General features: G+C 63.1%; 107 protein-coding genes, 2 tRNA genes and 3 rRNA genes (2 of these 112 only partly in view). 49 read left to right on the forward strand and 63 right to left on the reverse strand.

The features are described from left to right. From ACPEE1_RS14450 to chrA, 12 genes are all read left to right on the forward strand, one after another. Window positions 1-343: the end of a class II aldolase/adducin family protein gene (locus ACPEE1_RS14450; protein ID WP_260719356.1), read on the forward strand. It extends 470 nt beyond the left edge of the window; the window shows 343 of its 813 coding nt (coding positions 471-813); its start codon lies beyond the left edge, outside the window; the stop codon is at window positions 341-343. A 99-nt stretch (window positions 344-442) separates the two neighbouring features. Next, window positions 443-2,005 carry an ABC transporter substrate-binding protein gene (locus ACPEE1_RS14455; protein ID WP_423936447.1) on the forward strand — a complete coding sequence of 521 codons (1,563 nt, stop codon included), beginning with the start codon at window positions 443-445 and terminating at the stop codon, window positions 2,003-2,005. 122 nt (window positions 2,006-2,127) lie between these two features. Next, window positions 2,128-3,102, forward strand: a complete 975-nt coding sequence (locus ACPEE1_RS14460) for an ABC transporter permease (RefSeq protein ID WP_021025248.1) — start codon at window positions 2,128-2,130, stop codon at window positions 3,100-3,102. Window positions 3,103-3,116: 14 nt separating this feature from the next. Next, on the forward strand, window positions 3,117-4,016 hold the full coding sequence (locus tag ACPEE1_RS14465) for an ABC transporter permease (RefSeq protein ID WP_116926946.1): 900 nt from the start codon (window positions 3,117-3,119) through the stop codon (window positions 4,014-4,016). 38 nt (window positions 4,017-4,054) lie between these two features. Continuing rightward, window positions 4,055-5,719 (forward strand): dipeptide ABC transporter ATP-binding protein, encoded by a 1,665-nt coding sequence (locus tag ACPEE1_RS14470; protein WP_423936449.1) that lies wholly within the window; start codon window positions 4,055-4,057, stop codon window positions 5,717-5,719. Beyond that, a complete protein-coding gene (locus tag ACPEE1_RS14475; protein WP_347707647.1) occupies window positions 5,716-6,765 on the forward strand; it encodes a glyoxylate/hydroxypyruvate reductase A in 1,050 nt (349 codons plus the stop codon). The genes ACPEE1_RS14470 and ACPEE1_RS14475 overlap by 4 nt, the downstream gene beginning before the upstream one ends. Window positions 6,766-6,819: 54 nt before the next feature. Beyond that, the gene (locus ACPEE1_RS14480) at window positions 6,820-8,202 is read left to right on the forward strand and encodes an aspartate aminotransferase family protein (protein WP_116926947.1); all 1,383 of its coding nucleotides are present in this window, start codon (window positions 6,820-6,822) and stop codon (window positions 8,200-8,202) included. Window positions 8,203-8,210: 8 nt separating this feature from the next. Then, window positions 8,211-9,263, forward strand: a complete 1,053-nt coding sequence (locus ACPEE1_RS14485; RefSeq protein ID WP_423936451.1) for a histone deacetylase family protein — start codon at window positions 8,211-8,213, stop codon at window positions 9,261-9,263. Further along, complete coding sequence (locus ACPEE1_RS14490) at window positions 9,256-10,215, forward strand: DMT family transporter (protein ID WP_116926948.1); 960 nt, start codon at window positions 9,256-9,258, stop codon at window positions 10,213-10,215. Before ACPEE1_RS14485 ends, ACPEE1_RS14490 begins: the two co-directional genes overlap by 8 nt. Further along, window positions 10,205-11,038 (forward strand): GntR family transcriptional regulator, encoded by an 834-nt coding sequence (locus ACPEE1_RS14495; protein WP_116926949.1) that lies wholly within the window; start codon window positions 10,205-10,207, stop codon window positions 11,036-11,038. Before ACPEE1_RS14490 ends, ACPEE1_RS14495 begins: the two co-directional genes overlap by 11 nt. Beyond that, window positions 11,035-12,072: a histone deacetylase family protein gene (locus ACPEE1_RS14500; RefSeq protein WP_260719353.1), complete on the forward strand. Its 1,038-nt coding sequence runs from the start codon at window positions 11,035-11,037 to the stop codon at window positions 12,070-12,072. The genes ACPEE1_RS14495 and ACPEE1_RS14500 overlap by 4 nt, the downstream gene beginning before the upstream one ends. Before the next feature lie 91 nt (window positions 12,073-12,163). Continuing rightward, on the forward strand, window positions 12,164-13,522 hold the full coding sequence (chrA, locus tag ACPEE1_RS14505) for a chromate efflux transporter (protein WP_116926951.1): 1,359 nt from the start codon (window positions 12,164-12,166) through the stop codon (window positions 13,520-13,522). A gap of 91 nt (window positions 13,523-13,613) precedes the next feature. Here chrA and ACPEE1_RS14510 read toward each other — a convergent pair whose 3' ends face one another. Continuing rightward, entirely contained in the window at window positions 13,614-14,957 is a 1,344-nt protein-coding gene (locus ACPEE1_RS14510) for an SGNH/GDSL hydrolase family protein (protein WP_260719351.1), read from the reverse strand. Between the two features lie 111 nt (window positions 14,958-15,068). On the opposite strand from ACPEE1_RS14510, the gene ACPEE1_RS14515 reads away from it, so the two are divergent. The 7 genes from ACPEE1_RS14515 (at window position 15,069) to ACPEE1_RS14545 (ending at window position 20,640) form a co-directional block, all read left to right on the forward strand. Further along, complete coding sequence (locus tag ACPEE1_RS14515; protein ID WP_260719350.1) at window positions 15,069-15,980, forward strand: LysR substrate-binding domain-containing protein; 912 nt, start codon at window positions 15,069-15,071, stop codon at window positions 15,978-15,980. 422 nt (window positions 15,981-16,402) lie between these two features. Next, on the forward strand, window positions 16,403-17,374 hold the full coding sequence (locus ACPEE1_RS14520; RefSeq protein ID WP_116926954.1) for a ferritin-like domain-containing protein: 972 nt from the start codon (window positions 16,403-16,405) through the stop codon (window positions 17,372-17,374). An 84-nt stretch (window positions 17,375-17,458) separates the two neighbouring features. After that, window positions 17,459-17,674, forward strand: coding sequence for a hypothetical protein (locus tag ACPEE1_RS14525; protein WP_260719349.1), 216 nt, complete (start codon window positions 17,459-17,461; stop codon window positions 17,672-17,674). Between the two features lie 8 nt (window positions 17,675-17,682). Then, a complete protein-coding gene (locus ACPEE1_RS14530; RefSeq protein ID WP_260719348.1) occupies window positions 17,683-19,095 on the forward strand; it encodes an Nramp family divalent metal transporter in 1,413 nt (470 codons plus the stop codon). Between the two features lie 223 nt (window positions 19,096-19,318). Further along, entirely contained in the window at window positions 19,319-19,615 is a 297-nt protein-coding gene (locus tag ACPEE1_RS14535; protein ID WP_260719347.1) for a cupin domain-containing protein, read from the forward strand. Window positions 19,616-19,721: 106 nt separating this feature from the next. Continuing rightward, complete coding sequence (locus tag ACPEE1_RS14540; protein WP_260719346.1) at window positions 19,722-20,129, forward strand: GFA family protein; 408 nt, start codon at window positions 19,722-19,724, stop codon at window positions 20,127-20,129. Window positions 20,130-20,421: 292 nt separating this feature from the next. Continuing rightward, window positions 20,422-20,640 carry a GNAT family N-acetyltransferase gene (locus tag ACPEE1_RS14545; protein ID WP_409935148.1) on the forward strand — a complete coding sequence of 73 codons (219 nt, stop codon included), beginning with the start codon at window positions 20,422-20,424 and terminating at the stop codon, window positions 20,638-20,640. A 98-nt stretch (window positions 20,641-20,738) separates the two neighbouring features. Here ACPEE1_RS14545 and ACPEE1_RS14550 read toward each other — a convergent pair whose 3' ends face one another. After that, complete coding sequence (locus ACPEE1_RS14550; protein WP_182345496.1) at window positions 20,739-21,944, reverse strand: serine hydrolase domain-containing protein; 1,206 nt, start codon at window positions 21,942-21,944, stop codon at window positions 20,739-20,741. A 144-nt stretch (window positions 21,945-22,088) separates the two neighbouring features. On the opposite strand from ACPEE1_RS14550, the gene ACPEE1_RS14555 reads away from it, so the two are divergent. Next, window positions 22,089-23,021 carry a LysR family transcriptional regulator gene (locus tag ACPEE1_RS14555; RefSeq protein ID WP_116926961.1) on the forward strand — a complete coding sequence of 311 codons (933 nt, stop codon included), beginning with the start codon at window positions 22,089-22,091 and terminating at the stop codon, window positions 23,019-23,021. Window positions 23,022-23,120: 99 nt separating this feature from the next. On the opposite strand, the gene ACPEE1_RS14560 is transcribed toward ACPEE1_RS14555, so the two are convergent. Next, window positions 23,121-24,068, reverse strand: coding sequence for a LysR family transcriptional regulator (locus ACPEE1_RS14560; RefSeq protein WP_182345495.1), 948 nt, complete (start codon window positions 24,066-24,068; stop codon window positions 23,121-23,123). 109 nt (window positions 24,069-24,177) lie between these two features. On the opposite strand from ACPEE1_RS14560, the gene ACPEE1_RS14565 reads away from it, so the two are divergent. Then, on the forward strand, window positions 24,178-25,140 hold the full coding sequence (locus ACPEE1_RS14565; RefSeq protein WP_423933459.1) for a DMT family transporter: 963 nt from the start codon (window positions 24,178-24,180) through the stop codon (window positions 25,138-25,140). A gap of 209 nt (window positions 25,141-25,349) precedes the next feature. Here ACPEE1_RS14565 and ACPEE1_RS14570 read toward each other — a convergent pair whose 3' ends face one another. Then, window positions 25,350-25,550 carry a hypothetical protein gene (locus tag ACPEE1_RS14570; protein WP_133248190.1) on the reverse strand — a complete coding sequence of 67 codons (201 nt, stop codon included), beginning with the start codon at window positions 25,548-25,550 and terminating at the stop codon, window positions 25,350-25,352. 67 nt (window positions 25,551-25,617) lie between these two features. After that, the gene (locus ACPEE1_RS14575; protein WP_165841217.1) at window positions 25,618-25,791 is read right to left on the reverse strand and encodes a hypothetical protein; all 174 of its coding nucleotides are present in this window, start codon (window positions 25,789-25,791) and stop codon (window positions 25,618-25,620) included. A 724-nt stretch (window positions 25,792-26,515) separates the two neighbouring features. On the opposite strand from ACPEE1_RS14575, the gene ACPEE1_RS14580 reads away from it, so the two are divergent. Further along, complete coding sequence (locus ACPEE1_RS14580) at window positions 26,516-26,857, forward strand: hypothetical protein (RefSeq protein ID WP_423933462.1); 342 nt, start codon at window positions 26,516-26,518, stop codon at window positions 26,855-26,857. Window positions 26,858-27,030: 173 nt separating this feature from the next. On the opposite strand, the gene ACPEE1_RS14585 is transcribed toward ACPEE1_RS14580, so the two are convergent. Then, a complete protein-coding gene (locus ACPEE1_RS14585) occupies window positions 27,031-27,258 on the reverse strand; it encodes a hypothetical protein (protein WP_116926964.1) in 228 nt (75 codons plus the stop codon). Between the two features lie 313 nt (window positions 27,259-27,571). Here ACPEE1_RS14585 and ACPEE1_RS14590 point away from each other — a divergent pair, with 313 nt between their 5' ends. Beyond that, window positions 27,572-28,024, forward strand: coding sequence for a hypothetical protein (locus ACPEE1_RS14590; protein ID WP_133248192.1), 453 nt, complete (start codon window positions 27,572-27,574; stop codon window positions 28,022-28,024). Window positions 28,025-28,035: 11 nt separating this feature from the next. Here ACPEE1_RS14590 and ACPEE1_RS14595 read toward each other — a convergent pair whose 3' ends face one another. Beyond that, window positions 28,036-29,001, reverse strand: a complete 966-nt coding sequence (locus ACPEE1_RS14595; protein ID WP_423933465.1) for a DMT family transporter — start codon at window positions 28,999-29,001, stop codon at window positions 28,036-28,038. Between the two features lie 104 nt (window positions 29,002-29,105). On the opposite strand from ACPEE1_RS14595, the gene ACPEE1_RS14600 reads away from it, so the two are divergent. Then, on the forward strand, window positions 29,106-29,957 hold the full coding sequence (locus ACPEE1_RS14600) for a LysR family transcriptional regulator (protein ID WP_423933468.1): 852 nt from the start codon (window positions 29,106-29,108) through the stop codon (window positions 29,955-29,957). 74 nt (window positions 29,958-30,031) lie between these two features. Further along, the gene (locus ACPEE1_RS14605) at window positions 30,032-31,396 is read left to right on the forward strand and encodes a HipA domain-containing protein (protein WP_423933471.1); all 1,365 of its coding nucleotides are present in this window, start codon (window positions 30,032-30,034) and stop codon (window positions 31,394-31,396) included. Between the two features lie 25 nt (window positions 31,397-31,421). Here ACPEE1_RS14605 and ACPEE1_RS14610 read toward each other — a convergent pair whose 3' ends face one another. The 8 genes from ACPEE1_RS14610 to ACPEE1_RS14645 all read right to left on the reverse strand — a co-directional run bounded on the left by ACPEE1_RS14610 (window position 31,422) and on the right by ACPEE1_RS14645 (window position 40,419). Continuing rightward, window positions 31,422-32,705: a cytochrome P450 gene (locus ACPEE1_RS14610; protein ID WP_182345493.1), complete on the reverse strand. Its 1,284-nt coding sequence runs from the start codon at window positions 32,703-32,705 to the stop codon at window positions 31,422-31,424. Between the two features lie 17 nt (window positions 32,706-32,722). Continuing rightward, complete coding sequence (locus ACPEE1_RS14615; protein ID WP_423933475.1) at window positions 32,723-33,496, reverse strand: SDR family NAD(P)-dependent oxidoreductase; 774 nt, start codon at window positions 33,494-33,496, stop codon at window positions 32,723-32,725. Window positions 33,497-33,498: 2 nt separating this feature from the next. Then, window positions 33,499-33,756: an acyl carrier protein gene (locus tag ACPEE1_RS14620; RefSeq protein ID WP_182345492.1), complete on the reverse strand. Its 258-nt coding sequence runs from the start codon at window positions 33,754-33,756 to the stop codon at window positions 33,499-33,501. Window positions 33,757-33,795: 39 nt separating this feature from the next. Then, the gene (locus tag ACPEE1_RS14625) at window positions 33,796-35,529 is read right to left on the reverse strand and encodes an AMP-binding protein (RefSeq protein ID WP_423933478.1); all 1,734 of its coding nucleotides are present in this window, start codon (window positions 35,527-35,529) and stop codon (window positions 33,796-33,798) included. After that, window positions 35,522-36,166: a GNAT family protein gene (locus tag ACPEE1_RS14630; protein ID WP_182345490.1), complete on the reverse strand. Its 645-nt coding sequence runs from the start codon at window positions 36,164-36,166 to the stop codon at window positions 35,522-35,524. The genes ACPEE1_RS14625 and ACPEE1_RS14630 overlap by 8 nt, the downstream gene beginning before the upstream one ends. A 44-nt stretch (window positions 36,167-36,210) precedes the next feature. Then, window positions 36,211-36,972 (reverse strand): SapC family protein, encoded by a 762-nt coding sequence (locus tag ACPEE1_RS14635; protein ID WP_423933481.1) that lies wholly within the window; start codon window positions 36,970-36,972, stop codon window positions 36,211-36,213. A gap of 46 nt (window positions 36,973-37,018) precedes the next feature. Then, entirely contained in the window at window positions 37,019-39,307 is a 2,289-nt protein-coding gene (locus ACPEE1_RS14640; RefSeq protein WP_423933483.1) for an autotransporter outer membrane beta-barrel domain-containing protein, read from the reverse strand. A 431-nt stretch (window positions 39,308-39,738) separates the two neighbouring features. Further along, the gene (locus ACPEE1_RS14645) at window positions 39,739-40,419 is read right to left on the reverse strand and encodes a GntR family transcriptional regulator (protein ID WP_423933485.1); all 681 of its coding nucleotides are present in this window, start codon (window positions 40,417-40,419) and stop codon (window positions 39,739-39,741) included. Window positions 40,420-40,750: 331 nt separating this feature from the next. Between ACPEE1_RS14645 and ACPEE1_RS14650 the strand changes: the two genes are divergently transcribed. The 11 genes from ACPEE1_RS14650 to ACPEE1_RS14700 all read left to right on the forward strand — a co-directional run bounded on the left by ACPEE1_RS14650 (window position 40,751) and on the right by ACPEE1_RS14700 (window position 50,442). Next, the gene (locus ACPEE1_RS14650; protein ID WP_423933488.1) at window positions 40,751-41,872 is read left to right on the forward strand and encodes a phosphotransferase; all 1,122 of its coding nucleotides are present in this window, start codon (window positions 40,751-40,753) and stop codon (window positions 41,870-41,872) included. A 21-nt stretch (window positions 41,873-41,893) separates the two neighbouring features. After that, window positions 41,894-43,144 carry an aspartate aminotransferase family protein gene (locus ACPEE1_RS14655; protein ID WP_423933491.1) on the forward strand — a complete coding sequence of 417 codons (1,251 nt, stop codon included), beginning with the start codon at window positions 41,894-41,896 and terminating at the stop codon, window positions 43,142-43,144. An 11-nt stretch (window positions 43,145-43,155) separates the two neighbouring features. Next, on the forward strand, window positions 43,156-43,878 hold the full coding sequence (locus ACPEE1_RS14660) for an SDR family NAD(P)-dependent oxidoreductase (protein WP_423933493.1): 723 nt from the start codon (window positions 43,156-43,158) through the stop codon (window positions 43,876-43,878). 79 nt (window positions 43,879-43,957) lie between these two features. Then, entirely contained in the window at window positions 43,958-44,383 is a 426-nt protein-coding gene (locus tag ACPEE1_RS14665; protein ID WP_423933496.1) for a hypothetical protein, read from the forward strand. Between the two features lie 75 nt (window positions 44,384-44,458). After that, entirely contained in the window at window positions 44,459-44,824 is a 366-nt protein-coding gene (locus ACPEE1_RS14670) for a hypothetical protein (protein ID WP_423933498.1), read from the forward strand. Further along, a complete protein-coding gene (locus tag ACPEE1_RS14675; protein ID WP_260719334.1) occupies window positions 44,821-46,275 on the forward strand; it encodes a TolC family protein in 1,455 nt (484 codons plus the stop codon). Before ACPEE1_RS14670 ends, ACPEE1_RS14675 begins: the two co-directional genes overlap by 4 nt. Window position 46,276: 1 nt before the next feature. Further along, on the forward strand, window positions 46,277-47,662 hold the full coding sequence (locus tag ACPEE1_RS14680; RefSeq protein WP_423933501.1) for a multicopper oxidase family protein: 1,386 nt from the start codon (window positions 46,277-46,279) through the stop codon (window positions 47,660-47,662). Between the two features lie 16 nt (window positions 47,663-47,678). Beyond that, the gene (locus ACPEE1_RS14685; RefSeq protein ID WP_260719332.1) at window positions 47,679-48,185 is read left to right on the forward strand and encodes a cupredoxin domain-containing protein; all 507 of its coding nucleotides are present in this window, start codon (window positions 47,679-47,681) and stop codon (window positions 48,183-48,185) included. A gap of 26 nt (window positions 48,186-48,211) precedes the next feature. Next, complete coding sequence (locus ACPEE1_RS14690; protein ID WP_423933504.1) at window positions 48,212-48,703, forward strand: DUF411 domain-containing protein; 492 nt, start codon at window positions 48,212-48,214, stop codon at window positions 48,701-48,703. Window positions 48,704-48,740: 37 nt separating this feature from the next. Then, window positions 48,741-49,109, forward strand: coding sequence for a copper-binding protein (locus tag ACPEE1_RS14695; protein WP_423933507.1), 369 nt, complete (start codon window positions 48,741-48,743; stop codon window positions 49,107-49,109). A 109-nt stretch (window positions 49,110-49,218) separates the two neighbouring features. Next, complete coding sequence (locus ACPEE1_RS14700; protein ID WP_423933510.1) at window positions 49,219-50,442, forward strand: leucine-rich repeat-containing protein kinase family protein; 1,224 nt, start codon at window positions 49,219-49,221, stop codon at window positions 50,440-50,442. A gap of 28 nt (window positions 50,443-50,470) precedes the next feature. On the opposite strand, the gene ACPEE1_RS14705 is transcribed toward ACPEE1_RS14700, so the two are convergent. Both ACPEE1_RS14705 and ACPEE1_RS14710 read right to left on the reverse strand, forming a co-directional pair. After that, window positions 50,471-51,307 (reverse strand): MetQ/NlpA family ABC transporter substrate-binding protein, encoded by an 837-nt coding sequence (locus ACPEE1_RS14705; RefSeq protein WP_423933513.1) that lies wholly within the window; start codon window positions 51,305-51,307, stop codon window positions 50,471-50,473. Window positions 51,308-51,564: 257 nt separating this feature from the next. Further along, a complete protein-coding gene (locus ACPEE1_RS14710) occupies window positions 51,565-51,732 on the reverse strand; it encodes a hypothetical protein (RefSeq protein WP_165841219.1) in 168 nt (55 codons plus the stop codon). A 684-nt stretch (window positions 51,733-52,416) separates the two neighbouring features. On the opposite strand from ACPEE1_RS14710, the gene ACPEE1_RS14715 reads away from it, so the two are divergent. Genes ACPEE1_RS14715 through ACPEE1_RS14740 form a run of 6 tightly spaced genes read left to right on the forward strand, consistent with a single transcriptional unit; the run spans window position 52,417 to window position 58,323 of the window. Then, a complete protein-coding gene (locus ACPEE1_RS14715) occupies window positions 52,417-53,187 on the forward strand; it encodes an energy-coupling factor ABC transporter ATP-binding protein (protein WP_423933517.1) in 771 nt (256 codons plus the stop codon). Continuing rightward, window positions 53,187-53,780: an energy-coupling factor transporter transmembrane component T gene (locus tag ACPEE1_RS14720; protein ID WP_423933520.1), complete on the forward strand. Its 594-nt coding sequence runs from the start codon at window positions 53,187-53,189 to the stop codon at window positions 53,778-53,780. Before ACPEE1_RS14715 ends, ACPEE1_RS14720 begins: the two co-directional genes overlap by 1 nt. A 49-nt stretch (window positions 53,781-53,829) precedes the next feature. Continuing rightward, window positions 53,830-54,432, forward strand: a complete 603-nt coding sequence (locus ACPEE1_RS14725) for a biotin transporter BioY (RefSeq protein ID WP_423933522.1) — start codon at window positions 53,830-53,832, stop codon at window positions 54,430-54,432. Next, on the forward strand, window positions 54,429-55,913 hold the full coding sequence (locus ACPEE1_RS14730) for an AMP-binding protein (RefSeq protein WP_423933524.1): 1,485 nt from the start codon (window positions 54,429-54,431) through the stop codon (window positions 55,911-55,913). Before ACPEE1_RS14725 ends, ACPEE1_RS14730 begins: the two co-directional genes overlap by 4 nt. A gap of 15 nt (window positions 55,914-55,928) precedes the next feature. Continuing rightward, window positions 55,929-57,125 (forward strand): beta-ketoacyl synthase N-terminal-like domain-containing protein, encoded by a 1,197-nt coding sequence (locus ACPEE1_RS14735; protein WP_423933526.1) that lies wholly within the window; start codon window positions 55,929-55,931, stop codon window positions 57,123-57,125. A 4-nt stretch (window positions 57,126-57,129) separates the two neighbouring features. Further along, window positions 57,130-58,323, forward strand: a complete 1,194-nt coding sequence (locus ACPEE1_RS14740; protein ID WP_182345474.1) for an AAA family ATPase — start codon at window positions 57,130-57,132, stop codon at window positions 58,321-58,323. 15 nt (window positions 58,324-58,338) lie between these two features. On the opposite strand, the gene ACPEE1_RS14745 is transcribed toward ACPEE1_RS14740, so the two are convergent. Then, a complete protein-coding gene (locus tag ACPEE1_RS14745) occupies window positions 58,339-59,043 on the reverse strand; it encodes a nitroreductase (RefSeq protein WP_182345473.1) in 705 nt (234 codons plus the stop codon). Between the two features lie 153 nt (window positions 59,044-59,196). On the opposite strand from ACPEE1_RS14745, the gene ACPEE1_RS14750 reads away from it, so the two are divergent. Continuing rightward, window positions 59,197-60,321 (forward strand): SLC13 family permease, encoded by a 1,125-nt coding sequence (locus ACPEE1_RS14750; protein ID WP_423933529.1) that lies wholly within the window; start codon window positions 59,197-59,199, stop codon window positions 60,319-60,321. A gap of 58 nt (window positions 60,322-60,379) precedes the next feature. Then, complete coding sequence (xth, locus tag ACPEE1_RS14755; RefSeq protein WP_116927839.1) at window positions 60,380-61,156, forward strand: exodeoxyribonuclease III; 777 nt, start codon at window positions 60,380-60,382, stop codon at window positions 61,154-61,156. A gap of 87 nt (window positions 61,157-61,243) precedes the next feature. On the opposite strand, the gene ACPEE1_RS14760 is transcribed toward xth, so the two are convergent. The 39 genes from ACPEE1_RS14760 to ACPEE1_RS14950 form a co-directional block, all read right to left on the reverse strand. Further along, complete coding sequence (locus ACPEE1_RS14760; RefSeq protein ID WP_182345471.1) at window positions 61,244-62,575, reverse strand: dicarboxylate/amino acid:cation symporter; 1,332 nt, start codon at window positions 62,573-62,575, stop codon at window positions 61,244-61,246. 404 nt (window positions 62,576-62,979) lie between these two features. Further along, the gene (locus ACPEE1_RS14765) at window positions 62,980-63,906 is read right to left on the reverse strand and encodes a hypothetical protein (protein ID WP_133248236.1); all 927 of its coding nucleotides are present in this window, start codon (window positions 63,904-63,906) and stop codon (window positions 62,980-62,982) included. A 130-nt stretch (window positions 63,907-64,036) separates the two neighbouring features. Beyond that, window positions 64,037-65,593, reverse strand: a complete 1,557-nt coding sequence (gene ntrC / locus ACPEE1_RS14770) for a nitrogen regulation protein NR(I) (RefSeq protein ID WP_116927835.1) — start codon at window positions 65,591-65,593, stop codon at window positions 64,037-64,039. Window positions 65,594-65,661: 68 nt separating this feature from the next. Further along, window positions 65,662-66,735 (reverse strand): nitrogen regulation protein NR(II), encoded by a 1,074-nt coding sequence (glnL, locus tag ACPEE1_RS14775; protein WP_116927834.1) that lies wholly within the window; start codon window positions 66,733-66,735, stop codon window positions 65,662-65,664. Window positions 66,736-66,765: 30 nt separating this feature from the next. Beyond that, complete coding sequence (locus ACPEE1_RS14780) at window positions 66,766-67,293, reverse strand: hypothetical protein (protein ID WP_182345469.1); 528 nt, start codon at window positions 67,291-67,293, stop codon at window positions 66,766-66,768. 267 nt (window positions 67,294-67,560) lie between these two features. After that, on the reverse strand, window positions 67,561-68,976 hold the full coding sequence (glnA, locus tag ACPEE1_RS14785) for a type I glutamate--ammonia ligase (RefSeq protein ID WP_116927832.1): 1,416 nt from the start codon (window positions 68,974-68,976) through the stop codon (window positions 67,561-67,563). Window positions 68,977-69,364: 388 nt separating this feature from the next. Further along, on the reverse strand, window positions 69,365-70,273 hold the full coding sequence (locus ACPEE1_RS14790; protein ID WP_423933535.1) for an EI24 domain-containing protein: 909 nt from the start codon (window positions 70,271-70,273) through the stop codon (window positions 69,365-69,367). A gap of 83 nt (window positions 70,274-70,356) precedes the next feature. Then, the gene (locus ACPEE1_RS14795; protein ID WP_116927830.1) at window positions 70,357-71,376 is read right to left on the reverse strand and encodes a sterol desaturase family protein; all 1,020 of its coding nucleotides are present in this window, start codon (window positions 71,374-71,376) and stop codon (window positions 70,357-70,359) included. A 67-nt stretch (window positions 71,377-71,443) separates the two neighbouring features. After that, window positions 71,444-72,280 (reverse strand): polysaccharide deacetylase family protein, encoded by an 837-nt coding sequence (locus ACPEE1_RS14800; RefSeq protein WP_409935147.1) that lies wholly within the window; start codon window positions 72,278-72,280, stop codon window positions 71,444-71,446. A 49-nt stretch (window positions 72,281-72,329) separates the two neighbouring features. Continuing rightward, window positions 72,330-73,265: a YncE family protein gene (locus ACPEE1_RS14805; RefSeq protein WP_116927828.1), complete on the reverse strand. Its 936-nt coding sequence runs from the start codon at window positions 73,263-73,265 to the stop codon at window positions 72,330-72,332. A 164-nt stretch (window positions 73,266-73,429) separates the two neighbouring features. Continuing rightward, a complete protein-coding gene (locus ACPEE1_RS14810; RefSeq protein ID WP_116927827.1) occupies window positions 73,430-74,170 on the reverse strand; it encodes a 16S rRNA pseudouridine(516) synthase in 741 nt (246 codons plus the stop codon). A gap of 97 nt (window positions 74,171-74,267) precedes the next feature. Then, window positions 74,268-74,380, reverse strand: a 5S ribosomal RNA gene (gene rrf, locus ACPEE1_RS14815). A 174-nt stretch (window positions 74,381-74,554) separates the two neighbouring features. Then, window positions 74,555-77,433: ribosomal RNA gene (locus tag ACPEE1_RS14820) — 23S ribosomal RNA — on the reverse strand. A 386-nt stretch (window positions 77,434-77,819) separates the two neighbouring features. Beyond that, window positions 77,820-77,895: transfer RNA gene (locus ACPEE1_RS14825), tRNA-Ala, on the reverse strand. A 148-nt stretch (window positions 77,896-78,043) separates the two neighbouring features. Continuing rightward, window positions 78,044-78,120, reverse strand: a tRNA-Ile gene (locus tag ACPEE1_RS14830). A 167-nt stretch (window positions 78,121-78,287) separates the two neighbouring features. Then, a 16S ribosomal RNA gene (locus tag ACPEE1_RS14835) occupies window positions 78,288-79,816 on the reverse strand. Together the 16S, 23S and 5S rRNA genes with 2 tRNA genes alongside form the textbook arrangement of a ribosomal RNA operon. A 430-nt stretch (window positions 79,817-80,246) precedes the next feature. Continuing rightward, window positions 80,247-80,771: a phosphoribosyltransferase gene (locus ACPEE1_RS14840; RefSeq protein WP_021027527.1), complete on the reverse strand. Its 525-nt coding sequence runs from the start codon at window positions 80,769-80,771 to the stop codon at window positions 80,247-80,249. A gap of 32 nt (window positions 80,772-80,803) precedes the next feature. Then, entirely contained in the window at window positions 80,804-82,177 is a 1,374-nt protein-coding gene (locus ACPEE1_RS14845) for an adenylosuccinate synthase (protein WP_260719323.1), read from the reverse strand. A 29-nt stretch (window positions 82,178-82,206) separates the two neighbouring features. Further along, the gene (locus ACPEE1_RS14850; protein WP_260719322.1) at window positions 82,207-83,355 is read right to left on the reverse strand and encodes an ATP phosphoribosyltransferase regulatory subunit; all 1,149 of its coding nucleotides are present in this window, start codon (window positions 83,353-83,355) and stop codon (window positions 82,207-82,209) included. Window positions 83,356-83,544: 189 nt separating this feature from the next. Then, window positions 83,545-84,429, reverse strand: coding sequence for a protease modulator HflC (hflC, locus tag ACPEE1_RS14855; RefSeq protein WP_021027524.1), 885 nt, complete (start codon window positions 84,427-84,429; stop codon window positions 83,545-83,547). A 9-nt stretch (window positions 84,430-84,438) separates the two neighbouring features. Next, complete coding sequence (gene hflK, locus ACPEE1_RS14860; RefSeq protein WP_116925230.1) at window positions 84,439-85,803, reverse strand: FtsH protease activity modulator HflK; 1,365 nt, start codon at window positions 85,801-85,803, stop codon at window positions 84,439-84,441. A gap of 58 nt (window positions 85,804-85,861) precedes the next feature. Next, window positions 85,862-87,019, reverse strand: coding sequence for a GTPase HflX (hflX, locus tag ACPEE1_RS14865; RefSeq protein WP_021027522.1), 1,158 nt, complete (start codon window positions 87,017-87,019; stop codon window positions 85,862-85,864). Between the two features lie 98 nt (window positions 87,020-87,117). Then, the gene (gene hfq, locus ACPEE1_RS14870) at window positions 87,118-87,369 is read right to left on the reverse strand and encodes an RNA chaperone Hfq (RefSeq protein WP_116925229.1); all 252 of its coding nucleotides are present in this window, start codon (window positions 87,367-87,369) and stop codon (window positions 87,118-87,120) included. A gap of 129 nt (window positions 87,370-87,498) precedes the next feature. Further along, on the reverse strand, window positions 87,499-88,839 hold the full coding sequence (gene der / locus ACPEE1_RS14875) for a ribosome biogenesis GTPase Der (protein WP_260719321.1): 1,341 nt from the start codon (window positions 88,837-88,839) through the stop codon (window positions 87,499-87,501). 21 nt (window positions 88,840-88,860) lie between these two features. Next, window positions 88,861-90,012, reverse strand: coding sequence for an outer membrane protein assembly factor BamB (gene bamB, locus ACPEE1_RS14880; RefSeq protein ID WP_116925227.1), 1,152 nt, complete (start codon window positions 90,010-90,012; stop codon window positions 88,861-88,863). Between the two features lie 22 nt (window positions 90,013-90,034). Then, window positions 90,035-90,679 carry a YfgM family protein gene (locus ACPEE1_RS14885; protein WP_116925226.1) on the reverse strand — a complete coding sequence of 215 codons (645 nt, stop codon included), beginning with the start codon at window positions 90,677-90,679 and terminating at the stop codon, window positions 90,035-90,037. Window positions 90,680-90,729: 50 nt separating this feature from the next. Next, window positions 90,730-92,034 carry a histidine--tRNA ligase gene (hisS, locus tag ACPEE1_RS14890; RefSeq protein WP_423933545.1) on the reverse strand — a complete coding sequence of 435 codons (1,305 nt, stop codon included), beginning with the start codon at window positions 92,032-92,034 and terminating at the stop codon, window positions 90,730-90,732. A 61-nt stretch (window positions 92,035-92,095) separates the two neighbouring features. After that, window positions 92,096-93,340 (reverse strand): flavodoxin-dependent (E)-4-hydroxy-3-methylbut-2-enyl-diphosphate synthase, encoded by a 1,245-nt coding sequence (gene ispG, locus ACPEE1_RS14895; RefSeq protein ID WP_116925289.1) that lies wholly within the window; start codon window positions 93,338-93,340, stop codon window positions 92,096-92,098. Window positions 93,341-93,373: 33 nt separating this feature from the next. Beyond that, complete coding sequence (locus tag ACPEE1_RS14900; protein WP_423933547.1) at window positions 93,374-94,291, reverse strand: helix-turn-helix domain-containing protein; 918 nt, start codon at window positions 94,289-94,291, stop codon at window positions 93,374-93,376. Next, a complete protein-coding gene (gene pilW, locus ACPEE1_RS14905) occupies window positions 94,288-95,103 on the reverse strand; it encodes a type IV pilus biogenesis/stability protein PilW (protein ID WP_423933549.1) in 816 nt (271 codons plus the stop codon). Before pilW ends, ACPEE1_RS14900 begins: the two co-directional genes overlap by 4 nt. A 43-nt stretch (window positions 95,104-95,146) precedes the next feature. Then, a complete protein-coding gene (gene rlmN, locus ACPEE1_RS14910) occupies window positions 95,147-96,268 on the reverse strand; it encodes a 23S rRNA (adenine(2503)-C(2))-methyltransferase RlmN (protein WP_021027514.1) in 1,122 nt (373 codons plus the stop codon). 59 nt (window positions 96,269-96,327) lie between these two features. Continuing rightward, a complete protein-coding gene (gene ndk, locus ACPEE1_RS14915) occupies window positions 96,328-96,753 on the reverse strand; it encodes a nucleoside-diphosphate kinase (RefSeq protein ID WP_021027513.1) in 426 nt (141 codons plus the stop codon). Between the two features lie 79 nt (window positions 96,754-96,832). After that, window positions 96,833-98,296 carry a pseudouridine synthase gene (locus tag ACPEE1_RS14920; RefSeq protein ID WP_423933553.1) on the reverse strand — a complete coding sequence of 488 codons (1,464 nt, stop codon included), beginning with the start codon at window positions 98,294-98,296 and terminating at the stop codon, window positions 96,833-96,835. Then, a complete protein-coding gene (gene scpB, locus ACPEE1_RS14925) occupies window positions 98,286-99,191 on the reverse strand; it encodes an SMC-Scp complex subunit ScpB (protein ID WP_423933556.1) in 906 nt (301 codons plus the stop codon). Before scpB ends, ACPEE1_RS14920 begins: the two co-directional genes overlap by 11 nt. A gap of 198 nt (window positions 99,192-99,389) precedes the next feature. Next, window positions 99,390-100,457 carry an RluA family pseudouridine synthase gene (locus ACPEE1_RS14930; protein WP_423933559.1) on the reverse strand — a complete coding sequence of 356 codons (1,068 nt, stop codon included), beginning with the start codon at window positions 100,455-100,457 and terminating at the stop codon, window positions 99,390-99,392. Next, complete coding sequence (locus ACPEE1_RS14935) at window positions 100,457-101,302, reverse strand: peptidoglycan DD-metalloendopeptidase family protein (protein ID WP_260719315.1); 846 nt, start codon at window positions 101,300-101,302, stop codon at window positions 100,457-100,459. Before ACPEE1_RS14935 ends, ACPEE1_RS14930 begins: the two co-directional genes overlap by 1 nt. A gap of 11 nt (window positions 101,303-101,313) precedes the next feature. Continuing rightward, window positions 101,314-102,114, reverse strand: a complete 801-nt coding sequence (locus ACPEE1_RS14940; protein WP_409935145.1) for a protein-L-isoaspartate(D-aspartate) O-methyltransferase — start codon at window positions 102,112-102,114, stop codon at window positions 101,314-101,316. After that, window positions 102,111-102,890 (reverse strand): 5'/3'-nucleotidase SurE, encoded by a 780-nt coding sequence (gene surE, locus ACPEE1_RS14945; RefSeq protein ID WP_116925287.1) that lies wholly within the window; start codon window positions 102,888-102,890, stop codon window positions 102,111-102,113. Before surE ends, ACPEE1_RS14940 begins: the two co-directional genes overlap by 4 nt. Before the next feature lie 180 nt (window positions 102,891-103,070). Further along, window positions 103,071-104,021, reverse strand: a complete 951-nt coding sequence (locus ACPEE1_RS14950; RefSeq protein WP_116925218.1) for a LysR family transcriptional regulator — start codon at window positions 104,019-104,021, stop codon at window positions 103,071-103,073. A 431-nt stretch (window positions 104,022-104,452) separates the two neighbouring features. On the opposite strand from ACPEE1_RS14950, the gene ACPEE1_RS14955 reads away from it, so the two are divergent. From ACPEE1_RS14955 to ACPEE1_RS14975, 5 genes are all read left to right on the forward strand, one after another. Continuing rightward, complete coding sequence (locus ACPEE1_RS14955) at window positions 104,453-104,986, forward strand: 2,4'-dihydroxyacetophenone dioxygenase family protein (protein ID WP_116925217.1); 534 nt, start codon at window positions 104,453-104,455, stop codon at window positions 104,984-104,986. A gap of 24 nt (window positions 104,987-105,010) precedes the next feature. Further along, window positions 105,011-106,261, forward strand: coding sequence for an MFS transporter (locus ACPEE1_RS14960; RefSeq protein WP_423933565.1), 1,251 nt, complete (start codon window positions 105,011-105,013; stop codon window positions 106,259-106,261). Continuing rightward, a complete protein-coding gene (locus tag ACPEE1_RS14965) occupies window positions 106,261-107,340 on the forward strand; it encodes a 2,3-butanediol dehydrogenase (protein ID WP_423936454.1) in 1,080 nt (359 codons plus the stop codon). The genes ACPEE1_RS14960 and ACPEE1_RS14965 overlap by 1 nt, the downstream gene beginning before the upstream one ends. A 12-nt stretch (window positions 107,341-107,352) precedes the next feature. Then, on the forward strand, window positions 107,353-108,066 hold the full coding sequence (locus tag ACPEE1_RS14970; RefSeq protein WP_116925215.1) for an SDR family NAD(P)-dependent oxidoreductase: 714 nt from the start codon (window positions 107,353-107,355) through the stop codon (window positions 108,064-108,066). A 98-nt stretch (window positions 108,067-108,164) separates the two neighbouring features. Continuing rightward, entirely contained in the window at window positions 108,165-109,112 is a 948-nt protein-coding gene (locus ACPEE1_RS14975; RefSeq protein WP_423933434.1) for an IS481 family transposase, read from the forward strand. Between the two features lie 104 nt (window positions 109,113-109,216). Here ACPEE1_RS14975 and ACPEE1_RS14980 read toward each other — a convergent pair whose 3' ends face one another. From ACPEE1_RS14980 to ligK, 6 genes are all read right to left on the reverse strand, one after another. Further along, window positions 109,217-110,233, reverse strand: coding sequence for an aldo/keto reductase (locus ACPEE1_RS14980; RefSeq protein WP_260719311.1), 1,017 nt, complete (start codon window positions 110,231-110,233; stop codon window positions 109,217-109,219). Window positions 110,234-110,303: 70 nt separating this feature from the next. Next, window positions 110,304-111,260 (reverse strand): Gfo/Idh/MocA family oxidoreductase, encoded by a 957-nt coding sequence (locus ACPEE1_RS14985; protein WP_423933568.1) that lies wholly within the window; start codon window positions 111,258-111,260, stop codon window positions 110,304-110,306. A gap of 77 nt (window positions 111,261-111,337) precedes the next feature. Beyond that, window positions 111,338-112,207 (reverse strand): class III extradiol dioxygenase subunit beta, encoded by an 870-nt coding sequence (locus tag ACPEE1_RS14990; RefSeq protein ID WP_423933571.1) that lies wholly within the window; start codon window positions 112,205-112,207, stop codon window positions 111,338-111,340. A gap of 1 nt (window position 112,208) precedes the next feature. Further along, window positions 112,209-112,646: a protocatechuate 4,5-dioxygenase subunit alpha gene (ligA, locus tag ACPEE1_RS14995; protein WP_260720256.1), complete on the reverse strand. Its 438-nt coding sequence runs from the start codon at window positions 112,644-112,646 to the stop codon at window positions 112,209-112,211. A 77-nt stretch (window positions 112,647-112,723) separates the two neighbouring features. Beyond that, window positions 112,724-113,641: an amidohydrolase family protein gene (locus tag ACPEE1_RS15000; protein ID WP_423933573.1), complete on the reverse strand. Its 918-nt coding sequence runs from the start codon at window positions 113,639-113,641 to the stop codon at window positions 112,724-112,726. Window positions 113,642-113,653: 12 nt separating this feature from the next. Next, window positions 113,654-114,049, reverse strand: partial view of a 4-carboxy-4-hydroxy-2-oxoadipate aldolase/oxaloacetate decarboxylase gene (ligK, locus tag ACPEE1_RS15005; RefSeq protein WP_260719310.1) — the 3' portion only. 288 nt of this gene lie beyond the right edge of the window; the window shows 396 of its 684 coding nt (coding positions 289-684); the start codon falls outside the window, past its right edge — the gene reads right to left on this strand; it ends in the stop codon at window positions 113,654-113,656.

Here is a 114,049-nt window from a genome sequence, read left to right on the forward strand (position 1 = left end):
TCTGCATGAGCGCGAGCGCCTGGTCGCCGACCTGGGCAGCACGGCCAAGGCCATGGTGCTGCGCAACCACGGTCTGCTCACCTTGGGCCACAGCGTGGCCGAGGCCTTCATCCTGATGCTCAACCTGGACCGCGCCTGCCGCGTGCAGCTGGCCATCCAGTCCAGCGGCCAGGCCATCAACCCCGTGCCGCCCGAGGTCTGCGAGCTGACCGCCCGCCAGTACGAGAGCGGCGACACCGATGTGATGCCCGGCCAGCCCAAGCGCGCCGACCCGCATGAGCGCGAATGGCAGGGCCTGCTGGGCTTTTTGCAGCCCCCGGGCCGCAGCCACTACCGCGACTGAGGACCTCTCGACCCTTGCATGCCGCCGCCTTTGCGGCCCCACCGCCGCAAGCCCAGCCGGGCCAGGCACCCCTTGATACCAAGACAGGAAGCAACCATGATCAATCGGCGTGAACTTATCTCCTACAGCCTGGCCGGTGCCGGCCTCAGCATCGCGGGCGTGCCCATGGCAGCGTTGGCGCAGCAAACCAAGGGAACGATCAATGTGATGGTGCAGCCCGAGCCCTCGGGCCTGATGCTGGGCATTGTGCAAAACGGCCCCACCCAGCTGGTCTCCGGCTATATCTACGAAGGCCTGCTGCGCTACGACGACAAGCTCGAACCCCATGGCCTGCTGGCCACGGCCTGGAGCCGCTCCGACGACGGCCTGACCTACACCTTCAAGCTCAAGTCCGGCGTCAAGTGGCACGACGGCAAGCCCTTCTCTGCCGATGATGTGGTGTTCTCGGTCGACAAGTTTCTGCGCAAGACCCATGCCCGCCTTCGCGCCTCGCTCGAGCCGCTGGAGAGCGTGCGCGCCATCGATGCCAACACGGTGGAGTTCAAGCTCAAGTACCCGTTTGGGCCCTTCATCAGCCTGTTCGATACCGGCTCGATGCCGATGATCCCCAAGCACATCTACGAAAACACCGACTACGCCACCAACCCGGCCAATGCCAAGCCGATTGGCACGGGCCCCTTCAAGTACAAGGAATGGGTGCGGGGCTCCTACATCCAGCTGGTGGCCAATGAGCTCTACCACACCAAGGGCGAGCCCATGGTGGAGAACCTGTACTTCCACATCATCCCGGATGCGGCCTCGCGCGCAGCAGCGTTTGAGTCCGGCAAGGTCGATGTGGTGCCCGGCGGCGCGGTCGAGTTCTTTGATGTGGCCCGCCTGGCCAAGCTGCCTGGAGCAGCGGTCACCACCAAGGGCTGGGAGTTCTACTCGCCCCATTCCTGGCTGGTGCTCAACAACCGCAAGGCGCCCTTTGACAACCCCAAGTTCCGCCAGGCCGTCATGTATGCGATGGACCGCGAGGCCATGGTCAAGGTCGCCTGGCAGGGTTTTGCCAAGACGGCTGCCGGCCCCTTCAACCAGCATGTGAAGTTCGCCTCGGGCGACGTCACCAAGTACCCGCGCGATCTGAACAAGGCCAAGGCCTTGCTCAAGGAAGCCGGCTACAAGGGCGAGACCGTCAAGCTGCTGCCGCTGCCTTATGGCGAATCCTGGCAGCGCCTGGCCGAGATGATCCGCCAGAACCTGATCCAGGCCGGCATCAAGGTGGAGACCACCGGCACCGATGTGGCCGGCTGGAACCAGCGCACCGCCGAGTGGGACTTTGACATGGCCATCATCTATGTCTACCAATACCCCGATCCTGCGCTGGGCGTGGCGCGTACCTACACCAGCCACACGATTGCCAAGGGCTCGCCGTTCAACAACATCGAAGGCTATGTCAACCCCAAGGTGGATGCACTGTTTGACGCCGGCGCCAAGGCCCTGACCGATGCCGACCGCGCCAAGGCCTATGCCGAGGTGCAGAAGATCCTGACCGAAGAGGTGCCGGTGGCCTGGTTGCATGAGATCAACTTCCCCACGCTCTACCGCACCAAGATCAAGAACCCGATCAGCTCCGGCGTGGGCTTGAATGACAGCCTGAGCCGTGCGTCCATAGCTTAAGGCCCCGCCGGTTGCGGCCTAGGCCGCAGCGCCTCTCTTCTTGCTGAACTCTGCACGCTGCCAGCCCCCGCTGGCGCGTGCGGGATGGCAGCGCTTTTGTCTCGCTCCAAGGTCTCCCCGCTATGAACCGCCTCCGCTACATGTCCGTCCGGGTGCTCCAGGGTCTGCTGGTGCTCATGTGCATAGCCACCGTCAACTTCATGCTGATCCGGGCAGCGCCCGGCGACCCGGTTGCCGTCATTGCCGGTGAAGCCGGTGCCTCGGACCCGCAGTTTGTCGCCCAGCTGCGCGAGCAGTTCGGTCTGGACAAGCCCGTCACCACCCAGCTGGCCAACTACCTGGGCCACATCACGCAGCTGGACCTGGGCTTTTCCTACCGGCAGCAGCGCCCGGTGCTGGATCTGATTGCCGAGCGCCTGCCCGCTACCTTGCTGCTCACCGGCAGCGCGTTTGTGATGTCGCTGATCTTTGGCGTGGCCTTGGGCGCCACGGCCAGCCGCCATGTCGGCAAATGGGTGGACAGCGCCATCACCTTTGTGGCGCTGGTGTTCTATGCCACGCCGCTGTATTGGCTGGCCATGATGGCGGTGCTGGTGTTCTCGGTGCAGCTGAGCTGGCTGCCCGGTTTTGGCTACTTCACCGTCGGGAGCGACGCCACCGGCTTTGCCCGCGCCTGGGACATTGCCCAGCATCTGGTGCTGCCGTCCCTCACGCTGGCGCTCTTTTATATGGCGGTCTATGCCCGCATGACCCGGGCCTCGATGCTCGAAGTCGCGCAGATGGACTTTGTCAAAACCGCCCGCGCCAAGGGCGTGCGCATGGGCCGCATCCAGCGCCAGCACATTCTGCGCAATGCCTTGCTGCCCATCGTTACCTTGGCGGGCATCCAGGCCGGCGGCCTCATTGGCGGCGCGGTGCTGACCGAGACGGTGTTTGCCTGGCCCGGCATTGGCCGCCTGATGTTCGATGCCCTGCTGCAGCGCGACTACAACCTGCTGCTGGGCTGCTTCCTGGTTGCAGCCGCCGTGGCGGTGCTGTTCAACCTGATCACTGATTTTGTCTACACCCTGGTCGATCCCCGGATCGAGCTGGGCTGAAACGGAGCCTTGCGATGACTGCTATTTCCGAGCCGGCCCTGGTGGCCGCTACGCCTCCCGCCAAGAACAAGCACCGCTCGACCTTCTGGAGCCGCTTTTGCCGCAACCGGGGCGCCCTTTTGGGCCTGGCCATCTTGCTGGTCGTGGCGCTCTTGGTCTGCTTTGGCCCGCTGCTGGCCGCGCACAACCCCTGGGACATGGTCGAGCAACCCTTTTTGCCGCCGATGGAGCGCGCAGGCTTTGCGATGGGCACCGACACCATGGGCCGCGACATTCTCTCGGGCCTGGTGCTGGGCGCGCGCATTTCGCTGCTGATCGCCGTGATCTCGACCCTGGTGTCGCTGCTGATTGGCGTGGGCATTGGCGCGGTATCGGGCTACTTTGGCGGCTGGGTCGATGCCAGCCTGATGCGCTTTACCGAAATGTTCCAGTCTGTACCCAGCTTTGCACTGGCCCTGGTACTGGTGGCGATTTTTGAGCCCTCGGTCAACTCCATCATTGTGGCCATTGCGCTCGTGTCCTGGCCGCCGGTGGCGCGCCTGGTGCGCGGCGAATTCCTGACCCTGCGCCAGCGCGACTTTGTCGCCGCCGCCCAGCTGGCTGGCCAAAGCACGCCCCGCATCATCCTGGCGCAGATCCTGCCCAATGCCGCCTCGTCCATCGTGGTGATGGCGTCCCTGATGGTGGCCACCGCCATCCTGCTGGAATCGAGCCTGAGCTTTATGGGCCTGGGCGACCCCAACCTGATGAGCTGGGGCTACATGATCGGCTCGGCCCGCACCGTGCTGCGCCAGGCCTGGTGGATGGCGGTGTTCCCCGGCGTCGCCATCCTGCTCACCGTGCTGGCCTTCAACCTGGTGGGCGAGGGGCTGAACGACGGACTCAATGCGCGCCAGGACGGGAAGACACGATGAACGCCTACTCACACGAAGCCCTGCATATGCTTGCACAAATGCCTGACCAGCCTGCCACCCCAGAGCCGGTGCTGACCGTGCGCGGCCTGGACATCCGCCTGCCGCTGGGCGCCGACCGCGCCTTGGCCGTCACCCAGGCCAACCTGCAGATCCTGCCCGGCCAGACCCTGTGCGTGGTCGGTGAATCGGGCTCGGGCAAGTCCATGATCGCCAACGCCATCATGGGCCTGCTGCCCCGCCCCAAGGTGGAGCCCGTCGCTGGCGAGATCCTGTTTGACGGCAAAGACCTGCTGAGCCTGAGCGAAGACCAGCTGCGCGAGCTGCGTGGCAGCCGCATGGCCATGGTCTTCCAGGAGCCGATGACGGCGCTGAACCCGGTGATGCGCATTGGCGACCAGATGGCCGAGGCGCTGGATGCCCACCTGCAGCTGCCCGCTGCCGACAAGCGCCGCCGCATCATCGCGGCCCTCACCGATGTGGGCCTGCCCGAGCCCGAGCGCCTGATCGACGCCTATCCGTTTCGTCTCTCGGGCGGCCAGCGCCAGCGCGTGATGATCGCCATCGCGATGCTGCTCGAGCCCAGCCTGTTGATCGCCGACGAGCCCACCACCGCGCTGGATGTGACCACGCAGGCCCAGATCCTGCAGCTGATGCGTGCGCTGCAAAAAAAGCGTGGCATGGCCATGCTCTTTATCACCCATGACTTTGGCGTGGTGGCCGAGATTGCCGACCATGTGGTGGTGATGCAGACCGGTGTGGTGGTCGAAGCCGGCCCAGCCGGCCAGGTGCTGCGCAACCCCCAGCACGCCTATACCAAGAAGCTGCTGGCCGCCATTCCGCATGGCAATGTGCGCGAGACCCAGGCCAGCACGGCGCAGCCGGTGCTGCAGGTCAAGGACCTGTGCAAGGTCTACCGCACTGGCGGCGGCTTTTTGCGGCCCGCGCGCGAGGTGGTGGCCGCCGAGCGCATCAGCTTTGAGCTGGGCCGCGCCCAGACCCTGGGCGTGGTCGGAGAGTCGGGCTCGGGCAAGTCGTCGCTGGGCCGCTGCATCGTGGGCCTGGCACCGTTTGACAGCGGCGAGATCCTCTTCAACGGCCAGCGCCTGAGCTCGGGCGCCGCGCTGCGCCGCCAGGCCAAGGGCAAGATCCAGATGGTCTTCCAGGACCCCTATGCATCGCTCAACCCGCGCCACAAGATTGGCGCGGCCATTGCCAGCGGCCCCATTGCCCAGGGTGTCCCCAAGGCCGAGGCCCTGCGCCGCACGATGGAGCTGCTGGAGCTGGTCGGCCTGGGCCCCGAGGCAGCCGAGCGCTACCCGCATGAGTTCTCTGGCGGCCAGCGCCAACGCATTGGCATTGCCCGCGCGCTGGCGATGGAGCCTTCGTTGCTGGTGGCGGACGAGCCGGTCTCCGCGCTCGATGTGTCCGTGCAAGCTCAGGTGCTCAAGCTGTTTGCCGAGGTGCGCGAGCGCTTTCAGCTCAGCATGGTCTTCATCACCCATGACCTGCGCGTGGCCGGCCAGATGTGCGACCACCTGGCCGTCATGCAGCGGGGCCGCATTGTGGAATACGGCCCGACCGCCCAGGTGCTGGGCAACCCCCAGCACCCCTATACCCAGACCTTGATCGACGCCATTCCCTCGCTGGAGCACCGCCGCGACGAGGTGGACGCGGGCAACGCACAAACGCGGAGCCGCGCATGAGCATGACCACCATGCCCACCACCGATGCCCAGGCCGCTGTGCCGGGCCGCACTGCCAGCCACGCCAGTGACATGCCCCGCAGCATTGCCTTTTTGAGCAAGAGCATTGCGATGGACTTTTTGCTGCCCGCCTACCAGGCCCAGTTCCCCGGCAGCCGGCTGCTGCTGGGCGCCGAGCTGCAGGCGCTGCTCGATGCCGGCCAGCACGGCGATATCGAGGTGGCAGTGTGCTGGCACCCGCCCGCCGCCCAACTCGCGCAGCTGACCCAGGCCGCTGGCCTGCAGCTGGTGCAATCGATTGCCGCCGGCATTGACCATATCGACACCCAGGCCCTGCCCACCAGCACCCCCGTGTGCCGCATTGTGGACAGCACCATGGGTTATGGCATGACGGCCTTTGTCAGCTGGGCCGTCATCCACCGCCAGCGCCATATGGACCGCTATGTGGCCCATGCGGCGCAGCGCCAGTGGCGCGAGGAGCCCATCGTTGCGCCCAGCCGCCACCGCGTTGGGATTGCAGGCTTGGGCACCCTGGGCCAGGGCTGTGCCCGCGCGCTGCTGGCCATGGGCTACCAGGTGCGCGGCTGGAGCCGATCGGCCAAGCAGGATCTGCCCGCCGGTCTGGAGGGTTTGCAGACCTTCCACGGCCAGGCGCAGAAGGCAGAGTTTTTGAGCGGCTGCGACACCCTCGTCTGCCTGCTGCCGCTGACGGGCGAAACCCAGGGCTTTCTCGATCTGGCCTTAATGCGCCAGCTGCCGCGCGGCGCGCACCTGATCAATGTGGGCCGAGGGGCGCACCTGGTCGAGGCCGATTTGCTGACCGCGCTGGCCGAGGGCCAGATTGGCGCGGCCACGCTGGACACCTTCAGCGCCGAGCCGCTGCCAGCCGACCACCCGTTCTGGCAGGACGAGCGCATTCTGGTGACCCCACATATCGCCACCCGCACCGATCCACGCGTGATCGCCCAGCAGACCGCCCACAACTTCAGCCGCATCCGCGCAGGCCAGGCCGCCGAGGTGGCCGTGGACCTGGGGCGCGGCTACTGACACCCCGCCATACCTAGCAACAGCAAGCACCACCAGCCCCCAGGAGATTTGGACATGAACGCAGCAGACAACACCCCCAAACGCAGCGCGCTGGACGCCCAGGACATTGGCGCCCACCTGCACCCCTACACCAACCTGGCCGCCCATGAGGACGTGGGCCCGCTGATGATCACGCGGGGCGATGGCATCCATGTGATCGACGAACAAGGCCGCAAGTACATCGAGGGCATGTCCGCGCTGTGGTGCAGCTCGCTGGGCTTCAGCCACCCGCGCCTGGTGCAGGCCGGCATCGATGCGCTCAAGACCTTGCCCTACTACCACACCTTCAACCACCGCTCCAACCCAGCGATTGCCCAGCTGGCGGACCGGCTGATCCAGCTGGCCCCGGCACCGATGGCCAAGGTCTTCTTTGCCAACTCGGGCTCGGAAGCCAATGACACGGCCATCAAGATCATCTGGTACTACCACAACGCCATTGGCAAACCCGCCAAGAAAAAGATCCTGTCGCGCCAGCGCGGCTACCACGGCGTGACGGTGGCGGCCGCCAGCCTGACCGGCCTGCCCGCCAACCACCAGGATTTTGACCTGCCGATTGCGCGCATCGGCCATGTGGAATGCCCGCACCACTACCGCTATGCCAACCCCGGCGAGAGCGAGGCCGACTTTGCCACCCGCCTGGCCGATGCGCTGGAGCAGCGCATTCTGCAGGAGGGCCCGGACACTGTGGCCGCCTTCATTGCCGAGCCGGTGATGGGCGCTGGCGGCGTCATCGTGCCGCCCGAGACCTATTTTGAAAAAATCCAGGCCGTGCTGCGCAAGTACGAGGTGCTGATGGTGGCCGACGAGGTCATCTGCGGCTTTGGCCGCACCGGCCAGATGTTCGGCTCGCACACTTTTGGCATCCAGCCCGACATCCTCACCTGCGCCAAGGCGCTGTCTTCGGGCTATGTGCCTATCTCGGCCGTCATGGTATCGCCCACCGTCTACGAGGCCATGGCCGCCAACAGCGGCAAGATCGGCACCTTTGGCCATGGCTATACGTATTCTGGCCACCCGGTGGCGGCGGCCGTGGCGCTGGAGACGCTCAAGGTCTACGAGGACGAGCAGATCCTGGCCCATGTCAACCGGCTGAGCCCCCTCTTCCAAGGCCGCTTGCGCGGTTACCTGGAGCGCGCCTATGTCGGCGAGGCCCGGGGCGTGGGCATGATTGGCGCCATCGAGCTGGTCGCCGACAAGGCCACGCGCCAACCCTTTGACCCCGCCCTGAAGCTGGGCTACCGCCTGGCCCAGTACGCGCAGGAAGAAGGCCTGATCGTGCGCGCCATGGGCGACGCCGTGGCACTGTGCCCGCCGCTGATCATCATCGAGGCCGAGATGGCCGAGATGTTTGCCCGCCTGGACCGCGCGCTGGACAAGCTGCAGGTCACCCTGCCATGAGCGCCGCCATGCAAGCCTTCTACAGCCCGGACCAAGCGCTGCACCACCCCAGCCAGTTCATGCGGCTGGGCAAGCTGGTGCCCGCGCCCGATCTGCCCAGCCGCGCCGAAACCCTGGCCGATGCCTTGCAGCAGGCGGGCCTGGCCGTCAGCACCCCGCCCGACCTGGGCCGCGCGCCACTCGAGGCCGTGCACGCCCCGCACTACCTGGACTACCTGCAAAGCGCCTGGCCGCGCTGGCAAGCGATGCTGGCGAGCGGCGCCAATGCCGGCCCCGAGGTGATGGCCAACCTCTCACCCTACGCCGGCGTGCCCGCCGGCAGGCGCCGCCCGCCCTGCCCATCGCCGGCGCTGATACCGCAAACCGGCTACTACCTGGGCGATCTGTCCTGCCCGCTCGGGCCGGACAGCTGGCAGTCCATCCTGCGTTCGGCCCACAGTGCCGTGGCTGCGGCCGATGCGGTGATTGCCGGCGAGCGCATGGCCTATGCGCTGTGCCGTCCCTCGGGCCACCATGCGCACTGGGACCGGGCCAGCGGCTTTTGCTATGTCAACAACAACGCCTGCGCTGCTGCGCGCCTGGCCGCGCATTTTGGGCGGGTGGCTGTGCTCGATGTCGATGCCCACCATGGCGATGGCACGCAGAGCATCTTCTACGCCCGGGACGACGTGCTGACGGTCTCTACCCATGCGGAGACCAGCAGCTACTTTCCGTTCTACACCGGCTATGCCGATGAGCGCGGCGCCGGCGCGGGCGAGGGCTACAACCTGAACCTGCCCCTCGCCCATGGCAGCGGCAACGCGGAGTTTTTGGCTGCGGTGGACACCGGCTTGGACGCCGTGCGCAGCTTTGCCCCGAAAGCCGTCGTGCTGGCCCTCGGCTTTGACACCTTCAAGGACGACCCGATCAGTGTGCTCAAGGTCGACTTTGAGGCCTACCGCGCCGTCGGCCAAAAGCTGCGTGCGCTTGGCCTGCCCTTGGTGGTGGTGCAAGAAGGCGGCTACCTGGTCGAAGCGATTGGCCCGGGCCTGCAGGCTTTCTTGGAGGGCCTCCATGGCTGAGCAGGCCGTGCAGTCCAGCAACCCGGCAGTAGCACTGCGCGAGGCCGATGCCACGCGCCGGCTGCGCCAGGGGCTGGGCCTGTTTTTGGCAGCGCTGCTGTGCTTTGCCTGCTACGACGCCTTTGCCAAGCACATGCTGGCCCGCTATCCGGCCACCGTGATGAACCTCTCGCGCTACACGGCCATCGGCGTGCTGGCCTTGTGGGTCATGCACCGGCATGGCGACTGGTCGGCGCTGCGCTGGGGGCGCCTGCGCAGCGGCAAATTGCTGCTGCTGCGCAGCCTGATGCTGGCCATTGTGGCCACCTGCTTTATGACGGCGCTGGCCACGATGCCGCTGGCCGAGGCCACCGCCATCTACTTCACAGCGCCCCTCATCATGGTGGCGCTCTCGCCCTGGCTGCTGGGCGAGCGCGTCGGCCGCGTGCAATGGGTGGCGGTGCTGCTGGGCTTTGCCGGCATGCTGCTGATCGTGCGTCCGGGCAATGCGCTGCCGCTGGCCGGCACGGTGCTGATGGCCATCTCGGCCGTCTGCTATGCACTGTTCCAGGTGCTCACCCGCAAGCTCTCGGGCCTGGTGCCCACGGCCGTGCAGTTTGCCTATATGGCGCTGTTTTGCCTGGTCATCACCAACCTGCCCGCCCTCTTCCACCCGATCACCGAATGGCCCGATGCGCCGCAGCTGGCCTTGCTGCTGGCCGGTGGCTTTGTCAGCGGTGGCGCGCAGCTGCTGCTGCTCCAGGCCTTCCAGCGCGCCTCGGCCTCGACCCTGGCGCCGATGAATTATGTACAACTGTTGCTGGCGGTGTTGATCAGCACGTTCTGGTTCCAACGGCCGCCAGACAGCCTGGCCCTTTATGGCATGCTGATGATCAGCGCTGCCGGTGTGTACCTTGCATGGCCCCGGCGGCAAAAGTACCCCGCTCACCAGGCATCCCGACATGACATCTGAGACCCTTACTAAAACCATCGCCCTGCAGGACGAGGAGACAGACAACCCCGGCTTTTCGTCGATCCGGGTGCCCGATCTGGTGGAGCTGGTCGAGCGCCAGCTGCTGCAGGCCATTTTTGAAGGCCGGCTGCCACCGGGCTCGCGCATCGTGGAGGCCGAGCTTTCGCGCCAGATGGGCGTGAGCCGCGCCCCGCTGCGCGAAGCAGCGCGCCGGCTGGAAAGCCAGGGCGTCATCGTCTCGACGCCGCGCAAGGGCTTTACCGTGCGCACCTTCAGCCCCAAGGAGATCCAGGACCTGTTCCAGGTGCGCCTAGGCCTCGAAGTGATGGCCGCGCGCCTGGCCTGCGAGGTGGCGACCGATGCGCAGCTCGCAGCGCTCAAGGCCTATGCCGATGACATGCTCGAGCGCGCACCGACCCTGAGCAATATCGAGCGCGTCACGATGGACCTGGGCATGCACACCGCCATCTCGCGGCTGTCGGGCAACGAGTACCTGCAGCGCATCTTTGCCAACATGCAGGCCGAGATCCGCATCTGCCAGGGCTTTATCGAGCGCCAGTACCGCGACCCGGTGTTTATTGCGCAGTCGCATTTCCCGGTGGTCGATGCCATCTTGCGCCGCGATGCCGATGCCGCAGAAAAAGCGCTGCGCGTGCACCTGGTGGACGCCCAGGACAAGGCCCATGCCCAGGTGCTGCACGGCGACCAGGCGCCGGACGCTGGTGCCGGCGCTGCGCCAACACCGGCCACCCCAGCCAAGGCCAAGCCCGGCGCCACCGCCTCCCCCGTTTCTTCCTCCCGACGAAAACCGCCAAGACCATGAAATTCATCTACAGCCACGAGCACCGCAGCCACGACCCGCAGCAATTCATGGTGCGCGGCCAACTCAAGCGCAGCAACGAGCAACCCGAACGCGCCGAGATCCTGCTGCGCTCCGCCCAAAAGGCCGGCCACCAGCCGATGCTGGCCGAAGACTTTGGACCCAGCCCGCGCGCCGCCGTCCACACCCCCGAGTACCTGCACTTTCTGCAAACCGCCTGGCAACGCTGGCAGGCGCTGCCCGATGCCTCGCTCGAAGTGCTGCCCAATGTCTTCCCCTTCCCCGGCCAGCCCTTTACCTACCCCGACCATCTGGTCGGCCAGGCCGGCTACCACATGGGTGACTGCGCCTGCAGCATTGGCGAGCACACCTGGCACGCGGCGATCAACTCCGCCCACTGCGCGACGCATGCCGCCGAGCTGGTGCTGCAGGGCGAACAGGCCGCCTACGCGCTGTGCCGCCCACCCGGCCACCACGCCTATGTGGACCGCGCCAACGGCTTTTGCTACCTGAACAACGCCGCCATCGCCGCCCAGCACCTGCGCAGCAAACATGCCCGCGTCGCCGTGCTCGACATCGACGTGCACCACGGCAACGGCACCCAGGGCATCTTCTGGCGCCGCAACGATGTGCTGACCGTATCGATCCATGCCGATCCGCATTTCTGCACCCCGTTCTTTACCGGCCATGCGCATGAGCGCGGCGAAGGCGAAGGCCTGGGCTACAACCTGAACCTGCCCCAGCCCAAGGGCACCACCACCGACCAGTACCTGCGCGCACTGGAAACCGCCCTCACCACCATTCGCCACTACGCCCCCGGCGCCCTGGTGCTGGCCCTGGGCCTGGACGCCCACGAACACGACCCCTACCAGGCCCTGGCGATCGACACCCCCGGCTTCGCCCGCATCACTGAAAAAATCGCGCAGCTGGGGCTGCCGACGGTGATCGTGCAGGAAGGCGGGTATCTGAGTGAGGACCTGGGCTTGAATCTGGAGAGTGCGTTGCGGGGGTTCGAAACGGGAGCAGGCGACAGGTAGGCTAGAATTTGCCAACCGGGATAGCAGCCTCCCGGCCCGCAAGGTTAGACGGTGTCCCGTCCAAGTGCTGGGTATTCTCTATGGAGTTTTTATGGACACCGGTTTGCCCAGATCAACGGACCCCGTTGCACCTACGTCTCTGTCGCTGTCTGAAGCTTTACGCTTCTGGCTGAAGCTGGGGTTCATCAGCTTTGGTGGCCCTGCCGGTCAAATCGCCCTCATGCATGAGGAGTTGGTTGACCGCCTCCGGTGGATCTCCGAAAAGCGCTTTCTGCACGCCCTCAACTATTGCATGCTGCTGCCCGGACCGGAAGCGCAGCAGCTGGCCACCTATCTGGGTTGGTTGCTGCACCGGACCTGGGGTGGTGTCCTGGCCGGCATTCTTTTTGTTCTGCCGTCACTCTTTCTCATCATTGCGCTGGCGTGGCTGTATATGGCCCATGGTGACATGCCCGTCATTGCAGGTTTCTTCTATGGCATAAAGCCGGCAGTGACGGCGCTGGTGGCCCAGGCCGCCTACCGCGTGGGGTCCCGTTCACTCAAGAACCGCTGGCATTGGGGCATTGCGGCCGCTGCGTTCATGGCCATCTTCGCGCTGAATGTTCCGTTTCCGCTGATTGTGGTGGTGGCAGCTGCCGTCGGCTACCTTGGCGGCAAGGTCCAGCCGGAGGCCTTTGGTGGCGCCAGCCATGGCCCAGGCGCCGCAGTTCGGCATGGAGGACATGCACTGATAGACGACAACACCCCCACGCCGCCGCATGCCCGATTTTCCTGGCGGAGATTCTGGTCCGTGGCGCTGGTGTGCCTGGCACTGTGGGCTGGCGCCATGGCCCTGTTTGCGGCGCTGTTTGGGCGGGATTCCGTGTTGGTGCAAATGGGCTGGTTCTTCACCAAGGCAGCGCTGATGACCTTTGGAGGCGCCTATGCGGTGCTGCCTTACGTCTACCAAGGAGCCGTGGATAACTTCCACTGGTTGACCGCGCCCCAAATGATGGACGGGTTGGCCTTGGGTGAGACCACCCCTGGCCCGCTCATCATGGTGGTGTCCTTCGTGGCTTTCGTCGGGGGTTGGACCAAGGCCATCTTCGGTGCGGATTCGCTGCTGCTGGCGGGCATGGTGTCGGCCGTGGTGGTCACGTTCTTCACATTTCTGCCCTCGTTCCTTTTCATATTGCTGGGCGGCCCGTTCATCGAGTCCACCCACGGCAACCTGAAGTTCACCGCGCCATTGGTAGGCATCACCGCAGCCGTTGTCGGTGTCATCGTGAATCTGGCTGTCTTCTTTGCCTACCATGTGATGTGGCCCCAGGGCTTCGCAGGAAACCTGGATGGGGCATCCATTGCCATAGGGCTGGCAGCGGCCATTGCCTTGCTTCGCTACCGGGTCAATGTGGTGTATGTGATTGTGGCTGCGGGCTTTGCCGGTTTATTGGTGCGGCTGTTGCTCTGACTGTCCCCACCGCATGCAGGCCTGGGTCGGCATGGCCATCGCCAGGCGCAGCAGCGGGGCCTGAGCAACGGACGACAACGCATAGCGATGGCTAGCGCGCCTGTGGCAACGCACCAGCGGCCTTTGACTCCAGGCCCGGTAGGAGGGCATCGAGCGCAACGGCCTCCGCCATGGCTCTATGGCCTGCATCGCCGGGGTGCAAATGGTCTCCCGAGTCGAATCGCGAGGCGATGCGTGCCGGCTTCGCTGGATCGCGCAGCGCCGCATCAAAATCGATGACGGCATCAAAGGCTCCGCTGTGGCGGATCCAGTCGTTCACCTGTGCGCGCAGCGCGTCCTTGCCGGGTTGGTAGTAATCGGCGAGCGGCGTGCCGGGCAATGCGCCCTCGAATGGCGTCAGTGTGGCGCCTAGAACGCGAATGCCCCGGCTGTGCGCTTGCGCAATCAATTGGCGGTAGCCCGCCGTCAGGGAAGCCAGGGTGGGCGGCTCTGCATGCTTTGCAAATGCGGTACCGGGCCAGGCTATGTCGTTGATACCCAGCAGCACAATGACGCTTCGCACCCCCAGTTGCGCCAGTACATCACGCTCGAGCCGCGCCAGCGCATTGGCGCCCATGCCATCGGACAACAACCTGGCCCCTGAGATACCCGCATTGACCACAGCCACGCCATGCGGCGCCAGCCGGGCAGCCAGAAAGTCCGGCCAGCGGCTGTCCTTGTTCAAGGTGGCTGCTGCGCCATCGGTGATGGAATCACCAATCACTGCCACAGCGCGCGCGGCGGGCCCGGTCTCCACCGCGATCCCCGTCAGCAACGGTCGGGCCGTGGTGCTTTGCCTGTCGGGATCGGCGATCTGTAGGCTGGTCGCCTGAGTTTGATCGCCAGACACGATCCAGCCCGTCTGGCGGCCATCCCAGTGGAACGTGCTGATCGGCGTGGCCTGGGGCAGGTACAGGCTCACCGCCACCTGAGACAGCGCGGGCACCGGGAGTGCCACCGGATCACTGACCCAAGATGCCCCTGGCGGGATCGTCACGCCCTCCTGGCCGCCAAAACTGACGGCCCGCAGGCTGCCATCGGTGACCGCGCCAGCTGCGCTGGCTTCCCGAAAACGGGCCACCGTCGCCTTGCCCACAAAGAGCGGCTGCTTGCCGTAGGCGTTGGACAGCACGATGCGCAAGCGCTCGCCCCCCAGGCTGATGCGTGCCACCTGGCGCACGGTTTGCGCATGCAACGCGGCCGGAAGGTGGGTCGGAAACAGAAAATCCGTGCCCCACACGGGCTGGGGGCTGGCCTGCCAGGTGGCCACCCAGCCGTTGCCGGTAGCAGCATCCGCGGCCCGCGCAGGCGTGATAGGCACGGCGCCTAGCGTGAGGGTCAACGCCAGCATCGCAGCGGCTCCAGCGCTTGCAAGCGGCACAGTCAGTCTTTTCATATCAGTGAATTCAAAGTCCTTGGAAGAACAAATGATGAATTCAAAGATCAGATTGGAATAGACTGGCCGCAAGAACATCATTTGTGAATTGATCTCAACAAGGAGGACCGCATGGCGCGTCTGGAAGTCAATCGGTCCGGCGAACTGGAGGTGTTCGTGCGCGTGATTGAATCAGGGGGCTTCTCCGCCGCTGCGCGCGCCGTTGGCATGACGCCGTCTGCGGTCAGCAAGTTGGTAGCTCGCCTGGAACAGCGTCTGGGCACTAGACTGGTGAACCGGTCTACCAGGCAGCTCCAACTCACGCCCGAAGGCTGCGTCTTCTACGAGCGCGGGGTACGTATCCTGGCCGATCTGGAAGAAGCAGAGCACTGCGCCAGTACGCACACTGCGCCGCGCGGTCGGCTGCGCGTCAATGCCAACGTACCCTTCGGCCACCATTTTCTGCTGCCGCTTGCGCCTGCATTTCTGGCGTCCCATCCCGACGTGACGCTGGATATCGTATTGACTGATGAGGTGATCGACATCCTGGAGCAGCGTACCGATATAGCCGTGCGTGCCGGGCCGATGAAGGATTCCAACCTGGTGGCGCGGAAGTTGGGCGGCACACGCATGCTGATTGTGGGAGCGCCCAGCTATCTGGCCCGCCATGACATGCCAACCACGCCGCAGGAACTGGAGCACCACAACCGCCTGGGAGCAAACTATGCACGGGCGCAACCCGGCTGGCCGCTGCGGCATGCCGGTGAAGATGCCGTCCTTCCCATCAATGGCAATGCGCAGGCCAGTGACGGCGAAGCCTTGCGCCAGTTGGCGCTGGCGGGGCTGGGTTTGGCGCGCCTGGCCGCCTTCCAGGTACGCGAGGACTTGGCCGCTGGACGCCTGCTGCCGGTTCTCGAACACTGCAATCCGGGCGATATCGAAGAGGTACACGCCGTCTATGTCGGACAAGGCGGCTATCTGCCGCTGCGCGTGCGCGCTTTTCTTGACTTTCTGGTCCAGACGGTTGATCTCGACAAGCATTGAGGCAGACCCGGGGCCAAAAAGGAGTTAGGAAATTCCTAACAGCGGTCAACGATCGGCTCGCGGTGTAGCCCGTCCAGAGCTGCAACAGTGCGCTATTGTCGTTCAGGCAAGCATTCGTCAGTACCAGCACCGGCAAGCGCAGCCGATGTTTGTGCCTCATCCATCTGAACCCAGCAGTGCGCAAATGGTGATCCTCAATTCGTCTCGGCGAATTAGAAAGAAGCGCCGAATTGTAAAGACCCAAAATTTGTGAATCCACCTCGCCTACTGCTGCGTACAGCGCAAGTAGCAAGAGCCGACGTCATCAGTCTCCACTGACCAGGCTTTTGTGCTGAGCTGCTTCTTGCTGCACCGTGTGCTGTCTAACGACGGCGCATTCCTGTGTAGGTAGGCGCGTTAAGCGCAACTCGAAAGGAAATCACATGTCTGACGAATCAGTGTTGATAGGTGTATTGCAACAGCGGGCCAGGAAATTGGAAGACCGGCGTCAATTCTTCAGAAAGACGGGAGGCGTGGCAGCAGGTATGGCGGGTGGGGCCATTTTGACGGCTTGCGGGGGTGGCGGCAGTGATGCCAATGCCCAGAACAACGGCCCGACCGATGTGGAGATCCTGAACTTTGCGCTGAACCTGGAATATCTGGAATCGCAGTTCTACCACTACGCAGTGTTTGGCACGGGGCTGCCCGCCAATATGCAGTCGGGCACCGGCACGCAGGGGGGCATCACCGGCGGGCGGGCGGTGGCGTTCAAGGATCCGCTGGTAGCGCAGTACGCCAAGGAGATCGCCCAGGACGAGGTGGCCCACGTGGCCTTTTTGCGCAAGGCCCTGGGCTCGGCCGCAGTGGCGCAGCCGCAGATCGACATTGGCGGCACGGACCCGAATGGGGCCTTCTCGGTGGCAGCGCGCGCTGCCGGTCTGGTGGGTGCGGGCGTGGCTTTCGATCCCTATGCCAGTGACGAGAACTTTTTGCTGGGCGCCTTTATCTTCGAGGACGTGGGCGTAACGGCCTACAAGGGCGCATCGCCGCTGATCACCAACAAGACCTACCTGGAAGCTGCTGCCGGCATTCTGTCTGCCGAGGCCTACCATGCAGGTCTGGTGCGCACGGTGCTCTATGCCAAGGGCCTCGCCACCCCCGCGCTGCGCTCGGCAGCCGGCGCCATCTCCGATGCGCGCGATAGCCTCGATGGCTCCTCCGATGTGGACCAGGGCATTACGGGGGATGACAGCACCTCCAATATCGTGCCCCTGGATGCTGACGGCATTGCCTACAGCCGCTCGCCAGGTGATGTGCTGAACATCGTCTACCTGACCAAGGACTCTGCCACCAAGGGCGGCTTCTTCCCAGCCGGTGTGAATGGTGCGTTAGTGATGAGCTCAGCCTTTGCTTAACTCGTAGCAACATCCTGCCCCGCTCTGGGGCAGGATTTCTACCAGGCGGGCCCGAGACCGTGGTATCTCTGCGAAGGAGTTGCGATGAAGTCCTTTTTTCCTCAATCCTTTGAAGCAGGCGCCCCCAGCAAGACGCGGCGGCTCAAACCCGGCATGTTGGCGCGCCGTTGTGTGGGGAGCTTGATCGTCTTGGCCGGTGCCGCCATCGTCACCGGTGATCTGCTGGCAGCTCTCAGCAATGGGGACACGGCGGCAACACCCCCCTCCACCACGCCGCACCAGGCACCAACGGCCAGATAAGAGCGTCCATGCCGCCGCCCACCTTCACCACACAAAACCCCTTGCGCAATCCAGCGCCCGAGCCAAGGCCAGAGCGCTGTGGCGCCATTGACCCAGACAATGGGAAGCTAGGCGATCCCAGCCTGCCGCAGGTTCACCGCAGCATTGCGGTGCCGCGCGGCACTGGCCGTTCGGCCAATGCACGGCGCATGCTGGCATTTGCCGGGCCCGGTTATTTGGTGGCGGTCGGGTATATGGACCCTGGCAACTGGGCCACCTCGATTGCGGGCGGTTCGCAGTTCGGCTACTCCTTGCTCGCGGTCATCTTTGCCTCCAATTTGATGGCGATGCTGTTCCAGGCGGCTGCTGTGCGCCTGGGCCTGGCCAGCGGCCGCGACCTGGCGCAGGCCTGCCGCGAACAATTTGCGCCACGCATCAACCTGATGCTGTGGTTCTTTTGCGAGATCGCCATCGTGGCCTGCAACCTGGCAGAGGTGTTGGGCATGGCCATCGGCCTGAACCTGTTGTTTGGCCTGCCACTGATCGCGGGCGTGTGCATCACCGTGGTCGATGTGATGCTGATTCTTGCGCTGCAAAGCCGGGGGTTTCGCGCGCTGGAATCGGTCGTCATCGGGCTGGTGGCCTTGATCGGCATTTGCTTCGGTGCCCAGCTGGTGTGGCTGCATCCACCGCTGGCCACGGTGCTGTCCGGGTTCATTCCGCGCTCCGAGATCGTCACCAATCCGGAGATGCTCTACCTGGCCGTCGGCATCGTCGGCGCAACTGTGATGCCGCACAACCTGTACCTGCACTCGGCCATCGTGCAGACGCGTGAACACAGCAAGACTCTGGAAGGCACACGCCAGGCGATCCGCTTTGCCACCATCGACTCGACCGTCGCATTGGGTTTGGCGCTGTTTGTCAACGCCGCCATCCTGGTCGTGGCGGCAGGCGCATTTAATCGCCCGGGCACACCACCCGTGACCGAGCTGTCAGACGCCTACCATTTGCTGTCGCCTGTCTTGGGCGTCGGCATTGCCAGCGCAGTGTTTGGCACCGCCCTGCTCGCCTCGGGCCTGAGCTCTTCAGTGACGGGCACCCTGGCGGGCCAGATCGTGATGGAAGGCTTTTTGCAGATTCGCCTGTCGCCCTCGATGCGGGCGCTGCTGACCCGGCTTATCGCCATCGTGCCCGCCGTCATCGCCACTGCCTGGTATGGCAGCGAAGGCGCCACGGCGTTGCTGGTGTTCAGCCAGGTGGTCCTCAGCATGCAGCTGCCCTTTGCCATTGTGCCGCTGTTAATGTTCACCACCCGCCGTCACGCACTGGGAGCGCTGACTTTTGGCAGGCCTATGGCCATCCTGTTGTGGAGTTGCGCCGCCGTCGTGGTGTCGCTGAACCTGTGGATGCTGCAAAGGCTGTTTTTCGCGACGGCGATATGAACCGTATCGAGCCTGGTGCCCAGGCTGTGAGGGGGAAGGCAGGAGACAGCGCAGCCTGCATCGGCGGCTGCTGTCAGCCCCATATAGGCTGCTAACGACATGATAGCTAGTACGGCACGATGCAGGCATTCAGCTACAGTTCATGCCTGTGGATCGCCCGTCGCGCTTGCAATTGTGCTGAGGTGCGCACCGCAGTGCGATCCAAACTGTGAAGTAGAAAAGCATGTCCTTATTTGACCTCGATGCCATCGCCAATGGTCTGCCTGCTGCGTGGAACTCCACCGTGCTTGGCACCGTGGGATCGACCAACATCAAACTCGTGCGGATGGACCAGATGCCTTATGGCGAGGAAGTGCATGACTACGACGAGGGATTGCTGGTCGTGAGCGGCCAGATGATGCTGGAGGTAGCAGGCCAGGCCCTGTGCGTGGAAGCCGGTCAGATGTACATTGCCGAGGCAGGCATTCCTCATGCGGTTTTAGCCGGCAGCCAGGGCAGCCTGGTGATTGTGGACCTCTGAACTACGGGACCTGAGGTAATGAGCAGCGCTGCAAAAGCTGGGTCATCCCCATCCCCAACCGACCTATCGACGCCGCTCTGGCGGCGCTTCCCCAAAAAGGATCAGCATGAAAGTAGAAGGCCGGTGCCTATGCGGCGCCATTGAATTTGAGGCAGAAGTGCAGCCAGGCAGCATGACCATCTGCCATTGCCTCGATTGCCAAACGCACTCAGGCTCTGCCTTCAGAGCCAATATCTCCGCCCCTGCGGCCAGCTTCAGACTGACCAAGGGCATGCCGCGCACCTTCGTCAAGACAACGGCCAGCGGAAACAAGCGCAATCTTGCATTCTGTGAAAACTGTGGCAGCCCGCTGTATGCCTGCACCGTGGAAAATCCGCAGGCCTACTCTCTGCGTACCGGCGTGCTTCAACAACGCGAGGCGCTGGAAAGCCCACAGCGGGAGATATGGACGAAGCGACGGAGAGCCTGGGTGGCACTCGCAGGGGTGAGTGAAACGCACGACGGTCAACCCTGATGCAATGGTTTTTGTGGCAGAGTGGCGACGAGGAGCATGTGTGCCGACCGGATCAGCGGCATATGCGGCAGACAGCCAGCACATGGGTCCACTGAACGTCAGTCCCTGCGAGAGTCCGCGTCCGTTGAGAGCCCTACGCATCCATGCATTTCGCCATTCGTCAAGCAACAGCATCAGATGCAGATTCGGTCAGCCACCTTGTCACCGGCTTGGCGCATCACTTCCTCTCTGATCCGGCTTCTGGGGAGACCCGGCCTTTTATGGCCGGACTCACTTCTTCCGCCAGCGCTGAGTGGATCCGCTCCTCGCAATCCAAGCATTAGGTTGCAGAGAACACTGCGGATTATGTGGCGTTGCGGCGTTACGCGACCGGATACATGTCTACCATCTTTTTGTGAGGGCGGATGCACAAGTCCAGGGTATAGGTCGCGCACTTTGGCAGCATGCCCGGCTTCGGTCAAACCATTCCACCTTCACCGTCAACGCATCTCTTAACGCAGTCCCGGTGTAGCTGTCTGCGTCTGACATTTCTTTGATGGACCTTGGCCCAAAGCTGGTACATCCCTGACAAATGGTTCCGCATCTCGTCCCGAGCGAAGTACTTGGCAGTCACCGCGCGATGCCCCGATACACCGCATCCCGCAATTCCGTCACAAACCGCCCCGACATCCCCTCGTACAAGGTATTCGTCAGCCCCACCACCGTCAGCCCTAGGGGCCGGTCCACCCACCAAGCATGGCCGTAAGCGCCACCCCAGCGCCAGGTGCCAAGCGATTCCGGCGACTGCGCCAGCTCAGGATCGCGCAGCACCGAGAAACCCAAACCAAACCCCAATCCCGGGCCGGCCGCCAGATCTCGCCCCTGGGTTTGGTCGCGTGCCATCTCGGCGATCAGGTGCTCCGGCAGCCAGCCATCTTGGCCAGTGCGCAATGCTTCCAGTAGGCACAGCACATCATCCGCTGTGCCAACCATGCCGGCGCCCCCGGAGGGAAAGGCGCCCGCATCCAAAGCGCGGGATGGGCTGTAGCGGATGCCCACCGTACCGTCGAAGGGGGCAACCACCTCGCCTTCCTGCAAGCGGTGTGGCACGGGGCCGCCGTTGACATAGGGCGTTGCCAGGCGCGCGGCATCGCGGCAGACAAAGCCGGCATCGGCCATGCCCAAGGGCTGCGTGACCAGTGCTTCCACTGCCAGCGGCAAGCGGGTGTTGCACACCGCTTCGACCAGGGCGCCCAGCACATCCACCGCCAAGGAGTAGCCCCAGCCGGTGCCGGGCTCGTAGAGCAGCGGCACGCTGGCGATGCGGCGCAGGTTCTCCTGCAGATCGATGCCGCTGGCATCCATGCCATCGGACACACCAGCTTGGGCATAGGGCCCTTGGTCGTCTGCCTCAAAAAAGCGGTAGCCCAGGCCAGCGGTGTGGCTCAGCAGCTGGCGCAGGCTGATGCACGTCTCGCGCCCATCGGGCAAGCGGGGACGGAAGGCCGGCAGCCAGGTGGTGATGGGCTCGTCCAAGCCCAGGCGCCCATCTGCTACCAACCGCATCACGGCGGCACTGAGGACGGGCTTGCTGACGGAGGCCCAGCGAAACACGGTGTTCTCGGCCATCGCGGTGCGCGCCTCCCGGTCTGCCCAGCCTGCTGCGATGCGGCACAGCGCCTGACCATGCTGGTAGACCAGCACCACGGCGCCCACTAGGCGCTGCTCGGCCAGGGCCCTATGCAACACCTCGGCAACCGGCGCCCACGGCCCAGCCAAGCCAACAACTACCTGCGGCACACCACTGCCGGGTGCGCCAGAAACTGAAAAATCCATAGCATCGCTACCTTGGTTGGAACACAGCCATTAGCTTAGGCAGCCTGCGATCTCAGAAAAACCAGGATAGAGTTCCATACTTTCATGACATTTATGTCCGCAATGAACCCAGGCTATACGGGCCAGAAACGCAGGTGAGAACACATGGATAGCCTCAACGCATTTACGGTGTTTGTGCAGGTGGCAGAGACGCGCAGCTTTACGGCAGCGGGCCGGCTGCTGGGTATTTCTGCCTCGGCCGTGGGCAAGAGTGTGGCGCGGCTGGAAGACAAGCTGGGCGTGCGCCTTTTCCACCGCAGCACGCGCAGCATTACGCCAACGGCCGAAGGCCTGCTGCTGCTCGAGCGCAGCAGGCGCATCCTGGCGGAGATCGAGGCGGCGCAAACGGAGCTGTCGCAGGCCTCATCGGCGCCCCGGGGGCGGCTGCGCGTGAGCCTGCCCTTGGTGAGCACCTTGGTGCTGCCGGTGTTGGCCGATTTCATGCGCGACTACCCCGATATCCAGCTGGACCTGGATTTTTCTGACCGCTTGGTGGATGTGGTGGAAGAAGGCTTTGATGCCGTGGTGCGCACGGGCGAGCCTGCCGATTCGCGCCTGGTGGCCCGCAAGCTTGGCCATTTCAAGATGCTGCTGGTGGCGTCGCCAGGCTACCTGGCCGCCCACGGCACCCCCCAGAAGGTGCAAGACCTGGCCTCTCACCGCTGCATGCATTTCCGCTGGCCGTACAGCGGCAAGCTGGAGGCCTGGCCGCTTCCCGCCGCGGACGATGGCGAGCCCGTCAACCTGCCGGTGTCCATGGTCTGCAACAATATCGAAACCCGCGCCTGCTTTGCGTTGCAGGGGCGCGGCATCGCCTGCCTTCCGGACTTTGCCATCGGCGACGCGCTGGCCGATGGCAGGCTGGTGCAGGTCATGCCCGGGCTGGCCGAGCGCACGGGGGTGTTCCACATTCTGTGGCCTGCGGGCCGGCATGCATCGCCCAAGGTCAGGGCGCTGGTGGACTATCTTTGCGAGCGGATGTTTGCGGCTGCGGACACGAAAACGCAGCCCGGCGGGGCAGGCAAACGGCGCGCTTGATCGCTGATGCGCTGCGCGACCTTTCCCCGATCGCCCTCGCCTGCCCATGCCCATGCCCATGCCCATGCCCATGCCCATGCCGATGCTGATGCACTGTGCTTATACGGATACGTAGGCGGACGCAGCCCTGCTCTGCAAATAGTCCAGCATCGCACGCAGTTTGGGCGGTATGTGCGGCCCGGGGGCATGCAAGGCGTAGGCCATGCGCGGGGCGTAGCTGCCCGCCAGCTGCCAGCCGGGCAGCACCTGCACCAGGCTGCCGTTGGCAAGATGGCTGCGCGCGACAAAGTCGGCCATCAGCGCGATGCCAGAGGCAGCGCCATGCTGCAGCGCATTGAGCAAGCCCTGGCTGCTGGCAATGGTGATGGGGGTGTTCAGCCGCAGCTTGGTGGCAACAGTATTGGGCGCATCGGCTGGCACCAGCTCCACCAGGTTTTGGAAGGGGCCGTAGCCCAGGCTCATGCAGGGGTGGGCGAGCAGATCCTGTGGTTGGTTGATCGCCTGCCGGGATTGCAGATAAGCGGGATGCGCCACCAGGACATAGCCCACGCGCTGCAGCGGCCGGGCCACCATGGCGGGCGGTAGCGCATCGGCTGCAGTGATGCGGATCGCCAGATCCAGCCCTTCGGCGGTCAGGTCGGCCATGGTGTCGCTCATGCTCAGTTGCACCTGCACCTCGGGAAAGCGCGCGCAAAAGCCGGGCAGCAGCGGTGCCAGCCACCAATCGCCAAACACCAAGGGGGCGTTGATGCGCAAGATGCCCTGCGGCTGCTGGCGGTGGGCCGTCGCACGCGATACCGCCTGCTCGGCGCTGTGCAGCATCAGCAGGCAATCGGCATGCACGGCCGCCCCCACCTCGGTCAGCGACAGGGACCGCGTCGTGCGGTGCAGCAGCTTGACGCCCAGTGCCGATTCCAGCCGGCCGACGCTGCGGCTGACAGCGCCGGTGGTGAGGTGCAACTGCCGCGCCGCGCCCGCAAAGCTGTGCTGGGCGACAACCTGGACAAAGACCTGCATATCGGCAAGCGGGAGGGTATCGGGGGTCATGGCATCTCAGTGTTGATTTGAAGACAATAATAAATTGAATCAAAGCCATATTGTTTAATGATTGCGTTTGCATGACCATCGGAGCCATTGAATCCAGCGAGATACCGCCATGAACGCCTCCAGCGCAGCAGCCATGCCCCAAGCGGCAGCGAACCCCACCAACAGCCACAGCACCGGCGGCACCTGGCGCATGGTCGCCGCGATGGTCTTGTCGGGGACGATTGGCCTGGCCGTCATCGAGAGCGGTTTGCCGGTGGAGCGCGTGGTGCTGCTGCGCTGTTTGCTCGGTGCACTGGGCCTGGGCCTGTGGCTATGGTGGCAGCGGGCCTGGGTGCGACCGGACCGGCGGGCCTGGACGGCGATGCTGATCGGCGGCCTGGCTTTGGTGGCCAACTGGGTGATGCTGTTCCACGCCTATGCCTATGTGGGCATCGCCATTGCCACGGTGGTCTACCATGTGCAGCCTTTTATGCTGGTGCTGGCCGCCGCCTTAGGGGGCGAGGCCATGGGCAGGCGCAAGCTGCTGTGGATGCTGCTGGCACTGGCGGGCGTGGTGCTGAGCAGTGGGCTGGGCAGCGAGGCCGCTGCCACCATCGCCGCGCAGGCGAGCGCGCCGGTCTGGGGCATTGTGCTGGCGCTGCTGGCCGCCGCCCTCTACACCGTGACGGTGGTCAGCACGCGGCGCGTCCAGGGCATTGCACCGGCGCAAATTGCGATGGTGCAGATGCTGGTGGGGGGCGCTGCGCTGGCGGTGTGGTCTGCACCGCAGCTGGTGCAGATGGTGGGGCCCAGCGCCCACCTGCCATCGGTCAAGACGCTTGTCTGCGTGCTGGTCTTGGGCCTGCTGCACACCGCGCTGATGTACGGACTGATGTATGGCGCCTTTCAGCGCCTGGGCCCAGCCGCCATTGCGATCCTGAGCTTTATCTACCCGGCAGTGGCCCTGGCCGTGGACTTGCTTTGGTTTGGTGCCCACCCCAGCACGCTCCAATGGTGGGGCATGGGCTTGATTGTGGCGGCGGTGCTGGGCTTTCGCTGGCAGGATCTGCGGGGCGGAGAACGATCCACATAGATGCCTGCTTGGGGTTGAATCCAGATTCGTCCGATCCGCCGCACTGTCTTCGCTGGCAATAATTCAGGCTCGCTCTCAAACGACGCCTTTGGCCCCATCCCCATCCGCTGCCAGCTTACGGAGCAAGAGTTTTGCAGAGACTGGTGGGTACCGCCGGGTCCATATAGTTGGCCGTTCACTCCACCAGCCCCATCGGCAGCGCAGCCGATTCATCCATGGCTTTTGAGGGTAATCAAGGTCTTTTTGACCTGGCCCCGGTAGGACAGCTCGTCGCCGTCATAGGCCGCCCGCTCCTTCCAGGTCTGGCGGGCAGGAGGCGCATCTTCCGAGTAGGAAATGCGCTCCGTCTCCAGCCGTGATTTCTGGATATCCGTCATCTTGGAGGGCTTGGCCTTTAGGTTGAGTTTCATGACCCGTTGATCCTGTTCAGTGCGGGGGTAGAGAGTACGCCTCGCGGGCATCTCATCGCCCCTGTCTTCATGCTGAGATGAAATAGATTTCGTGCAAGCGCTCTGCCACACGCCGCTCGGCCTGCAGGCGATAGCCTTTGGATTTCCAGATATCAACCTGTGCCGTGGTCTGATTCTTGGCCACCCGCCGCGTGTTTCTGGCGCCCAGTCGGCCCAGATAGATGTCGTAAAACGTCTCCATCCCTACTCCTGTAAAAAGGCAAGCGCCGATGCTGGCAGGCAGGCTGAGCATGGGAACATGCGGACCTCCGGTCTCGTGCGGGTACATCAGGAAGGATTGCCTCACCCCACGGTACTCCTTTTAATGACCTTAAACCGCGCAACCCCAAAATCTCTGCCGGACGCAGGCAGCCCAACAGTCCGAGCCCGCCATGGTCTGGACGGAGGAGATTTCTTTTCGGCTTGTCTCACTTGGATTTCTCGCCGCTCCATGCCCGACAAAAGACGGCTGACTGGAAGGCGGTAATCACCGTTGAAAATGCCCAGTTTGGCGTTGGACCCAAGAGCGCTAACTGCATAAAACGCTGCTATGTGATCTCACGAAATCGTCCATGGACTCGCATCTGCGCCCAGCTCTCACATAACCAGGCATTCGATGCACCTTGCCATGGTCTGAACGCGGGCTTGTGCAATCCGCTCGCCATCCTTGAGAAAAATACAGCTGCACCCGCTGCAATGCCACCCCGCTGACTTTATAGCCATCGCTGCATTATTGGCAATTATTCACCCGCATCAAATACCACATCAACCGCATCTACCACGACACAGGAGATTCATCATAAAAAATCACTTACGCGCTGGAAACCGTTTTATCCCCGATGCGCTTCATTTGATTAAATTCAGGATAGCCATTTGAGTGGAATTATCCAAACTGAGATGCTGGTTACAGCAGCAATGCAAAAAATATGCATTTTTATGCTTTTATTCTCTTTGCTTTGCAATATAAGTGGCGTTTCCGCATTTATTTTTTGAGAAAGTGTGTGAGCTTGCTATCCAAAAATATGGCCTACGCCACTTGTCTGCTGGTGGGAGGGCTTGTAGCAACGCCCGCTTGGTCGGCTGATTGCGTCAGCGGCGTCAATACGGCCAATTGCAGCGTACCGGCTGGTTCAAGCTCGGTCGTAATCGAAGTCTGGGGCGGCGGGGGTGGATCGGGAGGCGGCGATATCGGCATCGATGGCGGCGGCGGCGGGGGCGGTAGCGCCTACTGCAAGGGCAGCTTCAGTTTGGCCGCTGCACAGAGCTGACGATCAGCACTGGAACGGGTGGCACTGGTGGCGGCCTCGATGGCACAGCGGGTACCGCATCGACGGTGAGCTGGACGGGCGGCTCCATCACCGTCGCAGGGGGCGATGGCGCTACAGGCTCAACCGGTGGCGTAGGCGGAGCAGCTTGTAGTGGTTCTGGATTGACCGGTTTCTCAGGCGGCGCAGGCGCGGCTGGCGCGCCCACACCCACGGTGGAAGGCGGGGGCGGCGGCGGCTCTGCAGGCTCGGCGGCCAATGGTCTGCCCGGTGTCGGCTTGGTCGGCGGCATCGCCGTGGCAGATGGTGGCAAGGGCGGGAATGAAGAAGCGGCCGGCGGCGCGCCAGGCGGTGGCGGCGGCGGCAGCCGGGTGGGCATCGGCTTTGATGGTGGTGCCGGTCAAGTCAAGCTGAGCTTTGTCTCGCCTCCGGTAGCCAGCCCTACTGCGGTACCCACCCTTGGCCAGTGGAGTGTTCTGGCACTGAGCGGGACGCTGGCCATCGCCCGGCTTGGCAGGTCTGGGCCGCCGCAAACGCCAGTAAGGTCAGGACAGGAGGCAGTGGGCAGAGCGGCGGCTGCCCCTCCTCACAAGGGGACAGGCTTCGGCTGCCTTGCATCCTCGATGTGGCGCTCGCCACGCTCTTGACAAGAAATTTATCGCACACCGTAGTGGGCAAGCAACTCAGCGCTCCAGACAAGCCTGAGGAGACGCCAGAATGCTGTCGATGCGCTTCAAGTCTCAGCCCTCGATGGCATGGAACAAAGGCAAGGCCCACCTAAAACACCACTACGGTAGCGAGATGCTCTTCAATATTGACCTGAAAGCGATTCTGATTGCATTCGCCGTGAGTTATGGCGCAGTCACGCTGCTGCTGCAAAACATCACATTTGCGCTACTGGCCGCGTTGTTGCCCGATACCGCCCTCTATGGATTCGCCCCGCTTTTTCTCCTCGCGCTGTTCCTGTTGTTCACGCCCGTGCTCTCGGGCTATGTCGTGGCCAAATTGGCACGCAACCGGCCGCAACTCCATGTGTTGCTGAGCGCGCTGCTGGGTGCAGCGTTGTATGCGATTTTCAGCAAGTCGCATCCCCTGGTCTGGGCTTCTATCCCTTTGGTCTTGACCTGGCTGGGCCTCGCCCTCCTGGCCTGGAAGAACAAACGCCACTAGTGATCCACGCCTCAAGATGGGCTTATTTTGCCAGAGGCCCGGCGCTCGGCATACCCAATGGCCAGCCCCATCACCATCACACCAGCTATCTGCAGCGCCCCCAACCTGTGGCCAAAATACTGCCAGTCCACCACGATCGCGATCGCCGGGTAGACAAACTGCAGCACTGCAATGCGCCCCGTCGGTAGCCGGGCCATGCCGGTGTAGATCAAGGCATAGGCGGCGGCGGTATGCACCAGCCCCAGGGCAGCCAACCAGCCCCAAGCGGCACCCCAGGCCGGCCAGCCTTGCGTGGCGGGCGCCAGCCACAGCACGGCGCTGCCAACAGCGCATTGCCACCAGGCCAGCACACCGGCCGGCATGGCACGCAGGCGCCGCGCGATGACGGTGACCGCAGCAGTCAACAATGCGCCCAGCAAGCACATGCCCACGCCCCACCAGTACTGCGGCTGGGCGCCCTGCTGCGATGCGGCCTGCTGCAAAACGCCGGTGGCCAGCACCAGCCCGAGCATAGCCAGCGCGACTGCGGCCACCCTGTGCCTGCCCGGCCGCTCGCCCAGGCACAGCGCGCCAAGCACCAACACCCACATCGGCTGCATATGGAACAGCACCACCGCTACCCCGGCGGAGATGCGCTCCATCGCCGCGAAGAACAGCACCCAGCCCAGCACCATCAAGGCGCTGGCCAGCAGCACCCAGGCCGCCGTGCTGGGTGCCAGCCGCAGAACATGCAGCTGCCGGCGCCACAGCAGCCAGGCCGTGAGCCCCAGAAGCCCGAAGGCACAGCGGAACCAGGTCGCCGTCAGAGCCCCGGCCTCGGCCATGTGTACAAAAATGCCGATGCTGCCCAAGAGCGCACTGCCCAGCACAAAGGGCAGCACGCCGCCCAGGGCCTTGCCCTGCGTAACAGATACAGTGGGTGCGGATCGGTCCATGTTTGCAGCGGTCATGCGCGCAGGGTGGGGATGTGGGCTCATGGCCGCCAGTGTGCTGCGCAGACTACTTATCGAAAAGCGCATAATTCATGCATCAGCTATTCGTTTATCGAAACCCCATGCCAGCAAGCTCGCAAGACCTACAGATGGATTGGCTCAAGTGCTTTGTCGCCGTGGTCGATACCGGATCCCTCTCGGGCGCTGCCGGCGAGGTGCACCGCTCCCAGTCTGCGGTCAGCATGCAGCTCAAAAAACTGGAGGCCGCTGTCGGCCACTGCGTGCTCGAACGCGACAGCCGCAGCCAGCAACTCACCGCAGAAGGCCAGAGGCTGCTGGGCTATGCGCGGCGCATTCTGGATCTGCACAGCGAGGCACAGTTTGCGCTGCAGGGCGAGGCGCTCAAAGGCAGCGTGCGCCTGGGGGTGCCCGATGACTATGCAGCCAGGTACCTCACGCCCGTGCTCAGGCGCTTTGCCCCCCGACACAGCGGCGTGGAGATCGTGCTCAGCTGCGAGCAATCGACCGCGCTGATTCCCCGTGTGGCGGCCGGCGATCTGGATCTGGCCTTGGTCTCGCGTGACCACGCCCGTAGGGGTACCCTGCTCTTTCATGAGCCCATGGTCTGGGTTGGCTCCGAGCACTTTGCACTGTGGCGGCGGGACCCGCTGCCCATCGCGGTGTACGAAGAAGCCAGCCTGGCCAGGCGCGGTGCCCTGCATTCGCTGGCCCTGCAAGGGCGCCAGCACCGCGTGGTCTACAACAGCTCCAGCCTGGCCGGGCAGATTGCCGCGGTGGAGAGTGGCCTGGCCGTCGCGGCACTGACCCAGTGCAGCGCGCCGCCCCATCTGCAGGTGCTGGGCAGCAAGCATGGGCTGGGCCCCTTGGCACCGATGGAGGTCGCCGTCTACCGCAGCAAGGAATCACGGCGCTCCAAGGCGGTAGACAGCTTGTACCGCCTGCTGGTGCATACGCTGAGGCAGGCGCAAGCGCCGGGGTAGTCCCAGGCAAGTGCCGTGGCGAGCAATGAATTCATAATTCATATAGAATTCTTGAATTATTCAGATCTCCTGCCATGCTCAGCCCTTCACCCCAGCCTTCCAACGATCTGCACCAGGCTATCGAGCGCGCACTGGCCAGCGGCCCGCGCTCTGGCCAGCAGCTGGTAGAGGCGCTGGGCATCAGCCAGCCAACGCTGTCCCGAGCTATTCGCGAACTATCGACCCGCGTCACCATGTTCCGTGAGCCGGGCCAGCGCACACCGCAGTACGCGTTGCTGCGCAAGCTGCCACTGGGGCTCAAGCCGCGCCAGCGCGTATACCGCTTTCTCTCCAGCGGCCACATCGTTCCCTATGCGGATCTTGAATTTCTCGTGGGTGGCGGCACGCTCGAGCGCGGGGATGCGAGCGCCATTCGCCTCTACGAAGGCCTGCCCCCCTATATGCTGTTCGCTGCGCCATCGGGGTTTCTGGGCCGGCAGCTCGCGCAAACGGCAGCCCTGCACCAGCCCTTCCCCGCCAGCTTGCGCGACTGGAGCGACGACCACCGCATTGCGTTTCTGTTCACCCAAGGCATGAATCTGCCGGGCAACCTGATCTTTGGCGATATCCCCTTGCAGCGGGAAATGGATTTGCTGCGCCAGCCCCGTCCACAAGCGCAAGACAAGCTCGACGTGTATGTCGCGCTGGCGCAGCAGCTCAAGAACGAATCCTATGGCTCAAGCGCCGGTGGCGAACAGCCCAAGTTTCTTTGGGTGGCCGAAGACACGGGATCGGTGATCGTCAAGTTCGCGCGCAGCGGCAGCCGCATGGCAGAGCTTCTGCCGCTTGAGCACCTGGCGCTGGCATCACTCGCCAACGTGGGTGTGCCCACCGCCAAGACCCAGCTGCTGGCGCGCGGCGAGTTTGTGTTTTTGGAAGTGCAGCGCTTTGACCGCGTTGGCAAGCAAGGGCGCCTGGGCATGCTCTCGGCCGGCGCCGTCGATGACGAGTTCTTTGGTGCGCGCGATACCTGGCCCGAGTTCGCCGCACGCTGCGTGAACGCAGACTACTTCAGCCCCCAGCATGCCGAGCATGTGGCCGTGATGGCCGCGTTCAGCGAGCTCATTGGCAATACCGACCGGCATTTCGAGAACATTTCGCTGCTGATTGGCGACGATGGCGAGTACCTGGGCATTGCCCCGGCCTACGACATCCTGCCGATGCGCTACGCCTCCATCGGCGGCGGGCTGGACCCCGAGCTGGTACCGATCGAGCCCAAGGTCAGCACCATTGGCGCCATCCCCAAGGTGTGGAGCCTGGCCGCACGTGCGGCCGATGCCTTCTGGGAAGCTGCCAGCGATGCCCAGCTGGCAGCACCGACCTCTGCGGCCATGCGGGCGCTGGCGCTGCGCAACCGCGAGGTAGCGCGGGCGTTTGCAGCGCCGCTGTTGCCGGGCTAAGAACCTGTTCTAACACCCTAGCGGCTCAAGCCCTGCCGGTCAATGTCAGCAAATGCCCGCCTTTGCGGCGCATCTGCCCTACCCACTCATAGACGATGGGCTCCTGCCGGGACACCTGAACCTGGAGCTCGACAATCAGCACGCTGAGCACGGCGGCAAGCTCAACCAGCGCAAAGCTGCGCCCGCCGCAGACCCGCTTGCCCCAGACAAAGCTGGAGATGCTGCCGGTCCCCATGCCAAACCCCTCCTGCAAGGCCGCATCCAGGTCCAGCTTCCAGGGGTCGGGCCGCTCCAGCGCCTTGTGGTTGACGCCCACCAGCGAGACCACCACCACATCCCCGGGCTCAACCTGCAGGTCGGAGAGCTGGTCACCCTCCTGGGCTAGGCGGGTGATGAATGGCAGCGGCGGATACAGCCGCAAGAGTTCGGCCACAAAACTGCGCAGATCGGCATGCTGCGCGATGGCGCTTTGCAGCGCCTGCCGGTCATGGCCATGCTGGGCGTACACCTGGCGCAAACCCAGGTGCAGCCGCTCTTGCACCTCAGGGTGCGTGGCCAGCAGGTGCAAGGCCCAGCCGATGGAGTAGGACGCGGTGTCGGTACCTGCGCCAAACAGCATGGTCAGCTCTTTTTCAAATGAGAAATCAAAGCCGGGGGCCGTCTCTGCCTGGAGCATGGCCGCCAGCATCGGGCTGCGCGGCACGCTGTCCCCGCGCAGGGTCTGCAAGGCCGCGAAGATGGTCTTGCGCAGCTGCAGAATCTCGCGAATATGCGCCTTGTCGCCCCCCAGGCCCTCTTGCCCGGGTGCCACAAAGGCATAGGCCGAAGCCAGCTCGATCAGGCGCGATGCACTGCCATGGGCCATGGGCAGGCTCGACAGCTCCACGTCCAGGAACATTTGCGTGAAGATGGACAGCATGCCCTGGTGGATGAGCGCCTCGTCGAGCACTTGTGACTGCGGCGCCAAGGCCAGGTGGCGGGCGATGTGCTGGCCATGCAGGGTGCTGAGGGCAAAGGCACGGCTGGCATCGTATTTACCCAGAAAGGGCTGCGAGAGTTCCTGGCGAAACCGCCAGGGCTCGCCATCATCGGTGAGCCGGGAGTTGCCTGCGACTTGGGTAAACCAGCGAAAGTTCTTCAGGTAGTTGTCGGCATTGCGCCGCATCACCCGGTCCGCGTCATCCAGGTTCTGGATGACCAGCATGCGGCGGCCATCGTGCTGCGGGCGCACGGTATTTTGCCGAGGCCGCTCACGCGCCAGCGCGTACAGATCATGGCAGAACTGGGAGGAAATATCGGTAGCGCTCATCACCGTGGTGGCCTCGTTTACACCGGCAGTTCAACAATGGCCTGCTTGCCAAAATGCGGACCATCGAGCACCTGCAGCACCGTTTGCGCGGCCTGCTCTGCACTGCGCAGCCGGCCGGCCAGCTGCAGCTGCCTGAACTGGTCGGCGGCGGGAAAGCGCTGCGCAGCCGTCTCGCGCATCTGCAGTTGCATGCCCGTGTCGACCACCCCCGGATGCAGGGCGCAGACCCTGGCACCATGGGCCTTGGCCGCCTCTTCTTGCGCCAGGCAGCGCGTGAACTGGTCCAGCCCCGCCTTGGCCGCGCTGTAGGGCGCCATCGAGGCCACCGCCAGCCGCGCCAGGCCCGACGATATATTCAGCACCTTGCGAACAAGCCCCTGGGCAGCGCTGGCCTCGGTGGCCTGCAAAAACGCTGCCGTCAGCAGCATGGGCGCTTCAAGGTCCACGCGCAGCACCTGGCGCAGCGACGATGCAGCCGTCATGGCCACTGGCGCAATCTGCTCGGCCTGTACTGCCGCGTTGTTGATCAATCGGATTTCACCCCAAGGCCCTTGCTGCTCGCCCAACCACTGCGCCAGCTGCGCTGCTACCGGCTGGGCATCGGCCAGATCGGCCTGCCATTGCCACAGGCTTGCGCCCTGCGCGGCGGCCGCTTGTGCCAAGGGCTCGCTGGCATGGCGGGCGATGTGCAAAACGCCGGCCTGCGGCTGCGCCAGCAGTTGCTCGGCCATGGCCTGGCCCAGCCCACGGGTGGCGCCGGTGATGATGGTCAGCACATCGCAAGAGGCCACAGCTAGGCTCCTTCGCGTTGCGCTGCCTTCAATTGCTCCAGCAAATCGGCCAGGTCCCCCACCGTCTTGGCGGGCATGAGGCTGACGGGGTCGATGGCCTGGCCCGACTCCGTCTCCATTGCCACGATGATCATCTCGAACGACAGGCTGTCGATATTGCGCAGGCTCGCAATCGGGTCTTCCAGATGGATGCTTTGCGCAGGAATCAGCAGACTCTCGGCGATGATCCGTTGAATGGCAGCAAGCTGGGGATGGGACATGGTGGCGGAGCCTTTTGGGGTGCAGTTGGGAAAATCGAATCAATCGGGTGTGCCGGAGTCCGCGAGTATCGGAATCAGCCCTTGCTCAAAACGTCGCTGGGTGGCTGCCCGAGCCTTCTTGCCTGACGAGGTATGACCAATCGATCCGTTGGGAACCATGCAGGCACGCACTGCCGCACCGGCCGCAGCCGTAGCCGCTGCAGCGGCGAACTTCAAAGCATCGGGCTGGCACGACTGGCGCAGCGCCTTCTCGTGCACGAGCAGCACCAGCGCAGGCAGTCCGCCGGTCAGTTCACGGCATTGCAGCATCAGCATCTGGTCTGGCGCAATCTCCGCATTCTCGCTCGCCGCCGCCTCCACATCCAGGGGCCATACATTGCGGCCATGGATGACCATCAGGTCTTTGCTGCGCCCGCTTACAAAGAGCGCGCCATCGGCCGAGACAAACCCACGGTCACCCGTCTCGATGGCTTGGTCGGCAGCAACGGCGCGCAGCTCGCCCGCGCTGAAAACCCCCGACAGCTGCGCCGGCCCTTGGAGCCAGATATCGCCCTCCATCCCTGCGGGCAAGGGCTGCCCTGCAGCATCGCGCACCTGCAGGGTCCAGCCTGGCAATGGCCGCCCGCAGTTGACCATGGGCTTGGCGCGCGCGTCAGCCGCTGGCAGTGCATGCACCACCTGCCTGTCGTCGATATGGAAATAGCCGCGCAAGCGCTCAAAAGGCGCATCGCTCATCGTCACGGCCAAGGTCGCTTCTGCCAAGCCGTAGCTGGGCTTGAACGCATCGCGCGCAAAGCCCTGTGGCGCAAACGCCTGCGCAAAGGCCTGCAGTGCTGAATCATGCACATAGTCGCCCCCCACCCCTGCAATGCGCAGCGCATGCAGCCGGGCACCTGGCTCCAGCAGCGCTTCGGACTGCGCCGCCATCTGCCACGCAAAGTTGGGCGCATAGGTAATGGTGCTGCCCCGCGCAGCCATCAAGCCCGGCCACAAATGTGGCCTGCGTGCAAAAGCCGATGGCGCCAGATAGTCCACGCTGACCTGCCCGCACAGCGGGGCCAGCACAAAGCCCACCAGCCCCATATCGTGGTAGTACGGCAACCAGGAAAAAGCGCGGTCCTCCGCCGTGAGCGCCATGCCGGCCTGAAGGATCGCATCGATGTTGTGCATGAGCGCCGCGTGGGAGATGGCCACCCCCTTGGGCTGGCCGGTAGAGCCCGAGCTGAACTGCACATAGGCAATCGCCTCAGGCCCAGGCGCCGGGGGTATCGGCAGTGCAGCGGGATCCGCATCTACAGCCGCTGCCGCTAGGTCCTCAAAGGCCAGTATGGGCACATCCAGCTGGCCGTCCGACTGCAGCTGTGCCAGCAACTGCTTGGGCCCCATCAGCAGGCCAATGCCTGCCGCCTGGCACATGTTGCCCAGTGTCTGGGCATAGCGCGTCACGTCCTGCAGCGGACTGGGGGCGGGCAGCGGACATGGCACGCCACCCGCCCACTGGCTGGCACACAGGAGCGGCAAAAAATCGGGTCCGGTAGTGGCCACAATGCCCAGCCTCGGCCCCATGCCATCCGGGGGCGCTGCGAAGCGCTCCAAGCGCTGCAGCAGTTGGGCGGCATAGGCACGGGTTTGCTGAAATACCTGCGCATAGCTGCGTGTGTGCTGCAGCCGGCCCTGGCCATCGAACCAGCACAGCTGCTGACCAGGAAAGGCTGCCGCATATGCCAGCGCCTGCAGCAGATGCGCAAAACCGCCAATTTGCCGCTCAGGCATGGTGGGCAGGAGCCGGGCTCGCTTTTTTGGGCCGCAGGCTCAGGTCCTTGAAGCAGGACAGCACCATCACATCCAGGCGTTTGCCATCCTTGCCGGCAATCTCCTGCTTCAAGGTGGCTTCGTAGACGAAATGCTCGGTGTCGATCAGCGCAAACAGCAGCTTGCGGTTGGTGGTCAGCACGCGAGAGGTGATCTTGTCGATACCGCGGTGGTCAAACATCTCATCGCACAACGGAAACCAGGATTCCCAGAAAACCTCACGTCCGATCTTGATATGGGGGTCGGCGCCCAAGGTCAGGGTCGCCACACGGTGCTGGGGCGCGACGCTGAAGTTGTAAAAGCCCAGCAGCTGGCCTTGCGGCTTGCTGAAGATGCCGATCAGAAAATGTTGGATATTGTCAAAGCTCGCGACAAAGGCGCGCAGGCCATCGACCGAAAAGTTCAGCGGCGCGAGATTGAGGCCCTGGAGCATCTGGGCATCGTTGAACCACTGGGCAAACTCGGGCGTCACATCGGAGGCCAGCAGGCTGCGGGTCACCAGATGCGGGGTCTCGATATGCACCCGTGCGGCGGGAGACGCTTGCGCAGCAGCGGGCTGCACGCCATGCAGCGGAATCCGAAAACCACCTGTACTCATGCCACCACCTCACATACGCCGTTCAAACAAGCCACCGCCTTATCTTATCCATTCTGGCTGCGGTGCAAGGCAAGCAGCCGCTCCCAGTTCTGCTGAACGGAGATATGGTGCAAGGCCACAAGCGATGCCCATCCCTTGCGCACCCAAGAGGCCAGCACCGCATCGGGCAGGCGGTGGTAGGCATCCATGTCGACCATCCGAAATCCACCCAAGGTATAGGGCTTGCCGGGTTGCAGCTCCACCGTCGCCTGGCGTTCCACCAGCAAGCGGTGGTGCTCCAGCGCCTGCATGAAGGCATAGCTGTGGTTGGCATCGTTTTGGCATTGCTGGCAAAACTGCACGATCTGAGCCAGAGTCTGGTTGGGATTGCCCTGGTAATCAAAAAGAGGCCGGGCGTCGGCATATTCGTGCAATGGCACCACCTGCTGCGCATGCGGGTCGAACCAGAAACTGGCGTTTTGGCCGTCCGGGTCGGGCTGCATCCAGAACGGATAGCGGCGCAGCCAGGCCGGCACATAGCTACCGGCCAGCCACTGCCCTGCAGCATCGACAAACAGGTTGCGCCCCTCCACCAGTGCCGTGATGGCGATGGGGAACCCACTGGCACCGGCTGGCCCGAACACGATGGGGTAATGGGCGCTGGCATGCCAGAACTCCCCCACCCCTAAAGGCACGGCATTGGCCGCAGCAGCGGCAGAGAAATGGGCTTGACCGCGCAAGCCCCAGCCCAGGTGAAGGGCTGGATCGAGCGCGGTCAATCCGCGGTAGAACATCGGCACAGCGGGCTGTGCAACGGCGGGGGTCATCAGTCAATCAGGGCTATAGGCCAATGCTAAGCAGGCACGGTGGAGGTTACCCCTGGTCCGACGCACGCCGACGCAGCAGGTGCGATGAGAAGGCGGCAAGCATCCCCCCCAAGCCCAGCAATCCCAGCCAGGACATCGCAGGCACCGCCGCCGGCGCGATGGGAGGCCCCACATAAGGGATGGATGCCAGGTACCAGTTATTGCCCACTTGCTTGAGCTGGTACTGGAAACCACCCACGATCACCGGCGCGGCCAGCGCAAAACTGTTGGCAGGGTTGGCGCTGTCGGCCTGCACCACCAAAATGCCGTCGCCCGTGGTCTGCGCACCTGCACCACCCAGATTGCTGATTTGCAGCAAGGTCGTGCCGCTGATGGCACCGGCAATGTGCAGCTTGTCGCTGGCACTGCCATCGCCAGCCAATACCGTATCGAGTTGCACCGTACCGCCGCCTCCGGCCCAGGTACTGGCATTGGCCGTATCGGTGGCGCCAGGCGCACTGCCCCCGGTCAGCTGCAGCACCCCGCCGGTCTGCGTTACCGCCCCCAGGTTTTGGTTCGTGCTGCCTTGCGCCAGGGTACCCCCTGTGATCTTGGTGCTCGTCAAGGCAGGCAATACGTTCGTCGCGGGAAGCTGCAAAATCCCTCCACGCACATCCAACCCGCCCGCAAAACTGGACTGGTCTGCCGGGTAGCTGGCAGCGACTGCGGGCACGCAAGGTGCCTGGGTATCAAATGCCCAGACGGCCGGGTCGAGCGCTGGCAGACCTGCCAAGGTGGGCGATATCACGGTCGTTCCCGCCTGCTGCACCAACTGGCCATTGCCGCTCAGTGGAAGGTTGAAATTTAAACTGCCGGTATGGTTGAACTTCAATTGGGCTGTCGACGCTTGCAGATTAATCTGCGACGCCTCAATCTTGCCCGGAGCGACCGCCGTTGCAGTCTCAGAGCCATAGACCACACTGCCGGATCCTGCAACATTGACGGGACCTAGCCCGCCCTGGAAGGTCTCGGTGTAGTACTGGCTGCCGGCAGGTGGCGATTCGGCATAGAGCCGACTGACGCCGATTTTCACGGTTGCGTCCACCGCCGCGACCAAGGTGCCCCCACTGCCTATTTGAACCTTGCCAATTGAATGCTCCTGGATCAGGTGAGCAGTCGACGAGTTGTAGTCGCTATGAGATTTGCCCGCCACCAGCAACTGTGTACCGCTACCGGTTGCCCGAACCAAGCCGGCGGCCGAACCGTCTGCACTGATCAACAGTGGCGCAGGTGCATTAGGGTATTGAGCAGGATCGGAGGCTTGACAGTAACCGGAGGAACCATACGTTGAGCCATTGCTGACCAGCGATTTTCCGCCTGCCAATATGTCCAATACACCATCGCCACCATTAGCGCCTACGGCCAATCCGCTATAGAAGTCTGCTTGGTTGGCAAAGCCGCTGGCGGTCGCCTGGACGGTAACTGTGCCTACACCCGCATCTTTGCCAATAAAACTGAACGGTAGCAAGGCACCTTTTTGAGATGTATCACTGTAGACCGGATTGCCAGATGCGAGTTTGCCATTGCCCAGAATGTCTACCGAGCCATTGCTCCCTGCGCCGTCGCCCACGGCAAAATAGCGCAGAGGCTCCGTCGAACTGGGGTAATTCACCTCCCCTGTCTGAAACACCAAACCAGCCCCATCAATACTGACCTGACCTTGGCCACCCATCTGGCCGATCAACGTGTTTTCCTGCGGGTATCCAAATACCACCGCATTAGGGGAGTTGTAGCCCAACTGCTGCGCGGTTTTGCCCGCACCCAGCACATTCACCAAGCCAGAGCTGCCAGCCCCAAGACCAACACCTAGCCCCGTCGAACTGGTCTGTATCCGAGCGCTACCCGATGAGGATGGAGAGGTACTAACATCGATCGTTAGCGTGCCTGTACCCCCCGCATCACCCACGCGGAAAAGCGGATCAACCAGCGAAAGAGCTGGCATGTCAGGATCGGGGTCGGTGCCCACCCCAAAGTAAATAAAGGAAGCATCGGCGTTGGCAGTGATGTCCAACGCACCAGACTGTCCATGTCCGACATACAGCCCATGCGATGTACTAAAGCTGCTATTGGCGTTGGTCACATTCCATGGTGCTGCAGGAGACGCGACATTGATGACATTCGCACCACTGCCATTTGCGACACCGAAGGACCAAGCTGCATCGTCCGTGATCTGACCAGACCCCAACCAGACATTGGAAGCCGCCTGCACCTGCGCAGCACATGTCATCGAAAAGACAAGCATCAACGATTTGCTTATCAGTGTTGGCTTGTGTTTGCCCATGCGTGGTGTTTGCATTAGATGCCCCTCTTCATTCACGTACCCGACCATTCAAATTAGATACAAACATGGCTCTGGCACCATGCAGCATCCATCGAATGGATATCTATTCAGCCTACGGCACAAGATGCCTCCAAGTCAACGCCTTTGCATGGCTATCCGATGCGGGTATATCAGGACTGAAAAACACAGAAAACCACAGAAAGTGGAGGCCAGCACGTTAGCAAAACACCGTTTCAAGATACACATATTCCATCATTTGCAGCGAGCATCATTCGACCTTTGGCCTACAAATGCCTGGCAAACAATTGTCATCTGTATCGACAAAGATACATTTAAAGCCATGGATGTCCGGCTGCAGCACGGCTCAAGCCGAGGGCAGATCTTGAGACCTGGATGTCGCTGCAACGGGCCGGAGGTCCGCCGCCACATGCAGCCCGCCAGGGCCTTCAACCCGCCCCGTGCTCCTCGGCCACCCGCCCAAACCGCTCATAAATCGACTGTCCCCCCGACAGCAAATCGGTCTGGATCGCCACGCGCGCGGCATGCGGGTCGTTGCGGCGCAGGGCTTCGACAACGGGGTAGTGGTGGTCGATCATGCTGCGGCCCCCTTCGCTGTAGCTCTGGGCGATCAGCGGGCCCATCTTCAGCCACAGGCCGTACAAGATATCGGACAGCAGCGGCATGCGGGCCAGCTGGCACAGCGCAAAGTGAAAATCCTGGTTCAGCGCAATCGCCTGGGCAATATCACCGCGCCGCACCGCGTCCTCGTTGTGCTGCACCTGCTCGGCCAGGCGCTGCACTTCGTCAGGCGTGGCGCGCACGGCGGCCTGGCTGGCGGCCATGCCTTCGAGCTCCACACGGATATTGCGGATCTCCAGGTACTCGTCCAAGGTCAGGCGCCGCACCCGTATATCGCGGGGGCTGAGCATCACCAGCACGCCGTGCTGCACCAGGCGCAGGATGGCATCGCGCACAGGCGTCACGCTGGTGCCCATTTGCGCGGCCAGCTCGCGGATCTTGAGACGCTCACCCGGTAGCAACTGCCCTTTGACCAGCGCCTGCGCCAGCTGGGCATAGATCTGATCGCCCTTGCTCTCGGTGTTGACGCTCTCGAATCGGTCTGCCATCTGCCATTGCTCCTCGCGATGCTTGTTGTGATTTCGGTCTGCCAAGGCGGTGCTGACCACCCACCGTTTATGCAGCAAGATGCATCATAAGCCTTCATTGGCGCATGCAGGTTTATCCCGATGCCATTGAGCGAAGTTGCTGTTTAAATCCTCTAATCCAATTTATGATGCATCAAACATCAAATAGAGGTATGCACTGCTTTGACTGGACTGATCGCCCTTTGCGCCGGTCTGACCAAGCAGCGCGCCCTTGCACCACTGGCCGCCGTATCCCATGAACATCTCCCCTTTAGCCTCTATAGCCCTTGCCGAAACGAACGAGCCGGATGCCTTGGCCCAAGCCAGCCAGGCCTTTTTGACGGCCGTGCCCCAGGTCACCACAGAACAAGCGCAGGCACTGGCCTGGGAGGCCTATGGCATCCAAGGCAATGCGCAACCCCTGTCCGGAGAGCGGGACCGCAACTTTCTGGTTCGCACAGCCGACGGCAGCGCCGTGACCCTCAAGTTCATCAGCGCGGCCGAATCCTTGGCAGAAACACAGATGCAGATAGCGGTGCTCAAGCACCTGGCAGGCCGCTGCGCCGTGCCGGTGCCACTGCACCATCCGCTGCGACTGCCCACCGCTACCCAAGCCAGCGCCCGCGTCCACACCAGCCCCCTCACCAGATCAGTTACCAGCCACGTTACCAGCCCCGATTGGCTGGACTGGCGCAGCCCGGCGGGCGAGCATTTGCGGGTGCGCTGCTACAGCTTTCTCGATGGCAAGGCGGGCAGTGATCTGCAGCGCAGTGGCGCCGCCTGGCAGGCCTGGGGCCTGGCGATTGCCCAGTTGCATGGTGCCTTGGCAGACTTTGCCCACCCGGCCACCGAGCGCCCCTTTTTATGGGATGCACGCCGCGCACCAATGCTGCGACCCTGGCTGGAAGTGGTGGACGATGCGCAACTGCGCGCGCAGATTGCAGCATTCTGGGCCGTGTTTGAACAGCGGCTGGCACAGCTGGGCCCGCAGTTGCCCACGCAGACCATCCACAATGACCTCTCGCCCAGCAACCTGCTGGCGAGCGACAACGGCCTGGGCATTGCCGGCGTGCTGGATTTTGGCGACATGCTGCTGGCCCCGCGCGTGGCCGATCTCGCGATTGCCGCCTCTTACCAAATGCCGCTGACCGACGCGCCCGATGCCGCGCTGGCCGCGATGCTGGCGGGCTACGAAAGCCTGCTGCCGCTGACGGCTGCCGAGCATGCCTTGCTGCCTGATCTGATCCTCGCACGGCTCACGCAGCGCATGGTGATTACCGCCTGGCGCGCCCGCCTCTACCCCGACAACCGCGTCTATATCCTGCGCAGCCAGGCCACGGCCACGGCCTTGTTCCGCCGCATGATTGGCGACTGGCTGCAAACCCATGGCGCGCAGGCCGACCACCGTGCCGACACCCATCCCACCGCCGCCTGACCTCACCCGGAGCACCACCTGATGCCAACCCTCTCTGCCGACGACCAGCGCCTGCTTGCGCGCCGCCAAAGTGCGCTGGGCCCCTCTTACCGCCTGTTCTACGATGAGCCCCTGCACCCGGTGCGCGGCGAAGGCGTCTGGCTGTTCGATGCCGATGGCCACCGCTACCTCGATGCCTACAACAACGTGCCGGTGGTGGGGCATGCCAACGCGGCGGTGAACGCGGCGCTCATCGCGCAAAGCCAGTTGCTCAACACGCACACCCGCTACCTGCATGACAACGTGGTGCAGTTGGCCGAGCGGCTGCGCGCGCTTTTTCCCGTAGAGCTGGACACCAGCGTGTTCACCTGCACCGGCAGCGAGGCCAATGACCTGGCCTTGCGCGTGGCGCAAGAATTTACCGGCCGCCGGGGCCTGATCATCACCCGCCATGCCTACCATGGTGTGACCATGGCGTTGGCCCAATGCTCGCCCTCGCTGTGCCCGCCAGCAGACCATGTCGAAGTCATCGACCCGCCCGCCTTCCAGGGCGTGGATGCCCAGGCCGCCGCAGCCGCCTTTGCCCAGCGGGTCGATGAGGCCGCTGCGGCGCTGGAGGCGCGTGGCACGCCGGTCAGCGCCCTGCTGCTCGATACCGTATTTGCCAGCGACGGCGTGCATATCAATGCCGCGCCTATTTTGCAAGCCGCAGCCCAGGCGGTGCGCAGGCGCGGGGGCCTGTTCATTGCCGACGAGGTACAAGGCGGCTTTTGCCGTACCGGCCGCTGGTGGGCCTTTGGCCGCGAATCGGTGGTGCCCGATATGGTCACCATGGGCAAACCCATGGGCAATGGCCACCCGATTGCGGCCCTGGTGCTCAAGACGCCGCTGATGGAGGTATTTGGCAAGCGCTGCCGCTACTTCAACACCTTTGGCGGCAACACGGTATCAGCCGCAGTAGCCATGGCGGTGCTCGATGAGCTGGAACGCATCGATGCCCCCGCCCATGTGCGCCGCGTCGGCGGCCATCTGCAGCAGGCGCTGCAGTCGCTGGCGGCGCAGCACAGTGCCATCACCCAGATCCGGGGCGAAGGCCTGTACTGGGGCGTGCAGTTGGAGAGCGGCAGCCTGGCCAGCGCCGTTGTCAACCACCTGCGCCAGGCCGGCGTGCTGATCAGCACCAGTGGCCCGCTGGGCGATACGCTCAAGATCCGCCCGCCGCTGCCCTTTGAGACCGAACACGCCGATCTGCTGGCCGGCGCGCTCGATGAGGCCTTGCGGGCCCGGGCCTGAGGGTGCGGCCCATGCCCAGTGCAAGCACATCTGCCTCATCGCAGCCCGTGGCCCTGGTCAGCGGCGCCGGGCGCGGCCTGGGCCTGGCCATTGCGCAAGAGCTGCTGGCCCATGGCTGGCGCGTCAGCATAGGCACGCGCCAAGCGGTACCGCAACTGGCACGCCATGGCGCTGCACAGCTGCAGCGCAGCCACTTTGATGCGCTCGACGCGGGCAGCGAAACCCGCTGGATCGCCGAGGCCGCCGCACATTTTGGGCGCATCGATGCCATCGTCCACAATGCCGGCGTGCTCAGCACCGACAGTGTCTTGACCGCCAGCGATGGCGAGTTTGACCGGCTGATGGCCATCAATGTGAAGTCACCGATGCGGCTGACGCGCCAAGTCTGGCCTTATTTGCAGCAGTCACCCAATGGCAAGGTGGTGGTCATGGCGTCGCTGGCCGGCAAGCGGGTGCGGGCGCCCGAGGGCTCGCTCTACGCCATCAGCAAGCATGCGGCCCTCGCGCTGGCCCAAGGCATACGCCACTGCGGCGGGGCCGACCGCATCCGCTGCACCGCCATCTGCCCGGGTTTTGTCGACACCGACATGGCCGATGGCGTGCAGCCTGCGCTGCGCGCCCAGATCAGCCAACCGGCCGATATCGCCACCCTGGTGCGCACCGTGCTGGAGCTGCCTGCCAGCGCCAGCGTGGCCGAGATCGCGGTGAACTGGCAGGTGGAGTCGCAGTACTAGCTTTGCCTCAGCGGGCCGTCCAGCTGCGCTACACTCAGCCGCTGCGGAACTTTCTGCCCCTGCCCTGTCTCAACCCTCCATGCGTGCCTGTCTGTCCCTGTTGCTGATGCTGATGCTGGCCCTGCGCGGCCTCATGGGCGACGCCATGGCGATGGGCATGGTGGCACCGGTGATGCCTGCCGCCATGGCCGCACACCACGCCAGCAGCATGGCGGACCATGCCGACATGGCCACAGACCATGTGATGGCGGCCAGCAGCCACGGCGGCAGCGGCAGCCCAGTCGCCCACCACAGCGACCCAAGCAACCCAAGCGACCACAGCCAGCACGACCCGGCCCAGCATGGCGCCAGCTGCTCGGCCTGCGGCATCTGCCACTCCGCTGTGGATCTGTTCAACGGCGCGGGTTTTGCAGCCCTCGCCGCCCCTTCGCTGGCCCGCGCCAGCGGCAGCGCGCTGTTTGCCAGCGCCCTGCTCGCCCAAGCCTCCAAACCACCCAATTCCTGATCGCTGACACCCGAGGTGCGTCCGCATGGCAGCTGCCGTGCAGGCGTCTTTTGACCACGCTTTCAGGAGAGTCCTATGCGCACTGCGCATGTCTTGCGCTGGCTTGCCGGCGCCGGCGGCCTGGCTGTTACCAGCTGGCTATCTGCCCAAACGGCGGCCCCGCTCGCCACCGACCCCCACGCGCCCACATCGGCGCTCCAGCACCGGCCCGTGGCCAAGAGCGGCCGCATTGTCGACGAGCCCGGCGATTGGCGCCAGGCCAATGCAGCGGTGGCTGCTTTTGGCCGTGGCCATGCCGACGTCATCGCCTGGGAAAAGGCCCAGGCGGGCCCCGGCGGCGCCCAGGCCATGCCGGCCAGCCGGGTGGATGCCCGCCGCCATGAAGCGCATGGCGACCACAGCGCGCACGGCCAGCCCCGCGCGCAGGGGGGCCAGCGATGAAGCGCCTGAGCCTTCGCCTCTCGTCCCTCGCCACTGCATTGCTGCTGGCCGGCTGCGCCAGCGTCTCGCCAGATGGCCTTCGCAGCGATGTGGCAAAACAAATGGAGGGCCGTCTGCCCGCCCAGGCCCAGCTGCCCGCAGCCGATGCACAGAGCCAGCAGTCGGCACAGACGCACATTGATGCCTGGCTGCAGCAGCCGCTGGATGCCGATACGGCCGTGCGCATTGCACTGTTGAACAACCCGGGCCTGCAGCTCCAGCTGGCGCAGTTGGGCATTGCCGATGCCCAGCGGGTGCAGGCCATCACCCTGCCCAACCCGAGCCTGACCTTGGGCTGGTTTCGCAACGGCCGTGAGCGCGAGATCGAGCGCAAGCTGGGCTTTGGCCTGGTCGATCTGCTCACCCTGCCCTGGCGCAGCCGCTGGCAAGGCTGGCAGTTGGAGCAGGCCACGTTGGAGGCTGCGCAGCAAACCTTGCTGCTGGCCGCAGACACACGCCGCGCCTGGTTGAATGCCGTGGCCGCCGAGCAAGCGCTGGCCGCCCACACCCGCATGCATGATGCTGCAGCGCTGGGCGGTGAGCTGGCCCGGCGCATGGCGGCCGTGGGCAACTTCAGCAAACTCGACCAGGCGCGTGAGCTGGCCCAGCAGCAGCAAGCGGCCGCGCAGCTGGTGCGGGCCGAGCTGGCAGCGCAACAGGCGCGCGCGCAATTGGCCCAGCGCATGGGCCTGTGGGGCCCGCAGCTCGATTTTGTGCTGCCCCAGGCCCTGCCGCCGCTGCCCAAAAGCGCCAGCGATTTGCGCAGCGGCGACGATGCCGAGGCCACCGCGCTGCGCGAACGCCTGGACCTGGGCGCACTGCGCCGCAACCTGGAAGTGAGCACCGATCGCCAAGGCTGGGCCGCCTTGGGAGCCGTGTTTGGCGACATCGGCGCCAGCTACAGCCGCAACACCAGCACCGAGCGCGATAGCGGCCACCAGGACCGCACCCGGGGCTGGGAGCTGGATGTGCCCTTGCCGCTGTTCGACTGGGGGTCGGCCGCCAGCGCCATGGCGCGCCACCAGGTGCACGCCAATGCGGCGCAGCTGCGCGAGAGCGCCATCCGGGCGCGCAGCGAGGCCCGCAGCAGCTGGCGCGCTTACCGCACCGCCTGGGACCTGGCCCACCAGCAGCAGACCGAAGTGCTGCCACTCGCGCAACTGGTGCAGCAAGAGACTATCTACCGCTACAACGGCATGTTGCTCAGCATCTGGCAGCTGCTGGCCCAGGCCCGCAGCACCACCCAGGCGGTGCTCACGGCGACCGAGGCGCAGCGCGACTTCTGGCTCGCCGAGACCGATCTGCAACTGGCGCTGAGCGGCACATCGCCGCAACCTGCAGCCGCCAGCGCGCGCGCAGCCAGCAACAGCGCCGTGCCTGCCGCCCCCGCAACCCAACCACAGGGCCACTGATATGCAACGCCGTCAATTTTTCTCCGGCGCCGCCTCGGCCTTGGCCGCTGCCGCCGTCAGCCCAGTGGCCATGGCCGCCCTGCCCGAGCCCGTCATCCAGACCAGCGCCGATACTGCCCCGCCACTGGCGCCGCCCAATGGCCGGCCCTACCAGCCGGTGGTCACCCTCAATGGCTGGACCCTGCCCTGGCGCATGAACGCTGGCGTCAAGGAGTTCCACCTGGTGGCCGAGGCCGTAGTGCGCGAGGTGGCACCGGGCTTTTTGGTCAATATGTGGGGTTACAACGGCCAGTCGCCCGGTCCCACCATCGAAGTGGTCGAAGGCGACCGGGTGCGCATCTTTGTCACCAACCGCCTGCCCGAAGCCACAACGGTGCACTGGCATGGCCAGCGCCTGCCCAATGGCATGGATGGCGTGGGCGGACTCAACCAGCCCCACATCCCACCGGGCAAGACCTTTGTCTACGAGTTCGAGGCGCGCCGGCCTGGCACCTTCATGTACCACCCGCATTCGGACGAGATGGTGCAGATGGCGATGGGCATGATGGGCCTGTGGATCACCCACCCCAAGGGCCGCCACCCGCAGATTGCCGAGGTGGCGCGTGACTACGCCTTTCTGCTGAGCGCCTATGCGGTGGAGCCCGGCGCGATGACGCCCAAGGTGGCCGAGATGACGGACTTCAACATCTGGACCTTCAACAGCCGGGCCTTCCCTGCGATCACGCCGCTGGTCGCAGGCCTGGGCGAGCGGGTGCGCATCCGCGTGGGCAACCTCACGATGACCAACCACCCCATCCATATCCATGGCCATGAGTTTGAGGTGACCGGCACCGACGGCGGCCCGGTGCCGCGCAGCGCGCGCTGGCCCGAGGTGACCACCGATGTGGCCGTGGGCCAGATGCGCCAGATCGAGCTGATCGCCGACGAACCGGGCGACTGGGCCTTTCACTGCCACAAAAGCCACCACACCATGGGCGCCATGGGCCACGATGTGCCAACGATGATTGGCGTGGACCACAAAGGCCTGGTCGGCCAGATCCAGAAGATCGTGCCCGACTACATGCTGATGGGCGAGCGCGGCATGGGCGACATGGGCGCGATGCAAATGCCGCTGCCCGACAACACCTTCCCGATGATGACCGGCAAGGGCCCCTTCGGCAATATCGAGATGGGTGGCATGTTCACCACCTTCAAGGTGCGCCGGGGCCTGGCCGCGCAGGACTACCGCGACCCCGGCTGGTATGCCCAGCCCCAGGGCACCGTGGCCTACGAGTGGCCGGGGGCGCCGCTGGATGCGCAAGCGCCGCGCCAGAGCCTGCCCGGCACGGCGCCCGGCGCGCCCAGCGTGCACAAGCCCGCCGCAGGCAGCGGCCATGCCAACCATTGAACCCCGGAGTCATCCCATGAACACCATCCCAAAAATACTGGCCTGTGCGCTGCTGGCCAGCGCCAGCAGCGCCTTTGCCCATGGCAGCGAAAGCCATGCAGCCACCCCAGCAACCGCCCATGCCACCCTGGCGGCCACCAAGGAACAAAAGGACTGGGGCATCGCCGGCGATCCCCGGCAGGCCACACGCAGCATCGCGCTGAACATGGGCGATGACATGCGCTTCTCGCCCGCGCACTTCACGGTGAAAAAGGGCGAAACCCTGCGCCTGCGTGTCGTCAACAAGGGCCAGGTCATGCACGAGGTGGTGCTGGGCACCAAGGCCTCGCTTGCGCAACACGCGCAGATGATGCTCAAGTACCCCGGCATGGAGCATGCCGAGCCCTACATGGCGCATGTCGCTCCGCAAAAAAGCGAGGACCTGGTCTGGCACTTCAACCGCGCCGGCAGTTTTGACTTTGCCTGCCTGATCCCCGGCCACTACCAGGCCGGGATGGCCGGCACCTTCACGGTCACTGAATGATGACGCGCCACAGCCCAAGACCAGCAATGCCCAACCCCCACACCTACCAACGCCGCCAGACCCTGCAGATGATGGCCGCCGGCCTGGCGACAGCCATCGCCGCCCAGCCCGCGCTGGCAGCCACGCCCATGGAAGTCTGGAAAGACCCGAACTGCGGCTGCTGCAAGGACTGGATTGCGCGGATGGAAAAGGCCGGTTTTAGCGCCACCGTGCACGACAGCGGCAACCAGGCAGTGCGCGCCAGGCTGGGGCTACCGCTGCGCCTGGGCTCCTGCCACACCGCCGTGGTGGGCGGCTATCTGGTGGAAGGCCATGTGCCGCCCGCCGATGTGCGCAAGCTGCTGCAGCACAAGCCCAAGGCCCTGGGCATTGTCGTGGCCGGCATGCCAGTGGGCAGCCCCGGCATGGACGGACCCGCCTACGGCGGCCGCAAGGACCCGTTTGATGTGCTGCTTGTCAGCAAAACCGGAGCAGGCAGCGAGGTGACAACCCGCGTTTTCAGCAGCTACCGCGACTGAGCACACCACGATTTTTTATAGACATTTGGAGCACTGAATGAACACCACCACTTCTACCCTTACCGCCTTCACCCTGGCTTGCAGCCTGCTGACCCCAGCGCTGGCCCAGAACCATGCCGACCACGCCAGCCATGGCAGCGCAGCACCGGCCACCGCGCCAGCAGCGGCCGCCACGGCCAAGGCGGTGATGACTGCCGGCGAGATCACCCGCGTGGACAAGCGCGCGAGCAAGCTGACCATTCGCCATGAGGACATCAAGAACCTGGACATGCCGGCCATGACCATGGTGTTTGGCCTCAAGGACAGCACGCAGGTGGCGCAATTCAACCCGGGCGACAAGGTACGCTTTCGTGTGCAGGACGAAGGCGGCAGCCTGACCATCACCCGCATTGAGCGGGCCGAGTAACCGCTGCTGGCGCTATCCGGCCCCGTCTGGCCCTAGCTGACCCTATGGCACCCCAGATCCAGCCAGATCTGGGGCGGGCCTACGCTGCCAGCACCTACACTGTGCAGCCATGCAAAGCCTCCAAGCCTTCCAAGCGCAGCTGCACAGCGGCGCGCTGCGCGGCGCCCGCCAAATCAAGCTGTCGGCGGGCCTGCGCGAGTTTCCACGCGAACTTTTTGCGCTCGCAGACACCCTCGAAGTGCTCGACATCAGCGGCAACCAGCTCGCCAGCCTGCCCGATGACCTGAGCCGCTTTGGCCAGTTGCGGGTGCTGTTCGCATCGAACAACCCGTTCACCGAGCTGCCCCGCGTGCTGGGCCGCATGCCCCGGCTGGAGATGCTGGGCTTCAAGGCCTGCCAGATCAGCGCCGTGGCGGCCGATAGCCTGCCCGCGCAGCTGCGCTGGCTGATCCTGACCGACAACCAGATTACCGAGCTGCCCGATACCCTGGGCGAGCGCCCGCGCCTGCAAAAGCTGATGCTGGCCTGCAACCAGTTGCAGGCTTTGCCGCGCGGCCTCGCCCGCAGCCCCCGGCTGGAGCTGCTGCGCCTGGCCGGCAACCGCTTTACCACCCTGCCGCCCGAGGTGGTGGCCATGCCGGCGCTGGCCTGGCTGGCGATGGCCGGCAACCCGATGACTCAGCACAGCGAGCAGCAGGCGCTGCAAGCGCAGGCCCTACGCGCCTGGCGCAGCCAGGATCTGCAGCGGCATGAACTGCTGGGGCAAGGGGCCAGCGGCCATATCTACCGCGCCAGCCCTGTGGATGGTGCTGCCGATGTGGCGCTGAAAGTGTTCAAGGCGGGACAGACGAGCGATGGCACGCCCCAGTCGGAAATGGCCGCAGGCCTGGCAGCTGGCGAGCACCCGCATTTGCTGACACCGCTGGCGGTGCTGCAGCCGGATGCGGCGGCTGAAATCGACCCATCCATGTTTGCGATGGTCCTGCCGCTGCTGCCCCCCGGCCTGCAGCCCTTGGCCGGCCCGCCCAGCCTGGCGAGCTGCACGCGCGATGTCTATGCCGACGGCGCCCGCTTTGCACGCCCTGCCGCGCAGCGCCTGCTCGCGCAGGTGCGCAGCGCCGTCGCACATCTGCATGGCCGGGGCATGTTGCATGGGGATCTGTATGCCCACAATATCTTGTGGAACCCGGACACTGGCGACGCGGTGCTGAGCGATTTGGGCGCCGCATCAATGCTGGGCGAGTTGCCAGCGGCGCAGCGCCTGCAGCTGCAGCAGATGGAGCTGCGCGCGCTGCAGCACCTGCAAGCCGAGGTGCAGGCGCGCACGCGGTAAATGCGCCGGGCCTGCCCGGCGCAACGCCTTACTTCAGGAAAGCAGGCTTGGCGTAGCCGGGGAACTGGCTGTCCACCACGGCCTTGAACTCGGGCGAGCGGTAGGCGGCAGCCAGGTCCTGGGCCCAAGCGCTTTTCTCGTTGCCGGTCTTGACGGCGACCACGTTCAGGTACTGGTCGGGCGTGTTCTCCAGTACCACGGCTTCACTCAGCTTCAGGCCCGAGGAGACGGCAAAGTTGCCGTTGACGACCACGTAATCGGCGTCTTCGAGCACGCGCGGCAGCTGGGCTGCTTCGAGCGCCACAAATTTGAGCTTGTGCGGGTTGGCCGCCAGGTCCAGCTCGGAGATGCGGGCCGGGTTCACACCCTCTTTCACCTTGACGAGGCCAGCTTGCTGCAGCACCAGCAGGGCGCGCGCCAGGTTGCTCGGGTCATTGGGCAAGGCCACCTTGGCACCGCTTTGGATATCGGCCAGAGTCTTGTGCTTTTTGCTGTAGACGCCCATCGGCGCCACCGGGCCTTGCACGATGGCCGTCAACGCCAGCTTGCGGTCGGTGGTGAACTGGTCAAAGTAGGCGCGGTGCTGGAAGAAGTTCGCGTCCAGCGAGCCATCGGACAGCGCCAGGTTGGGCTGCACATAGTCGTTGAACTCGATCAGCTTGATCTGGTAGCCCTTTTTCTCCAGCTGCTGCAGGATGCCTTTTTGCAGCAGGTCGTAGTTGGAGCCGGCAGTGGCGCCAATCTTGAGGCTCTTCTTGGCCGCATCCTGGGCCATTGCAGGCAGGGACACAGCAGCAATCAAGGCCAGGGCAGCGCCAGCCACCACGGCACGGCGCCCAGCGGCGAAGGAAAAGCGAGCAGACATCAAAAACTCCGAGCAATTTGAAAAACAGCTGCTGACCCGACAAAACGTTTCTAAGTTTTTCTCAGCAGTGCAGCAAAGCAGCGAGTATGAACCTGCCAACTGCCTCTCACTCAGAAATTATCGAAATCAGCTCATTACAAACACATATATAGAGCTAGTGTCTCGGGCGCATGCAGCAAAAAGCCGCCTGTCGCGAGAACAGGCGGCTCGTCATAAACGGCCGGTGCCATCTGGCATCGACCGGGAAGCTGAAAGACTCAGGGGCGGTTCCAGACCTGGATCACGCCTTGCATCATATGTGCCAGCGAGTCTGCTGCAGCTGCGCTGGTGCCTGGCCAGATCGTTAATGTGAAGGCCAGCAGCACGGCCAGCACCAAGGCAATAAAAGAGGCTGCATCTAACCAATGGCTGTGGTGGTGAAACATGGTGAACCTCCTTTCCACCGAGACGGGAACTGCTGAACAGAGGCCTCTGCCACCCCGACGCGGGATGGGTACTGTGCAATGACTCTATTGCACCATGGGGATTTCCCCCTGTCTGTCAGAAAACGTCTGTGCTTGTACGGTTGTTTGTTGAACAAATAGCCCAGGAATCGGCCGGATAACCCCACAGCCAGCTTGGCACTTTTTGGGAATCGATCTGCATACTAGAAGGCGATCGTCCACAAGCCCTTTATCCACCACATTTATTGCTATTCTTTTTGATATCAGTTCAGCACTCATCGGCAGGCCCGGTGGCCGCGAGAGCCTGCATGTTGCCGCGGTGTTAAGCGAACTTGTAGACATCTTTACTTCAACGTCAGGCAACTTCCCGCAAAGCAGTGCCCAAAAACAAGAGGCCTATCGCTGGCTAGCGCCCTGGTCCAGCCCTGCCCCTGGCCGGCGCTTGGTGCGACAATACGACCCAGCCCTGCAAGCTGGCCGCAAGCCGCGTCTGTATGGGCTTTGCCAGCCATGAGCGGTTGGCCAGACCGCTTGTCGCCCAGCCATCACCGCCACCGGATGAGGGGTACCAAACCTGCCACTCCGCTGGAGCCATGGTCGCGACATGCAACTTGTATTTTTTGAAACCAGGCGGCACCGCATGCGTCGGTACCTCCAGCAGCTGACATGACCCTCCCTTCGGCCCAGCCCCTCTCCACTGCAGACATCCGCCTGAGCGATGTGCACCTTCACCGAGGTGCGCAGACGGTGTTTCAGGGTCTGAGCCTGCACTTGACGCAGCAGCGCATTGGGCTCATCGGCGACAACGGCGCGGGCAAGACCAGCCTGTTTCGGCTGCTGTGCGGGCTCGAGCATGCCCACCAGGGCAGCGTGCAGGTCGCAGGCTGCGATGTGCAGCGCCAGCGCGAGCAATTGCCCGGCGTGGTGGGCCTGATGTTCCAGAATCCCGATGACCAGATCATCTTCCCCACCGTGGAAGAAGAGCTGGGCCTGAGCCTGCAATACCGTGGCGTGGCTCGCAAGGCGGCCATCGTGCAGGCGCGGGAGTTTTTGGCCGCACGGGGCCTGGCCGACTGGGCGCCGCGCGCCGTCAGTGGCCTGAGCCAAGGGCAGCGCCAGCAGGTCTGCTTTTTGGCAATGCTGATGGCCGCCCCGCAGGTGATGCTGCTCGACGAACCTTTTGCCAGCCTGGATCTGCCCGGCCAGGCACGCCTGGCGCGTGAGCTCGATGCCGCTCCAGCCCAGGTCATCATCTCCACCCATGTGCTGGACCATGTGCGCCACTTCGAGCGCGTGCTGTGGCTGGACCAGGGCCAGCTGCGCGGCGACGGCCCCGGTGCTGCCGTCTGCGCGGCCTATGAGGCCGATGTCCAAGCGCGTATTTCCCATCAGCGGGATGCGGCAGCCGCCGCCCCCAACACGCCAGGGGCGCCGTGATGGGCACGCTCTACAGCGAAATCCCCAGCTGGATGCACCGGCTGCCTGCCGGGCTCAAGCTCTTGCTGCTGGCCCTGAGCAGCATGGCCTTGCTGGCGCTCAGCGATCTGCGTATACAGGCGCTGGCGTTTGCTGCGATTGCCTTCTTGTACACCAGCCTGGGCGCTGGCTCGCGCCCCACGCGCCGGCTGGTGGTGGTGGCCGTGATTGCGTCGGCGCTGGTGGGCGGCCTGCATGCAGCCACCGGCCAGCCCTGGCTGGGCCTGGCCAGCGGCCTGCGCCTGGTCAGCACGACGATGCTGGGCGCGATGCTGACGGCAACCACCCGTTTTGGCGATCTGCTGGGCGTGGCCGAATGGCTGCTGTCGCCGCTCGCCCGCCTGGGCCTGCCAGTCGAGCGCCTGGCGCTGCAGCTGGGGCTGATGCTGCGCTTTGCCGAACAGTTCTTTGTGCAATGGCAGCGTCTGGCCGATGCCCACCGGGTGCGCACCGGCCGCCCGGGCGGCTGGCGCTTGCTGGCACCCCTGACCATCCATATGCTCATCACCGCCCGCAAGGTGGCCGATGCGCTGGCCATTCGCCTCAAGCTCTAAGCCGCCAGGCGCCCCTAACCACCACCCGACACCACTGGAAACCACGGACATGTACATGACCACCGATCACCGCTCCGAAACCCGCGCCCAGCGCATAGCCCTGGTGGCCCTGTTTGCGGCGCTGATGGCCGCTTTCGGCCTGATCCCCAAAATCGATCTGCCGTTGGGCGTGCCGATTACCGCGCAGACGATGGGCGTGATGCTGGCCGGCTGCATGCTGGGAGCCGCGATGGGCTTCCAGGCCCTTTTGCTGTTTCTCGCGGCAGTCGCGCTGGGCCTGCCGTTGCTGTCCGGCGGCCGGGGCGGCATGGGCGTATTTTTCTTGCCCTCCGCAGGCTATCTCCTCTCGTACCCTTTGGCGGCAGCTGTTGCTGGGCTGGTGATGCGCAACTTGGCTGGCAAGGGCCCCTCATCGCCCATGCGCCTGGCCGCGTGCGCCTTTGTCGCATCAGTGCTGGGCGGTATTGTGGTCGTCCATGTCTTTGGTGTCGTGGGCCTGATGCTGCTGGCCAAGCTGAGCTTGGTGCAGGCCGCCGTTGGCACCCTGGTGTTTGTGCCCGGTGACCTGGTCAAGTGCGTGCTGGTGGCGCTGATTGTGCACACGGTGGCACGCGGCCTGCCCGACTGGCGCTTTGGCGGGCGCCGCCTGTGAGCGGTTTGGCAACGCCCCTGCCGCCCTGGCAGCGCCTGGTGCATGGCCCGCTGGCCCACTGGGCGCAGCAGCGGCCCGATGCTGTTGCCATTGATGACGGCGTGCAACGCATTGGCTTTGCCGATCTGCATGCCGCCGTAGCGCAGCGGGCCCAGGCCCTGGAGGCCCGGAATGCACCGCACACACGCCTGCTGGATGCCAGCCAGCCCCCAGCAGCGCTGATCACCGATTTTTTGGCCACCAATGCCAGCGGCCGCTGCGCCGCGCTGGGCGACAGGGCCTGGTCGCCCGCGCAGCAAGCGCAGGCGCAGCAATGGATTGATGCGCTGGCCGCCACACCCCGCGACCACTACGCCGATGCTGCGCTGCAACCCTTCTACATTGGCTTTACCTCGGGCAGCACCGGGCTGCCCAAGGGCTTTCGGCGCCACCACCAGTCCTGGAGCGAGAGCTTTCGCGTGTGCGTCGATAGCTTTGGCCAGGCCGCCAACGGCTGCGTGATGGCCCCTGGCAGCCTGTCGCATTCGCTGTTTTTGTTTGGCGCGCTGCAGGGTATCTGGACGGGCGGCGGTATGCAGCTGCAGCCGCGCTTTTCTGCCAGCCAGTGCCTGGCAACCCTGCGCCAGCGGGCCACGCCTTGCCTGGTGGCCGTGCCCAGCCAGCTGCTGGTGATGCTGCAGCTGGCCGAGCGCCGTGCGATCGCGCCGGTAGAGTCGCTCCAGCTGCTGATGATCAGCGGCGCACGTTGGATGCGCCAGCACACGCCGGCGCTGCAGGCGCTGTTCCCCCGTGCGCGGATTGTCGAGTTCTATGGCGCCTCGGAATCGAGCTTTATCGCCTGGATGGATGCCGATGCCGAGGCCTCGCCGCAGGTGGTGGGGCGGGCCTTCAGCAATGTGCAGCTGCAGATCCGCGATGCCGACCTGCAGCCACTGCCCAGCGGCAACGTGGGCACCATCTGGCTCAAGAGCCCCATGCTGTTTATCGACTATGTGGGCGCGCAGGCCGATGCGACGGCTGCCCTGCGCGATGGGGATTGGCTCAGCGTGCGCGATATGGGCAGCCTCGATGCGCAAGGCCTGCTGACCCTGGTGGGACGCGAGAAGCGCATGATCGTCACCCAGGGCAAAAACCTGTTCCCCGAAGAGGTGGAAGCGGTGCTCTGCGAGCACCCGCGCGTGGCCGCTGCATCGGTGCATGGCGTCGATGATGCGCTGCGCGGCAAGCAGGTTTGGGTCGCGCTGCAATTGCGTGACGATGCCAGCCCCTCGCCTGCGCAGCCGCCACTGCAGCCGCTGGCCGATGCCGCGCTGGCCCGTGAGCTGGCCGACTGGTGCCGCAGCCAGCTCGAAGCGCACAAATGCCCACGCCGCTGGTTCAGCGCCACGCCCTGGCCGCAAACGGCCAGCGGCAAGACGGACCACCCCAGGCTTGCACAATGGCTGGCAGATGCGCTAACCAGCGCCGACAACCCCGCCTGATCGCGCAACACCACCATGCCCACTTCCTCCGTCTTTATCGCCAGCCAGGCCCGCAGTGCCGTGGTGCCGGTGGGCGGCGCCTTCAAGCAGCTGCAGCCGCATGAGTTGGCCGCGCCCGTGCTGCAGGCCTTGCTACACCGCGCAGGGCTGCCCGCCGATGCCGTCGATGCCGTGGTGCTGGGCAATGCCCTGGGCGCCGGCGGCAACCCGGCACGCATGCTTGCGCTAGCGGGCCAGCTGCCGCTGCACTGCGCCGCCTACACGGTCGACACGCAGTGCTGCGCGGGGCTCGACGCTATCGCGCTGGGCGCCAGCCTGGTTGCCAGCGGCCAGGCCGAGGTGGTGGTGGCCGGCGGCGCCGAGGCCTGGAGCCGCGCCCCCATCCGCGCGACCCGCCCCTTGCATGCGGGTGACAGTGCCCAGTCCTATGAGCGCCCGCCCTTCGCCCCGCCGCCGCATGAGGACCCGGATCTGCTACTGGCCGCCGCCCGCTATGCCGCCAGCGCCGGCCACAGCCGCGCCGCGCAAGACAGCTATGCGGCCGCCAGCCATGCACGCGCGCTGGCAAGCGCCGCTGTGCTGGCGCGCGAGATCATCCCCGTGGCCGGTGTCGTGCACGATGCCTTTCCGCGCGCCTTGCGCCAGCGCCAGCTGGACCGCATGCCGGTGGTCGCGCAGACCGATGCCGACCTGGCCGATGAGGCGCGCCGCGACCATGCCGTGAGCACCGTCGCCATCTCGCCCAAGGCCGATGCCGCCGCGCTGGTGCTGCTGGTCAGCGAAGCCGTCTGCCGGCGCTGGGGCCTGCAGCCCGGCGCGCAATGGCTGGGCCACCAGGGGCTGGGCGGCTCGCCTGCGATGCCCTTGGTGCTGGCCTTTGAGGCTGCCCAGGCCTTGCTGCAGCGAGAGGATGTGGGCTGGTCGCAGCTGGCCGCCATCGAATTGCACGACGCCTTTGCGGTGCAGGGCCTGCAATGGCAGGCGCTGCTGCAAGACCAGGGTGCGGATACCAGCCTGCTCAACCGCCATGGCGGCGGCATCGCACGCGGCCACCCGATTGGGGCATCGGCGGCAGTGGCCTTGGTCCGCGTGCTGGCGGATCTGCAGCAGGTATCGCCTGCAACGCCCGGCGCACTGGGCCTGGCGGCCGTGGCCGGTGCCGGCGGCCTGGGCAGCGCGGCGCTGGTGCGCCAGGCAGCGCTGCTATATTGACTGCATGCTCAGCACCTTAGCCATTGCCAACTACCGCTCCTTGCGCCAGCTGCTGGTGCCGCTGGGGCAGCTCACCGTCATCACCGGACCCAATGGCAGCGGCAAAAGCAGTGTCTACAAGGCCCTGCGGCTGCTGGCCGATATCGCCCATGGTGGCGTGGTGCGCTCCTTGGTGCGCGAGGGTGGGCTGGCATCTACCCTCTGGGCGGGGCCCGAAGAAATCACGGAGCGCATGCGCCGTGGCGACGTGCCGGTGCAAGGCACGGTGCGGCGCAAACCGGTGCAGCTGCAGCTGGGTTTTGCGTCCGACGATGAGGGCTTTGGCTACGCAATCGATATCGGTATGCCCACACCTTCGGTCGCGCTGCAGGCCTTTGCGCATGATCCGGAAATCAAGCACGAAGCGCTGTGGGCCGGCCCCCACTGGCGCCCCAGCGCCACCCTGGTGGAGCGCCAGGCTGCCCAACTGCGCCTACGCGGCAGCGGACGCTCGGCGCAAGGCTGGCAGCCCGTCGAGCGCCCTATCCCGCGCTGGGCCAGCATGCTGACCGAGTTTGTCGACCCCGTTGCCGCGCCCGAGATGCTGACGGTGCGCGAGCAGCTGCGCTCCTGGCGCTTTTACGACCATTTCCGCAGTGATGTGGATGCCCCCGCGCGCCAGCCGCAGCTGGGCACTTATACGCCGGTGCTCAGCAACGATGGCGCCGATCTGGCAGCGGCCTGGGAAACCATCCACGCCATTGGCGACCACGAGGCGCTGATGGCAGCGGTCGACGATGCGTTTGCCGGCGCCACCATCTCCGTACACCAGGATGGCAGCCGCCTAGCGCTGCTGATGCACCAGCCCGGCCTGCTGCGCCCATTGCACACCAATGAGCTGTCCGACGGCACCCTGCGCTACTTGCTATGGATTGCCGCGCTGCTGACACCGCGCCCGCCGCAGATGCTGGTGCTCAATGAGCCCGAAACCAGCCTGCATCCCGACCTGCTGCCTGCCTTGGGCCGCCTGGTGGCGGTGGCTGCGCGCCAGACGCAGGTGATCGTCGTCACCCATGCCAACCGGCTGCTGGCTGCGCTGGAAGACGCCGCAGCCGAGCTGGACTACCAGGCCATCCATTTGGAAAAGAATCTGGGCGAGACCCATATTGCCAATATCCCGGCGAGCGAGCTGCCGCGCTGGCAATGGCATGAGCGTTAGACCCAGGTGCCTGCCTCAGTCCAGGCGCTTGAAGTACGCGTCGATCTCGGCGCGGGCCGTCAAGGTCTGGTTCACCGCTGCTCCGGTATCTTCGTAGCCCAAGGCCATGCCGCAGACCACGGTTTGCGTGGCGGGCAGCGCCAGCGCATCGCGGATCAGACCCGGGTACGAGGCCATGGCGCCAATGGCACAGGTGGCCAAACCGCGTGACTGCGCCGCCAGCATCAGGCCGTAGATGGCCATGCCCAGGTCCATATAGCCACCCGGCCCAAAGCCGCTGTCGATGGTGATGATGAGGGCCACGGGCGCATCAAAAAAGCGAAAGTTGCGCCCAAACTGCGCGCCCCGCCCCGCTGCATCGCCCCGCTCCACGCCCAAGGCGCCATACAAAGCCTGGGCCGCTGCCACCTGGCGCTTGCGCAGTGACAGCGGCAGGGGGTTGGGGAAATAGCCATAGTCCTCGGCCTCTTGCTCGCCCGCCGCATAGGCCTGCCGCAGGCGGCCAGAGAGCTGCTCGCGCCGCGCGCCGCACACCTGCCAGAAGTAGCCGGGCTGCAAATTGGCGCCACTGGGCGCACGCCGCGCCTCCTGCAGGCAATCGTGCAGCAGTGCATCGGCCACCGGCTGCGGGGTAAATCCACGCACCGAGCGGCGCAGTAGCGCGCTGCTGGCAGCTGGCGAGTCGGTGGTGATAAGAGAGGCAGACAGGGGCTTGTTCATGGCAGTGGCCGCCATTGTAGTGAATGGGCGCTTTGCTGTGCCATCCAGCCCGCTTGCGCCACGCGGGAAGCGCTGCGCGGGAAGCGCCGCGCAGGCAGCGCCGACTTGCAGCACAATCCATGCACTTCTGTCCGTTCTGCCTCGCCCTTCGCCATGTCGACCTCTTCTCCCTCTTCTGACCAAACACAAGCGGCCCCCAGTGGCAATATGCTGCTCTGGATCCTGTTGGCGCTGGCCCTTGGGTTCGCCGTCTGGCAGCCGCGCAGCCCCCAGGCGACCATGGCGCTGGTCGATTGGCAGACCATCGCCGCGCTGGCGGGCCTGCTGGCGATCACCCAGGCGGTCGAGCGCAGTGGCATGCTGCAGGCCACGGCGCAGCGGCTGCTGACGCGGGTATCGACCTTGCGCGGCCTGGCACTGCTGCTGACGGCAACAGCAGCGCTGCTGTCGGCCCTGGTGACCAACGATGTCAGCCTGTTTCTGCTGGTGCCGCTGACGGCCGTGCTGGCAGCGCAGGCCCATTTGCCGTTGGCGCGCCTCGTGGTGCTGCAGGCCTTGGCGGTGAATGCCGGCTCTGCCTTGACCCCCATCGGCAACCCGCAAAACCTCTACCTCTGGCACCGCTCTGGCGAGAGCTTTCTGGGCTTTATGGCGATGATGGGCCCGACCGTCGCCATCATGCTGGCCTGGCTCTTGGTGGCAGTGTGGTGGCTGGTGCCGCGCACCGCCATCACGCTCAAGCCGGCTACTGCACCCGTTGCCGTACAGCCGCGTCTGCTGAGCATCGCGGTGCTGCTGTTTGTGGCCTTTGTCATCGCGCTGGAGCGCCACTGGACCTTGGCCGGTCTGGGCCTGGTGTTTGGCGTGTTTGCGCTGGCAGCGCCCCGGGTGCTGCGCGGCGTGGACTGGGCCTTGCTGGCCACCATTGCGCTGATGTTTGTGGTGCTGCGCCAGGTGGCGGAGCTGCCTGCGATGCAGGCGCTGCTGCTGCAGTGGCCGATTGCCGAGGGCTGGCGCGCCTACCTGGCCGCCATCGTGGCCTCGCAAGTCATCAGCAATGTGCCCGCCACCATCTTGCTCGACGGCACCGTGCGCGACCTGCCCGCCCTGGCCGCCGGGGTCAGCGTGGGCGGCTTTGGCTGCGTGCTGGGCTCGCTCGCCAACCTGATCGCGCTGCGCCTGGCGCGCCTGCCCAACGGCCTGTGGGAGTTTCATCGCATCAGCATTCCGTTCTTGCTGGTGTGCGCGGCCTCGGCGGCGTTGCTGCGTTTGGGCTAATACGGCGCCCAGGCTGTGTATACAATACAAACCATTGATTTTATGTGGCAGCTCTGCGATGAAAATAGCGACTTGGAACGTCAACTCCCTCTCCGTCCGCCTGCCACAGGTGCTGGAATGGCTGGCGGCCAACCCGGTCGATGTGCTGGGCCTGCAGGAGCTCAAGCTGACCGATGACAAGTTTCCGCATGAGGCTTTGGCGGAGGCCGGCTACCAGGCTGTGGCCTTTGGCCAGAAGACCTACAACGGCGTGGCCCTGCTCAGCCGGGGCGAGCTCAAGGATGTGGTGCGCGCCAACCCGCAGTTTGCCGATGAGCAGTCGCGCATCATCGCCGGCACGGTGGCCAGCCCGGCTGGCGATATCCGGGTGATCAACTGCTACTTCGTCAACGGCCAGGAGCCCGGCTCGGACAAGTTTGCCTACAAGCTGCGCTGGCTCAGCGGGCTGGAAGCCTATGTGAAGGCCGAGATGGCCTTGCACCCGCGCCTGGTGCTGGTGGGCGACTTCAATGTGGCGCCGGAAGACCGCGACAGCTACGACCCCGATGGCCTGCGCGACACCATCCACCACACCAAGGAGGAGCGCGATGCCTTCCAGGGCCTGCTCGCCTTGGGCCTGACCGATGCCTACCGCCTGTTTGAGCAGCCCGAAAAAAGCTACAGCTGGTGGGACTACCGCATGCTGGGCTTCCAGAAAAACCGGGGCCTGCGCATTGACCATATCCTGGTGAGCGACGCACTCAAGGGTGCGGTGAGCGCCTGCACGATTGACCGCGCACCGCGCAAGAACAAGCAGCCCAGCGACCATGCGCCGGTGGTGGTGACCCTGGGCTGAGCGACGCAAAAGCGTAGCCGCACCATGCAAAAACGGGCCGCAGCCCGTTTTTTTGTTATCTGCGCTGCGCCCAGCGCAGCACCCTCATCAAGCCTTGGGATCGGTCTCCGGCAGCGGGTGCATGGCCAGCGCGGCCTCGGCATCGAGCTTGCGGCTCAGGGCCTCGGCGTCTTCTTCGGACAGCAGCTCGCCCTCCCACTTGGCGACCACGGCAGAGGCCAGCGAGTTGCCCACCGCATTGGTCGCGGAGCGCCCCATGTCCAGGAAGGTGTCGATGCCCAGGATCAGCAGCAGACCTGCTTCAGGGATATTGAAGTGGCTCAAGGTGGCGGCAATCACCACCAGTGAAGCGCGCGGCACGCCGGCAATGCCCTTGGAGGTGAGCATCAGCACCAGCAGCATGGTGATCTGCGTGGCCAAGGACAGCTCGATGCCATAGGCCTGTGCGATGAACAAGGTCGCAAAGGTGCAGTACATCATCGAGCCATCGAGGTTGAAGGAGTAACCCATCGGCATCACAAAGCTCGAGATCTTGCGCTTGACGCCAAAGCGGTCCAGCGCGTCGAGGATCTTGGGGTAGGCCGCTTCCGAGCTGGCCGTGGCAAAGGACACCATAAAGGCCTCCTTGATGAGGGTCAGCAGCTTGAACACGCGCTTGCCCAGGAATGCCATACCGGCCAGCACCAGCAGCGACCACAGGATGAACAGGCCCAGGTAGAACTCGCCCATGAACACGGCGAACTTGAGCAGAATGCCCAGGCCATTGATTGCCACGGTCGAGGCCATGGCCGAGAGCACCGCCAGCGGCGCGAGCTTCATCACATAGCCGGTGATCTTGAGCATCACGTGTGATAGCTCATCAATGGCGGCCAGAAGCGTCTTGGCCTTGTCGCCCAGCGCGGCCATGGCCACACCAAAGAACATCGAGAACACGACGATCTGCAGGATCTCGTTGTTCGCCATCGCTTCGGCAAACGACTTGGGCACCGTGTGGTTGATGAACTCGCGCAAGGTGAACTTGCCGGTGGCCAGGTTGGTGGCCGCGCTCACATCGGGCAGCGGCAGACCGAGGTTGGCGCCTGGCTGCAGCACGTTGGCCAGCACCATGCCCAAGAGCAGCGACACGAGCGATGCGGTCAGGAACCACATCATCGCCTTGAAGAACACCCGCCCCACCGAAGCAGCATCGCCCATGTGCGCAATGCCCACCACCAGGGTCGAGAACACCAGCGGCCCGATCAGCATCTTGATCAGGCGCAGAAACACATCCGAGACGATAGCGATATAGCCAGCAATATCCTTGGCAGCGGCTGCATCCGCAGCGCCTGCGTTGACTGCGTAGCCCAGTGCAATACCGGCCAGCATCGCCGCCAAAATCCACAGCGCCGACGAAGAGCCCTTTTTGCCCGTGAGAGCCATAACCAATACCTTTGATGTCTGTGATTTATGGTGCTGTCCAGGGCGATCTGGGCCTCGTATGCGGCACATCAGCAAGGCGTTCATGCTGGGCTGTGTGCGCTTTTTCCAGCCCGGGCAGGCTTTGCTGCCGGGAGCAAGCGGCGGTTCGGCCGCAAAAGGGAAGAGCGATGAGGCTGCCTTGGACGGCAGGATTGCAGGTTCTGCGGGCCCGATTGTAGCCGCAAGTTTTTACGGGTAAACGCGTACGCCTTGAGAAAGTGGGCACCTACATGGTAATTTTTTCCCAATTCACGGGAAATATTACAAAGCTGCCAGGCAACTTACGGCGCAGTGCGGGCGGCCCCACAGGCAGTCTGCCCGCTTTCGCATAGACGTCTTGTAACAGCTTATTCAGAACGCGCGCGCTAGCGCGCGCGGGCGTCCTGCATATGCTGCAGCTCATCGGTATAGCGGCGCAGTTGCTGCGCCTGGCCTTGCAGCAGGGGCCGCACATCCAGCGGCAGGGCCGATTCCAGCACGCGCTGGTAGCGCTCGGCCACCAGCACCAGGCAGAGATTGCACTCGGCAATCAGGTCGCGGTCGCTGTGGAGGTTGGCGCGCTGCTTGAACTCGGTCCAGCCGCGATGCATGCGGCCAGCAGCACTGAGCCCGGGCCGCTCGACCAGCGGACTGGGTTCAGCCAGTTGCAGCTGCACATCCTGCAGCTGCCAGTCCATGGCGCGAAACTGCTCGGCCAGTGCATACAAATGGCTGCGCAGCGCAATCGCCCGGGCTTGCTCGCTGCCCGCGACCAGGCATTCCTCGCAATCGGCCAGGCCTTGCTGGAGCACGCGCACCGCATGCTGAACCTGGACGGCAGACAGCTGTTCGCCTTGCAGGCCGCTGATCGCGTGGTCATAGGCGGCGCGCGCAATGGTCCTCGCTTCGGTCCAATCCATGGGATTGCTGCCGCGCACATGCTGCCACTGCACCTCCAGCTGGGTGGCCAGCGCATCAAAGCCCGAGGGATTGCGCTGCGCCGCATACCAGCCCAGCGCGAGCGCCGGGCGGTAGGCCTCAAAGGGCTGACCCGCCACATAAAAATCCATGCTTTGGTAGTGGCTGCGCCAGTAGCTGTCTTCACGCGCAGGGTTGCCCCACAGGGCCTTGGCCTTGGGCGGCAGACCGCCGGCCATCGCGCCGTGCAATGCATCGCCCGCCAACTGGGCCATCCCATTGGCGGTCGACGCTGCCAGCCGCAAGGTATTGAGCAGCGCCGAGCGCTGGCGGCCAATGCGTTCGGGCGAGTTGCGGTACGCCTGGGCCGAAAACACCGAAGTCATCTTTTGCATGGATTGCACCACCGGGCAGACAGTAATGGCCCATTGTGGCACGGTTCAAACCGCATCAATGGCTGGCCTCTGTCAGCGAAACCGCCGCCTTGGAGGCGGCGGCTGGTCTACCCTTCAATGCGCTTACGCATCAATCATCGCTGGCCGACAGCCCCAGCTCCTGGATCTTGCGGGTGATGGTGTTGCGGCCAATGCCCAGGCGCTGGGCCGCCTCCATGCGCCTGCCATGGGTGGCGGCCAGTGCACTCTTGATCAGCTGCGATTCAAAGCGCCGGCTGAGCACATCCCAGACCTCGGTGCTGCCCGATTGCAGCAGCACATCGGCCTCGCGGGCCAGGTCGCCCTCCCAATCACCGCCCTGGCCTGCACCGCTGGCCAAGCCATGGACGGGCATGGACACGACGGGCTGGCTGGCAGGCACCTCAGCGGCAGCGGGCCGGTAGCTGTGGTCTTGCGGCGCGGCCTGCACCGGTTGCGCTGCGCTGGCCAGGCTGGCGGAGGCCAGTGGCGCAGCCGGCGTGGCCTGCAGCACCTCGGGCGGCAGATCCTGCACGGACACCCATTGCGCGGGCGCCATGACGGTGATCCAGTGGCAGATGTTCTCCAGCTGCCGCACATTGCCCGGGAACGCAAACTGGGCCAGTTGGGCCAGTGCCGCTTCCGACAGCTGCTTGGGCTCCACCCCCAATTGCTTGGCGCTGGCTGCCAGAAAGTGGCGCGCCAGCATCGGAATGTCTTCCTTGCGCTCGCGCAGCGGTGGCAGGCGCAGGCGGATCACATTGAGGCGGTGGAACAAATCCTCGCGGAACACGCCCTTGTGCACCCGGTCTTCCAGGTTCTGGTGGGTGGCCGCTATCACGCGCACATGCGACTTGACCGGCACATGGCCGCCGACGCGGTAGAAATGCCCGTCAGACAGCACACGCAGCAGCCGGGTCTGCAGGTCAAACGGCATGTCGCCGATTTCGTCCAGAAACAAGGTGCCGCCCTCGGCCTGCTCAAAGCGGCCCCGGCGCTGGGTCTGCGCGCCGGTGAAGGCACCGCGTTCATGGCCAAACAGCTCGCTCTCGAGCAAGTCCTTGGGAATGGCGGCGGTGTTGATGGCCACAAACGGGCCACCCGCCACCGGCGAATGCTTGTGCAGCGCGCGCGCGACCAGCTCCTTGCCCGAGCCAGACTCGCCCGTCACCATCACCGTGACATTGCTTTGCGACAGGCGGCCGATGGCGCGGAACACATCCTGCATCGCCGGGGCCTGGCCCAGCATCTCGCCATTGCCGCCCGACTGGGACAGCTCAGGCGCCTGGCTTTCGCTTTGCTGCACGGCGCGCTTGATCAGCTCCACGGCCTTGGGCAGGTCAAACGGTTTGGGCAGGTATTCAAAGGCCCCGCGCTGGAAGGCCGAGACGGCGCTGTCCAGGTCCGAGTAGGCGGTCATGATGATGACCGGCAGCTGCGGATGGTCCTCATGCACCTGTTCGAGCAACTGCAGGCCATTGCCACCCGGCATGCGGATGTCGCTGACCAGCACTGACGGCGCCAGTGCCTGGTCGCTCACATTGTCAAAGGCTTCGAGTACTTCCTTGGGATGCACAAAGCTGCGCGTGGGCAGCTGCTCGCGGGCGAGTGCCTTCTCCAGTACAAATCGGATCGACGGGTCATCATCCACTATCCAGATTGGTTTCATTGTCGCTATCACCCTACCCTTACAGTTCTACATACCGTGGTCCTGCAGCAAGGGAAGCCAACTGCCCCCTAGTCTGTCAACGGCAGCATGATGCGGAAATCCGTGCGCCCGGGCTCGCTCTCGCATTCAATCAGGCCTTCATGCCGCTGCACAAAGGTCTGCGCCAGCGGCAAACCCAGGCCCGTGCCACCATCACGTCCGGTCACCAAGGGGTAGAAGATCCGCTCCTTGATGTCCGGCTCGATGCCAGGACCGTTGTCGATGACATGCAATTCCAGTGCCAACTTGTGCCGCTTGCGGCCCAAGGTCAGCTGCCGGGCAATGCGGGTGCGCAAAGTAATGCGCGCCTGGTCCTGGGCCATTTGCGGCACCAGCACCTGCGCAGCATTTTGCACGATGTTCAGCAAGGCTTGAATGAGCTGCTCGCGATCGCCGCGGATCTCGGGCAGCGAGGTGTCGTAATCGCGCTCGATGCGCAGGCCCTGCGGGTACTCGAGCAGCACCAGCTGGCAGACGCGCTCGCAGACCTCGTGGATATTCACATCCCCCACCGTGTGCGGGTGGCGGTGCGGCGCGAGCAAGCGGTCGACCAGCGCCTGCAAGCGGTCGGCCTCGTGAATGATGACGTCGGTGTATTCCTTGAGCTGAGCATCGGGCAGCTCCAGCTCCAGCAGCTGGGCCGCGCCCCGTATGCCACCCAGCGGGTTCTTGATCTCATGGGCGAGGTTGCGGATCAGCTCCTTGTTGGCAAGCGCCTGCTCGCGCACACGCTCCTCGCGGTCCTGCCGCACCTGTTGCTCCAGCGGCCACAGCTCCACCAGAATGCTCTCCTCCTCTTCCCACCAGGAGAGGTTGGCATGCACGGGAAAGGCGTCTTGCAGGCTGCGCCGCAATTGCGCCTCAAAGCGCAGCGACGAAAAGCGCTGCGCCCGCGCATCGACCAGGGCCTTGTGGATCAGTTCATCGTCCTGGAAAAATCCACCAAAGTAGTGGCCCAGAATGCTTTTGCGCGAGACGCCCAGCGCATTCTCCAGCGCTGCATTGACCCGCACAGCGGCGCCATCGAGCCGTATCACGGCGACCAAGGTGGCGATGTGTTCCAGCGCCTGCCATTCGCGATCCATGGCACGGAGGTCAGACATGGGATATGCCCCAAAAGGTTGAAGCTTTGATTATGGGGCCGGCAGGCGTTGGAGCTCACGCTGGATGCCAGCGATATCGCTGTCGTTGCGCGTGATTTCTTGCTTCAGATCGGCCACGCGCTTGGTGTAGAAGGCGGGGTTGCGCATCTCCAGCGCGTTTTTCTCGGGCTCGCCGTTGTTGTACTCACGCGCCAAAGCGAGCTTTTTGTCCTGGGCTTTTTTCAGCTCGGTCTCCAGGATGAGGCGCGCGTCGGAATCGCGGGCGCGGCCTTCGGCCGTGGTGGAGCGTGGCGCGGGTGACGCAGCGGCGGGCGCACGCGCGGGGCGCGGGGCAGCTGCGGGGGCATTGGGTGCGGGTGCCGGGCTGGCAGCGGGTGTGTGCGGGCGCGTGCCTTGCACGATGGTGACATTGGCGCCTTCGACCACGGCGCAGCCCTTTTGCCGCGCCTTGGCCACATCGTTGGTGTATTCATTGCCACAGCGATAAATGCGATCCTGCGCCACCGCGCCTTGCGCACATGCCACTGCCACCATCAAAAACAACAACTTTGTATGCATAACCCCGTTTCGCCCGTTCACTCCACTTTGCCCGTATGTCCGTGACAGCCCGTTAGCGGCTTTGCACGATGGCCCCTCTCTGCAACCCGCAGTGTAGCTACAAAGGAGGCCGATCATGCCGAACAGTTCCTGCTGTTACAGATTCGCCGCTGTCCGGCCATGCCCCCTGCCCCGAGAACATCCATAAAAAAACGGCCTGCCACCTTTGCAGGTCGGCAGGCCGTTTTGCCCAAAGGGCCAGGTCACGAGGACCTGGCCAGCAGGGGCTTACAGCGAGTAGTACATGTCGTATTCGACGGGGTGCACGGCTTGGCGGAAGCGGGTCACTTCGCCCATCTTCAGCTCGATGTAGGCGTCCAGCATGCTGTCGCTGAACACACCGCCCTTGGTCAGGAACGCGCGGTCGGCATCCAGTGCCTCCAGAGCCTGGTCCAGGCTGTGGCACACGGTAGGCACCAGCTTGTCTTCCTCGGGTGGCAGATGGTACAGATCCTTGGTGGCGGCTTCACCCGGATGGATCTTGTTTTCCACGCCGTCCAGACCGGCCATCAACAGCGCTGCAAAGCCCAGGTAGGGGTTCATCAGGGGATCGGGGAAACGTGCTTCCACGCGGCGGCCCTTGGGGTTGCTCACGTAAGGAATACGGATCGATGCCGAGCGGTTCTTGGCCGAGTAAGCCAGCTTCACGGGCGCCTCGAAACCAGGAACCAGGCGCTTGTAGCTGTTGGTGCCAGGGTTGGTGATGGCGTTCAGCGCGCGAGCGTGCTTGATGATGCCGCCGATGTAGTACAGCGCGAAATCGGACAGACCAGCATAGCCGTCACCGGCGAACAGGTTCTTGCCGTCTTTCCACACGGACTGGTGCACGTGCATGCCCGAGCCGTTGTCGCCCGAGTAAGGCTTGGGCATGAAGGTCGCCGTCTTGCCGTAGGTGTCTGCCACGTTCCAGATCACGTACTTTTGCACCTGGGTCCAGTCGGCACGCTCGACCAGGGTCGAGAAACGGGTGCCCAGTTCATTCTGGCCAGCGCCCGCCACTTCGTGGTGGAACACTTCAACCGGGATGCCCAGCGATTCGAGCAGCAGCGACATTTCAGCGCGCATGTCCTGGGTGCTGTCAACAGGAGGCACAGGGAAGTAACCGCCCTTGACGCGTGGACGGTGGCCACGGTTGCCGTTGTCGAACTTGGCGCCGCTGTTCCAGGGTGCTTCGTACTCTTCGATGTCGAAGAACGGGTTGTTGGGTTCGGTGCTCCAACGCACGCCGTCGAAGATGAAGAATTCTGGCTCTGGACCGAAGTAGGCGGTATCGCCCAGGCCCGATGCCTTCAGGTAGGCTTCTGCTCGCTTGGCAACCGAGCGTGGATCGCGGTCATAGGCCTTGCCGTCACCGGGCTCAATCACGTCGCACTGCAGGAACATCGTGGTTTCGTCAAAGAACGGATCGATGTTGGCGGTGTTGGGATCGGGCATCAGCAGCATGTCGGATGCTTCGATACCCTTCCAGCCAGCGATGGAGGAGCCATCAAACGCGTGGCCCGAAGTGAACTTGTCTTCGTCAAAGTGCGAGATAGGCACCGTGACGTGCTGTTCCTTGCCACGGGTGTCGGTGAAACGCAGATCAACGAACTTGACCTCGTTCTCGTCCAACATGCTCATCACATCTGCAACGCTCTTGGCCATCTAATGCTCCAAAGAAAATCGTGAATAAAAAGGGCTGTGCCAAGACTAAAGCAGTTTACGTGCCAGTTTTATGACATGCCCATGCCAACCAGAAGATGCGGGCCTGCCAGAACGCGAACGCACCCGGACTTTGCCCAAAGCCAGACTGTAACGCGCTTTTGGCCTGCGGCCCCGGGGGGCGCTGAGGATTTTGCAGCCTACGGTCCAGATCTGTGCAGGCCATGGCAGCCGATGCCGCATCAGCACCAAAATGGTGCAAATCTATATCAATTTTGCCAGCATCACAGACGCGCACCAAATTGGTTATTTGTGCACTTTATTGGTGCGTTGACAACATAGCCACGGTACCAAGCCATCGGCATCGCACCCCGCAGCGCGTCTTCGCCGCTTATCTGGGCGCCGCCGAATCGGGCAGCAGCGCACCGTCGGCAGGATCGGCCACCACCGGCTCCGTCCCGGGCAGCTGCGCGCCAGGCTCACCATTCTCGATCCGCAGCTGCTGGAGCGCGGCCAGGCAAAAGTGGATGAACCACAGCGAGGAAAAAGCAAACGTGATCGCATAGATCCACACCGCAATGGGTACGAGCACCACAAAGCCAATGGTGAACACCATGCCCGAGGCCCAGACGACGCTGGGCGCAATGCCGATGTAGCCCGAGATGATGCCCATCAGCAAGAGCGGCCAGCGGTAACGCTGCAGCAGCGTGTCGCGCTCAGCCTTGCTGGCATGCTCTGCCAGTGCATCGACACTCATCACGCGGTAGGTCAGCCAGCCCCAGATGACAGGCGGCACGATCAGCACCAAAGGCGGGATCAGCCACAGCGGCATGGTAACGACAAAGGCCACAATGGCCACCGCCGAGGTGCTCAAAGCCCAGAGCACGCTGGTGACCAGGCCCATGCCTTTTTTCTTTTCCAGCTGGGCAAAGCGCTGCTCGGTCACCATGTTGACCAGGGCTGGTGTCATCAAAAGCGCAATCACCAGCAGCGCGACCACCGCCGCTATGGGCGTGATCAAGATCAGCACCACAAAGGGTGCGATGCCGGCCGCAAAGCCTTCCGTACCACTGCTGCCAAACCAGCTGAACACCGTGCGCAGCCAGCCAATGGTCTCCACCCAATGCTGCATCGTCGCCACAGCACCCGACCAGTAGAAATAGCTCCAGCCACCCAAGGCCACCAGCATCACCACCAGTGGCAGCACGGACAGCAGCATGACCCGGGGACGGAAACAATAGGCAGCGGCACGCCAGAAGGCATCAAACATCAGGCGGGAGCCCGCAGACGCGAGGGGCATGGGGTGAACTCCTTGTGTATCTGAGCGGGGTGGTCAGGCCAACCAGCCGCTCAGTGGTTCGGCATCAGCCGGTTGCGCAGCACTCAGGCGCGGCCCAAAAGGCGCAGCAGCCCGCGCCATTGCTGGCTCCAAAAGCCGCGTCCGTAATCGCGCAACTGCCCTTGCCGGTTGGGCTGCACCTGGTCACGGATACCGGTAGGGTCATAGCGCAGCTCAAAGTTGGCGGTGCCAAAAAGCATATCCCACCATGGCAGCAGCACACCGAAATTGCAGCCCCCCAAGCGGGTGCGTGGCGCAGCCTCGCCGGCCTTTACCGCCGTGTTGGGCGCTGCGCTGGCAGCGGGCGATTCATGGCCGATGCCAATCGCATGGTGGCGGCGGTGAAAACGCGGGCTGATCCACAGGCGCTCGCCCAGGCGGCCAAACCACAGGCGCAGATTCGCGTGCTGCAGGCTTTCACTCAGCTGGGTGATCGCGACAATCGCCACAAACTGGCTGGGCGCGACACCGATCAACACGGCCACGAACACCAGAATGCTGTCATGCACCAGGTCATCGAGCAGGTGGTTGCGGTTGTCGCTCCACATCGTCATCTGCTGCTGCGAATGGTGCAAGGCATGCAGCCGCCACCACCAGACAAACTGGTGCTGGCCGCGGTGGATCCAGTAGGCCACAAAGTCGAACACCACCAGGTAGATCAGCAGGCTCACCCAGCCCAGGTCGGTCACACCAGGCCAGAGCGCATCGAGGTGCCAGGTCTCAAAGCCGCGCACGCGCAGCGCGCCCACCACCATGTCCCACAGCGGATCGATGGTAAAGAACAAGGCCAGGCGAAACAGGCCCAGGCGATGGATAAAGGTGTAGAGCATGTCCACCCGGATCGCATGCCGGTCGGTCACAGCCTCGACCGGCCGCCAGCGCTGCAAGGGCGCAATCACCAGCACCATGATGAGAATCTGCAGGCAACCCACGAGGAACCAGCCCGCTGCCGTGTAGCCATCTTCCAGATAGCTGGCCAGGCCCAGGTTGAACAGCAGAGGCTGCAGCAACTGCTCAAAGAGCCACTGCTGTGCGTTGTCAAAAAGCGTGCTGAGAAATTCCATGGCAAACCATCAATTCAAACCAGACCACAAGCCTTGCAGCGGCCAATGTGCGCTACGGAAAGCGCTCTCAGCCACCATGCTGACGAATCCATTCTTGGTACTGGGGATGTTCGCGCAGGGTGGCAAAGCAAAATCCCTTGGCCTGCAGGCCTTCAATCAAGGGCTGCAGCACGGCAGGCGCCCAGGGGTCCTTGCGGTCCCAGATGCCCAGGTGGGCCAGCAAGATATCGCCGGGGCGGATGTCGCGCAGCGCCTTGTCCAGCAACTGCTGGTTGGGGTACTTGTCGCTGGGCAGTTCATCGCCGAGAAAGCCCGCTGGCGACCAGCCCACATGGGCATAGCCGCAGCGCCTGGCCGCCGCAATCAGGCTGGGCGAGGTCTTGCCACCGGGAGCCCGGAACAGTGGCAAAGGCTTGACACCAGTGATCTGGGCCAGGCGGTCTTCGGATTGCTGGATCTGCGCGCAATACTGCGCAGCGCTCCACTCAAAACGCTGCCCCGCCTGCGGCCCTTGCGAGGGCTGCACCTTGAAGCGGGGTGCAGCGCCTGCAGGCCCTTTGATATCGCCACGCCAGTAGGTGTGGTCCCAGGTGTGCGAGGCAAAGGCATGGCCTTCTGCGGCGCGCGCACGCCACCAAGGCGCCCAGTGGTCGCCCAGGCTGCCGTCACCCTCCTTGGTGCGTTCATTGGCGGCAAAGAAGGTGACCTTCACCTGCGTCTTGCGCAAGACGTCGGCAATCTGGTTGGCCACGCCCATGTGGCCGGTGTCCAAGGTCAGATACACAGGCTTGCTGCAGCTGCCTGCCGCAGTGGCTGCAGCGGCAGGCGCTGGAGCAGCAGGCTGGGCAAAGGCAGCAGCGCTGCCCCAACTTGCGGCCAAAAGCCAGAAAAATGTGCTGCGCATGGCGTGGAGCTCCCCTCTGCTACTGAATCAACTATGCACGGGCCATGCACTAGCGCGGTGCGTGGTCCAGCACCCAGATGCCATGCGGCGACTTGCCCACCTTCACCTGGTTGACCACCTTGCGCTCGACCGTATCGATCACACTCATCTTGCCCGCCCAGCGCGAACTGAGGTAGATATAGCGGCCATCCGGGCTCACATCCATGCAGTCAGGGCCGCTGGGGCCGGGGTAGCGGTCCACGACGGTCTGACTGACCATGTCGAGCTTGCTGATGGTATTGGCCACCCGGTTGCTGACAAAAAGATGGCGGCCATCGCCCGTTGCGCGGAACGCGTGCGCGCCCTTATCAGTCTTGATGGTCTTGACCAACTGGGGCTCTGCGCCGCTCACATCAAACACCTGCACGCCGTCGCTGCCGGTCAGCGCGACAAAAACGAATTTGTCGTCCGGGCTGCCATACAGATCGGCAGGCATCTGCCCTGTCTTGGTGCGCCATTTCAGGCTCTGGGTGGCGATGTCGATGGCCACCAGCTCGTCGCTGTCCTGCATGGAAGAGTAGATCGTCCGGCTCTTGCTGTCGATCCACAGGTGGCTGGGCGTCTTGCCGGTGGCAATGCGCTTGACCAGCTTGGGCTCTTGCCCATCCCAGCGGTAGATATCGATGTGGTTGAGGCGGTTGGCTGCGGTCACAAACCACTTCATGTCGGGCGAAAAACGCAGATGGTAGGGATCGGAGATGCCCTGGATCACGCGCTGCACCTCGGCCGTCTTGGGATCGACAAAGGTCAGCGAGTCGCCGGTTGCATTGGCCACGATCACCGACTTGCTGTCCGGCGTCAGGTACAGGTGGTGGGGCTCCTTGCCCGTAGGAATGCGCTTGACCTCTTTCCAGGTGGTGGGATCGATCACGCTGATGTTGGCGTCCAGCGAATTGAGCACCAAAATGGGGTTGGCTGCATGCGCCGCAGTGGCCGCAAAGGCCATCACCGCGACCAGAGAACGGGCAAAAACGAAAGGCTTCACGAGCTATTCCTACTAGTAACGCAGCGAGTGTAGCTGCCCGCCATAAATTGCAGCACCACCAAGAGGCGATTGGCGATGTAAATAGTTGTGCAACTTGCGCCAAAGCCACACATGGTCAAATACCGTCAGGGCTTGAGCAGTGCCATCTCGTCAGCGGTGAGCCAGCGCCACTCGCCTGGCTTGAGCTCGTCGGTCAGCACCAAACCGCCTATCTGTGCCCGGTGCAGACCTTCCACGCGGTTGCCCACAGCCGCCAGCATGCGCTTGACCTGGTGGTATTTGCCTTCGGTCAGCGTCAGATCCAAGGTGTTGTCACCCGTCTTCACGCAGGCCGCAGCCTTCACTGGCTTGGGGTCGTCATCCAGAACCACACCCGCCAACAAACGCTCGATCTGCTGCTCGGTCACCGCATGCTTGGCCGTCACCTGGTAGCGTTTGGGCACATGCTTCTTGGGTGAGCTCATACGGTGGATGAACTGACCGTCGTCGCTCAGCAGAAGCATGCCAGTCGTGTCCTGGTCCAAGCGGCCCACGGCCTGCAACCCCTGGATGGCGTTCTTGTTGGGGCGTGTGCGCAGCGGCACTGGCAGCAGGCTGTAAATACTCGGATGGGCAGAAGGCTTCTGCGAGCACTCAGTGCCTGCTGGCTTGTTTAGCAGCACATAGCCCAGCGCATGGTATTCCCACTCCACGCCCTGAACCTTGAAGCGCAGGCCTTCAGGATCTACGTCGGCGGTCGAGTCCGTCTCCGCAACCCATTCGTTCGCCTGTGCATCCCACAACTGCACCCAGCCTTGTTGCACCAGGCCCGAGCACACGCGGCGCACACCAAAACCCTGCGAATACAACATATCCTGCAACTGCATCCCAACCCCTTCACGCCAGCCACAGACCGCTGCTGCAGCGAGATAAAAAGAAAAACCCCTCTACTCGGGTAGAGCAGAGGGGTTGATCAGTATAAAAGCCTGACGATGACCTACTTTCACACGGGAATCCGCACTATCATCGGCGCGAAGTCGTTTCACTGTCCTGTTCGGGATGGGAAGGAGTGGTACCAACTTGCTATGGTCATCAGGCATAACTTTTTGCTCCTTGGCGGCTTTGCGCTGATCGGTCGATCAGGGCATTGCTGCTTTTGAAGCGAATTCATAGAGTCTTATCAGCTAAATTTGATTGCGCTTTGGGCATAACTGCAGTTGCAGTGTTCTTTGCATTGGGCCCCATCTAAGGGCGGGGCCAATCAAAGTTATAGGGTCAAGCCGCACGAGCAATTAGTATTGGTTAGCTTAACGCATTGCTGCGCTTCCACACCCAACCTATCAACGTCCTGGTCTAGAACGACTCTTCAGGGGGGTCAAGCCCCCGGCAGATCTCATCTTGGAACGAGTTTCCCGCTTAGATGCTTTCAGCGGTTATCTCTTCCACACATAGCTACTCGGCAATGCCACTGGCGTGACAACCGATACACCAGAGGTGTGTCCACTCCGGTCCTCTCGTACTAGGAGCAGGCTTCCTCAAATCTGCAGCGCCCACGGAAGATAGGGACCAAACTGTCTCACGACGTTTTAAACCCAGCTCACGTACCTCTTTAAATGGCGAACAGCCATACCCTTGGGACCGACTACAGCCCCAGGATGAGATGAGCCGACATCGAGGTGCCAAACACCGCCGTCGATATGAACTCTTGGGCGGTATCAGCCTGTTATCCCCAGAGTACCTTTTATCCGTTGAGCGATGGCCCTTCCATACAGAACCACCGGATCACTATGTCCTGCTTTCGCATCTGCTCGACTTGTCAGTCTCGCAGTTAAGCACGCTTATGCCATTGCACTATCGTCACGATGTCCGACCGTAACTAGCGTACCTTCGAACTCCTCCGTTACGCTTTGGGAGGAGACCGCCCCAGTCAAACTGCCTACCATGCACTGTCCCCGATCCAGATAATGGACCAAGGTTAGAACCTCAAACACACCAGGGTGGTATTTCAACGTTGGCTCCATGAGAACTAGCATCCTCACTTCAAAGCCTCCCACCTATCCTACACAGATCTGTTCAAAGTCCAATACAAAGCTACAGTAAAGGTTCATGGGGTCTTTCCGTCTTTCCGCGGGGAGATTGCATCATCACAAACATTTCAACTTCGCTGAGTCTCAGGAGGAGACAGTGTGGCCATCGTTACGCCATTCGTGCAGGTCGGAACTTACCCGACAAGGAATTTCGCTACCTTAGGACCGTTATAGTTACGGCCGCCGTTTACTGGGACTTCAATCAAGAGCTTGCACCCCATCATTTAATCTTCCAGCACCGGGCAGGCGTCACACCCTATACGTCCACTTTCGTGTTTGCAGAGTGCTGTGTTTTTATTAAACAGTCGCAGCCACCTATTCTTTGCAACCCCGTTTAGCTCCGTTTGTACAACTTCACTTACTGAGGGCACACCTTCTCCCGAAGTTACGGTGTCAATTTGCCGAGTTCCTTCTCCTGAGTTCTCTCAAGCGCCTTAGAATACTCATCTCGCGCACCAGTGTCGGTTTGCGGTACGGTCGTGTGTAGCTGAAGCTTAGTGGCTTTTCCTGGAAGCTGGGTATCACTCACTTCGTCTGCAAGCAGACCCGTTATCACCCCTCATCTTAGCCCGGCGGATTTGCCTACCGAGCACGACTACAGGCTTGAACCAACATATCCAACAGTTGGCTGAGCTAACCTTCTTCGTCCCCACATCGCACTACACATCGGTACGGGAATATTGACCCGTTTCCCATCAGTTACGCATCTCTGCCTCACCTTAGGGGCCGACTTACTCTACGCCGATGAACGTTGCGTAGAAAACCTTGCGCTTACGGCGAGCGGGCTTTTCACCCGCTTTAACGCTACTCATGTCAGCATTCGCACTTCTGATACCTCCAGCATCCGTTACCAGACACCTTCACAGGCTTACAGAACGCTCTCCTACCACGCACAGTAAAACTGTGCATCCGCAGCTTCGGTAACTGGCTTAGCCCCGTTACATCTTCCGCGCAGGACGACTCGATCAGTGAGCTATTACGCTTTCTTTAAATGATGGCTGCTTCTAAGCCAACATCCTGACTGTTTTAGCCTTCCCACTTCGTTTCCCACTTAGCCCGTTTTAGGGACCTTAGCTGGCGGTCTGGGTTGTTTCCCTCTTGAGTCCGGACGTTAGCACCCGGTGCTCTGTCTCCCAAGCTGTACTCTGCGGTATTCGGAGTTTGCATAGGTTTGGTAAGTCGCCATGACCCCCTAGCCTAAACAGTGCTCTACCCCCGCAGGTAATACTTGAGGCACTACCTAAATAGTTTTCGGAGAGAACCAGCTATTTCCAAGTTTGTTTAGCCTTTCACCCCTATCCACAGCTCATCCCCTAGTTTTGCAACACTAGTGGGTTCGGACCTCCAGTACCTGTTACGGCACCTTCATCCTGGCCATGGATAGATCACTTGGTTTCGGGTCTACACCCAGCGACTTGTCGCCCTATTCGGACTCGATTTCTCTACGCCTTCCCTATTCGGTTAAGCTTGCCACTGAATGTAAGTCGCTGACCCATTATACAAAAGGTACGCCGTCACCCCTAAGGGCTCCGACTTTTTGTAAGCATGCGGTTTCAGGATCTATTTCACTCCCCTCCCGGGGTTCTTTTCGCCTTTCCCTCACGGTACTTGTTCACTATCGGTCGATGATGAGTATTTAGCCTTGGAGGATGGTCCCCCCATATTCAGACAGGGTTTCTCGTGCCCCGCCCTACTTGTCTGCAGCCTAGTACCACCAATGCGTTTTCACATACGGGGCTATCACCCACTATGGCCGGACTTTCCATTCCGTTTTGTTAACACACTGACTATCACTGCAAGGCTCTTCCGAATTCGCTCGCCACTACTATCGGAATCTCGGTTGATGTCTTTTCCTCTGGGTACTTAGATGTTTCAGTTCTCCAGGTTCGCTTCGACAACCTATGTATTCAGTTGCCGATACCTATTGCTAGGTGGGTTCCCCCATTCAGAAATCTCCGGATCAAAGTTTATTTGCCAACTCCCCGAAGCTTATCGCAGGCTATCACGTCTTTCGTCGCCTATCATCGCCAAGGCATCCACCACATGCTCTTAGTCACTTGACCCTATAACTTTGACATCTATCTCTAGATCTCAAGCCAAGAACCCAAGCAACTGCTTTGCGAGGTCTCTCACCTCGCGCGTTATGCCGTAATGTGAATATCTTTGCTGTAGACCTGGTCGCCCAGATCCACATTCTTGAAGAATATTCGTCATTACTGAATAAAATTGCTCTCGCAAAGTTTCATTCGTTTTGACGCAATCAAATTGTTGCTGGTGGCACGGTCTGCACTAAACCTTTACGAATGTGCAGTTTCCACCAGCAACGCTGATTTTCGACTCTATGAATTTTTAAAGAACAGCCGTTTGATCCGGGAATCCGGAATCAACAACAAAACAGTCTCTTGCGAAACCGCTTTGGTGTTGAGTGATAAGTTATCAGTAAAAGTATTGGTGGAGGATGACGGGATCGAACCGACGACCCCCTGCTTGCAAAGCAGGTGCTCTCCCAGCTGAGCTAATCCCCCTGATTGCCTATAGCCGGCGCATTGCTTCGTTGCCCGCTGCTCACACACATCAGTGTGCTTCGCACCAGACGCCTCGCACTGCTTGGCTCTAGTCAATCATCGACTAACTAAAGCGGCATAAGCTCAACCTCTAATCCGTTGGAATCTATGGTGGGTCTAGTTGGGCTCGAACCAACGACCCCTGCGTTATCAACACAGTGCTCTAACCAGCTGAGCTACAGACCCATTCCACGCAGCTAACTCTTGTGAGCTAGCCACCTGGCTTGTGTTCCAACAACCGATAAGTGTGGGCGTTCAATCTTGATTGCTTTTTTGGCTCCTGCCGTGCCGATGGCACTTAACTTTGTTTGCACAAAGTTAGCATCCACCGAAACAGCGAAGCTGTTTTCCAGAAAGGAGGTGATCCAGCCGCACCTTCCGATACGGCTACCTTGTTACGACTTCACCCCAGTCACGAACCCCGCCGTGGTAAGCGCCCTCCTTGCGGTTAGGCTACCTACTTCTGGCGAGACCCGCTCCCATGGTGTGACGGGCGGTGTGTACAAGACCCGGGAACGTATTCACCGTGACATTCTGATCCACGATTACTAGCGATTCCGACTTCACGCAGTCGAGTTGCAGACTGCGATCCGGACTACGACTGGCTTTATGGGATTAGCTCCCCCTCGCGGGTTGGCAACCCTTTGTACCAGCCATTGTATGACGTGTGTAGCCCCACCTATAAGGGCCATGAGGACTTGACGTCATCCCCACCTTCCTCCGGTTTGTCACCGGCAGTCCCATTAGAGTGCCCTTTCGTAGCAACTAATGGCAAGGGTTGCGCTCGTTGCGGGACTTAACCCAACATCTCACGACACGAGCTGACGACAGCCATGCAGCACCTGTGTTACGGTTCTCTTTCGAGCACATGTCCATCTCTGGTCACTTCCGTACATGTCAAAGGTGGGTAAGGTTTTTCGCGTTGCATCGAATTAAACCACATCATCCACCGCTTGTGCGGGTCCCCGTCAATTCCTTTGAGTTTCAACCTTGCGGCCGTACTCCCCAGGCGGTCAACTTCACGCGTTAGCTTCGTTACTGAGAAAGTTAATTCCCAACAACCAGTTGACATCGTTTAGGGCGTGGACTACCAGGGTATCTAATCCTGTTTGCTCCCCACGCTTTCGTGCATGAGCGTCAGTACAGGTCCAGGGGATTGCCTTCGCCATCGGTGTTCCTCCGCATATCTACGCATTTCACTGCTACACGCGGAATTCCATCCCCCTCTACCGTACTCTAGCTATGCAGTCACAAAGGCCGTTCCCAGGTTGAGCCCGGGGATTTCACCTCTGTCTTACATAACCGCCTGCGCACGCTTTACGCCCAGTAATTCCGATTAACGCTCGCACCCTACGTATTACCGCGGCTGCTGGCACGTAGTTAGCCGGTGCTTATTCTTACGGTACCGTCATCACTCTCCTTTATTAGAAGAGAGCTTTTCGTTCCGTACAAAAGTAGTTTACAACCCGAGGGCCTTCATCCTACACGCGGCATTGCTGGATCAGGCTTTCGCCCATTGTCCAAAATTCCCCACTGCTGCCTCCCGTAGGAGTCTGGGCCGTGTCTCAGTCCCAGTGTGGCTGGTCGTCCTCTCAGACCAGCTACAGATCGTCGGCTTGGTAAGCTTTTATCCCACCAACTACCTAATCTGCCATCAGCCGCTCTAGTAGCGCAAGGCCCGAAGGTCCCCTGCTTTCATCCTTAGATCTCATGCGGTATTAGCTACTCTTTCGAGTAGTTATCCCCCACTACTAGGCACGTTCCGATGTGTTACTCACCCGTTCGCCACTCGTCAGCATCCGAAGACCTGTTACCGTTCGACTTGCATGTGTAAAGCATGCCGCCAGCGTTCAATCTGAGCCAGGATCAAACTCTATAGTTCGATCTTGAATTTAAAGTCTCTCGACTACTCACTCACTTGACGGAATAAAAAAGATCCTAAGATCTTCATCATTACTGTTTAAAGTGAGCGCTTGTTTTGCTCCGAAGAACATATGGCAATCGCCACCAAACGCCCACGCTTATCGGCTGTTAATTTTTAAAGACCTGACCCAAGAGCCTCAACCCTCAGATCCCCTTCGCCGCGATCAGCGAAGCCTTGTATTGTAGCACAGCTTTTTGAACTGCTTGACAAAGTTTTCAGCGTCTCCGCCAAACCCCTTGTCAGCATCTCAAAAAAACAAACCTTGCGAACCGCCCTCTTTCGAGTCTGGCAGCTTTGCAAGGCATCGTGCTGTCGATAGACGCTATTGTATAGGCGTTTTCCGACAGCTTTTCAGGAAATTGCAATTTTTTTCAACTGCAGCGGCCGGTCAGACCTTCCACTTCTCCAGCAGCTTTTCTGGACGCAAGCTGTCGTAGCCTTCGAACGGCTGGTGGATCCAGGGGTTGGTCGCCAGGAACTCCACCGAGTAATCGGGTGTGAAGGTGGAAACACCCTTGGTCCAGATCACCGCACTGCGCAGCTCCGTGATGGGCGCGTAGTTGTTCTTGAGCATGTTGATCACGGCATTGAGCGTGTGACCCGAGTCCGCGAGGTCATCGACCAGCAGCACGCGGCCAGCGATCTCACCCTTGGGGGTGGTGATGAAGCGCGCGATATCCAGGTGACCCTGCTGCGTACCGGCCTCGGCGCGGTACGAACTGGTCGACATGATGGCCAGGGGCTTGTCAAAAATACGGCTCAGGATGTCGCCAGGACGCATACCACCGCGAGCCAGACACAAGATGGTGTCGAACTCCCAGCCCGATTGGTGAATCTTGATGGCCAGTTTTTCAATCAGGCCATGGTACTCGTCGTAGCTGACATACAAGTGCTTGCCGTCTTCAGTAAGCATGGGTTTCCTCAATCAAAAGTAGCAACCAGGGCTTAGGCCTGGTAAGGGTTGTGCATCAGGATCGTATGGTCGCGATCCGGGCTGGTCGAGACAACGGCAATGGGCACACCGGTGACTTCGGCAATACGGTCCAGGTATCGGCGCGCATTGACGGGCAGCTTGTCGTATTCGGTCACACCCACGGTGGTGTCGGTCCAGCCGGGAATGGCTTCGTAGATGGGCTTGCAGCGCTCGATGTCGTCTGCACCCAGGGGCAGCAGGTCGATGCGCTCGCCATCGAGCTCATAGCCCACGCACAGCTGCAGCTCTTCGATGCCGTCGAGCACATCCAGCTTGGTGATGCACAGACCGGACAGGCCGTTGATCTGGGCCGAGCGCTTGAGCAAGGCCGCATCAAACCAGCCGCAGCGGCGATAGCGGCCGGTGGTGACGCCCTTTTCCGCGCCCACGGTGCTCATCACCCAACCGGGGGTGCCTTCCTTTTGCCATTCCAGCTCGGTCGGGAAGGGACCACCACCAACACGGGTGCAGTATGCCTTGGTGATACCCAGCACATAGTGCAGCAGGCCCGGGCCCACGCCCGCACCGGCAGACGCATTGCCAGCCACGCAGTTGGACGAGGTCACATAGGGGTAGGTGCCGTGGTCCACATCCAGCAGCGAGCCTTGCGCGCCTTCAAACAGCAGGTTGCCGCCTTCGGCATGCACCTGGTTCAGCTCGGACGAGACATCGGCAATCATCGGCTTGATCAGCTCGGCGTGTTGCATGGCTTCGTTGTAGACGGCGTCGAACTGGATCTCGCCATTCTTCATGTACGGAGCGAGTTGCGGGCCGAAGTCGAACTTCTGCGAACCGAGCACGCTCACCAGGATGTGGTTGTGCAGGCTCAGCAGCTCGCGCAGCTTGGTGGCAAAACGCTCGGGGTGCTTGAGGTCTTGCACGCGCAGTGCACGGCGGGCAATCTTGTCCTCATAGGCCGGGCCGATGCCCTTGCCGGTGGTGCCGATCTTTTGCACGCCGCCTTGTTCACGGGCCGCTTCACGGGCCAGGTCTAGCGCTTGGTGGAAAGGCAGGATCAGCGGGCAGGCTTCAGACACGCGAAGGCGATCACGCACCTGAACGCCGGCCTTCTCCAGGCCTTCGATTTCTTCGAACAGCTTGCCCACGGACAGCACCACACCATTGCCAATGTAGCACTTGACACCAGGACGCATGATGCCGCTGGGGATCAGATGCAGTGCCGTCTTCACGCCATTGATGACCAAGGTGTGGCCGGCATTGTGGCCACCCTGGAAGCGCACCACACCTTGTGCGCTCTCCGTCAGCCAATCGACCAACTTACCCTTGCCTTCGTCACCCCATTGAGTGCCAACCACAACAACGTTGCGACCTTTGGAGATAGCCATGTCTTTTCCCATCCAAGAACAAAATACGGTTAAATGCTGCGCACGATCCACTGGCCATCGACTTCGGCCAGTTCGCGGTCACAATTGAATTCGTCGACTTCATCGTCATGCCCGGGCAAGGCGCAGACCACGGTTTCACCGGCCTGGCGCAGGCGGGCGATGACCTCGCGCATATCGTGGCGGTCCACCCAGGGCGCGCGAATGGCAGCCTTGAGGGGCCGCGGCTCGACCACCGGCACCAGCTGCTTGATATCCAGACTGAAACCAACGGCAGGACGGCTGCGGCCAAAAGCGGCGCCCACCTCGTCATAGCGGCCGCCACGCACCAGCGCATCGGTCACGCCTTGCGCATAGATCGCAAAGCGCATGCCGCTGTAGTAGGAGTAGCCGCGCAGATCGGCCAGGTCAAACGTCACAGCCGGGCTGTCGATGCGGCTGGCCAGTTGGCGCAGGTCCGCCAGAATCGGTGCAACACCCGGGATGGCTGCCAGGGCCTTTTCCGCCTCGGCCAGCACCTCCACATCGCCATACAGGTTGAGCAAGGCACGCAGTCCATCGCGCTGGGCCGGCGGAAAATCGCGGGTCAGCGACGCGAGCTCGGAGGCATCCTTGACCGCCAGCGCCGCATGCACGCGGCGCAGGGTCGGCAGATCCACCAGCAAGCCCGCCAACAGGCGCTGAACAATGCGCACATCGGCCAGGTCCACCGAGAAATCATGCAGCTGGGCTACGCGCAGCGACGCGGTCGCCAGCGCGATCACCTCCACATCCGCCTCTACCCCGGCATGGCCGTAGATTTCAGCGCCAAACTGCAAGGGCTCGCGGGTCGCATGGGGGCGATCGGGCTTGGCATGCAGCACCGGCCCGCAGTAGCACAGACGCGTCACACCCTTGCGGTTGAGCAAATGGGCATCGATGCGAGCGACTTGTTGGGTGGTGTCAGGGCGGATGCCCAGGGTGCGACCGGAGAGCTGGTCCACCAGCTTGAAGGTCAGCAGGTCCAGCGCTTCACCGGAGCCGGAGAGCAGCGAGTCCAGATGCTCCAGCAGTGGGGGCATCACCAGTTCGTAGCCGTAAGCACAAGCCGTGTCGAGCAGGCCACGCCGAAGCTCTTCGATGTGTCGCGCTTCAGAAGGCAGCACATCGGCAATGTGATCCGGAAGGATCCAAGCAGACATGGGGAATTGGGAGGGCTGTTAAAAACGTGATTCTACAGGGATGACGGCGGGCGATCCGCATTTCCTGCTCTCGGCACTGCGCCTTTGCGGCCATTACAGAGCCCAGCGCCTAGCGATGCTATAAGAAACCCCAATGAAAAAAGCCACTTTGCGAATGCAAAGTGGCTGGCAGGGAGCGCTGACCCAGGCTTACTTGGTGCCTGACGAGCGATAGCCCTTGAAGAAATCCGAGGACGATGGATCGACCACGATCACGTCCGACTTCTTGTTGAAGCTGGATTTGTAGGCCTCCAGGCTGCGGTAGAACTGCGCGAACTGCGGGTCTTTGCCAAAGGCATCAGCATAGACCTTGGCCGCTTCGGCGTCACCCTCACCCTTGAGCGCCTGGGCGTCACGGTAGGCATTGGCCACCGTCACTTCACGCTGGCGATCGGCATCGGCGCGGATCTTTTCACCCACGGCACCACCGGTCGAGCGCAGCTCATTGGCCACGCGTTTGCGCTCGGCTTCCATACGGCTGTAGACCGATTCGGTAATGGCCTCCACATAATCAACGCGCGTGATGCGCACGTCCACAATGTCGATACCCCAGGGCTTGCTGCCCTTGACCGCTTCGAGCACTTCGCGCTTGACGTCGGCCATGGTCTGCTCGCGCTTGCCAGAGATCATGTCCTGCACGGTACGGCGGTTGACCTCCTCCTGGAAGGCATTGCGCACCACACGGTTGAGCTGGATCGCGCCCTGGCCTTCGGTCGTACCCACGTTGCGGATATAGGCCGAAGGGTCGGTGATGCGCCAGCGCACATACCAGTCGATCACCACGCGCTGCTTCTCGGCAGTCAGCATCGATTCGGTATCGGTGCTGTCCAAGGTCAGCAGGCGCTTGTCCAGGTAGGTCACGTTCTGCAGCGGTGGCGGCAGCTTGAAGTTCAAGCCCGGCTCCGTGATGACTTCCTTGATCTGGCCGAGCGCATACTTGATGCCGAACTGCCGCTGATCGACGACAAACACGGTGGAGCTGAGCAAGGCCAGCACCACCAGGACGGTTGAAGCTAAAAATCCCATTCGATTCACAAATCACTCCTAGCGCGACTCGCGGTCACGGGTACGGCTGGTATCACGGGCACGGGCATCGGGCACCGACGGTGCGGGCGCAGGTGCGGTGGTCGTGGACGCGTTCGAGCTGGCAGCAGCATCGCCTGCCGCAGCCCCGCCCTGGGTCTGCTGCATGATCTTGTCCAGCGGCAGGTACAGCAGGTTGGAGCCTTGCTTGGAATCGACCACGACCTTGGTCACATTGCTGTAGACCTGTTGCATGGTTTCCAGGTACAGACGGTCACGCGTGACCACCGGCGCCTTTTGGTACTCGGTATAGATTGACGAGAAGCGCTGGGCATCACCCTGGGCCTGCGCCACGATCCGGGCCTTGTAAGCGGCAGCTTCTTCCATCAGGCGCGACGCCGTACCGGTGGCGCGTGGCACCACATCGTTGGCATAGGCCTCAGCCTGGTTCTTGGTGCGCTCACGCTCCTGCCCGGCCTTGAGCACGTCGTCAAATGCCGCCTGCACCTGCTCTGGCGGGCGCACGCCGCCTTGCTGCAGATTGACGCCCACGACCTCGACACCGATCTTGTAGCGATCCAGGATGACCTGCATCAGCTCACGCACGCGGGGCGCAATCTGGTCGCGCTCTTCGGCCAGTGCCGCATCCATCTTCATCTTGCCCACCACCTCACGCACGGCGGTTTCGGCCACCTGGATGACGGTGTCAGCTGGCGCCTTGCTCTCGAACAGCCAGGCACGCGCATCGCTCAGGCGGTACTGCACGGCGAACTTGATCTCGACGATGTTCTCGTCTTCGGTCAGCATCGCCGATTCGCGCAGACCAGTGGTCTTGATGATGCTGTCGCGGCCCACATCGGCAGAGCGGATCTGCGAGACATAGACCAGCTCATGGCGCTGGATCGGATACGGCAGGCGCCAGTTGATACCGGCATTGACGGTCTTGTGGTACTTGCCGAACTGCGTGATGACCGCTTGCTGGCCTTCTTGCACGATGAAAAAGCCGGTACCCAGCCAGATCAGTGCGGCAACGCCGACGATCAGGCCCAGGCCAACGCCTGCGCCCTTGAACTCGGGCGGCTGCCCTGCACTGCCGCGGCCCGTGCCACCGCCTTTGCCGCCACCGAACAAACCACCGAGCTTTTTGTTCAGGTCCTGCCACAGCTCGTCCAGATCCGGGGCACCGTTGGTGCCAGGGCGCTGCGGGTTGGGCCGGTTGTTCTGCTCGGGCGGGTTGTAAGGCGGGCGAGATGGCTCTTGACCTGCATTGCTGCTGTCGTCCTTGCCATCGTCACCCCGCCCCCAGCGAGGATCGTTCAGGTTAAACATTCCGCGCAGGCCCTGCGGCAGCAAGGCCAGGCGCGGAAAACGTGAATGAAGTTTCATTAGCGATGTCTCTATGAATCAGCGTTACAAGCGCATGCAAGCAGCCATTGTGGCAGCCCTAGGAGGCATTTCCCAGCAATTCGTCATCAGCGTCTGGGGCTATCTCCCAAGCATCGCCCGCATCGAGCGCTGCCTGGCGAGCGACCAGGGCCTGGGCCAGGTGCTCGCGCACGGCCTCGAGCCCCTGCCCCTTGGCTGCGCTGACAAAGAATCGTGGAACCTGCACCCCATCGAGCTCATAGCTGTCTGCAAGCGCTGGTGGCCGCCGGTCTGGCTCAATGGCATCCAGTTTATTGAATACCAGAACCTGCGGCACGTTTTCTGCCCCAATTTCCCGAAGAACCTTTTGGACTTGTTGTATTTGTTCCGGGTGGGCAGGGTTGGAGGCATCGACCACATGCAGCAGCAGATCTGCATCGACCGCTTCTTGTAGTGTTGCCTCAAAAGCATTGACCAGCCCGTGGGGCAGGTCACGAATAAAACCGACCGTATCGGAGATGGAGATGGAGCGCTGTGCCGACTCCAAATACATCTGCCGCGTCGTCGTGTCCAAGGTCGCAAACAGCTGGTCAGCAGCGTAGGCGCGGGCCTTGACCACGGCGTTGAAGAAGGTCGATTTGCCGGCATTGGTGTAACCCACCAACGAGACATTGAAAGTGTCGTTGCGCTGGCGCTGGCGGCGCTGCGTGGCGCGCTGCTTCTTGACCTTGAGCAGCCGGTCCTTGGTGCGCTTGATCGCATCGTTGATCATGCGCTTGTCCAGCTCGATCTGCGTCTCACCCGGGCCGCCACGCGTGCCGATACCGCCGCGCTGGCGCTCCAAGTGCGACCAGCGGCGCACCAGGCGCGTGCTGAGGTACTGCAGCTTGGCCAGTTCGACCTGGAGCTTGCCTTCATGGCTGCGTGCGCGCTGCGCGAAGATCTCGAGGATCAGCAAGGTCCGGTCATTGACCGGCATCTGCAAATGGCGCTCCAGATTGCGCTGCTGGGCCGGGCTGAGCGCCTGGTCAAACAGGATCTCGGTGGCACCATGGGTCTGCGCCACCAGGCGGATCTCATCGGCCTTGCCGCTGCCCACAAACAGCGCCGCGTCGGGCACCTTGCGCTTGCACACCAGGCGCGCGACCGGGTTCAGGCCAGCCGTTTGGGCCAGCAGTCCCAGCTCTTCGAGCTCGGAATCGAAGTGCGGAAAACCAAAATCCACCCCGACCAGCATGACCGGGGTGGATTTTTTGTCGTTGGAATTTTGTTGATTACTCAATGATGTAGAGCTGCTCACCCGCGAGTTGCGCGAGTGTTGTGCTATCAAAAGCGTTAGGCTGAAGCTTCGTTGTCTTGCGAGTCAGGTGCCGAGAAGTTCACGGCACGACCGGGGACAATGGTCGAGATCGCATGCTTGTACACCATCTGGGTGACGGTGTTGCGCAGCAGCACAACGTACTGGTCAAAAGATTCGATCTGGCCTTGGAGCTTGATGCCGTTGACCAAATAGATGGACACTGGCACATGCTCGCGGCGCAGAGCGTTGAGGAAGGGATCTTGCAGAAGTTGGCCTTTGTTGCTCACGATATTCTCCGTGTTCGGACAGTGTTGTTGTAAAACGCCACCTTACCACAGTGGCATCCTAACTGAACGATAAATGGTTTTTTCCATGTGATGGGTCTGTGGATCAGACCTCATCTCACTTGTACGCTATCAATCTTTGTCAGCGTAAGGGTTATGTGAGGTCTTGAATTCAATCCGCAAGGGGGTGCCGATCAAATTAAATTCCTTGCGGAAACGCCCTTCCAGGAATCGCTTGTACGCATCGGTGATGTGTTCGAGCGAATTGCCGTGGATCACGATCACCGGCGGGTTCATGCCACCTTGGTGCGCATAGCGCAGCTTGGGGCGGTAAGGCCCGATCTTCTTGGGGGTCTGGTACTGCACCGACTCCAGCAGCACGCGCGTGAGCACGGGCGTCGGCATCTTGCACAGGGCCGACTTGTGCGCCTGGGTCATCGAGGTCCACAGCGGGCCCAGGCCCTGGCGCTTCTTGGCCGAGATGAAGTGCAGCGGTGCAAACTTCAGGAAGGACAGGCGCAGCTCGATTGAGCGCTCCAGCATCTGGCGGCCGTAATCATCGAGCGCATCCCACTTGTTGACGGCCAGCACCACGGCGCGACCGCTCTCCAGAATGTAGCCGGCGATGTGGGCGTCCTGGTCGGTCACGCCTTGCGTGGCATCGAGCAGCAGCAGCACCACGTTGGCGCCTTCAATGGCCTGCAAGGTCTTGACCACCGAGAACTTCTCGATCGCCTCGAACACGCGGCCCTTGCGGCGCAGACCCGCGGTGTCGATCAGCTGGAACTTTTGGCCACTCTTCTCGAACGGCACCGCAATCGCATCGCGCGTGGTACCGGCCATGTCAAAGGCCACCAGGCGCTCTTCACCCAGCCAGGTATTGATCAAGGTGGACTTGCCCACATTCGGGCGCCCTGCCACGGCCAGCTTGATGACGCTCTCATCTTCTTCGGGCTCTGCATCCTCGTCCTGGTTGAGCCAAGGCAATTTCTCCAGCGCCATGTCGATCATGGTGCGGATGCCCTGGCCGTGCGCGGCCGAGACCGGGAACACCTCACCCAGACCGAGCTCATAGAACTCGGCCAACTGGCCGCCGTCCTTCATGCCTTCGGCCTTGTTGCCCACCAGCATGGCAGGCTTGCCCAGGCGGCGCAGGTAGCCGGCAATCTCATGGTCCTGGGCCGACAGGCCCAGGCGCACATCGACCACGAACAGCACCACATCCGCCTCGGCCACGGCCTGGCGGGTCTGCTTGGCCATTTCCTTGAAAATGCCACTGGTCGCATCGGGCTCGAAACCACCGGTATCGATCACGATGTATTCGTGCTTGCCCTGACGGCCTTGGCCGTAATGGCGATCACGCGTCAACCCGGCAAAGTCGGCAACGATGGCGTCGCGCGACTTTGTCATGCGGTTGAACAAGGTGGATTTGCCCACATTGGGGCGCCCCACCAAAGCAATAACTGGCTTCATTCCTGACTACTTTTTCTTTTCTTACTCGGGCCGAAAGCCATACACCGCGCCGTCATTCGTCTGCACCACCATGGTGTTGCCCGCCACTACCGGCGCCACGGAGATACCGGAGCTGTTGGTAGAGAAGCGGTTGAGCGGCGAGCCGTCTTTCTTGGACAGCATATGCACCGTGCCCGAACTATCACCAAAAATCACAGAGCGGCCCAGCACCAGCGGCTGGCTCAGCTTGCGGTAGCGCAGGCGATTGCTCGTCCACACCACGCTGCCGCCCTCATGCGCCCAGGCTGTGATCACGCCATTGCCATCGGCACCGGCCACCACCTCGGCATCACCCGAGATGCCATTGATACCGTCGGCACGCACGGTCCAGCTCAGCTGCGCGGTAGCGGCATCAATACAGCCCACGGCCATCTGGTAGGCACGCGTGCACAGCACCGAGCCTTGGCGCGAGACGCCACCCACCAGCTCCACCAGACGCTCAACGTCATTGGTGCCACGGGGGCTGGCAATCGGCACTTCCCAGCGCAGTGCGCCAGTGTTGGGGTCGATACCGACAAAGCGGCCCGAGACGCCAGCGACCAGGGTGTCCTGATAGGCGGTCAGCACACCGCTTTGGCGCAGCACCAGCGCTTCGCTGGTCTTGGCCTGGCTCCAAAGTGCCTGGCCTGAGGCCGCATCAAAGGCCTGCACCGAACGGTCCGCGCTTTGCACGAAGATGCGCTCGCCCGCCACCAGCGGCGCGGTATAGACACGCGCTGGCAGGCGCTTGCGCCACATTTCCTTGCCCTGGGTCAGCGCCACCAGGTTGCCGTCTTCGGTCACCACAGCGGCCCATTTGCCATCACTGCCCACGCCCGCCGAGAGCTTCTGGCCCACGTTGACGCGCCAGAGATCGGCACCCGTGTCGGCATTGATCGCAGCCACCTGGCCGTCGGCCGAAGCCAGGGTCACCACCTTGCCGCTGACATTCATCACCAAGGTGGGATTGCTCTTGCCAATGCGCTGCGTCCAGACCTGCTGCACGGACAGCAGTGCGACATTGGGCTCCAGCTCAGTGGGCTTGCGCTTGTCCGACGAGAACAAAGAGCAGCCCGCAATGGCCAGCGCCACTGCCGATACCGTCAAAACCTTGGCTGCAGCAGCTGCTGCAGCATATGCCTGTTGTTGTTTCATGCGCACTGCCTTCTGCCATCCATCACTTCAGATCTTCGCCCAGCGCATTGAGCTTGACGGAGATCACGTTGCGGTATTCCACGCCCGGTTCGGTCTTTTGCAAGGCCGCCTTGTAGGACTCGATGGCTTGCGCCTTGTCGCCTTTGGCCAGGTAGACATCGCCCTTGTGGTCTGCCACCACGGCATCGAACTCGGTCGGCATCTTGGTGCCCAGCACCTTGAGCGCCTCGTCATAGGCCTGGCTGTTGAGCAGCACCGCTGCCAAACGCACGCGGGCGGTGGCCTTGAGGCCTTCGTCCGATGCATTGTCTGCCACCCAGGTGAGCGCTGCCTTGGCATCGTCCATCTGGCCCTTGTCACCCGCCGCCTTGGCCACCAGCAGACCGGCATGCGCCGCCTGCACAGTGCTGCCGTAGTTGCTGCGCAGATCGCCAAAGGCCTGGTCGATACGGGTCTTGTCACCCGAGTTGACGGCCGACTCGACCGCCGACGACAGTGCGCTCGCTTGCGATGCCTGGCGGTTTTGCCAGTACTGGTAGCCATTCCAGGCGGCAAAGCCACCCAGCACAATCACCAGTACCGTGGTGATCAAGGTGCCCCACTTGTTCCAGAAGTGCTTGAGCTGGTCTATCTGTTCCTGTTCTTCCAGATCTAAATGCGTTGCCATATTGTTCTAATGGAGTTGAATCAAAAAAAAGCTTGCCGCTGCGACTGCGCTTATGCGCGCAGTTGCGCTGCCCAACCGGCCACGGCGTCGATAGCGCGTTCAGCTTGGGCGCCCTCGCCATCGCGCAGCTGCTTGACGGTCACCATGCCGCGCTGCATCTCGTCGCTGCCAAAAATCAGCGCGCAAGCGGCGCCGCTGGCATCGGCCTTCTTGAACTGCGACTTCATGCTGCCCAGGCTCCCTGCCACCGCTGAGCCATGCATCTGCACCCGCACACCGGCTTGTCGCAGGGTCTGCATCACGCGCATGGCCTGCGGCAGCAGGGCTGCGTCCGGCAGGATAGCGTAGGCGTCAATAGACGGGCGATCCCACTGGATATTCAGCTCCTTGATCAGCTCGAGCACGCGCTCGATGCCCATACCCCAGCCCACGGCCGGCGCGGGCTTGCCGCCAATCTGCTCGATCAGGTAGTCATAGCGGCCGCCGCCGCAGATCGTGCCTTGCGAGCCGAGCTTGTCGGTGATGAACTCGAACACCGTCAGGTTGTAGTAGTCCATGCCGCGCACCAGGCGCGGGTTGACCGACCAGGCCACGCCGTTGGCGTCCAGGATGTCCTGCACGGCCTTGAGGTGGGCCTTGGAGTCTTCGCCCAGAAAATCGAGCAGCTGGGGCGCGGCATTGACCATCGCCTGCATCGCTGGGTTCTTGGTGTCGAGCACGCGCAGTGGGTTGCTGTACATGCGGCGCTTGCCCTCGTCGTCCATCACTTCGGTGTGCTGCTCAAAATAGGCCACCAGCGCCTCACGGTGGGCGCGGCGCTCCTCGGGCTGGCCCAGGCTGTTGAGCTCCAGGCGCACGCCTTCAATGCCCAGGTCCTTCCACAGCTGCGCGGCCAGCAGGATCACCTCGGCATCGAGCTCGGCGCCGCCAAAGCCCATGGCTTCGACACCCACCTGGTGGAACTGGCGGTAGCGGCCGCGCTGGGGCTTTTCGCGGCGGAACATCGCGCCGATGTAGAACAGGCGCTTGCCGCCGTCATAGAGCAGGTTGTTCTCGACCACGGCACGCACCACACCAGCCGTGCCTTCGGGGCGCAAGGTCAGATGCTCGGCCTGGCCATGCTTGTCGGCCCGGTCTTCGAAGGAATACATTTCCTTCTCGACGATATCGGTCACCTCACCCAGGCCGCGCACAAACAGCGCCGTATGCTCGGCCAGCGGCGTGCGGATATTGCGGTATGCAAAACACCCCATCACATCGCGCACCTTGCCTTCAAACCATTCCCACATGGCCGAATCGGGCGGCAGGATATCGTTCATGCCTTTGATGGCGGCCAGCTTTTCATTCATGCCCATGGGCTTTAATCTCTCTGTTCAGTCTGCTTGCAAACACTTGCCAGGCCAGCAAGTGCAACTCTCAATTATCTACCTTGGCAGCACCGTAGCGGCGCTCCACATAGGCCTGCACGATCTCGTGGAACTCCTGCGCAATGCGGTCACCGCGCAGGGTCAGCGCCTTTTCGCCATCGATAAAGACGGGGGCAGCAGGCGACTCGCCATTGCCCGGCAGGCTGATGCCGATATCGGCATGCTTGCTCTCGCCGGGGCCATTGACGATGCAGCCCATCACGGCCACCTTCATCTTCTCGACACCGGGGTACTTCACACGCCAGACCGGCATTTGCGAGCGCAGGTGCTGGTCGATGTCGCGCGCCAGCTCCTGGAAGGTGGTGCTGGTGGTGCGGCCACACCCCGGGCAGGCGGTGACGCTAGGCACAAAGCTGCGCATGCCCATGGCTTGCAGAATCTCGCTGGCAACCACCACCTCTTGAGTGCGCGCTTCACCCGGCTGCGGGGTCAGCGACACGCGGATGGTGTCGCCAATGCCGTCCTGCAGCAGGATCGACAGCGCAGCGGCCGAGGCCACCGTGCCCTTGGTGCCCATGCCCGCCTCGGTCAGCCCCAGGTGCAGTGCATAGTCGCAGCGCGCAGACAGGCCGCGGTAGACCGCCACCAGATCCTGCACGCCACTGACCTTGCAGGACAGAATGATCTGGTCGCCATTCAGGCCCATCTCCTGGGCACGCTGCGCAGAGGAGATGGCCGAGGTGATCAGCGCCTCGTACATCACCTGGCGCCCATCCCAGGGAACCGCGCGGCGGCTGTTCTCGTCCATCAGCTCGGCGAGCAACTCCTGGTCCAGGCTGCCCCAGTTCACGCCAATGCGCACGGCCTTGTCATACTGCATGGCCGCCTCGATCATCTGGCCAAACTGCTTGTCCTTCTTGTCGCCCTTGCCCACGTTGCCCGGGTTGATGCGGTACTTGGACAGTGCCTTGGCGCAGTCAGGGAATTCGGTCAGCAGGCGGTGGCCGTTGTAGTGGAAGTCGCCCACCAGCGGCACGTTCTCGCCCATGCGGTCGAGCTGCTCGCGCACATAGGGCACCGCTGCTGCGGCCTCGGGTGTGTTGACGGTGATGCGCACCATCTCCGAGCCCGCCTGCGCCAGCTCCTTGACCTGGATGGCCGTCTCGATCACATCCACGGTATCGGTATTCGTCATCGACTGTATGCGCACCGGCGCATCGCCCCCGACCGTCACCACACGGTCACCCCAGACCACACGGGCCTGGCGGCTTTTGCGCGCGGCCGGTGCCACCATGGGCACAGGCAACAGGATGTTCTCTTCTTGCACTTAATTCACCTCAAAACGGGCGGTGCTGCCCTTGGTCACTTTTTTCAGATCAAAAACCGACCCGCGCAGCTGCATCTCCACCCCCACCGCATTGCCCACGATGAGCTTGAGCGGCGGCGTGGCCGCGATATCTTCACTCGTGCCAGCGCGGATGGTCTTTTCAAACACCACCTTGCCGCTGGCTTCCTTGACCTGCACCCAGCTGTCCTGGCTGGCCTTGAAATGCAACAACGGCGCGCCCTCTGTAGGAGCAGCAGCCGCAGGGGCCGCAGCGGCCGGGCTGGACTGGCCAGCCAGCGCAGCGCTGCCACCGGCGTCAGTTGCGCCATTGGCCGGTGCCTCGGGCACGGGGTCGGTCGAGCTGCCACCCAGTGCCACCGGCTCGGGCTGGTCAGCCACACCGGCGACATTGTTCGAGCGTGCCGGCGCCAGCGCAGACGCGGCGGCTTGGCTCTTCCAGTAATCTGCCAGCTGCGGATAAAACAGCACGCCAACGGTCGCTACGATCAGCAGCACGACCACGCCCATCCAGGGAAAAGGCTTGCTGCTGGGAAAATCGTTTTTCTTGCTCTGCGCCGGGCCCACGGCCACGCGGGTCTTGACGCTTTCCACGCCAGAGTTCAGGTCCTTGCCAGGCGGCTTGGGCAACTGTGCCAGCACGGGCGCCGGATCGATCTTGAGGACACGGCACACGGCGGAGGCCAGTGCGCGCACAAAGACCACGTCCGGGAAGGCGCTCCAATTGCCCGCTTCCAGCGCTTCGAGCTTGTGCACCGACACCTTCAGGTGCGCGGCCACGGCCGGCAGGTGGTAGCCCAGCTCCTCGCGCGCCTGGCGCAGCATCTCGCCAGCGCTCATCACGCCGCCTGGGGACGCATCGCTGGCGTTCGTTGCTTGTTGGATATCAGACTCGATCACAGCACGCCTCCACCAGCAATACGTGCCGCCTCTTTGGAGTCGGGGAAACGCTTTTGCAATTGGGCAGCGAGCGCACGCGCGCTCGCTCCATCGCCCAGGGCTTTTTCAATTTGGATACCGAGGAACAGGGAGCCGGCATTGGCCAGCTCGCCGTTGTTCAGGCGCCGGATATAGAACTGCGCGCGGCGTGCATCGCCGCGCTGGTTCAGCAGCTTGGCGAGGTTGAAGCTGACGATGGGGTTGCCCGCGTCGTAGTCATAGGCCTTGAGCAAGCTGGCCTCGGCCTCGGCAGGCTTGCCGGCCGCTTCATGGCACAGGCCCTGCGCCATCAAGGTCTTGGCTTGCTGAAAATACTGGCGCTGCGCCAGTGCCTGGTTGAAATAGCGGTCAGCCGCCTCGTATTTTTTCTCCTGGCAGAGCAACCAGCCGTGGTTGTGCATGATGTCGCCATCGGTAGGCTTGAGCGACTGGGCCTTGCTGAAGCTCTCAGCAGCAATATCGGGCTCGCCCAGCTGCATGTAGATGAGGCCACGCATGTTGTAGGCATCACCGCTGTTGGGGTCGAGCGCCAGCACTTGCTTGATCTCGTCGAGCGCGATGGTGGTCTTGCCAGACTGGAAATAGTTGGCGGCCAGCTCAAGGCGGATGCGCGCGCGCCGATGGATTTCGGTCTCATCGGATTGGGTGACATAGGCGGCATCCTCACGGGCCGTACTGCTGCTGGTACCACAGCCCGACAAACCGCCTACCAGGGCCAAACCCAGCAAGGCGGCAGCCGTGAGGCGATGTACCCTCGGTTGCCCTTTTGTCACAGCCTCTTGCATGCACACCCTCCTCAAACTGTTTGGACTATTTCTAGACTTGCGCCAGCGGTATGACCCGGTTCTTGGCCATGCGTTCTGCCGCTTTGGTGCGGTCCTTCACATCGCCAGCGAGCTGGCCGCAAGCCGCATCGATGTCGTCACCCCGGGTCTTGCGCACGGTGGTCACAACGCCCGCATCCGAGAGCATCTTGGCAAATTCCGTCACCCGACTGGCAGGTGATCGTAACAGACCCGAGGCTGGAAAAGGGTTGAATGGAATCAAATTGAATTTGCACCATGCCCCGCCGTTGCCCGCATACTCTCGCACCAGTGCTATCAATTGCTGGGCATGCTCGGGTTGGTCGTTGACGCCGTCGAGCATGCAGTACTCAAAGGTGATGAAGTCACGCGGCGCAAACTCCAGGTAGCGGCGGCAGGACTGCATCAGCTCGTCAAGCGGGTATTTCTTGTTCAGCGGCACCAGACCATTGCGCAGCGGATCGTTGGGAGCGTGCAGCGACACGGCCAGCGCCACCGCGCAATCCTGCGCCAGGCGGTCCATCATCGGCACGACGCCCGAGGTGGAGACGGTGACGCGGCGGCGCGACAGACCATAGCCATGGTCATCGAGCATGGTGCGCAGCGCGGGCACCAGGGCCGTGTAATTTTGCAGGGGTTCGCCCATGCCCATCATCACCACGTTGGAGATGATGCGCTCATCGCGCCCCAGGCGCTTGCGCAGCGCGTGTTCGGCAAACCACAGCTGCGCCATGATTTCGCCGGTGGTCAGGTTGCGGCTGAAGCCCTGGTGCCCTGTCGAGCAAAAGCGGCATCCCACCGCGCAACCGGCCTGCGAAGAGACGCACAAGGTGCCACGGTCATCTTCGGGAATGAATACGGATTCGACAGCATTGCCATCACCCACGTCGAACAGCCACTTGACCGTTCCGTCGGCGGACACATGCTCGGTGATCACGGGCAGCGCCGTGACATGGGCCGTGCCCTTGAGTTTTTCGCGCAGGGACTTGGCCAGATCGGTCATCTGGTCGAAATCGGCTGCACCGCGCTGGTGGATCCAGCGAAAAAGCTGCGTGGCCCGGAAGCGCTTCTCTCCCAGCCCTTCGCAAAAGGCGGTCAAACCAGCCAAATCAAAATCAAGCAAATTGGTGGTCATGGATATACGCTCGGGCCACTTACCTATGCCACGCGGCCTTGCGGCCGCGTACATGTCAATTAACGGGAATAGACGTTCATGCCGGGGAAGAAGAACGCCACTTCCACAGCGGCGGTCTCAGCGGCGTCAGAGCCGTGCACGGCGTTGGCGTCGATGCTGTCAGCGAAGTCAGCGCGGATCGTGCCCTTGTCAGCCTTCTTGGGGTCGGTAGCGCCCATCAGCTCACGGTTCTTCAGGATGGCGTTTTCGCCTTCCAGAGCCTGGATCATCACAGGACCGGAGATCATGAAGTCCACCAGATCCTTGAAGAAAGGACGGGCAGCGTGCACAGCGTAGAACTGCTCAGCGTCTTGACGCGACAGTTGCACCAGCTTGGCGGCCACGATCTTCAGGCCAGCAGCTTCAAAGCGGGCGTAGATTTGACCGATAACATTCTTAGCCACTGCATCGGGCTTGATGATCGAGAGGGTACGTTCGATTGCCATAATAAATTTCCTGTTGATGGATTTTTTGCTCTAAAAGCAAACCTTTGATTGTACGGTGTCCGGGAAGTCAGCGGCGTGACTACGACCTTCCACCGCGCTTGAATCCGCCACCGCTCTTGCGCTGGCCCTGGCGCTGACGCGTCAGGCTGTCATGACCGATGTAGCCCAGCGAGGTCTTCATCGGATCGGGTTGGGTACTGCGCTTCTCGGGCGCCTTGCGCAAGCCGCCGCCCCGGGTGTTCTTGGCAGGGCCCACCGATGGGCGCGGGCCGTTGTGCTGGGGACGGTTGTCGCTGCGCCCGCCCCGGCCCGCGGCATTTTGCTCGCGGGGTTTGCGCTCCACCACGCCACCGGCCGCCACGGTCAGCGCCTGGATGTCACGCTGGTCGAGCTCGACCCAGGAGCCCCGGCGCAGGCCGCGCGGCAGCACCATCGCGCCGTAGCGGATACGGATCAGGCGGCTGACCGCGTGACCCACCGACTCGAACATGCGGCGCACTTCACGGTTACGGCCTTCGGAGATGGTGACGCGGTACCAGCAGTTGGCGCCTTCGCCTCCGCCGTCGTCGATGGAGCCAAAGCTCGCCACGCCGTCTTCCAGGTTCACGCCAGCGAGCAGCAAGGCCTTTTCTTCATTGGTCAGTGCACCCAGCACGCGCACCGCGTACTCACGCTCGAGGCCAAAGCGCGGGTGCATCAGGTTATTGGCCAGTTCACCGGAATTGGTGAACAGCAGCAGGCCTTCGGTGTTCAGATCGAGACGGCCAATGGACTGCCACTTGCCGTGCGAGACGCGCGGCAGCTTGCGGAACACCGTGGGGCGGTTTTGCGGGTCGTCATGCGTCACCACCTCACCGACCGGCTTGTGGTAGGCGAGCACGCGCGCTGGCGGCTGCTCGATGCGGAAGGTGATCAGCTTGCCATTCACACGGATCTTGTCGCTGTGCAAAATGCGCTGACCGACGTGGGCCGGCTCGTTGTTGACGGAGATGCGGCCTTCCAGAATCAGGCGCTCCATCTCCAGGCGCGAACCCATGCCCGCCTGGGCCAGCAGCTTGTGCAGCTTGGGCGCTTCCACATGGGGCTGGAGCACGCGCTTGACCGGTGCGGGGGTATCCGAGTCTTCCGCCGCTTCCAGCGCGCCGGCCACCACATCTTCGAAGGCATAGCCTTCCGACTCGGCATCGCGCTGCGGGCGGCCCGCAGGACCACGGCCCCGGGCGGGCGGCGCATCGCCTTGCGCGCCCTGCGCATCACGCGGCTGTCCATCACGCTCGCGGAAACGGCGGGCACGGGCCGGGTAACGGCTCACGCGCGGCTCGCCATCACGGCGCGCACGCGGCTCACCGGCGGGCTGGGCAGCAGCGTCGCCATCAGCCTCGCCGGCGTCAGCGCGCGCCGCCTGGAATTCGTCAGCCGCTGCAGCTTGCGCAGGCACGGCACGCTTGCGCGGGGCGCGGCGCTTGCCGGACGGGGCAGCGCCTTCTTGCAAGGCCTTATCTCCGTCCTGGGGCGCATTCATATCGCTGGTATCACTCATCATTTTTTTGCTTTTCTACCCCGCCTGGTGCGGAATTATGTGCATCGTCATCACGGTCCAAAGGATCCGCATCTATTTCTGCGGCCGCTGCGGCGGGGGCATCTGCCTCGCCACTTGCCGCCTGGGCCTCAGCCGCCTGATGGGCGGCAGTATCTTCATCACCGGCAGCCTCACCTAAGGGTGAGGTCTGCACATCCTGCGCGTCTTGTAAATCCTGCGCGTCCTGCAACTCTTCCAAAGCATCCACCTCGTCCGCGGGCGCTACCATCGGCATCGACTCGCCCACCAACTCAAAAGCCTCGGCGTCCGGCAGCCCGGCATCCTGCGGCACAGCTTCGTCCGGCGCAGCCTCCAGCGGCAGGCTGTCAAACATCGTCTGCGGCTGGTTGCTGCTGTCCAACTCGGGCAACTGGTCCAGCGACTGCAGACCCAGGTCGTCCAAAAACTGCCGGGTGGTCGCCAGCAGCGCAGGCCGCCCGATGGTCTCCCGGTAGCCAATCACCTCCACCCAGCCCCGGTCCTCCAACTGCTTGATGATCAAGCTGTTGACGGTCACCCCCCGGATATCTTCGATATCGCCACGGGTGACCGGCTGCCGGTAGGCAATGATGGCCAAGGTCTCCAAGGTTGCACGCGAGTACTTGGGCGGCTTCTCGGGGTGCAAACGGTCCAGGTACTCGCGCATCTCCGGCCGGCTCTGAAAGCGCCAGCCCGATGCCACCTGCACCAACTCCACACCGCGATGGGACCAATCGAGCTGCAGCTCCTGCAGCAGCACCTTGAGCGTATCCGTTCCCAAATCATCGGCAAACAATTCCCGCAGCTCACGCACGGTGATGGGCTGGGGCGCGCAGATCAGCGCAGTCTCCAGCACCCGTTTTGCTTCCAAAGTATGCATGCGATAAATCCCTGTTGGCACGCCAGCGCGCGGGCTGCGTGTTGAGACAAAGGAATGCGTATCAAGAGGGCCGCGTTTGCATGGCCAAGATCACGGCGCAGGCATAAACGCCCATAGCCGTCGGCACTGGGCGCCACCGTTGCAGTGCGCAAACCAGATGTTTGGGCTGGTCAAAAACCAGAACTGCATGGGTGGCGCTTAGGCCAATTGGGCTAAATTATACCGAAGATCCCAATTTTCCATCGCCGAGGTGATATCGGCAGGCGGCAGCGCGAACCAGGACATGCTCTGCCCGGTGACCGGATGCACGAAGGCCAGCCGCAGCGCATGCAAGGCCTGGCGCTCCATGCCGGCAGCCGGTGTGCCGCCGTAGAGCGTGTCGGCCAGCAGCGGGTGCTGGAGCGAGGCCATGTGCACGCGGATCTGGTGCGTGCGCCCGGTATGCAGGCTGCAGAACACCGCGCAGCCCTGCTCGCCATTGACCAGCAGGCGGATATCGGTGCGCGCCGGTTTACCCGGGTGCTGGGCCAGATCGACCGCCGCCATGCGCAGCCGGTTGCGCGGATCACGGCCAATGGGCAGGCTGACCGAGGTCTGCGCTGCGCCCTGCCAGGGCTTGTGGCCCAGCGCCAGGTAATTGCGGCGCACATCGCGCGCGGCAATCAGCTTGACCAGCGCATCCATGGTCTGGCGCTCACGCGCCACGACCATCAGGCCGCTGGTGTCCTTGTCGAGCCGGTGCACAATGCCCGCGCGCGGCAGCTGGGCCGCCTTGGCGTCATAGGCCAGCAAGGCATTGAGCAAGGTGCCGCTCCAATTGCCTGGCGCGGGGTGCACCACCATGCCGGCGGGCTTGTTGATGATGAGCAGGTGCTCGTCCTGGTAGACCACATCGAGCGCAATGTCCTGCGGCAAAAAGGCCTGGCTTTGCTGCGTAGGACGCAGCTCGACCACCGCCTGGTCACCGGCCTTGACCTTGGCGCTGGGCTTGAGGCCGGACTTGCCATTGACCAGCACCGCGCCTTGCAGCAGCAAGGCCTGCAGGTAGCTGCGCGAGAACTCCGGCACCCACTGCGCCAGCGCCTTGTCCAGGCGCATGCCATGCTCAGCCACCCCGGCCACGACCGTGCGGCTTTCCCAGGCCTGCGACTCGACCTCCGCCGACTCCTCATCGCCTTCAGGCGAGGACAAAGGGGCATCGTCCAAATGGGAAAAGCCGGCATCGTCGGCGGGCGGCGATGTCGGCTTCGAAGAAGTGCCCGGCATCAGCGGGAAGGCAGGTAGCGCGATGGATCGACCGGCTTGCCCTGGCGGCGCACCTCAAAGTGTAGCTTGACGCGGTCGGCGTCGGAGCTGCCCATCTCGGCAATCTTCTGACCCTTCTTGACCACCTGGTCGTCCTTGACCAGCAAGGTCTGGTTGTGGGCGTAAGCGGTCAGGTAGGTGTTGTTGTGCTTGACCAGAATCAGGTTGCCGTAGCCGCGCAGGCCTGCACCCGAGTAGATCACCCGGCCGTCGGCCGCTGCTACGACCGGATCGCCGGCTTTGCCACCAATATCCACACCCTTGTTACGCGCATCGTCAAAGCCTTGAATGACAGCACCCGACGCCGGCCAGATAAAGCCCAGATTGCCATCAGAGGCAGCCGGTGCAGAAGCTGCGGCAGCAGGCGCTGGGGCGGGTGCGGGCGTCGCCGCTGGCGTGTTCGCACCGGTCACAGCCGGCGCAGTCGCTGCCGGGGCAGCACTGGCAGTGGCCGTCACCGGTGGCACCACACGCAGCACCTGGCCGACTTCAATGACGTTGGGATTGTCCAGATTGCTCCAGCGGGCAATGTCACGCCAGTTCTGGCCGTTGTCGGCCGCAATGCGCATCAAGGTCTCGCCGGGCTTGACGGTGTAGTAGCCGGGCTTGCCGGCGTTTTCTGCGCCAGGCAAGGTGGCCGGATCAATGCGTGCTGGCGCAGAGGCGGTCGACGAAGGCGTGCGACCTGCCGATGAACCCCGATCTTCCACGGGCGCCTGGTTGAGCGATGTGCTACCACAACCCGCCAGCACCATGGCCGCTACCACACTGGCACCCCAGGTCAAAACACCACGTGAATCCAACATACCTATCCTTCTTAACCAAGCCCCGATTTTAGGGGTACGAAATGAACATGCTCCAGAACCGTGCGCTGAAATCCATCAGCACTGCGGTCCACCACGAGCAAAACCTGTTGTTGGCCCGGCCCCATCACCGGTGCCACGAGCCGGCCGCCTTCTGCCAGCTGGTCACACCATGCCTGAGGAACCGAATCCCCGCCGGCTGCGGCGATGATCCCGGCGTAAGGCGCGCCCTTTTCAAAGCCCAGCATGCCATCGCCCAGGATCAGGTGCACATTGGCCAGCCGCAAGGGCCGCAGGTTGACCCGCGCCTTTTCATGCAACGCACGCAGCCGCTCAATGGTATACACCTCTTTGGCCATCAGGCTCAGAACCGCGGCCTGGTAGCCGCAGCCCGTGCCAATCTCCAATATACGGCCCAGGCCCATTTTCCCCGCAGGCGATTGCAGCAGCAGCTCGCACATCCGCGCCACCACGCTGGGTTTGGAGATGGTCTGCCCCAATCCTATAGGCAAACTGGTGTCCTCATAGGCCTGAACCGCCAGTGCACTGTCAACAAATTGGTGGCGCAGCACGGAATTCATCACTTTGAGCACCCGGGTGTGCTCCACGCCCGAGGCAGCCAGGCGCTGGACCATGCGCCAGCGCGCCGAGGTGAAATCTACGCTCTCAGGGCCCAGCGACTCGCGCACCGCCATGGGCACGGGCGACAGCTCCGCAGGCAGCCGGGCCCATTGCCGATGCACGCTGCTGGCCTGTGGTTTGGTGCTCACAGGCATGGCACCGCGGGCAGGAAAGCCGGGCTTGCGCAAGGTCACCCTGGCACCTCCAGGTCCTTGCTGCGCAGGCTCGCCGCCGTCTGCGCCCAGTAAGCGAGGCTGTCATGGTCGGTCAAATCCACCTTGAGCGGGGTGATCGCCATATGGCCGGACGCCGCCGCATGGAAGTCGGTGCCCTCGGCGTCATCGAGCGCGAGGCCGGCATTGCCGATCCAGTACATGGTCTCGCCCCGGGGACTGGTCTGGGTGATCACCTTCTCGGCCGAATGCCTGCGCCCCAGACGGCACAGCTTGAGCGGCTTGATCTCGTCAAACGGCAGGTTGGGAATATTGATATTGAGCAGCCAGGGCTTGAGGGTCACCAGCTTGGCCGCTTCGAACTGCTGCACCAACTCACAGGCCTTTTTGGCGGCCGATTCCAGCTCGCCCCAGCCCTTGTCGATCTGCGAGAAGGCCATCGCCGGGATACCGAACAGATAGCCCTCCATCGCCGCGCCGACGGTACCGGAATAGATGGTGTCATCGCCCATATTGGCGCCGTTATTGATGCCGGAGATAACCAAATCGGGCCGATAACCCAATAGACCCGTCAGCGCGATATGCACGCAGTCAGCCGGTGTGCCATTGACATAACGAAAGCCATTGGCAGCGCGCTGCACGTACAGCGGGGAATGCAAGGTCAGCGCATTCGATTTGGCACTGTTGTTGTGTTCTGGTGCCACCACCTCGACATCGGCTACCGCCTGCAATGCGTCATGCAACGCCACGATGCCGGGCGCCTGATAACCATCATCGTTACAAAGCAGTATCTTCATGTCATTGAACCAGTTGCACTGCATTGTAGAGGTGCCAACACAGAACCCGAGCGGAGTGTGGCAGCAAAGCGACCGGCAGGCCGCCCCGGCCCACGGAAATGCGGCATATGCACAGGGCTCAGGCATTGTAAGGAGCGCTGCCGCCCCGCCCCCACGCGACCAGCCCATTGCTACACAAAATTACGATGACATGCCGCTGTCGCTGCCGGAGCCCTCGCTTGGCGCCATGGATGGGGCCTGTGCGCAGACCTCGGTGGTCAACGCCTGCAAGACGGCTGCGGTGCAGCGCAGCAAAGGCGTGGCTTTGCGTTTGGCTGACTGCGCCAGGCACAGGTTGATCATCACCGCAGGCGACTCGATGGGCGCGACCACCAGACGCTCACCCACCACATGCCCGTCGAGCGCACTGCGCGTCAAGGCCGCATAGCCGTAACCGCCGCGCACCAAATCCAAGATGGCCGGCACGCTCGATACCTCCCAGACCACATTGAGCTTGACCTGCGACAGCCTGGCCTGGGCTTCCATCAGCTTGCGAAAGATCTGGCCGTACTGCGGCATGATCAGCGGAAAATCCGACAGATCCTGGAACGCGAGGCTGGTGCGGCCGCCCAGCGCGCAGGCAGGTCCTACCAGACACAGGCGCTCCTGCAAGACCGGGCTGATCTCGATATGCGGATGCGGTTCGGGCGAATAGACCAGACCCAGGTCCATGCGGCCCGAGGCCAGCCACTCGGCCATCTGAACGGAAAAGCCCTCGACGATCGCCACGCGGGCCTTGGGCATTTTGCTGCCGAAAGCATGGATCAGCGGCAGCGTCAGCCGCCTGGCCAGGCTGGGCGGCAGCCCCACCACGATGCGGCCCACCGGCTCATCGCGCTCACAACCCAGGTCCTCCTTGGCCTGGGCCACGTGCTGCAGGATGGCATGGCTGTGCTCCAGCAAGCGCCTTCCGGCCTCCGTCAATGTCACACCGCGCCCGGTGCGGATCAGCAAGGTCTCACGCAATTCGACCTCCAGCGCCCGCACCTGCCGGCTCAGCGCCGGCTGCGCCGTGTCCGACAACATGGCCGCCTTGCTGAAGCTGCCGGTTTCCGCTACCGCCACAAAGGTTTCGATTTGCTGCAAATTCATAGGAATCCCCTTCAATTTGTTAAATTTTAATAATTTTTAGCTATTAGTATGCCATTTTGCTATAGCTGCTAGCTTCGCTGCCACCTAGGACTCTGGGGTCATCTTCCACAGAATGGGTTTCGTCATACAACACAGAAAGCCAGGAGTCCTCAGGATGCAGCACAACCGGATCCATGCCAGCGCAGACCCTGCGTCCACCGGGCGCCCTCCCACCGCTCCCAGCCACACGCCCTGCTTGCACTGACAGGCACACAGCCGCCCTCATGCAGCCCTCACAACTGACGGTTGCGCCCGCTTCACCGGCGCGCGGTACCGCCAGCAGCCGCGCTGACACGGCCACCGGATGCACCAGGCTTCTTCCCGGTCCCTGCCCCTGTTCGCGATGCAATGCACCGACTTCAACCCTTCCCTCAATCCCAAGGAGATCCACCATGGTCGACAAAGCCAACACCGAGTTCTGGCAACACCTCAGCCCCATCGCCAACCCCTTCATGCCCGATGCGCTCCCGGAGGTCTACACGCCCAATGCCGTGCCGGAAGACGAGCGCCTGTATGTGCCGTTCACGGACACCGTGTTCTCCCGCCCCCTGTGGATTTCGCCATCACAAAACAAGTGGTGCGACATCCTGATGGCCAAGAAAGCGGGCCTGGTCAACCGCCACTACCACCCCCATGAAGTCTTTGCCTACACCATCTCGGGCAAATGGGGCTACCTGGAGCATGACTGGACGGCGACCAAGGGCGACTTTGTCTACGAGACCCCCGGCGAAGGCCACACGCTGGTCGCCTTCGACCATCCCGAACCCATGCGGGCCTTCTTCATCGTCAAGGGGCCGCTGATCTGGCTGGACGAACAGGGCAAGCCCGATGGCTACTTTGATGTGCACTCCTACATCGCCATGTGCAAGGCCCACTACGAAAAGGTGGGCCTGGGCGCCGAGGCCGTGGAAAAGCTCTTCCGCTAACGGCTGCAGAGCCTGGAGAACGCCATGAAACCATCCTCCATCCGCGCCTTGTGGACCTATGAGAACCGGCTGCTGCTGATCCTCTTTCTGACCTTCGGATTTGTCTTTTTTGACCGCCTGGCGCTGTCCTTTCTGTTCCCCTTCATGCAAGATGAGCTCGATCTGAGCCAGACCCAGCTGGGCATGATCTCCTCGGCCCTGGCACTGACCTGGGCCCTCTCCGGGGCGATTGCGGGCGCCTGGTCCGATTCGCGCGCCAAGCGCAAGGCCTTGCTGGTGGTGTCCGTGCTGGGCTTTTCCATCTGCTCGGCCTTGTCCGGGCTCGTTGGGGGTTTCATCAGCCTGCTGGTGTTCCGCGCGCTGATGGGCCTGGCAGAAGGGCCGGTGCTGCCCATCGCGCAGTCCCTGATGATCCAAAGCTCCACGCCTTCGCGGCGCGGCCTCAACATGGGCTTGCTGCAGGGCTCGTCGGCCGGTCTGATTGGCGCAATGATCGGGCCACCGGTGGTCATTGGCCTGGCCACACATTTTGGCTGGCGCGTGGCCTTTTATGTCACCGTCATCCCCGGCATGCTGATCGCCCTGTGCATCTGGCGCTGGGTGCATGAACACCCGGGTGGCGCTCCTGCCGCAGACGCCAAGCCAGCGCCGATCAACCGCTGGGCCCTGCTGCGTGAGCGCAATGTGCTGCTGTGCATGCTCATCAGCTGCTTTTTCCTCACCTGGTTCATCATCATCATCTCGTTTGCGCCCACCTTTCTCGTCAAATACCGCGCGTTTTCGCCGGGCGACATGGGCTTGGTGATGACCTGCCTGGGCGCCGCCTGGGTGTTCTGGGGCTTTGCGGTACCCGCCATCTCCGACCGGATCGGACGCAAAACAGCGCTGGCCATCTTTGCACCGATTGCGGCGATGTGCCCTATCGCGCTGATCTATGGGGACTCGGCCGTCGCCTTGGGTGCGGTGGTGTTCTTCACCTATACCGGCCTGGGGTGTTTTACCCTCTTCATGGCAACGGTCCCGGCTGAAACCGTGCCGCCCCAGGTATTGACCGGCGCGCTGGGCCTCATCATGGGCGCGGGCGAGTTGGTGGGCGGCTTTGTGGCCCCCACTGCTGCGGGCCTAGCGGCCGACCATTACGGCCTGCCGGTGACGATGTGGATAGCGGCTGCTGGGGCACTGGTGGCAGGGCTGCTCGCGCTGGGTCTGAAGGAAACCGCCCCGCTGGTGCTGCAGCGCCGTGCCGCTGCGGGAGTTGCAGGAGCTGCGCCATGATGCGCGCGTTGCGCTGGCATGGCGCCCAGGATCTGCGCCTGGAGCAGATCCCCATCCCCCGCCCCGGCCCCCAGCAAGTACGGATTGCGGTGCAGTACTGCGGCATCTGCGGCAGTGATTTGCACGAATACGAATCAGGCCCCCATGCCATCCCGGTCGGCACCGCCCACGCGGTCTCGGGGCGCAGCGCGCCTTTGACGCTGGGCCACGAGTTCTGTGGCACGGTGGTCGAGCTGGGCAGCGAGGTCACCGGCCTACAGGTGGGTGACCGGGTGGCGGTGGAGCCCGAGTACCGCTGCAGCCACTGCGCTTACTGCGGCAGCGGCGCCTACAACCTCTGCGCCGACATGGGTTTTGCCGGGCTGATGGGTGACGGCGGCATGGCCGAGTTTGCCGTAGTGCCCAGCTACATGCTCCATCGCCTGCCCGATGCGGTGACGCTGGAACAGGCCGCTGTGCTGGAGCCCGCTGCCGTCGCGCTGCATGCGCTGCGCCGCAGCCAGTTGGCTGAATGCGCCAGTTGCGCCATCTTCGGGCTGGGCCCCATCGGGCTGCTGCTGGTCACGCTCGCCAAACTGCAAGGAGCGGGCACCATCATTGCGGTGGATGTATCGCCCCAGCGCCTGCACATGGCAAAGCAGGCAGGCGCCAGCCACCTCGTCGATGCCAACGGCCTCACGCCGCGCGAGTTGCGGCACACCATCGCCTCGGCCACTGCCGGCCTGGGCGTAGACACCAGCTTTGAAGCCGCCGGCCTGCAAGCCACGTTCGAAGGCGCATTGCGCGCACTGCGCAAAGGCGGAAACATGGTGATGGTGGGGCTCATGTCCGAGGCGCGGCTCGACGCCTTTGACGCCGTCAACCGTGAGCTGAGCCTGGTGGCCAGCGTCGGCTACCGCGATGTGTACCCGGAATTGATCGGGCGCATCGCGGCCGGCGCCTTCGACCCCAGCGCCATCATCACCCGAACAGTCCCGCTCGAACAGGCGGTCAGTAACGGCTTTGCAGCACTGGTGCAGGACCGGTCCCAGATCAAGATTCTCGTGAGCCCGAGCGCGGGCTGCAACAACCAGCATTAGGAAACACCCAGGATGTCCACCATCGAAGAAAACGTCATTCTCATTACCGGCGGCACCTCCGGCATTGGCGCGAGCACCGCGCTGCACTTTGCCCACGCCGGCGCCTCCGTGCTGGCCCTGGGGCTGGACGCGCAGGGCCTGCATGCGCCGCGCCATCCCCGCATTCAGTGCCTGGAGCTCGATGTCTGTGACAGCGCCAAGCTGAGCCAGACGATCGCCGAGCTGCCCCGGCTCGATGCGCTGGTCAACGCGGCGGGCATCAGCCGCCATGCACAGGAATACCAGCCAGAGGCCTTCTTGCAAGTCATCCACACCAATTTGACGGCCGTGATGCAGGCCTCGATGGCCGCTGCGCCACATCTGCTGCAACGCCAGGGCTGCATCGTCAATGTGGCATCGATGTACAGCTACTTTGGCAGCAAGGACCGCCCCGCCTACAGTGCCAGCAAGGGCGGCATCGTGCAGTTGACGCGCTCGCTGGCCCAAACCTGGGCGCATGAGGGCGTGCGTGTCAATGCGGTCGCTCCCGGCTGGATTGCCACCCCCTTGAGCGAAGGCCTGATGGCCGACCCCAAGGCCTCGGCAGGCATTCTGTCTCGCACCCCCATGCAGCGCTGGGGCCATGCGTCCGAGGTGGCGGCGGTGATCGGTTTTCTGTGCTCACCCGCCGCATCCTTTGTCAACGGCGCCGTCATTCCCGTCGATGGCGGCTACCTGACGGTCTAGTTGTGAAGGTTCAATAGGTTGTATCCGGTGTTCATCCGGGTTGGATTTGAGAGACTGGAAGTCGCCAAACACCCAACCCACTCAGGACAGCCAACCGGATGAACACTCATAAGCATGCCCGACTTACCTTTGCCCGGAGACTGGAGATGGTCAAACAGATGACCTTGCAAGGCCTGGATGCCTCTCAGGCCGGAGCCCTTCAAGGCGTCACCGCACAGACCGCTCGCAAGTGGCTGGGCCGCTACCTCTCGGGCGGCGAAGCAGCCCTGGCCGATGCTTCCTCCAGGCCCATTTGCTCTCCCAAAGCCATCTGCGAGTCCAAGGCCTTACTCATTGTTGAGCTACGCAAACGCCGCATGCTGCAGTCGCGCATTGCCAGCTACGCAGGCGTCTCGGCGTCCACCGTGAGCCGGGTATTGGCCCGTGCGGGCCTGTCTCGACTCAGCGATCTGCAGCCGTCCGAGCCCGTGGTTCGCTATGAGCACGATGCGCCTGGAGACATGCTGCACATCGATACCAAGAAGCTCGGGCGCATCGTTCGGCCCAGCCACCGCGTCACAGGCAATCGGCGCGATTCGGTCGATGGTGCGGGATGGGAGACACTGTTCGTGGCCATTGACGACCACGCACGCATTGCCTTTACCGCTATGCATCCGGACGAGAAAACGCCGCAAGCCGTCGCCTTTCTGCGCAACGCCGTGGCGTACTACGCGGGGCTTGGAGTGAGCATCAAACGCCTGCTGACCGACAACGGTGCGGCATTCCGCTCAAGGGAGTTCGCTGCGGCCTGCAACGCCTTGGGCGTGCAGCACAAGTTCACCAGGCCGTACCGGCCACAGACCAACGGCAAGGCCGAGCGATTCATCCAATCGGCGCTGCGCGAGTGGGCCTATGGTTGGACATACCAGAATTCAGCTGAGCGAGCACAAGCCTTACATCGCTGGCAGCATTACTACAACTGGCACAGGCCTCACAGCGGCATTGGTCGAATTACCCCGATGGCCAGGCTCAAATCTGCAAACAACCTCTTGACAGTTCACATCTAGTCCCAGCGCGCGGGATGGCAGGTAGCACAGGACAGCGGAACGGGGAGTCGGGTAGATCCGCTCCCCGTTCTGCACAGCGCCCCAAGCGCCCTGTCAGCCTGGCATCAGCACTGCTCGAACGCAAACTTTTCGGTATCCACCTCGCGCTGCGAGGCTGGTGCATAACGCTCGCCTTCGATGGCCTCCGGGGCAAACAAGGCGTCGAGCTCGGCCAGCAAGCCGGCATCCAGCCGCACACTGCCGCCACGCAGATTTTCATGCAAATGGTCTATATCGGTGGTACCTGGCAGCGCAACCACATGCTCGCCCTGGTGCAGCACCCAGGCAATGGCCAGTTCGGCCAGGCTGCAGTCCGCGCGCTCGGCAATCGCCTGCATGGGCGCCAGCAGCCGCAGGTTCTTGGCATAGGCCTCGGGCTGGAAACGGGGCATGCCCGCACGGATATCGCCCGGCACCCATTGGGTGCCGGCAGGCAATTTGCCTGACAGAAAAGCCCGGCCCATCGGGCTGAAGGCTACATAGGCAATGCCCAGCTCGCGGCAAGCCTGCAAGCTTCCCAACTCGGCATTGCGTGACCACAGCGAATACTCGCTTTGCAAGGCCGCAATCGGGTGGGTGGCATGGGCGCGCCGCAGCGTCTCCGCCCCGACCTCGGACAGGCCTAGCGCCCGGACCTTGCCCTCTTCCACCAGGCGCGACATCGCGCCCACCGATTCTTCGATCGGCACCCGCCGGTCCCAGCGGTGCAGGTAGTACAGGTCAATGACATCGGTGCCCAGACGCTGCAAGCTGTCTTCGCAATGGCGGCGCAAGGTCTTGGGATGGCCATCAATCACACGGCGCATCACGCCATCATCGCCACGCACGCCCGCCATACCGCACTTGCTCGCCAGCGTAATGCGGTGGCGGTGCGGCTTGAGCACCGGCCCGACCAGCGCTTCATTGGCGCCAAAGCCGTAGAGCGCTGCTGTATCAAACAAGGTGACCCCGGCATCGAGCGCTGCATGCAGCAGCGCCTGGGCCTGCGCCTGCGTGGCCGGGTGGCCATAGGCATGGCTCAGGTTCATGCAACCCAGGGCAACAGGGCCGACCTGGAAGGGGCCAATAAGGCGATCGCTCATCATCTCTCCTGAAAAACCAAAACCGCCTGCGATAAGGTGTGCAGGCGGTTCACGACTGGTCGGGCCGATATTACTGCAGCTGCTGCTCCAAAGCATGCAAAACCTGGTAGCAGGGCAACACCTGGGCGATGCTGGCGCGGGGCTGGCGGCCCTCGCGGATGGCGGCGAAAAACTCGCGGTCCTGCAGCTCGATGCCATTCATCGACACGTCCACCTGCGAGACATCGATGGCCTGACCCTGGCCATCGAGCAACTCGTCATAACGCGCCACATAGGTGCCCGTGTCGCCGATATAGCGAAAGAAAGTACCCAATGGGCCATCGTTGTTGAAAGACAGGCTCAGGGTGCACAGGGCGCCATTGGCCGCCTTGAGCACGATGCCCATGTCCATCGCAATGCCCAGCTCGGGGTGCAGCGGCCCTTGCACGGCATGGGATTGCACGATGGGACTGCCCGCCTGGTGGGCGAACAAATCGACCGTGTGCGCCGCATGGTGCCAGAGCAGATGGTCGGTCCAGCTGCGCGGCTGACCCAAGGCGTTCGTATTGCTGCGGCGGAAAAAGTGGGTCTGCACATCCATTTGCTGGAGCCGGAAGCTGCCCGCCTGCACCTTTTGCTGGATCCATTGGTGGCTGGGATTGAAGCGGCGGGTATGGCCACACATCCCCACCAGGCCACTGGATTTTTGCAGCTCGGCCACCGCCAGCGCGTCTTCCAGCCGGTCGGCGAGCGGAATCTCCACCTGCACATGCTTGCCTGCCAGCAAGCACTGGCGCGCCTGGCTGGCATGCAACTGCGTGGGCGTGCACAGAATCACCGCATCCACCTGCGGCCGCGCCAGGCTGTCCTGCAAGCTGGTGGCCACATGCGCAATGGCATATTGCTCGGCCACCTGCCGCGCCTTGGACAAATCGGGATCGACCAGGGACACAACCTGCACCCCGGGGATATGCGCAATGCCTTCCAGGTGTTTGAGGCCAAAGGCGCCCGCTCCTGCAAGCGCTACGTTGATGGGTCGACGTGTCATGGTGTCCTCCAGGGTGTCTGGGTGCCCAAATCAGCAACTGGGCGATGCGTACCAAAAATCAGAAACATCAGCGTCTCTCAAGCGTTTTCTAGAATCAGGTGACCCACGGCGGTGTTGGAGGCCGGCACATGGTAGAAGCGGTGCTTGACCGTGGGCCGCTTAGCAGGATCGGCCACATCGGCCATCGCGCCACGGGCAATCAGCCACATGACCAGCTCAATCCCCTCGGAGCCCGCCTCTCGCACATAGTCGATATGGGGCACCTTGGCCAAACTGGCGGGGCGGTGGATCAGCTGGTCCAGGAAGCAGTTGTCCCACTCCTGGTTGATCAGACCCGCACGCGTGCCTTGCAGCTGGTGGCTCATGCCACCGGTGCCCCAGATCTGCACATTGAGGTCCGCGTCAAAGCTCTCCACCGCCTTGCGGATCGCATTGCCCAGGCTGAAGCAGCGCTGGCCCGAGGGGACGGGGTACTGCACCACATTGACGGCAAACGGAATGACCGGGCAAGGCCAGGCACCGCCATCGGCGGGCTGCTCTCCGCACATCAGGGACAGCGGCACGGTGAGCCCATGGTCTACATCCATCTTGTTGACGATGGTCAGGTCAAAATCCTGCTGTATCACCGACTGCGCGATATGCGAGGCCAGCTCAGGATGGCCGATCACGTTCGGCACCGGTCGCGGCCCCCAGCCTTCATCGGCTGGCGAGTAGGCCGCACCCGTGCCGATGGCAAAGGTGGGAATCAGGTCCAGGCTGAAGACTGTTGCATGGTCGTTGTAGACCAGAAATATGACGTCGGGCGGGTTCTCGCGCATCCACTGGCGCGAATATTCATAGCCTTGGAAGAGCGGCTGCCAGTAGGCTTGCTGGGTGAGGCCCTGGTCGATGGCCACGCCAATGGCGGGCACATGTGAGGTGAACACCGATGCGCTGATGCGTGCCATATCAGACTCCCTCATGGATGGCGATGCCGCCTGTCGGCTGCGCCGGCGTGCCTGCCGCCTCATGCATGAAGCGGCACCCCTCCACCGAGCGACCACCGGCGATCATCATTGCGCGGTAAGCCTCCTCGCTCATGCCCGTCATCGAGCCGGCCATCTGCTGAAAGCTCTTGCCATCGGTGGCCCCGATCTTGGCCAGAAAATAGATATTTCCGCCTGTGCGTATGCACCAATTCAGGTCGCGGGCCATCACGGCCTGCTTCTGCTCCTCGGTCATATCCCAGCCGTCCAGATAGGCCCGCTCATCGGCCTTGAAACGCGCCCGGTTGTCCGCTTGCATCAACGACATGCAAAACTGGTTGAGCCAATAGCCCTTGCGTGACTGGTCAGCATCAAATACCACGGTGCCCGGCACATCAAGATAGGGTTTTTCTAAAGCCATATTTTTCTTTCCAAGTTGGTCATGGGGTCCTGGCCCGCAGCCCGATGGGCGGATCCGCGTGGAAACATCCTGTGGGCTCATGCCTCCTCTGGCCAATACAGACGCATGGGGTTGTCCACCAGCAACTGGTGGCGCAGCGCAGGCGTGGGGGCGATCTGGGCGATGAAATCCACCAGCAAGCCGTCATCGGGCATGTGGCCCTTCAGATTGGGATGGGGCCAATCGGTGCCCCAGAGCACACGGCTGGGAAAGGCCTCGACCACCCGGCGCGCAAAAGGCATCACATCCTGGTAGGCGCGGCGCTCGCCATGCAGCGCCTGCGGGCCCGTCAGCGACAAGCGCTCCGGGCAGCTGACCTTGCACCAGAGGTTGTCGCTCTCGTGCATCAGCTGCAAAAACATGCCGAACTCCGGCCCATCGGCGGCTTGGCCGACATCGGGGCGCCCCATGTGGTCTACCACGACGGGGGTGGGCAAGCGGCGCAAGAATGGCCACAGCTCAGGCAGGTCCTGCGCTTCAAAATAAACCACCACATGCCAGCCCCAAGCGGCGATGCGCTCGGCAATCTCCTGGAGTTCATCCTGCGGGGTCACATCCACCAGCCGCTTGACAAAGTTAAAGCGCACGCCCCGCACGCCGGCCAGGTGCAGCTCTTGCAGCTCCTGGTCGGTGATGCTGCGCCGCACGGTGGCGACCCCCCGCGCTTTGCCGCCGGATGTCTTGCAGGCATCGACCATGGCCCGGTTGTCCGCACCGTGGCAGGTAGCTTGCACAATCACATTGCGCGAGAAGCCCAGGTGGTCACGCAATGCAAACAGCTGCTGCTTGCTGGCATCACAGGGGGTGTATTTGCGCTCAGCGGCAAAGGGGAACTCCGCAGCCGGCCCAAACACATGGCAGTGCGCATCTACGGCGCCCTCGGGTAACTGCAGCACAGGCTTTGCCGGCCAGGGATGCCAATCCAGCCAGCCGGGGGTTTTGACAGACAAGGACACGATGCAACCCCTTTAGTCGATATAGCGCAGGCCGGATTTGGCCAGCGGCACACGCATCTGGTAGAGATCCAGCCCCAACACGCCAGCGGCCAGCTGGGCACGTTTGGCCGTCTCAAAACGCTCTCGGTCCAGCGCGGTCTCCCAGGTGGCAGGCGCGATGGCGGCAGGCACGCAGACCACACCATCGTCATCGGCCACGATCACATCGCCCGGGGTGACCCACATGCCGGCGCAGACGACCGGGATGTTGACCGAGCCCAGCGTTGCCTTGATCGTGCCCTTGGAGGACACCGTCCGGCTCCAGACGGGGAACCCCATCTCCTGCAAGGCCTTGGTATCGCGCACGCCCGCATCGATGACCAGCGCCCGTGCGCCACGCGCCTGAAAGCTGGTGGCCAGCAGGTCGCC

This window comes from Comamonas sp. 23, assembly GCF_049601575.1.
GTDB classification, from domain to species: domain Bacteria; phylum Pseudomonadota; class Gammaproteobacteria; order Burkholderiales; family Burkholderiaceae_C; genus Comamonas; species Comamonas squillarum.

Coding starts and splice junctions, on each gene's coding strand:
- ACPEE1_RS14605 (WP_423933471.1), top strand. CDS start 30,032: ATGCTCAGCCCTTCACCCCAGCCTTCCAACGATCTGCACCAGGCTATC.
- ACPEE1_RS14750 (WP_423933529.1), top strand. CDS start 59,197: ATGTCGACCTCTTCTCCCTCTTCTGACCAAACACAAGCGGCCCCCAGT.
- ACPEE1_RS14780 (WP_182345469.1), bottom strand. CDS start 67,293: ATGCATACAAAGTTGTTGTTTTTGATGGTGGCAGTGGCATGTGCGCAA.
- ACPEE1_RS14560 (WP_182345495.1), bottom strand. CDS start 24,068: ATGACCCCCGATACCCTCCCGCTTGCCGATATGCAGGTCTTTGTCCAG.
- ACPEE1_RS14725 (WP_423933522.1), top strand. CDS start 53,830: ATGTACATGACCACCGATCACCGCTCCGAAACCCGCGCCCAGCGCATA.
- ACPEE1_RS14790 (WP_423933535.1), bottom strand. CDS start 70,273: ATGCCCCTCGCGTCTGCGGGCTCCCGCCTGATGTTTGATGCCTTCTGG.
- ACPEE1_RS14640 (WP_423933483.1), bottom strand. CDS start 39,307: ATGCAAACACCACGCATGGGCAAACACAAGCCAACACTGATAAGCAAA.
- der (WP_260719321.1), bottom strand. CDS start 88,839: ATGAAGCCAGTTATTGCTTTGGTGGGGCGCCCCAATGTGGGCAAATCC.
- ACPEE1_RS14795 (WP_116927830.1), bottom strand. CDS start 71,376: ATGGAATTTCTCAGCACGCTTTTTGACAACGCACAGCAGTGGCTCTTT.
- ACPEE1_RS14700 (WP_423933510.1), top strand. CDS start 49,219: ATGCAAAGCCTCCAAGCCTTCCAAGCGCAGCTGCACAGCGGCGCGCTG.
- ispG (WP_116925289.1), bottom strand. CDS start 93,340: ATGGTGGCACCGGCCGCGCGCAAAAGCCGCCAGGCCCGTGTGGTCTGG.
- ACPEE1_RS14590 (WP_133248192.1), top strand. CDS start 27,572: ATGCTGTCGATGCGCTTCAAGTCTCAGCCCTCGATGGCATGGAACAAA.
- ACPEE1_RS14745 (WP_182345473.1), bottom strand. CDS start 59,043: ATGAACAAGCCCCTGTCTGCCTCTCTTATCACCACCGACTCGCCAGCT.
- ACPEE1_RS14960 (WP_423933565.1), top strand. CDS start 105,011: ATGAAACCATCCTCCATCCGCGCCTTGTGGACCTATGAGAACCGGCTG.
- ACPEE1_RS14540 (WP_260719346.1), top strand. CDS start 19,722: ATGAAAGTAGAAGGCCGGTGCCTATGCGGCGCCATTGAATTTGAGGCA.
- ACPEE1_RS14600 (WP_423933468.1), top strand. CDS start 29,106: ATGGATTGGCTCAAGTGCTTTGTCGCCGTGGTCGATACCGGATCCCTC.
- scpB (WP_423933556.1), bottom strand. CDS start 99,191: ATGCATACTTTGGAAGCAAAACGGGTGCTGGAGACTGCGCTGATCTGC.
- ACPEE1_RS14970 (WP_116925215.1), top strand. CDS start 107,353: ATGTCCACCATCGAAGAAAACGTCATTCTCATTACCGGCGGCACCTCC.
- ACPEE1_RS14800 (WP_409935147.1), bottom strand. CDS start 72,280: ATGCGCAGCACATTTTTCTGGCTTTTGGCCGCAAGTTGGGGCAGCGCT.
- ACPEE1_RS14710 (WP_165841219.1), bottom strand. CDS start 51,732: ATGTTTCACCACCACAGCCATTGGTTAGATGCAGCCTCTTTTATTGCC.
- ACPEE1_RS14810 (WP_116927827.1), bottom strand. CDS start 74,170: ATGCAGTTGCAGGATATGTTGTATTCGCAGGGTTTTGGTGTGCGCCGC.
- rlmN (WP_021027514.1), bottom strand. CDS start 96,268: ATGACCACCAATTTGCTTGATTTTGATTTGGCTGGTTTGACCGCCTTT.
- glnL (WP_116927834.1), bottom strand. CDS start 66,735: ATGTCTGACCTCCGTGCCATGGATCGCGAATGGCAGGCGCTGGAACAC.
- ACPEE1_RS14635 (WP_423933481.1), bottom strand. CDS start 36,972: ATGACCCCCGCCGTTGCACAGCCCGCTGTGCCGATGTTCTACCGCGGA.
- ACPEE1_RS14490 (WP_116926948.1), top strand. CDS start 9,256: ATGGCTGAGCAGGCCGTGCAGTCCAGCAACCCGGCAGTAGCACTGCGC.
- ntrC (WP_116927835.1), bottom strand. CDS start 65,593: ATGAAACCAATCTGGATAGTGGATGATGACCCGTCGATCCGATTTGTA.
- ACPEE1_RS14460 (WP_021025248.1), top strand. CDS start 2,128: ATGAACCGCCTCCGCTACATGTCCGTCCGGGTGCTCCAGGGTCTGCTG.
- surE (WP_116925287.1), bottom strand. CDS start 102,890: ATGAAGATACTGCTTTGTAACGATGATGGTTATCAGGCGCCCGGCATC.
- ACPEE1_RS14515 (WP_260719350.1), top strand. CDS start 15,069: ATGGCGCGTCTGGAAGTCAATCGGTCCGGCGAACTGGAGGTGTTCGTG.
- ACPEE1_RS14980 (WP_260719311.1), bottom strand. CDS start 110,233: ATGAGCGATCGCCTTATTGGCCCCTTCCAGGTCGGCCCTGTTGCCCTG.
- hflX (WP_021027522.1), bottom strand. CDS start 87,019: ATGCTGGTCGGGGTGGATTTTGGTTTTCCGCACTTCGATTCCGAGCTC.
- ligA (WP_260720256.1), bottom strand. CDS start 112,646: ATGGCTTTAGAAAAACCCTATCTTGATGTGCCGGGCACCGTGGTATTT.
- ACPEE1_RS14985 (WP_423933568.1), bottom strand. CDS start 111,260: ATGACACGTCGACCCATCAACGTAGCGCTTGCAGGAGCGGGCGCCTTT.
- ACPEE1_RS14840 (WP_021027527.1), bottom strand. CDS start 80,771: ATGCTTACTGAAGACGGCAAGCACTTGTATGTCAGCTACGACGAGTAC.
- ACPEE1_RS14930 (WP_423933559.1), bottom strand. CDS start 100,457: ATGCCGGGCACTTCTTCGAAGCCGACATCGCCGCCCGCCGACGATGCC.
- ACPEE1_RS14595 (WP_423933465.1), bottom strand. CDS start 29,001: ATGAGCCCACATCCCCACCCTGCGCGCATGACCGCTGCAAACATGGAC.
- ACPEE1_RS14720 (WP_423933520.1), top strand. CDS start 53,187: ATGGGCACGCTCTACAGCGAAATCCCCAGCTGGATGCACCGGCTGCCT.
- chrA (WP_116926951.1), top strand. CDS start 12,164: ATGGACACCGGTTTGCCCAGATCAACGGACCCCGTTGCACCTACGTCT.
- ACPEE1_RS14660 (WP_423933493.1), top strand. CDS start 43,156: ATGCCCAGTGCAAGCACATCTGCCTCATCGCAGCCCGTGGCCCTGGTC.
- ACPEE1_RS14610 (WP_182345493.1), bottom strand. CDS start 32,705: ATGAGCGCTACCGATATTTCCTCCCAGTTCTGCCATGATCTGTACGCG.
- ACPEE1_RS14580 (WP_423933462.1), top strand. CDS start 26,516: ATGCATTTTTATGCTTTTATTCTCTTTGCTTTGCAATATAAGTGGCGT.
- ACPEE1_RS14465 (WP_116926946.1), top strand. CDS start 3,117: ATGACTGCTATTTCCGAGCCGGCCCTGGTGGCCGCTACGCCTCCCGCC.
- ACPEE1_RS14705 (WP_423933513.1), bottom strand. CDS start 51,307: ATGTCTGCTCGCTTTTCCTTCGCCGCTGGGCGCCGTGCCGTGGTGGCT.
- ACPEE1_RS14965 (WP_423936454.1), top strand. CDS start 106,261: ATGCGCGCGTTGCGCTGGCATGGCGCCCAGGATCTGCGCCTGGAGCAG.
- ACPEE1_RS14760 (WP_182345471.1), bottom strand. CDS start 62,575: ATGGCTCTCACGGGCAAAAAGGGCTCTTCGTCGGCGCTGTGGATTTTG.
- ACPEE1_RS14570 (WP_133248190.1), bottom strand. CDS start 25,550: ATGAAACTCAACCTAAAGGCCAAGCCCTCCAAGATGACGGATATCCAG.
- ACPEE1_RS14680 (WP_423933501.1), top strand. CDS start 46,277: ATGCAACGCCGTCAATTTTTCTCCGGCGCCGCCTCGGCCTTGGCCGCT.
- ACPEE1_RS14920 (WP_423933553.1), bottom strand. CDS start 98,296: ATGATGAGTGATACCAGCGATATGAATGCGCCCCAGGACGGAGATAAG.
- ACPEE1_RS14690 (WP_423933504.1), top strand. CDS start 48,212: ATGCCCAACCCCCACACCTACCAACGCCGCCAGACCCTGCAGATGATG.
- ndk (WP_021027513.1), bottom strand. CDS start 96,753: ATGGCAATCGAACGTACCCTCTCGATCATCAAGCCCGATGCAGTGGCT.
- ACPEE1_RS14625 (WP_423933478.1), bottom strand. CDS start 35,529: ATGCCTGAGCGGCAAATTGGCGGTTTTGCGCATCTGCTGCAGGCGCTG.
- ACPEE1_RS14975 (WP_423933434.1), top strand. CDS start 108,165: ATGAACACTCATAAGCATGCCCGACTTACCTTTGCCCGGAGACTGGAG.
- ACPEE1_RS14735 (WP_423933526.1), top strand. CDS start 55,929: ATGCCCACTTCCTCCGTCTTTATCGCCAGCCAGGCCCGCAGTGCCGTG.
- ACPEE1_RS14740 (WP_182345474.1), top strand. CDS start 57,130: ATGCTCAGCACCTTAGCCATTGCCAACTACCGCTCCTTGCGCCAGCTG.
- ACPEE1_RS14510 (WP_260719351.1), bottom strand. CDS start 14,957: ATGAAAAGACTGACTGTGCCGCTTGCAAGCGCTGGAGCCGCTGCGATG.
- ACPEE1_RS14955 (WP_116925217.1), top strand. CDS start 104,453: ATGGTCGACAAAGCCAACACCGAGTTCTGGCAACACCTCAGCCCCATC.
- hflK (WP_116925230.1), bottom strand. CDS start 85,803: ATGAAACTTCATTCACGTTTTCCGCGCCTGGCCTTGCTGCCGCAGGGC.
- ACPEE1_RS14655 (WP_423933491.1), top strand. CDS start 41,894: ATGCCAACCCTCTCTGCCGACGACCAGCGCCTGCTTGCGCGCCGCCAA.
- ACPEE1_RS14475 (WP_347707647.1), top strand. CDS start 5,716: ATGAGCATGACCACCATGCCCACCACCGATGCCCAGGCCGCTGTGCCG.
- ACPEE1_RS14695 (WP_423933507.1), top strand. CDS start 48,741: ATGAACACCACCACTTCTACCCTTACCGCCTTCACCCTGGCTTGCAGC.
- bamB (WP_116925227.1), bottom strand. CDS start 90,012: ATGAAACAACAACAGGCATATGCTGCAGCAGCTGCTGCAGCCAAGGTT.
- ACPEE1_RS14485 (WP_423936451.1), top strand. CDS start 8,211: ATGCAAGCCTTCTACAGCCCGGACCAAGCGCTGCACCACCCCAGCCAG.
- ACPEE1_RS14885 (WP_116925226.1), bottom strand. CDS start 90,679: ATGGCAACGCATTTAGATCTGGAAGAACAGGAACAGATAGACCAGCTC.
- ACPEE1_RS14675 (WP_260719334.1), top strand. CDS start 44,821: ATGAAGCGCCTGAGCCTTCGCCTCTCGTCCCTCGCCACTGCATTGCTG.
- ACPEE1_RS14550 (WP_182345496.1), bottom strand. CDS start 21,944: ATGGATTTTTCAGTTTCTGGCGCACCCGGCAGTGGTGTGCCGCAGGTA.
- ACPEE1_RS14805 (WP_116927828.1), bottom strand. CDS start 73,265: ATGGCCTTTGCGGCCACTGCGGCGCATGCAGCCAACCCCATTTTGGTG.
- ACPEE1_RS14990 (WP_423933571.1), bottom strand. CDS start 112,207: ATGGCACGCATCAGCGCATCGGTGTTCACCTCACATGTGCCCGCCATT.
- ACPEE1_RS14850 (WP_260719322.1), bottom strand. CDS start 83,355: ATGTCTGCTTGGATCCTTCCGGATCACATTGCCGATGTGCTGCCTTCT.
- glnA (WP_116927832.1), bottom strand. CDS start 68,976: ATGGCCAAGAGCGTTGCAGATGTGATGAGCATGTTGGACGAGAACGAG.
- ACPEE1_RS14685 (WP_260719332.1), top strand. CDS start 47,679: ATGAACACCATCCCAAAAATACTGGCCTGTGCGCTGCTGGCCAGCGCC.
- ACPEE1_RS14480 (WP_116926947.1), top strand. CDS start 6,820: ATGAACGCAGCAGACAACACCCCCAAACGCAGCGCGCTGGACGCCCAG.
- ACPEE1_RS14500 (WP_260719353.1), top strand. CDS start 11,035: ATGAAATTCATCTACAGCCACGAGCACCGCAGCCACGACCCGCAGCAA.
- ACPEE1_RS14715 (WP_423933517.1), top strand. CDS start 52,417: ATGACCCTCCCTTCGGCCCAGCCCCTCTCCACTGCAGACATCCGCCTG.
- ACPEE1_RS14935 (WP_260719315.1), bottom strand. CDS start 101,302: ATGTTGGATTCACGTGGTGTTTTGACCTGGGGTGCCAGTGTGGTAGCG.
- ACPEE1_RS14525 (WP_260719349.1), top strand. CDS start 17,459: ATGAAGTCCTTTTTTCCTCAATCCTTTGAAGCAGGCGCCCCCAGCAAG.
- ACPEE1_RS14645 (WP_423933485.1), bottom strand. CDS start 40,419: ATGGCAGACCGATTCGAGAGCGTCAACACCGAGAGCAAGGGCGATCAG.
- ACPEE1_RS14845 (WP_260719323.1), bottom strand. CDS start 82,177: ATGGCTATCTCCAAAGGTCGCAACGTTGTTGTGGTTGGCACTCAATGG.
- ACPEE1_RS14950 (WP_116925218.1), bottom strand. CDS start 104,021: ATGAATTTGCAGCAAATCGAAACCTTTGTGGCGGTAGCGGAAACCGGC.
- ACPEE1_RS14620 (WP_182345492.1), bottom strand. CDS start 33,756: ATGTCCCATCCCCAGCTTGCTGCCATTCAACGGATCATCGCCGAGAGT.
- ACPEE1_RS14520 (WP_116926954.1), top strand. CDS start 16,403: ATGTCTGACGAATCAGTGTTGATAGGTGTATTGCAACAGCGGGCCAGG.
- ACPEE1_RS14565 (WP_423933459.1), top strand. CDS start 24,178: ATGAACGCCTCCAGCGCAGCAGCCATGCCCCAAGCGGCAGCGAACCCC.
- ACPEE1_RS14535 (WP_260719347.1), top strand. CDS start 19,319: ATGTCCTTATTTGACCTCGATGCCATCGCCAATGGTCTGCCTGCTGCG.
- hisS (WP_423933545.1), bottom strand. CDS start 92,034: ATGGGCATGAATGAAAAGCTGGCCGCCATCAAAGGCATGAACGATATC.
- ACPEE1_RS14575 (WP_165841217.1), bottom strand. CDS start 25,791: ATGGAGACGTTTTACGACATCTATCTGGGCCGACTGGGCGCCAGAAAC.
- ACPEE1_RS14470 (WP_423936449.1), top strand. CDS start 4,055: ATGCCTGACCAGCCTGCCACCCCAGAGCCGGTGCTGACCGTGCGCGGC.
- ACPEE1_RS14670 (WP_423933498.1), top strand. CDS start 44,459: ATGCGCACTGCGCATGTCTTGCGCTGGCTTGCCGGCGCCGGCGGCCTG.
- ACPEE1_RS14765 (WP_133248236.1), bottom strand. CDS start 63,906: ATGCAAAAGATGACTTCGGTGTTTTCGGCCCAGGCGTACCGCAACTCG.
- xth (WP_116927839.1), top strand. CDS start 60,380: ATGAAAATAGCGACTTGGAACGTCAACTCCCTCTCCGTCCGCCTGCCA.
- ACPEE1_RS14630 (WP_182345490.1), bottom strand. CDS start 36,166: ATGAGTACAGGTGGTTTTCGGATTCCGCTGCATGGCGTGCAGCCCGCT.
- ACPEE1_RS14530 (WP_260719348.1), top strand. CDS start 17,683: ATGCCGCCGCCCACCTTCACCACACAAAACCCCTTGCGCAATCCAGCG.
- ACPEE1_RS14665 (WP_423933496.1), top strand. CDS start 43,958: ATGCGTGCCTGTCTGTCCCTGTTGCTGATGCTGATGCTGGCCCTGCGC.
- ACPEE1_RS14555 (WP_116926961.1), top strand. CDS start 22,089: ATGGATAGCCTCAACGCATTTACGGTGTTTGTGCAGGTGGCAGAGACG.
- ACPEE1_RS14495 (WP_116926949.1), top strand. CDS start 10,205: ATGACATCTGAGACCCTTACTAAAACCATCGCCCTGCAGGACGAGGAG.